Source organism: Brumimicrobium oceani (assembly GCF_003143775.1).
Lineage (GTDB): Bacteria > Bacteroidota > Bacteroidia > Flavobacteriales_D > Crocinitomicaceae > Brumimicrobium > Brumimicrobium oceani.
Genome location: NZ_QFRJ01000011.1, coordinates 1 through 115343, shown reverse-complemented (window position 1 = coordinate 115343; position 115343 = coordinate 1). Strand labels below are relative to the sequence as shown.

Annotated in this window: 102 protein-coding genes and 2 tRNA genes (1 of these 104 running past the window's edge); 42 read left to right on the top strand and 62 right to left on the bottom strand. The window is 35.8% G+C overall.

What is annotated here, in order from left to right; translation table 11 throughout:
• The 12 genes from DIT68_RS12950 to DIT68_RS16705 all read left to right on the top strand — a co-directional run.
• The coding region annotated (locus DIT68_RS12950; RefSeq protein WP_146194218.1) for a T9SS type A sorting domain-containing protein crosses the window boundary (this coding region is incomplete at its 5' end): on the top strand, positions 1-1493 show 1493 of its 2312 nt. Its footprint begins 819 nt before the window's first position.
• A 442-nt stretch (positions 1494-1935) separates the two neighbouring features.
• Entirely contained in the window at positions 1936-6501 is a 4566-nt protein-coding gene (locus tag DIT68_RS12945) for a GEVED domain-containing protein (protein ID WP_109360234.1), read from the top strand.
• 552 nt (positions 6502-7053) lie between these two features.
• Complete coding sequence (locus tag DIT68_RS12940) at positions 7054-9801, top strand: GEVED domain-containing protein (RefSeq protein ID WP_109360233.1); 2748 nt, start codon at positions 7054-7056, stop codon at positions 9799-9801.
• Positions 9802-9957: 156 nt separating this feature from the next.
• Positions 9958-12729, top strand: coding sequence for a GEVED domain-containing protein (locus tag DIT68_RS12935; protein ID WP_109360232.1), 2772 nt, complete (start codon positions 9958-9960; stop codon positions 12727-12729).
• Between the two features lie 264 nt (positions 12730-12993).
• Positions 12994-16581, top strand: a complete 3588-nt coding sequence (locus DIT68_RS12930; RefSeq protein WP_109360231.1) for a fibronectin type III domain-containing protein — start codon at positions 12994-12996, stop codon at positions 16579-16581.
• Positions 16582-16724: 143 nt separating this feature from the next.
• Positions 16725-16806, top strand: a tRNA-Leu gene (locus tag DIT68_RS12925).
• A 460-nt stretch (positions 16807-17266) separates the two neighbouring features.
• A complete protein-coding gene (locus DIT68_RS12920; RefSeq protein WP_109360230.1) occupies positions 17267-17782 on the top strand; it encodes a DUF421 domain-containing protein in 516 nt (171 codons plus the stop codon).
• Positions 17779-18342, top strand: a complete 564-nt coding sequence (locus DIT68_RS12915; RefSeq protein ID WP_109360229.1) for a hypothetical protein — start codon at positions 17779-17781, stop codon at positions 18340-18342. The genes DIT68_RS12920 and DIT68_RS12915 overlap by 4 nt, the downstream gene beginning before the upstream one ends.
• Positions 18343-18408: 66 nt before the next feature.
• Positions 18409-18810: a hypothetical protein gene (locus DIT68_RS12910; RefSeq protein WP_109360228.1), complete on the top strand. Its 402-nt coding sequence runs from the start codon at positions 18409-18411 to the stop codon at positions 18808-18810.
• Between the two features lie 53 nt (positions 18811-18863).
• Positions 18864-19700, top strand: a complete 837-nt coding sequence (locus DIT68_RS12905; RefSeq protein ID WP_109360227.1) for an alpha/beta hydrolase — start codon at positions 18864-18866, stop codon at positions 19698-19700.
• Between the two features lie 51 nt (positions 19701-19751).
• Positions 19752-20276, top strand: coding sequence for a CAP domain-containing protein (locus DIT68_RS12900; protein WP_109360226.1), 525 nt, complete (start codon positions 19752-19754; stop codon positions 20274-20276).
• A gap of 81 nt (positions 20277-20357) precedes the next feature.
• Positions 20358-20816, top strand: coding sequence for an NAD-dependent epimerase/dehydratase family protein (locus DIT68_RS16705; protein ID WP_109360225.1), 459 nt, complete (start codon positions 20358-20360; stop codon positions 20814-20816).
• On the opposite strand, the gene DIT68_RS16200 is transcribed toward DIT68_RS16705, so the two are convergent.
• The 4 genes from DIT68_RS16200 to DIT68_RS12880 all read right to left on the bottom strand — a co-directional run bounded on the left by DIT68_RS16200 (position 20697) and on the right by DIT68_RS12880 (position 25435).
• Positions 20697-22259: an efflux MFS transporter permease gene (locus tag DIT68_RS16200; protein WP_146194217.1), complete on the bottom strand. Its 1563-nt coding sequence runs from the start codon at positions 22257-22259 to the stop codon at positions 20697-20699. The genes DIT68_RS16705 and DIT68_RS16200 overlap by 120 nt on opposite strands.
• 91 nt (positions 22260-22350) lie before the next feature.
• A complete protein-coding gene (locus DIT68_RS12890) occupies positions 22351-23484 on the bottom strand; it encodes an HlyD family secretion protein (RefSeq protein ID WP_109360224.1) in 1134 nt (377 codons plus the stop codon).
• Between the two features lie 137 nt (positions 23485-23621).
• A complete protein-coding gene (locus DIT68_RS12885) occupies positions 23622-24935 on the bottom strand; it encodes a TolC family protein (protein ID WP_109360223.1) in 1314 nt (437 codons plus the stop codon).
• A gap of 74 nt (positions 24936-25009) precedes the next feature.
• The gene (locus DIT68_RS12880) at positions 25010-25435 is read right to left on the bottom strand and encodes a MarR family winged helix-turn-helix transcriptional regulator (protein WP_109360222.1); all 426 of its coding nucleotides are present in this window, start codon (positions 25433-25435) and stop codon (positions 25010-25012) included.
• 209 nt (positions 25436-25644) lie between these two features.
• On the opposite strand from DIT68_RS12880, the gene DIT68_RS12875 reads away from it, so the two are divergent.
• Positions 25645-27072, top strand: coding sequence for an SDR family oxidoreductase (locus DIT68_RS12875; protein ID WP_109360221.1), 1428 nt, complete (start codon positions 25645-25647; stop codon positions 27070-27072).
• A gap of 479 nt (positions 27073-27551) precedes the next feature.
• Complete coding sequence (locus tag DIT68_RS12870) at positions 27552-28175, top strand: porin family protein (RefSeq protein ID WP_109360220.1); 624 nt, start codon at positions 27552-27554, stop codon at positions 28173-28175.
• Positions 28176-28322: 147 nt separating this feature from the next.
• Here the strand turns inward: DIT68_RS12870 and DIT68_RS12865 are convergent.
• A tRNA-Ser gene (locus tag DIT68_RS12865) sits at positions 28323-28407 on the bottom strand.
• A gap of 208 nt (positions 28408-28615) precedes the next feature.
• On the opposite strand from DIT68_RS12865, the gene DIT68_RS12860 reads away from it, so the two are divergent.
• Together DIT68_RS12860 and DIT68_RS12855 are read left to right on the top strand one after the other, a co-directional pair.
• Entirely contained in the window at positions 28616-30073 is a 1458-nt protein-coding gene (locus DIT68_RS12860) for a GWxTD domain-containing protein (protein WP_109360219.1), read from the top strand.
• A gap of 14 nt (positions 30074-30087) precedes the next feature.
• Complete coding sequence (locus DIT68_RS12855) at positions 30088-31119, top strand: glycosyltransferase family 2 protein (RefSeq protein ID WP_109360218.1); 1032 nt, start codon at positions 30088-30090, stop codon at positions 31117-31119.
• Positions 31120-31138: 19 nt separating this feature from the next.
• Here DIT68_RS12855 and aroQ read toward each other — a convergent pair whose 3' ends face one another.
• Positions 31139-31549: a type II 3-dehydroquinate dehydratase gene (gene aroQ, locus DIT68_RS12850; protein WP_109360217.1), complete on the bottom strand. Its 411-nt coding sequence runs from the start codon at positions 31547-31549 to the stop codon at positions 31139-31141.
• A 455-nt stretch (positions 31550-32004) separates the two neighbouring features.
• On the opposite strand from aroQ, the gene xerD reads away from it, so the two are divergent.
• The 3 genes from xerD to DIT68_RS12835 all read left to right on the top strand — a co-directional run bounded on the left by xerD (position 32005) and on the right by DIT68_RS12835 (position 35030).
• Complete coding sequence (gene xerD / locus DIT68_RS12845) at positions 32005-32907, top strand: site-specific tyrosine recombinase XerD (protein WP_109360216.1); 903 nt, start codon at positions 32005-32007, stop codon at positions 32905-32907.
• 115 nt (positions 32908-33022) lie between these two features.
• The gene (locus DIT68_RS12840; protein ID WP_109360215.1) at positions 33023-34579 is read left to right on the top strand and encodes a PSP1 domain-containing protein; all 1557 of its coding nucleotides are present in this window, start codon (positions 33023-33025) and stop codon (positions 34577-34579) included.
• Positions 34563-35030, top strand: a complete 468-nt coding sequence (locus DIT68_RS12835; protein ID WP_158276188.1) for a gliding motility lipoprotein GldH — start codon at positions 34563-34565, stop codon at positions 35028-35030. Before DIT68_RS12840 ends, DIT68_RS12835 begins: the two co-directional genes overlap by 17 nt.
• Before the next feature lie 106 nt (positions 35031-35136).
• Here the strand turns inward: DIT68_RS12835 and DIT68_RS12830 are convergent, their stop codons facing one another.
• On the bottom strand, positions 35137-35796 hold the full coding sequence (locus tag DIT68_RS12830; RefSeq protein ID WP_109360213.1) for a 3-oxoacid CoA-transferase subunit B: 660 nt from the start codon (positions 35794-35796) through the stop codon (positions 35137-35139).
• A gap of 278 nt (positions 35797-36074) precedes the next feature.
• Between DIT68_RS12830 and DIT68_RS12825 the strand changes: the two genes are divergently transcribed.
• The 6 genes from DIT68_RS12825 to DIT68_RS12795 all read left to right on the top strand — a co-directional run bounded on the left by DIT68_RS12825 (position 36075) and on the right by DIT68_RS12795 (position 40667).
• Positions 36075-36620 (top strand): DUF6557 family protein, encoded by a 546-nt coding sequence (locus DIT68_RS12825; RefSeq protein ID WP_109360212.1) that lies wholly within the window; start codon positions 36075-36077, stop codon positions 36618-36620.
• Positions 36621-36943: 323 nt separating this feature from the next.
• The gene (locus DIT68_RS12820) at positions 36944-37219 is read left to right on the top strand and encodes a type II toxin-antitoxin system HigB family toxin (protein ID WP_109360240.1); all 276 of its coding nucleotides are present in this window, start codon (positions 36944-36946) and stop codon (positions 37217-37219) included.
• Between the two features lie 10 nt (positions 37220-37229).
• Positions 37230-37781, top strand: a complete 552-nt coding sequence (locus DIT68_RS12815; RefSeq protein WP_109360211.1) for a helix-turn-helix domain-containing protein — start codon at positions 37230-37232, stop codon at positions 37779-37781.
• 148 nt (positions 37782-37929) lie between these two features.
• Complete coding sequence (locus tag DIT68_RS12810; RefSeq protein ID WP_158276187.1) at positions 37930-39138, top strand: serine hydrolase domain-containing protein; 1209 nt, start codon at positions 37930-37932, stop codon at positions 39136-39138.
• Between the two features lie 78 nt (positions 39139-39216).
• Positions 39217-39585 (top strand): helix-turn-helix domain-containing protein, encoded by a 369-nt coding sequence (locus tag DIT68_RS12800; RefSeq protein ID WP_109360238.1) that lies wholly within the window; start codon positions 39217-39219, stop codon positions 39583-39585.
• A gap of 152 nt (positions 39586-39737) precedes the next feature.
• The gene (locus DIT68_RS12795; protein ID WP_109360209.1) at positions 39738-40667 is read left to right on the top strand and encodes a tetratricopeptide repeat protein; all 930 of its coding nucleotides are present in this window, start codon (positions 39738-39740) and stop codon (positions 40665-40667) included.
• Between the two features lie 57 nt (positions 40668-40724).
• Here the strand turns inward: DIT68_RS12795 and DIT68_RS12790 are convergent, their stop codons facing one another.
• From DIT68_RS12790 to DIT68_RS12770, 5 genes are all read right to left on the bottom strand, one after another.
• Entirely contained in the window at positions 40725-42008 is a 1284-nt protein-coding gene (locus tag DIT68_RS12790) for a sulfate adenylyltransferase subunit 1 (RefSeq protein WP_109360208.1), read from the bottom strand.
• A 51-nt stretch (positions 42009-42059) separates the two neighbouring features.
• Positions 42060-42974: a sulfate adenylyltransferase subunit CysD gene (gene cysD, locus DIT68_RS12785; protein ID WP_394336381.1), complete on the bottom strand. Its 915-nt coding sequence runs from the start codon at positions 42972-42974 to the stop codon at positions 42060-42062.
• A 12-nt stretch (positions 42975-42986) separates the two neighbouring features.
• Entirely contained in the window at positions 42987-43595 is a 609-nt protein-coding gene (locus DIT68_RS12780; protein WP_109360207.1) for a phosphoadenosine phosphosulfate reductase domain-containing protein, read from the bottom strand.
• A 7-nt stretch (positions 43596-43602) separates the two neighbouring features.
• Positions 43603-43857, bottom strand: coding sequence for a DUF2061 domain-containing protein (locus DIT68_RS12775; protein WP_109360206.1), 255 nt, complete (start codon positions 43855-43857; stop codon positions 43603-43605).
• Positions 43858-44242: 385 nt separating this feature from the next.
• Entirely contained in the window at positions 44243-44665 is a 423-nt protein-coding gene (locus tag DIT68_RS12770) for an RrF2 family transcriptional regulator (protein ID WP_109360205.1), read from the bottom strand.
• A gap of 176 nt (positions 44666-44841) precedes the next feature.
• Here DIT68_RS12770 and hemH point away from each other — a divergent pair, with 176 nt between their 5' ends.
• Positions 44842-45882, top strand: coding sequence for a ferrochelatase (gene hemH / locus DIT68_RS12765; protein ID WP_109360204.1), 1041 nt, complete (start codon positions 44842-44844; stop codon positions 45880-45882).
• Positions 45883-46073: 191 nt separating this feature from the next.
• On the opposite strand, the gene DIT68_RS12760 is transcribed toward hemH, so the two are convergent.
• Positions 46074-46376: a GIY-YIG nuclease family protein gene (locus DIT68_RS12760; protein ID WP_109360203.1), complete on the bottom strand. Its 303-nt coding sequence runs from the start codon at positions 46374-46376 to the stop codon at positions 46074-46076.
• A gap of 641 nt (positions 46377-47017) precedes the next feature.
• A complete protein-coding gene (locus DIT68_RS12755; protein ID WP_109360202.1) occupies positions 47018-47866 on the bottom strand; it encodes a hypothetical protein in 849 nt (282 codons plus the stop codon).
• Positions 47867-48282: 416 nt separating this feature from the next.
• Between DIT68_RS12755 and DIT68_RS12750 the strand changes: the two genes are divergently transcribed.
• The 6 genes from DIT68_RS12750 (at position 48283) to DIT68_RS12725 (ending at position 52289) form a co-directional block, all read left to right on the top strand.
• Complete coding sequence (locus tag DIT68_RS12750; protein ID WP_109360201.1) at positions 48283-49077, top strand: SDR family oxidoreductase; 795 nt, start codon at positions 48283-48285, stop codon at positions 49075-49077.
• An 11-nt stretch (positions 49078-49088) separates the two neighbouring features.
• Positions 49089-49562: a low molecular weight protein-tyrosine-phosphatase gene (locus tag DIT68_RS12745; protein ID WP_317133906.1), complete on the top strand. Its 474-nt coding sequence runs from the start codon at positions 49089-49091 to the stop codon at positions 49560-49562.
• Positions 49555-50277 (top strand): SAM-dependent methyltransferase, encoded by a 723-nt coding sequence (locus tag DIT68_RS12740; protein ID WP_109360199.1) that lies wholly within the window; start codon positions 49555-49557, stop codon positions 50275-50277. The genes DIT68_RS12745 and DIT68_RS12740 overlap by 8 nt, the downstream gene beginning before the upstream one ends.
• Before the next feature lie 450 nt (positions 50278-50727).
• Positions 50728-51297 carry a hypothetical protein gene (locus DIT68_RS12735; RefSeq protein WP_109360198.1) on the top strand — a complete coding sequence of 190 codons (570 nt, stop codon included), beginning with the start codon at positions 50728-50730 and terminating at the stop codon, positions 51295-51297.
• 148 nt (positions 51298-51445) lie between these two features.
• A complete protein-coding gene (locus DIT68_RS12730) occupies positions 51446-51817 on the top strand; it encodes a hypothetical protein (protein ID WP_109360197.1) in 372 nt (123 codons plus the stop codon).
• A 49-nt stretch (positions 51818-51866) separates the two neighbouring features.
• Complete coding sequence (locus DIT68_RS12725; protein WP_109360196.1) at positions 51867-52289, top strand: hypothetical protein; 423 nt, start codon at positions 51867-51869, stop codon at positions 52287-52289.
• A 41-nt stretch (positions 52290-52330) separates the two neighbouring features.
• On the opposite strand, the gene DIT68_RS12720 is transcribed toward DIT68_RS12725, so the two are convergent.
• The 3 genes from DIT68_RS12720 to DIT68_RS12710 all read right to left on the bottom strand — a co-directional run bounded on the left by DIT68_RS12720 (position 52331) and on the right by DIT68_RS12710 (position 54363).
• Complete coding sequence (locus DIT68_RS12720) at positions 52331-52906, bottom strand: phosphatase PAP2 family protein (RefSeq protein ID WP_109360195.1); 576 nt, start codon at positions 52904-52906, stop codon at positions 52331-52333.
• Positions 52907-52939: 33 nt separating this feature from the next.
• Positions 52940-53731 (bottom strand): undecaprenyl-diphosphate phosphatase, encoded by a 792-nt coding sequence (locus DIT68_RS12715; protein ID WP_109360194.1) that lies wholly within the window; start codon positions 53729-53731, stop codon positions 52940-52942.
• Positions 53732-53838: 107 nt separating this feature from the next.
• Complete coding sequence (locus DIT68_RS12710; protein WP_109360193.1) at positions 53839-54363, bottom strand: transposase; 525 nt, start codon at positions 54361-54363, stop codon at positions 53839-53841.
• Positions 54364-54862: 499 nt separating this feature from the next.
• On the opposite strand from DIT68_RS12710, the gene DIT68_RS12705 reads away from it, so the two are divergent.
• Both DIT68_RS12705 and DIT68_RS12700 read left to right on the top strand, forming a co-directional pair.
• Positions 54863-56158: an MATE family efflux transporter gene (locus DIT68_RS12705; RefSeq protein WP_109360192.1), complete on the top strand. Its 1296-nt coding sequence runs from the start codon at positions 54863-54865 to the stop codon at positions 56156-56158.
• 98 nt (positions 56159-56256) lie between these two features.
• Entirely contained in the window at positions 56257-57879 is a 1623-nt protein-coding gene (locus DIT68_RS12700; protein WP_109360191.1) for a cation:proton antiporter family protein, read from the top strand.
• Between the two features lie 139 nt (positions 57880-58018).
• Here DIT68_RS12700 and DIT68_RS12695 read toward each other — a convergent pair whose 3' ends face one another.
• The 6 genes from DIT68_RS12695 to DIT68_RS12670 form a co-directional block, all read right to left on the bottom strand.
• Entirely contained in the window at positions 58019-58600 is a 582-nt protein-coding gene (locus DIT68_RS12695) for a hypothetical protein (protein ID WP_146194216.1), read from the bottom strand.
• Positions 58601-58678: 78 nt separating this feature from the next.
• Positions 58679-59581: a gliding motility-associated ABC transporter ATP-binding subunit GldA gene (gene gldA / locus DIT68_RS12690; RefSeq protein WP_109360189.1), complete on the bottom strand. Its 903-nt coding sequence runs from the start codon at positions 59579-59581 to the stop codon at positions 58679-58681.
• A gap of 260 nt (positions 59582-59841) precedes the next feature.
• On the bottom strand, positions 59842-60291 hold the full coding sequence (locus tag DIT68_RS12685; RefSeq protein WP_109360188.1) for a DUF1573 domain-containing protein: 450 nt from the start codon (positions 60289-60291) through the stop codon (positions 59842-59844).
• A 149-nt stretch (positions 60292-60440) separates the two neighbouring features.
• Positions 60441-61040, bottom strand: coding sequence for an outer membrane protein assembly factor BamD (locus DIT68_RS12680; protein ID WP_109360187.1), 600 nt, complete (start codon positions 61038-61040; stop codon positions 60441-60443).
• Between the two features lie 11 nt (positions 61041-61051).
• A complete protein-coding gene (gene def, locus DIT68_RS12675) occupies positions 61052-61648 on the bottom strand; it encodes a peptide deformylase (RefSeq protein ID WP_109360186.1) in 597 nt (198 codons plus the stop codon).
• A gap of 54 nt (positions 61649-61702) precedes the next feature.
• Positions 61703-63994, bottom strand: a complete 2292-nt coding sequence (locus DIT68_RS12670; RefSeq protein ID WP_109360185.1) for a patatin-like phospholipase family protein — start codon at positions 63992-63994, stop codon at positions 61703-61705.
• A gap of 75 nt (positions 63995-64069) precedes the next feature.
• Between DIT68_RS12670 and DIT68_RS12665 the strand changes: the two genes are divergently transcribed.
• Both DIT68_RS12665 and DIT68_RS12660 read left to right on the top strand, forming a co-directional pair.
• Complete coding sequence (locus tag DIT68_RS12665) at positions 64070-64675, top strand: trimeric intracellular cation channel family protein (RefSeq protein WP_109360184.1); 606 nt, start codon at positions 64070-64072, stop codon at positions 64673-64675.
• 5 nt (positions 64676-64680) lie between these two features.
• Positions 64681-66573, top strand: coding sequence for a THUMP domain-containing class I SAM-dependent RNA methyltransferase (locus DIT68_RS12660; protein WP_109360183.1), 1893 nt, complete (start codon positions 64681-64683; stop codon positions 66571-66573).
• A gap of 653 nt (positions 66574-67226) precedes the next feature.
• Here DIT68_RS12660 and DIT68_RS12655 read toward each other — a convergent pair.
• The 26 genes from DIT68_RS12655 to DIT68_RS12525 all read right to left on the bottom strand — a co-directional run bounded on the left by DIT68_RS12655 (position 67227) and on the right by DIT68_RS12525 (position 93533).
• Complete coding sequence (locus tag DIT68_RS12655) at positions 67227-67457, bottom strand: T9SS type A sorting domain-containing protein (RefSeq protein WP_158276186.1); 231 nt, start codon at positions 67455-67457, stop codon at positions 67227-67229.
• A gap of 79 nt (positions 67458-67536) precedes the next feature.
• The gene (locus DIT68_RS12650) at positions 67537-68151 is read right to left on the bottom strand and encodes a hypothetical protein (protein WP_109360181.1); all 615 of its coding nucleotides are present in this window, start codon (positions 68149-68151) and stop codon (positions 67537-67539) included.
• Positions 68152-68787: a hypothetical protein gene (locus DIT68_RS12645; protein ID WP_109360180.1), complete on the bottom strand. Its 636-nt coding sequence runs from the start codon at positions 68785-68787 to the stop codon at positions 68152-68154.
• Positions 68784-69467: a T9SS type A sorting domain-containing protein gene (locus tag DIT68_RS12640; protein WP_146194215.1), complete on the bottom strand. Its 684-nt coding sequence runs from the start codon at positions 69465-69467 to the stop codon at positions 68784-68786. The genes DIT68_RS12645 and DIT68_RS12640 overlap by 4 nt, the downstream gene beginning before the upstream one ends.
• A 54-nt stretch (positions 69468-69521) precedes the next feature.
• Positions 69522-70148 carry a hypothetical protein gene (locus DIT68_RS12635; protein ID WP_109360178.1) on the bottom strand — a complete coding sequence of 209 codons (627 nt, stop codon included), beginning with the start codon at positions 70146-70148 and terminating at the stop codon, positions 69522-69524.
• Complete coding sequence (locus tag DIT68_RS12630; RefSeq protein ID WP_109360177.1) at positions 70145-72991, bottom strand: T9SS type A sorting domain-containing protein; 2847 nt, start codon at positions 72989-72991, stop codon at positions 70145-70147. Before DIT68_RS12630 ends, DIT68_RS12635 begins: the two co-directional genes overlap by 4 nt.
• Before the next feature lie 4 nt (positions 72992-72995).
• Entirely contained in the window at positions 72996-74075 is a 1080-nt protein-coding gene (locus DIT68_RS12625) for a hypothetical protein (protein ID WP_109360176.1), read from the bottom strand.
• 200 nt (positions 74076-74275) lie between these two features.
• On the bottom strand, positions 74276-74791 hold the full coding sequence (locus tag DIT68_RS12620; protein WP_146194214.1) for a hypothetical protein: 516 nt from the start codon (positions 74789-74791) through the stop codon (positions 74276-74278).
• A gap of 134 nt (positions 74792-74925) precedes the next feature.
• Positions 74926-75078, bottom strand: coding sequence for a T9SS type A sorting domain-containing protein (locus DIT68_RS12610; RefSeq protein ID WP_255411174.1), 153 nt, complete (start codon positions 75076-75078; stop codon positions 74926-74928).
• A 34-nt stretch (positions 75079-75112) separates the two neighbouring features.
• Positions 75113-75763 (bottom strand): hypothetical protein, encoded by a 651-nt coding sequence (locus DIT68_RS12605; protein ID WP_109360172.1) that lies wholly within the window; start codon positions 75761-75763, stop codon positions 75113-75115.
• Positions 75760-78618 carry a T9SS type A sorting domain-containing protein gene (locus DIT68_RS12600; RefSeq protein ID WP_109360171.1) on the bottom strand — a complete coding sequence of 953 codons (2859 nt, stop codon included), beginning with the start codon at positions 78616-78618 and terminating at the stop codon, positions 75760-75762. Before DIT68_RS12600 ends, DIT68_RS12605 begins: the two co-directional genes overlap by 4 nt.
• Positions 78619-78622: 4 nt before the next feature.
• Positions 78623-79702: a hypothetical protein gene (locus DIT68_RS12595; RefSeq protein WP_109360170.1), complete on the bottom strand. Its 1080-nt coding sequence runs from the start codon at positions 79700-79702 to the stop codon at positions 78623-78625.
• A gap of 185 nt (positions 79703-79887) precedes the next feature.
• Positions 79888-80514, bottom strand: coding sequence for a hypothetical protein (locus DIT68_RS12590; protein ID WP_109360169.1), 627 nt, complete (start codon positions 80512-80514; stop codon positions 79888-79890).
• Positions 80515-81180: a hypothetical protein gene (locus DIT68_RS12585; protein WP_109360168.1), complete on the bottom strand. Its 666-nt coding sequence runs from the start codon at positions 81178-81180 to the stop codon at positions 80515-80517.
• A complete protein-coding gene (locus tag DIT68_RS12580; RefSeq protein WP_109360167.1) occupies positions 81181-81843 on the bottom strand; it encodes a hypothetical protein in 663 nt (220 codons plus the stop codon).
• Entirely contained in the window at positions 81844-82461 is a 618-nt protein-coding gene (locus DIT68_RS12575) for a hypothetical protein (protein ID WP_109360166.1), read from the bottom strand.
• Positions 82462-83118: a hypothetical protein gene (locus tag DIT68_RS12570; RefSeq protein WP_109360165.1), complete on the bottom strand. Its 657-nt coding sequence runs from the start codon at positions 83116-83118 to the stop codon at positions 82462-82464.
• The gene (locus tag DIT68_RS12565; RefSeq protein WP_109360164.1) at positions 83118-83621 is read right to left on the bottom strand and encodes a T9SS type A sorting domain-containing protein; all 504 of its coding nucleotides are present in this window, start codon (positions 83619-83621) and stop codon (positions 83118-83120) included. Before DIT68_RS12565 ends, DIT68_RS12570 begins: the two co-directional genes overlap by 1 nt.
• An 80-nt stretch (positions 83622-83701) precedes the next feature.
• Positions 83702-84325, bottom strand: coding sequence for a hypothetical protein (locus DIT68_RS12560; protein ID WP_109360163.1), 624 nt, complete (start codon positions 84323-84325; stop codon positions 83702-83704).
• Positions 84325-87198 carry a T9SS type A sorting domain-containing protein gene (locus DIT68_RS12555; RefSeq protein ID WP_109360162.1) on the bottom strand — a complete coding sequence of 958 codons (2874 nt, stop codon included), beginning with the start codon at positions 87196-87198 and terminating at the stop codon, positions 84325-84327. The genes DIT68_RS12560 and DIT68_RS12555 overlap by 1 nt, the downstream gene beginning before the upstream one ends.
• 4 nt (positions 87199-87202) lie before the next feature.
• A complete protein-coding gene (locus tag DIT68_RS12550) occupies positions 87203-88282 on the bottom strand; it encodes a hypothetical protein (protein WP_109360161.1) in 1080 nt (359 codons plus the stop codon).
• A 483-nt stretch (positions 88283-88765) separates the two neighbouring features.
• On the bottom strand, positions 88766-90229 hold the full coding sequence (locus DIT68_RS12545; RefSeq protein WP_109360160.1) for a nicotinate-nucleotide adenylyltransferase: 1464 nt from the start codon (positions 90227-90229) through the stop codon (positions 88766-88768).
• Between the two features lie 236 nt (positions 90230-90465).
• Entirely contained in the window at positions 90466-91548 is a 1083-nt protein-coding gene (locus DIT68_RS12540; protein ID WP_199223422.1) for a cytochrome-c peroxidase, read from the bottom strand.
• A 44-nt stretch (positions 91549-91592) separates the two neighbouring features.
• Complete coding sequence (locus DIT68_RS12535) at positions 91593-92348, bottom strand: MbnP family protein (protein WP_109360158.1); 756 nt, start codon at positions 92346-92348, stop codon at positions 91593-91595.
• A gap of 162 nt (positions 92349-92510) precedes the next feature.
• On the bottom strand, positions 92511-92957 hold the full coding sequence (locus DIT68_RS12530) for a hypothetical protein (protein WP_109360157.1): 447 nt from the start codon (positions 92955-92957) through the stop codon (positions 92511-92513).
• Positions 92958-93533, bottom strand: coding sequence for a Panacea domain-containing protein (locus tag DIT68_RS12525; RefSeq protein WP_109360156.1), 576 nt, complete (start codon positions 93531-93533; stop codon positions 92958-92960).
• Between the two features lie 204 nt (positions 93534-93737).
• On the opposite strand from DIT68_RS12525, the gene DIT68_RS12520 reads away from it, so the two are divergent.
• Both DIT68_RS12520 and DIT68_RS12515 read left to right on the top strand, forming a co-directional pair.
• Complete coding sequence (locus tag DIT68_RS12520; protein ID WP_109360155.1) at positions 93738-96914, top strand: UvrD-helicase domain-containing protein; 3177 nt, start codon at positions 93738-93740, stop codon at positions 96912-96914.
• 292 nt (positions 96915-97206) lie between these two features.
• Entirely contained in the window at positions 97207-98019 is an 813-nt protein-coding gene (locus tag DIT68_RS12515) for a TerC family protein (RefSeq protein ID WP_109360154.1), read from the top strand.
• Between the two features lie 104 nt (positions 98020-98123).
• Here DIT68_RS12515 and DIT68_RS12510 read toward each other — a convergent pair whose 3' ends face one another.
• The 4 genes from DIT68_RS12510 to DIT68_RS12495 form a co-directional block, all read right to left on the bottom strand.
• Positions 98124-98672 carry a hypothetical protein gene (locus tag DIT68_RS12510; RefSeq protein WP_146194212.1) on the bottom strand — a complete coding sequence of 183 codons (549 nt, stop codon included), beginning with the start codon at positions 98670-98672 and terminating at the stop codon, positions 98124-98126.
• Between the two features lie 10 nt (positions 98673-98682).
• Positions 98683-99516 carry a DUF4886 domain-containing protein gene (locus DIT68_RS12505; RefSeq protein ID WP_109360152.1) on the bottom strand — a complete coding sequence of 278 codons (834 nt, stop codon included), beginning with the start codon at positions 99514-99516 and terminating at the stop codon, positions 98683-98685.
• A gap of 57 nt (positions 99517-99573) precedes the next feature.
• Positions 99574-100008 (bottom strand): nitrite reductase (NAD(P)H) small subunit, encoded by a 435-nt coding sequence (locus DIT68_RS12500; protein WP_109360151.1) that lies wholly within the window; start codon positions 100006-100008, stop codon positions 99574-99576.
• A 151-nt stretch (positions 100009-100159) separates the two neighbouring features.
• The gene (locus DIT68_RS12495) at positions 100160-101116 is read right to left on the bottom strand and encodes a glycosyltransferase (RefSeq protein WP_146194211.1); all 957 of its coding nucleotides are present in this window, start codon (positions 101114-101116) and stop codon (positions 100160-100162) included.
• 89 nt (positions 101117-101205) lie between these two features.
• Here DIT68_RS12495 and trmB point away from each other — a divergent pair, with 89 nt between their 5' ends.
• Both trmB and DIT68_RS12485 read left to right on the top strand, forming a co-directional pair.
• On the top strand, positions 101206-101883 hold the full coding sequence (trmB, locus tag DIT68_RS12490; protein ID WP_109360149.1) for a tRNA (guanosine(46)-N7)-methyltransferase TrmB: 678 nt from the start codon (positions 101206-101208) through the stop codon (positions 101881-101883).
• Between the two features lie 9 nt (positions 101884-101892).
• Positions 101893-102255: an MGMT family protein gene (locus tag DIT68_RS12485; RefSeq protein WP_109360148.1), complete on the top strand. Its 363-nt coding sequence runs from the start codon at positions 101893-101895 to the stop codon at positions 102253-102255.
• 172 nt (positions 102256-102427) lie between these two features.
• Here DIT68_RS12485 and DIT68_RS12480 read toward each other — a convergent pair whose 3' ends face one another.
• Entirely contained in the window at positions 102428-102889 is a 462-nt protein-coding gene (locus tag DIT68_RS12480; protein ID WP_146194210.1) for a hypothetical protein, read from the bottom strand.
• Between the two features lie 52 nt (positions 102890-102941).
• On the opposite strand from DIT68_RS12480, the gene DIT68_RS12475 reads away from it, so the two are divergent.
• Positions 102942-103952 (top strand): NAD-dependent epimerase/dehydratase family protein, encoded by a 1011-nt coding sequence (locus tag DIT68_RS12475; RefSeq protein WP_109360146.1) that lies wholly within the window; start codon positions 102942-102944, stop codon positions 103950-103952.
• 59 nt (positions 103953-104011) lie between these two features.
• A complete protein-coding gene (locus DIT68_RS12470; RefSeq protein WP_199223421.1) occupies positions 104012-105808 on the top strand; it encodes a Na/Pi cotransporter family protein in 1797 nt (598 codons plus the stop codon).
• A 9-nt stretch (positions 105809-105817) separates the two neighbouring features.
• Here the strand turns inward: DIT68_RS12470 and DIT68_RS12465 are convergent, their stop codons facing one another.
• From DIT68_RS12465 to DIT68_RS12430, 8 genes are all read right to left on the bottom strand, one after another.
• Complete coding sequence (locus DIT68_RS12465; RefSeq protein WP_109360145.1) at positions 105818-106255, bottom strand: nucleoside deaminase; 438 nt, start codon at positions 106253-106255, stop codon at positions 105818-105820.
• A gap of 106 nt (positions 106256-106361) precedes the next feature.
• Positions 106362-106688 (bottom strand): SdpI family protein, encoded by a 327-nt coding sequence (locus DIT68_RS12460; RefSeq protein ID WP_233244193.1) that lies wholly within the window; start codon positions 106686-106688, stop codon positions 106362-106364.
• 148 nt (positions 106689-106836) lie between these two features.
• Positions 106837-109992, bottom strand: coding sequence for a cytochrome c biogenesis protein (ccsA, locus tag DIT68_RS12455; RefSeq protein ID WP_233244192.1), 3156 nt, complete (start codon positions 109990-109992; stop codon positions 106837-106839).
• Between the two features lie 143 nt (positions 109993-110135).
• Positions 110136-111629, bottom strand: a complete 1494-nt coding sequence (gene nrfA, locus DIT68_RS12450) for an ammonia-forming cytochrome c nitrite reductase (protein ID WP_109360143.1) — start codon at positions 111627-111629, stop codon at positions 110136-110138.
• 10 nt (positions 111630-111639) lie between these two features.
• Entirely contained in the window at positions 111640-112242 is a 603-nt protein-coding gene (gene nrfH / locus DIT68_RS12445; protein WP_109360142.1) for a cytochrome c nitrite reductase small subunit, read from the bottom strand.
• 729 nt (positions 112243-112971) lie between these two features.
• A complete protein-coding gene (locus tag DIT68_RS12440; RefSeq protein WP_109360141.1) occupies positions 112972-113607 on the bottom strand; it encodes an SDR family oxidoreductase in 636 nt (211 codons plus the stop codon).
• A gap of 49 nt (positions 113608-113656) precedes the next feature.
• Positions 113657-114223, bottom strand: coding sequence for a type 1 glutamine amidotransferase domain-containing protein (locus tag DIT68_RS12435; protein WP_109360140.1), 567 nt, complete (start codon positions 114221-114223; stop codon positions 113657-113659).
• A gap of 318 nt (positions 114224-114541) precedes the next feature.
• Complete coding sequence (locus tag DIT68_RS12430; RefSeq protein ID WP_158276185.1) at positions 114542-114979, bottom strand: DUF2846 domain-containing protein; 438 nt, start codon at positions 114977-114979, stop codon at positions 114542-114544.
• Positions 114980-115343: the final 364 nt, after the last annotated feature.

Sequence of the window (115343 nt, the reverse complement as noted above, 5' to 3'; positions counted from 1 at the left end):
CAGCGGGTTGTGATTCGTTAGTGACTTTAGATCTAATAATCAACTATTCCAACACAGGAACAGACGTAATTACAGCGTGTGATTCTTATATTTGGATTGATGGAGTGACTTACACAACATCAAACAACACAGCGATGCATACTTTAACAAATGCAGCGGGTTGTGATTCAGTGGTGACTTTAGATTTAACTATAAATTACTCAAATACTGGAGTTGATACTCAGGTGGCCTGTGTTACTTATACATGGATTGATGGAGTTACTTATACATCTTCAAATAACACAGCGACATATACATTAACGAATATGGCCAATTGTGATTCTGTAGTCACTTTAGATTTAACAATCAACTCTCCTAATACAGGAACAGATGTGGTTACAGCGTGTGGTAGTTATACATGGATTGATGGAATAACATATTCAGGATCGAATAACGTAGCAACCCATACATTAACAAATGCTGCAGGCTGTGACTCTGTTGTAACTTTAAATTTAACAATCAATAATGCAGCTACCGGAACAGATGTTATTACTGCTTGTGATAATTACACATGGATAAATGGGCTGAACTATGTTGGTTCAAACAACTCTGCAACTCACACTATTTTAGGTGGAGCAGCGAATGGTTGTGACTCTATTGTGACTTTAAACTTGACAATAATCAACTCTGCATCCGGAACAGATGTGATAACCGCATGTGATAGCTATACATGGATTGATGGAATGACTTATACAACTTCAAACAGCTCTGCAATGCATACTATTTTAGGTGGAGCAGCGAATGGGTGTGATTCCATTGTAACGTTAAATTTAACAATCAATAATGCAACAACCGGAATTGACACGCAAGTGGCTTGTGAAACATTTACTTGGATTGACGGAATGGTTTACACCGCTTCAAACAATACAGCAACGCATACAATAGTTGGAGGTAATGCAATGGGATGTGATTCGATTGTAACACTAGATTTAACAATCGATGTTGCAAATAGTGCTGGTCCAGATGTATCAATTCCTGCATGTTTAAATCAACCAGTTGACTTAGATACATTGGTTAGTTTAGGATTGACGGGTACATGGTTGGATGATATGGATATGCCAATAACAGGAACGGTTACACTGCCAAATACTCCTGGGTCATACATTTATAAATATGTAGTCGCTTCAGGATCATGTCCGGCAGATACTGCAATTGTGACAGTGGTTATTGACGGGTCTTGTGATTACCTGAAGTTGACTTCAGAGGAATTGTTTGATATTTCAGTTTATCCAAATCCTGCATCGAGCGTTTTAACGATTCTGAATCCATCGAATGTTTCCTCTCTTAAAGTGGAAATGCTAGATATGAATGGAAGGGTAGTGCTAGTAGAAAACAAAGCAATGAATAATGCCACAGAAGCAAGCTTTGCAATCGACGATATAGAAACTGGAGTTTATACACTACGTGTTTATAATAATGATGCGCAGAAAATCTTCAAGATCGTTAAACGTTAATACGATAGTTAATTTTGTTTAGCAAAAAGCACTGCTCATGGAGTGGTGCTTTTTGTCTTCTTACAGATTTTATTAGTACAGCTTGAAAGCTGATGTTAGATTTATCACCACCTTTTACCCTAAGGAAATTAATCGATTTTTAAACGTTTTTAGCAATAAATAAATCTAGAAAAATATTTGTTTTATTGATCTAAAAAAGAGATTGAGGTCTTCATAAATGTGAGTGGTAAAGTTAAAGGTTGTACCTCCTAATCTCAGAGTTTAAAGGTGGAACAGGGCTTTGTCTCGTGAAAATAAAGCTTTATGCCCCATATCTCATTCTTTATCGAAATTGAATCTTTACAGACATCATTTTCCACCGGATATTAATTATTGTTAAATTAACATTTGGTTAACCATTTATATTTCTCTACTTTTGGAAGTCAATTTAAAAATATAATTTATGAAACGAATTTTAAAAAAAATAAGAGACGTAGGTTTGGCTTTGACCATGACCGCTTCTTTTGCTACAGTAGCCTCAGCACAGTTTGGTTGTGGTAGTGGTGTAGTAATTTCTGATGGCTATACCGCATCAGGAATAACTACTCCAGGTAACGGTGGCCCAGAAGATTGGGTTAATAGTGTTACTGGTCCGTCGAGTACTAGCTACTGGAATGATGACGTGTATATGTTTGAATACACAGCAGGAGCCACAACTGAGGAGATAACAATGACCATTGATTCCAGAAATTCATGGAATGGTATTGCGATTTTTACAACTTGTTCTGGAGCAACTTTGTCAGGATCACTAGATGATGAGACATCTTCTGGTACAGGTTTAAGAACTGTTACTGCTGTAATATCAGCTTCGCAAACGGTCTATATTGCTGTTGGGCAATTTGGGGCGCCAGATGACCTAGATTTTGATGTAACTAACTTTAGCGTAACAACTATTACTTGTGCAGATCCTACGGCATTGGCAGTTAGCAATATTACAGCTTCTTCAGTAGATTTAGCATGGACTGAGAACGGTACTGCAACTACTTGGAATATAGAGTATGGTGCTCCTGGATTTACAGTAGGTAACGGAACTCCAGGTACTGCTGTTGGTAATCCAACTACAATTTCTGGACTTACTGCTGACACAGATTATGAATTTTACGTTCAAGCTGACTGTGGTGGTGGTGATTTAAGTGGATGGTCAGGACCTTTCAGTTTCTTTACAGGTTTGTGTGTTCCTTCTCCAAGTAGTGTTGACGGGATTGGAATTACGAACGTAACAATGGGGACGATCAATAACACAACAGGAGCGGAAACAAATAACTACGGTGATTACACTGCGCAATCAACTGATGTGGCAGCAGGTACTTCTTTACCAATAGACATTACTTTGGAAACGGGTTATACATATAACTTGTTCGCTTGGGTTGACTGGAATGGCGATTTAGACTATGATGATGCTGGAGAAGGTTTCTACCTTGGTGAGTCAACTAGTGCTAATCCAACAACTTTTTCTGCTTCAATTTTGATTCCTGTAACTGCTAATTTAGGTAACTATAGACTTAGAATTGGTGGTGCTGACAACGGTTTAGGAAGTAGTTTGCCTTCAGACCCATGTTATTCTAGTGGTTATGCTTCTTTTGAAGACTATACTATAAACGTAACGGCTGCACCAACATGTGTAGACCCTAGTGCATTAATGGCTTCTAATTTAACACTGACTACTGCTGATTTAGCTTGGACGGAAAATGGAACTGCGACTGTTTGGAATATCGAATATGGAGCACCTGGGTTTACAGTGGGTAATGGTACGCCAGCAAATTCTGTTGGAAACCCAGCTACTGTAACTGGTCTAACTTCGGACACAGAGTATGAATTTTATGTTCAAGCTGATTGTGGTGGTGGTGATTTAAGTGGATGGTCAGGACCTTATAGCTTCTTTACTGGATACTGTCAAGTTGCAACAACAAGTACAGGTGATTATTTGACTGGAGTATCTTCTAGTGGTGCACAGACAGATGTTTCTTATACAGCTTCATCACAGCCTAGTGGTTCTTATGCGAACGAAACCGCTCAAGTATTTGAATCTTACGAAACTCAGGTGTTTGATATTAATACAACTTACCAAGGAGGTAGCAATGGAGTTAATATCTGGGTAGACTGGAATAATGATTTGATCTTTGATGCAAGTGAAATAATTGGATCAGGTACAGGGTCTACCGCTTACAATATTTCAGTTACTATCCCAGTGGGTACGCCTTTAGGAGATTACCGAATGAGAGTGCGTGCTCAGTATGGTAGTTCTGCAAATCCTCCAGCATGTGGAAGCGTATCATTCGGTTCTACTGTAGATTTTAATTTATCGATACTATCTGCTCCTGCATGTTTAAATCCATCTGCATTGTCTGCTTCAAATGTTACATCAACTTCTGCTGATTTAGCTTGGACAGTAAATGGAATTGAGACAGTTTGGAATGTGGAATATGATACTGTAGGATTTACTTTAGGGAATGGAGTGAATGCGCAAGCAACAACGAATCCATTTAATGTAACTGGATTGGCATCAAATACAGATTACGAATTCTATGTTCAAGCGGATTGTGGTGCAGACTCAAGCGCTTGGACAGGTCCATTTAGTTTTACTACTTTATGTGCTACCTACACTGCACCATTTGTTTATGATGTAGAAGCAGCAGCGACTACAACAAGCTCAGTAATTGAAGACTGTTGGTCGTCAACTCCGAATAATACATCTTCTGACTATCGTTGGAACGTTGATGGTTCTGGAGGAACACCTTCTTCAACAACTGGGCCTGATGGTGCGAATAGTGGATCTAATTATTTCTACGTTGAGGCGTCTTCAGGGTCAGATGGTGATACTGCTTATTTAACTACTCCAACAGTAGACGTGTCAGCTTTGACAACGCCATCGCTAGAGTTCTTTTACCACATGTTTGGTGCTGATGTAGATACACTTGCTGTTGAGGTTTCTGATGATGCTGGTGCAACTTGGACTAATGAACTTTACATTATAGGAGAGCAACAAACAGCTTCAACAGATCCATGGATGTTGCAGATAGTTGATTTAAGCGCATATACAGGTGATATTCAAGTACGTTTTATGGCGATTAGAGGTGCGTCTTATTTTGGAGATATTTCTTTAGACGACATTTCTATTAAGGAATTGCCAACGTGTATTGATCCTAGTGCATTGATGGTCGATAATATTACCTTGACTTCGGTTGATTTGTCTTGGATGGAAAACGGAACTGCTACAACTTGGAATATCGAGTACGGCGCTCCTGGTTTTACTTTAGGTAATGGTACTCCTGAAAATGGTTTGACAAGTAATCCTTATACCTTAACAGGTTTAACAGGTTTTACAAATTACGAGTATTATGTTCAAGCTGACTGTGGCGGTGGAGATGAAAGCGCTTGGGTAGGTCCATTTGCTTTTTATACAGGGTATTGTATTCCTTCTGCGTCTAGTGCATCAACATATATTGATGATTTCTCTACAAGCAATGGTTCTACAAATATTTCAAATTTAACTTCTGGGTTTACTTTAGGAGGGTACTTTGATGGATCAGCGCAAGTAGTTTCTTCTTACGAAACTTCATCATTTGACTTCAGTGCTTCAATTGTTGGTGGAACTGTGGGGTTTGCGATTTGGATTGATTGGAACAATGACTTAGTGTTTGACGATGCTACCGAAAAAGTTTTCAATACAACTTCTTATGGAAGTGGTCCATTTACAGGGACAGTAACTATTCCTGCAGGAACTCAATTAGGTGACTACAGAATGAGAATTACAACTGACTATCTTAGTAGTAATCCAAGTGATCCATGTGCAGACAGAAGTAGAGCAGAGTTTGAAGATTACACTTTAACGGTTGTACCGGCTCCGCCATGTGCAGACCCTTCTGTGTTAACGGCTTCAAACATCACTACAACTTCAGCTGATTTGGCTTGGACAGAAAACGGAACAGCAACAGCATGGAACATTGAATATGGTCCTGCTGGATTTACACCAGGTGCTGGAACTATTCTAGCAACGACAACAAATCCACATACCTTGTCTGGTTTAATGCCATGTACAAATTACGAATACTACGTTGAAGCAGATTGTGGTGTAAACTCAAGTACAATGGTAGGTCCTTTTGCTTTCACAACGCAGGATACTCCAGCTACTGGAACAGATACTCAAGTGGCTTGTGAAACATTTACTTGGATCGATGGAAATACTTATACTTCATCAAACAACACGGCTACATTTACAATTGTAGGTGGTGGTTCTAGTATATGTGGAAATGATTCAATTGTAACATTAGATTTAACAATCAACAATGCTACAACGGGAACAGATGTTCAAGCAGCTTGTGAGACTTTCGATTGGATCGACGGGAACACTTATACTGCTTCAAACAATACTGCAACATTTACAATAGTAGGTGGTAATGCAAATGGTTGTGATTCTATCGTTACTTTAGATTTAACGATTGATACACCTCCAAGTGCGGGAGACGATGTGACGAGAACATTCTGTTTGAATCAACCATTAGATCTTGATACTTTGTTGAGCGCTAATGCTGATGCAGGTGGAACTTGGTTGGATCCAACAAGTGCTCCTTTAACGGGATCTTCTATTACTGTATCAGATCAAGCAGGTGTATATGTCTACACTTATGTTACTGCAGCAAACGGCGCTTGTCCTGCTGCAACTGCAAGTGTTGAAATAACTGCTGACGATGGATGTGATTATTTATCAGTTGATACTGAAGCATTGGTTGATATCTCTGTATATCCAAACCCAACAGCTAACGTGTTGACAATTCTTAATCCTTCTAATACTTCTTCTTTAAAAGTTGAAATGTTAGACATGAACGGAAGAGTGGTTCTTTTAGAAAACAAAGCGTTGAATAACGCAATGGAAGCTACTTTAGAAATTGAATACCTTGAAAAAGGAATTTATACTCTACGTGTTTACAACAGTGAAGCTTCAAAAACTTTCAAAATTGTGAAGCAGTAAAAGTATTTTAATGTTTATTAAAGAAGGCGCTACCCATTTGGGTGGCGCTTTTTTTTTGACGATCTGCTAAACTTGCATTTTGAAAATACTCGCCGCTCGATAAGAAAGTAGGATTGGAGTATTGATAATGAAAACAATCTGAATTAGGATTCATAAACCACTAATTTATATAATAGTTTTACGACTAGAAACCCTTAGAATCACAGCTGTGACAAATGATTAGAGTGTTTTATTTGAAGTGATTTTTTACTTCTTGAAAATTATTTGACGTTGGCTCGAATGAGCAAATAGCTTTGGTTCTGCCATTTACAACTCAAGTTATAGCCTCTTCTGATTTTTATGAAAAAAAATAGCTAAGATTATTTAAATTGGGTAAACAATTGGCTCTTCCTGGCTTGTTAAGAATTAATTGAATAGGTAGGCATCAATCAGGATGAGTTGTGTTTTTCTATCGCTCACAATGAATTTAAGCGAAATTAAATGAGAAAGGTTGGTTTATGATTTCATTTTAATTACCTTTAACATAATATAAACAATTAAAAAGCGACACTTATGAAAAGAGTTCTACTAAAAAGTGGGCTGATGATAGCTACTTTTGCAGCAAGTTTAGGGTTGAATGCCCAAACATATTGTGCTTACACCACCTCTAACACGGGGAATTTTATTTCCAATTTTGAAACCTTCGGAGGTAACCCCGATATCTCTAATTTAAACAATGGTCAAGGAACAACTTCGCAAGGTTATTCAGATTTCACTGCCTTATCCGCAGGTGTTTATGAAACACAGCAAATTGATGTAACGATTACAGAGGGTTCTGGTGGTACACACGGGTATTCAGTTTTTATCGACTGGAATAATGATTTCACTTTCGATGCTAGTGAAAAGGTTATTGCTTCAGCAGGTTACGAATCTACTCCATTTGCAGGTTCTTTTACTGTTCCAGCAGGTCAAGCAATTGGTCAATACAGAATGCGTGTGGTTATTGATTGGCTTAATTCTGTGCCGGGTGCTTGTTCTGGAAGTTATGCAGAGGCAGAAGATTATACTATTGATGTAATTGCGCCTCCTTCTTGTCTTCCTCCTCAAACATTAAATGTAAGCAATGTTACTACTACAACACTTGATTTCGGTTGGACTGAAATTAATGCGGCAACCGAATGGCAGGTAGAATACGGTCCTATTGGTTATGTTTTAGGTTCTGGTGCAGGTCAATCAAATGTAACAACATCAAACCCTTACAATGCTACTATAGTTCAAGGAAATGAGTACGATTTCTACGTGCGTTCTATTTGTGCTCCTGGAGACACTAGTTTTTGGAGTGGCCCTTACCAATTCAAGTATTGTGATGTTTCAATTCAGTACGGTTCAGAGTACCTGAGCGTTATAAATTCAAGCGGTGCATTGGTAGATTTTAATTATACCGCAAGTTCAGCACCAGCAGGAAGTTATGCAAATGAGACGGCGTTGGCGTTTGAAGCTTTTGAAACACAGGTTTTTGACATCAATACAACTTACGTAGGTGGAGGTAGTGGCGTTAATGTTTGGGTCGACTGGAACTTAGACATGGTTTTTGATCCTTCAGAATTGGTAACAGGTTCAACAGTGGCTTCAGTTTCTCATACTTTACCTTTTACAGTTCCTTTAGGAACTCCAGTTGGAGATTATAGAGTTAGAGTTCGTGGTCAATGGAATACTCAAAACCCACCTCCTTGTGGTTCTGTTAGTTATGGTTCAACTGTAGATTTCAATTTGACTATTGTTAGTCCACCTTCTTGTCTTCCTCCAAATAGCTTGACGGTGAATAACGTAACTGATTCTTCTTTAGCTTTAGGATGGACAGAAAATGGAACAGCTACAACATGGAACATTGAGTATGGTCCAACAGGATTTACACCGGGTACAGGAACAATAGCTACTGTAACATCAAATCCATTCACGATTAATGGTTTAATGTCAAACTCTAACTATGATTTTTATGTTCAATCAGATTGTGGTGGTGGTGACTTGAGTTATTGGTCATCAGTTTTAGGACCTGTTTTGACAGAATGTAGTTCTTACTTAGCGAATGGATTCTGCGAAGGTTTTGATATCAATTTATCATCTACTATCGGTTGCTGGAGAGTGAGAGATGAAAATACCGATGGTGATGTATGGCAAGTAAGTACTCAAAATCCTAACACTGGAGCTTATTCAGCAATCTTTAATTCTGATTTTAATGCAGGTAACAATGACGATTATTTGATTTCGCCAGCAATTGTTTTGACAGGTATTGAAGCAATGAAGTTCTCTTATGCTGTTCAAAGTTCAACAGAACCAAATGATTTGCAGGTATTATTATCGACTACAGGAACAAACGTTGCTGACTTTACTGATACAATTATGGCATTAACTCAATTTTCGAATGAGAATTATCAAGATACGGTGCTTGATTTAACAGCTTACACAGGGCAGGTTTACGTTGCTCTTCATATTCCTCCAGGAGGTTTGGATGGATGGAATCTGTTTATAGACGACCTTTGCTTCGGTGAATGTATTCCAACACCGGGAACGGATGGTAATGTGGATGTTTGTATGTTGAATAACTCAGTAGATTTAACAGACAATATTATTACTAATATTAATTCATATGGACGTTGGGAGTTTCCTGCAAATCAAGCGCTAATTGTGGACGATACAATGTTTAACGTAAGTGCAATGGCGGAAGGTTCTCATGAAGTTCTTTACATCGTAGAAGGTCTTTGTCAAGAGGATACTACAATTGCAACGGTTAACGTATACAGAGCTTCAGATGCAGGGATTGATGGTGTTAAAGAAGTTTGTCTGAATACACCAATTAACCTGTTCTCTGCTTTATCAGGTAATGTTGATTTTGGAGGTACTTGGTATGATCCAGCTAACGTGGCGTTACCAAATTCTCAGCCAAATGCACCAGGTATACCTGGAATATATCAGTACACTTACATTACTGATAATGGGTTTTGTCCAAGTGATACATCTATCGTTACGGTAACTGTTGATGGAGGTTGTGATAACCTTTCTTTAGGAAGTGACGTTTTGACTGATGTTTCTGTATATCCAAATCCTGCAACAAGCATGCTTACTATAGTAAATCCTTCAAACACAACTTCTCTAAAAGTAGAGATGTTAGACATGAATGGTAGGGTTGTAATGGTAGAAGACAAAGCATTAAATAATGCAACAGAAGCTACATTAACAATTGACTACCTAGAAAAAGGTATTTATACTTTAAGAGTTTACAATAGTGAAGGTCAAAAAACTTTCAAGATTGTAAAGCAGTAATTATATTTTTGTAACTGGTTTTGAGCGTCTTTCTTCGGAAAGACGCTCTTTTTTTATGGTAACAATAAATATGAGGTACGATATATAAAATATTCTTGTTTTAATCGTTTTTAAACTTTAAATTTGGCTTAATATTAATTTTTAAATACTCTATTTATGAAGAAAAATATACTCAGTGGTTTGCTGCTTTTTGCAGCAGCGATGTTTGGAACAAATGTCCAAGCACAAACCTATTGTACCGTCTCTACGGACTACACTTTTGATTATCTTAGTGCAGTAAGTTCTAACCTCGCTGTTTCTAATGTCTCATATAGTGCATCTACTCAGCCAGCAGGTTCTTATGCAGATGAAACAACACAAACTTTCGAATCTTTTGAAACACAAACTTTTGAAATCAACACGAGTTATGTTGGTGGTGGTAATGGTGTGAATATCTGGGTAGACTGGAATAATGATTTCACATTTGATCCAGCTGAGTTAATGGCTTCATTGGCAGATGGAAATGCAAATAAAACTTTAATGGTAACAGTTCCTGTAGGAACACCCGTTGGAGATTATAGAATGAGAGTTCGTGGTCAGTACGGCTCTACTGCTAATCCTCCGGCATGTGGTCAAGTTCTGTATGGTTCAACAATTGATTTTAAATTAAGTATTGTTGCCCCTCCAACTTGTTTGCCTCCAACAGGATTGACTGCCTCAAATATTTCTGCTACTTCAGCAGATTTAAGCTGGACAGAAAATAATGGAGCAACAACTTGGGAAGTTGAGTATGGTGTTGCTGGTTTTACTCCAGGTAGTGGAACTTTGTCAGGGCCAATAACAACTAATCCTTATACTGTTGCAATTTCAGCAAACACAGCTTATGAATTTTATGTTCAGACAGATTGTGGTGGTGGAGATTTTAGTACTTGGGCTGGACCTTATTACTTTGATAACACTTATTGTACTCCTTCATATTCGAGTACTAGTGAGTATTTATCATTGGTAGAGACAAATGGTGCAATTGTAGATGCATCTTTCACTGCTACAGCACAACCAACCGGAGGGTATTCTGATGAGACTGCTCAAGTTATCGAAGCTTATGAAACAATGTTATTTGACTTAACAACTACTTATACTCCTTCTTTCGGGAATTCAGTTGCTGTTTGGGTTGATTGGAATCAAGATTTTAATTTTGATGCTTCAGAATTATTGTCCTTAGGTCAAAATTCAAATGCTACTATCGTTCAACAACTTACAATTCCTGCAGGTACACCACAAGGAAACTATCGAATGAGAGTTCGAGGAATTTATGGATCATTCTCAACACCTGTACCTTGTGGTTCTGCAACATGGGGAACTGCAGTTGATTTTACTTTAAACATTATTGCACCACCTAGCTGTTTGCCAGTTATGGATATCGATACAGTAAATGTTTCAACTACCTCTGTGGAATTAACATGGACTGAATTGAATTCAGCTACATCATGGGAAATTGAGTACGGTCCTGCCGGATTTACTCCAGGTTCTGGTACTTTTGCAACAGCGACATCAAACCCTTTTGTTATTACTGGATTAAATCCTAGTTCTGAATACGATTTCTACGTTCAATCTGATTGTGGAGGTGGTGATTCAAGTGCATGGAGAGGTCCATATTCAGTTTATACAGATTGTGGTATCGCTTTAGCACCCTACTCAGAGACCTTCAGTAGTGGAATACAACCACAATGTTGGGATAACTTATCTTCTGCTCCAGGGAGTGCGAATACTTTTTGGAAGTTTACTGGTGCTCCAGGTTATGGTGCAACGGCAAACGGAAGAGCTGCTGGTACTTATGCTTGGACAGATGGTTCAACACCAACTCCAGATAGTATTATGTTAGTGACGCCACCAATTGATTTGGGAGCGCTAACAACTCCTTACTTAGCGTTTGAATGGTTTAGTAATAATACAACAAATCCTGGTGACAACAACCCAATGATCGTGGAGGTTTATGATGGTTCAACTTGGACTTATCTTGATACCTTAGCAGGGGACAGTACAGAGTGGATGTTTGTTAACTACGATTTAAGTGCGTTTATGAATGATACCATTCAAGTACGATTCATGGTGAATCAAACCACTACAACAAGTTCAGCGTTTTATAACGATGTGTTATTAGATAATGTAGTTATTGATGACTGTATTAGTTTAGGTGGCCAAGATGGCTCTTTAGATGTTTGTAGATTAGACAATACAGTGAATTTAGAAGATAATATTATCGTTAAACCAAATGGTGGTGGTAATTGGTCTTTCCCGGATCAGTCAGCATATTTAGTTGATGATACTATATTTAATGTTCAGTACTTACCTGTTGGAACATACGAAGTGTTCTATGTGGAAAGAGCAGTTTGTTACGACACTACTTTGGCAATCATCAATGTTTTCGGTCCTTCTTCTGCAGGAACTGATGGTACAGTGACAGTTTGTAAGAATGCACCAATCGATTTGTTCTCAGCTTTATCAGGAAGTGTTGATATGGGAGGTGATTGGTATGATTTCAGTAACACATTATTGAATACAGCTCAGCCAAAAGCACAAAACATCCCGGGTCAATATAACTTTAACTATGTTGTTACAAATGGCGTTTGTCCTGCGGACACAGCATTGGTTGAGGTGTCTGTTTTAGGAGACTGTGACTGGCTGTCTATAGGTGAGGAAATGTTTGCTGAAATTTCAGTATTCCCTAACCCTGCAACAAGTTTCTTGACAATTTCAAACCCTGCAAACACTTCTTCTTTAAAAGTGGAAATGTTGGATATGAATGGGCGCGTAGTGTTAGTAGAAAACAAAGAGTTAAATAACGCATCAGAATCTACATTGTCAATCGATCACCTTGAGAAAGGAATCTATACAATGAGAATTTACAATAATGAAGGTCAGAAAACTTTCAAGATTGTGAAGCAATAATTTTCATTGAAATATCATAATTATAAAAGCGCCTCTCAATTTGGGAGGCGCTTTTTTATGCATTAGTATTTTATTTTGGTGTTAGTCATAATATGCTTTTATATCATTTTGGAATTTTTATTCCGTGTTTTAGACTTTAGTTAACTGTGTTTACTATATCTGATATTCCGTTGTTTATAATTAAAATGTCCATATTTTTTTGTTCAGTAATTTAGATTAATTAACTTTATGGAATAACTAACATTTTTTAAAATAAACTTATTTATGAAAACTCTTTACAAAAAGCTTCGGGATTACGGTTTGGCTTTGTTCGTCTCGGCTTCCTTCGCTAATTTTTCCGTAGCACAATTTGGTTGTGCGACAGGTGTTGCCATTACTAATGGATACACCGCAACCGGTATTACAACCCCAGGGACAGGTGGTGTTGAAGACTGGAATATTAATCCTCCAGGTTCAATAGTTCCAGGTTATTATTGGGATGATGATGCTTATATGTTTGAGTATACTGCTGGGGCCACCGCAGAGGAAATTACGATGACGATTTACACGCGAAATACCTATACTGGACTGGGGATTTTTACTAATTGTACAGGAACACAGTTCTCTAATCAGTTAGATGCTGTATCTGGTGGTTTTTCGAGTAATATTTCACTTACTGTTACAGCAATTATTTCTCCAAACCAAACAGTTTACATTGCTGCTGGTCAGTGGGGAACTCCAAATGACTTGGATTTTGATGTAACTAATTTCTCGGTAACCACAATAACGTGTCCGGATCCAATAAATCTAATCTCTTCTGCCATAACTTCAGGTGGAGCTACAATAGATTGGACGGAGAATGGAACAGCCACTACATGGAATGTTGAATGGGGTGCTGCAGGATATGCTCAAGGTACTGCTGCTGCAATTGGTTCTGATGTAGGAAACACAAGTCAATCTTCGGTAATAACTGGATTAAATCCAGCAACCACTTATGATGTTTATGTTCAAGCTGATTGTGGTGGAGGTGATTTGAGTGGATGGGTTGGCCCATTATCTTTTTTTACCGCTTGTGTCGCAGAGGTAGCACCTTGGTTTTATGATGTTGAAAGCGCAATGACTACAACTAGTTCTGATATTGGTGATTGCTGGGACTCGTCTCCAAACAATACAACATCAGCTTACCGTTGGAATGTTGGAAGTTCTACTTCATCAACTAACACCGGACCAAATAGTGCTTATAGTGGAAGTAATTTCTTCTATACAGAAGCGTCTTCTGGATCAAATGGAGCAACAGCTTATTTGTATACTCCGCAAATTGATTTGTCAGGGTTGACAACACCGCAGTTGGTTTTTTATTACCACATGTATGGTTCAGACATCAACACTTTGAATGTTCAGGTTTCTACAGATAATGGACTCACTTGGACAACAGAAGAGACAATAGTTGGCGAGCAACAAACTAGTGGTTCTGACCCTTGGATGGAAAAATTAGTTTTGTTGAACGGGTATTCAGGAGTAGTTTCTTTGAGATTTGAAGGAATAAGAGGAGCAAGTTTCAATGGAGATATCTCCCTTGATGATATTGCTATAATTGAAGCACCAACTTGTATTAAACCAACTAATTTAGTGGTGAATAATATCACTTCAACTTCAGCAGATTTATCTTGGACAGAGAACAACGGATCTACTATATGGAATATTGAATACGGTGTTGCAGGTTTCGCTCAAGGAACAGGTACACCAGCTAACCAGATAACATCAAATCCTTACAACATCACTATCTCTCCAAACACAGCGTATGAGTTTTATGTGCAGACTGATTGTGGTGGAGGTGACTTGAGTGACTGGGCTGGACCATTTGAATTCTCGAATATTTACTGTTTTCCAGTTTATACAAGCACATCAGAGTATTTACCATTAATTGAAACGGTAGGTGCCATTGCAGATGTTTCTCATACAATAACGTCTTTCCCTTTGCCTAATGGGTACACTGATGAAACTGCTCAAACAATGCAGGTATATGAAACACTGACTTTAGACTTGAACACAACCTACAGTTACTCTACTTCTTACGTGGTGAGAATGTGGGTGGATTGGAATAATGATTTTGTTTTTGATCCAGCTACAGAGTTGTTGTCATCTGGTACAGGTGCTTCGGGTGCTTCGACGCAGCAAATACAAATTCCTGCTGGAACTCCAGTAGGAACTTATCGTGTAAGAGTCAGAGGTGAATGGGGGTCTTCTTCTAACCCATTGCCTTGTAGTAGTGAAACTTGGGGGTCTGCTATTGATTTCATGATGGAAGTGTTGACACCACCTTCTTGTCTTCCAGTAATGGATATTGACACGGTTAGTGTTGGAACTAACTCTGTTGATTTGTCATGGGTTGAATTGAATTCCGCAACTTCATGGGTTATTGAATATGGTTTAGCAGGATTTACACCAGGTTCAGGTACATCAGTTTCTGTGAATACCAATCCATTTAATGTTACAGGTTTAAACCCAAGTGCTGAATACGATTTCTATGTGCAATCTGATTGCGGAGGTGGTGATTCAAGTGCATGGAGAGGTCCATATTCAGTTTATACAGATTGTGGTATAGCTTTAGCACCTTACTCAGAGACTTTCAGTAGTGGAATACAACCACAATGTTGGGATAACTTATCTTCTGCTCCAGGGAGTGGGAATACTTTTTGGAAGTTTACTGGTGCTCCAGGTTATGGTGCAACGGCAAACGGAAGAGCTGCTGGTACTTATGCTTGGACAGATGGTTCAACACCAACTCCAGATAGTATTATGTTAGTGACGCCACCAATTGATTTGGGAGCGCTAACAACTCCTTACTTAGCGTTTGAATGGTTTAGTAATAATACAACAAATCCTGGTGACAACAACCCAATGATCGTGGAGGTTTATGATGGTTCAACTTGGACTTATCTTGATACCTTAGCAGGGGACAGTACAGAGTGGATGTTTGTTAACTACGATTTAAGTGCCTTTATGAATGATACCATTCAAGTACGATTCATGGTGAATCAAACCACTACAACAAGTTCAGCGTTTTATAACGATGTGTTATTAGATAATGTAGTTATTGATGACTGTATTAGTTTAGGAGGTCAAGACGGTTCTTTGGATGTTTGTCGTTTCGACAATACAGTGAACTTAGAGGATAATATTATCGTTAAGCCAAATGGTGGTGGTAACTGGTCTTTCCCAGATCAACCTTCTTACTTGGTAGATGATACAGTTTTCAATGTTCAGTTCTTACCAACTGGTTCTTATGATGTACTATATGTTGAGAGAGCAGTGTGTTATGATACAACATTCGCTACAATTAATGTTTTCGGACCATCTTCTGCAGGAACTGATGGATCAATCACAGTTTGTATGAACGAACCAATCAACCTTTATGGTGTAATTGGAGGAAATGTTGATCTAGGAGGAGAATGGTTTGACTTTACAAACACTCTACTACCGAGTTCACAGCCAAAAGCGCAGCCAATACCAGGTAACTACAACTATTTCTATGTTGCAGATAATGGTGTTTGTCCAGCGGATACTTCTATTGTTACTGTTACAGTAGACGGAACTTGTGATTACTTATCATTGGCTGAGGAAATGTTTGCTGAGATTTCAGTATATCCGAATCCAACAACAAATCTTTTGAATATCGTAAACCCATCTAATACTTCTTCTTTAAAATTAGAAATGTTAGATATGAACGGTAGAGTAGTATTGGTTGAAGATAAGGCTTTAACAAACGCAACAGAAGCAACAATAGCGATTGATCACCTTGAGAAGGGAATTTATACGCTACGTGTATACAATAACGAAGGTCAAAGAACCTTTAAAGTTGTAAAGCAATAATTAGCTTTTAGTAAGTTTAAAAAAAAGCGTTTCTCTTTAAGAGAGACGCTTTTTTTATTTCACAAAATTTTAAATTAAAAAAAGACAACACTTTTGTTGTTCTACAGTTTATTTTAGTTAAATTTGCACACCCAATTCAACAAGCCCGGGTGGCGGAATTGGTAGACGCGCTGGATTCAAAATCCAGTTCTTTCGGGAGTGCGGGTTCGATTCCCGCCCCGGGTACAAAAAGCAGAGTGAGAAACAGAGCGAAAGCGAAGTTTATCCTCTGTTTTTTTTTGAGTTATTGTTTCCTGTTTGAAAAATCTTTAGGGAATGCCTAACAGTTATTTTAGAATGAGAACTAACTGAATTCGGGGAGGCTAAATGTTCATCATCCAGAATTGTGAAGTTTCTCCCATTTTATTCCCTTAAAGTAAAACACCAAAGAGTTATCCGGTTACCGAATGAGTTACTTCTACATTTTTACATTTTATCTTTACTAAGATTAGGTGAATAATTGCTAAGAAATTAAAACTGAATAGAACCCGACTATCCACTCTCTTGTAAAAGGTTTATCTCTTTTTACCGATGACTTAGATTGTCGAAAACCTGAGTCAGTGATTTTAGCTTTATTTATAAGCATTTAGCGCTGGTGATTTTTCATTTTAATTATCTTTATTCTAGTAACATAAAATAATCCATCATGACACTTCAGGAAGTACTATTGTTAATTTTATCGGTTTTTGGGATTTTTGGAATCACCATTATTATAACACGAATTTTTGGATTAAGAACATTCGCTAAAATGTCAAGTTTTGATTTTGCATCAACTATTGCAGTTGGATCCATATTGGCTTCTATAATTTTAAATAACGATCAATCGCTGTTGAAAGGTGGGCTTGCACTAATTACCATAATTGCATTTCAAACCCTTTTTTCTTTCATGGTTAGAAAAATGAATGCCTTTCAAAAATTGTTTACCAATAAACCAGAAGTAATTATGTGGAAAGGTGAGATTTTGTATGGTGCTTTGAAAAAATGTAATGTCGGCGAAGATGATTTGATTGCTAAATTGAGAGAGGCCAATGTTCATGACTTTAGTGAGGTAAAAGCGGTGGTTTTTGAAAGTACAGGAGACGTTTCTGTTTTGCACAATAATGAAAATAAGGAGCTTTCTGAGGATTTATTAAAGAACGTAGAAACTCACGGATTATCATGATAAGATACATAAAATATAACGGTAACGCTATTTCTGGAGGACTCACGGTTGCGATTTTCACCGCACTTGGAGTTGCGCTTTTGGGAAACATCACAGATTATGAGGCAAGAGGGTTGCTAGAAAACTCATTAGAAGGATTAAACAGACTATGTAATACCATCATCTTCGCATCAGGTACAATATTAACTTTGCTTTTAACTTTACTCGGTGTGAGTTTTGGAACAAATAAAAGTTTGAAAGAGCGGCATTACTTCCAAATACTTAAAATTGCCAAATTCGACGTAATTCTTTTTGTTTCTGCACTCATTTTGTATCAATTATTCAACTTTCCAATTTTAGAATCCGATAATGTACCAATTCAATGGTTCAGCGCCATTTATTGGATAACGCTTATTGTAACTTCATTGCTGAGTGGACTGATGATTACCGTAATTTTAATGCTCTATAATACGGTTAAAAGTTTGGTTACAATTATCGGCTTAAATAAAGATCACGAGTTACTTTATTCTGAAAATCTGGAAGAAGAAATCGATGAGGAGAATTCCAACAATGATCGCTAATGTTTATTGATACTTTATTAAATGAGAAGCAATATTTTATACGCTCTATAAACCATAAATTAAAAGATGAAGACTTCAACAATTTCCAAAGGATTTCTATTCGCAGGATTAGCGAATATTTTAGGTGTGCTTACACTCTCAAAATTCTTTACAAACAATGTCCTGATGAATACCCAGCCAGATGTTATGGGATATTTTGGGTTAATCTCAATCATTCTTTGGGGAATGGCTTATGTTGCAGTTCGAAATAAATACCATACTTTACCCGCTTTAGTTGCTGTTTTTTTGATCGAGAAGATTATTTATGTTACTGTTTACATTAATTGGTTTACTTCTAATTCTTTAAGCGCAGTTTATGAACAAGATGCCTTCGCTGGTGTTTTTTATACAATATATGGCGCAAATGACTTTATTTTTGGAGTGTTTTTCGCTGTTGTACTTATCAAATTGTTGGGCAAAAAGGCATAAACTTTCCTGACCGATGAGCTTAAATTCATTTTCAATTCATAAAACAAGACTAAATGTCAATAAAAAACCTTTCTCTCCTCTTTTTATTCCCTTTTCTGTTCAGCTGTTCAATAATCAAGCACAAAGACATTTCTTACTTGGTTGAGGATTCAAAAAATACGGTAAAAAACGAAGAAGTACCTTCAATGAACATTTACCAACCGAAGATTAAAAAGGGTGAAAAAAGTCCAGTTTTAATTTATGTTCATGGTGGAAATTGGAATTCTGGAAAGAAGGAATATTATAACTATTTCGGTAAGAATTTTGCGCGGAAAGGAGTGCTTACCGTTATTCCTGGTTACAACCTTAGTCCGGCTGCCAATTATGATGAAATGACCAAACAAATTGCCGAAGCCATTTCTTGGGTTCAAGAAAATAGTAGTGAATACGGCGGAGATGTTTCTCGTATTTACCTCACTGGACATTCTGCTGGAGGACATTTGGTGGCGTTGGCAACCTTAAATCCAAAGTATGGGATAGCGGAGGAAAGTATCGCTGGAATTATTTTAAATGATGCTGGAGGTCTAGATATGCACAGCTATTTACTAAAGAATCCACCAACTGAGGAAAGTAACTATATCTCAACTTGGACAGAAAACCCTGAGAATTGGAAAGACGCTTCTCCAATCTATTTCTTGTCAGAAAAAAGCCCAAAATTCAAGATTTATTTGGGAAAGAAAACTTACAAATCAATTGATGTTTCGGTGAGAAAATTTACAGTAGAATTGAAGGAATTTCAACCGAATATAAAGTTAGATATGATTAACAAAAGACATATTCCTATGATTCTTCAATACTTTTGGTCTTCAAGTAATCGTTATGATGAAATTTTGGAGTTTATGGAAGAATGATGTTCTGATTAACATTAAAATGATTTATTTTCACTGAATAAACTTGTTATTATGAATGTATATTTAAAATTGTGCCTTATCTTGTTTCCGCTGTGCTCATTTGGACAAATGACCGAAGAGCAAGCCGAAATTATTAATCAAGAGGTGCTCCATTTAGTGAATGACTTTCGTAGTCAGAAAAATGTACCAGCACTCAAAATTGATTCAGATTTAGAAACAGCAGCTAAACTTCAATCAGATTATAGTGCTAAAACCAACGAGTTAACTCATATTCAGTCGAACAACTTTAAGTACAGTACACCAGCAAAACGAGTTGCTATGGTGAAAACTGGTGATCATAAAGCTTTTTATTCAGTAGGGGAAAATGCGGCGTTTACCTCTTTTGAATCAGATAAAATTAATGAGCCCCAATATTTGAATGAAATAGCTGCAGAGCTTTTTGAATCTTGGAAAAACTCTAAAAGTCACCGAAATAACATGCTTAATCCAAACTTTAAATATTATGGTTTTGCGGTTACTATAAGAGAAAAATCAGGAATTATATATGCTATTCAAGTTTTCTCAGAGGAGAGATAAGTGTTTTTCATTAGGGAAAACACTGGCCAATGGGAAGCAATTGTTTGATAACAAATGCTATAACTAGTAGTATATCTCAAGATTTTCATTGATTATTTTTATCTTAATTGGGGCTTTAAACAGCCTTGCACTAATCAAATTAAGAAGAAAATTAAAATTATATTAACAGGAGGCTCAGGAGCCGTAGGACAAAATGTTTTGAATCAATTGTGCGAAAACAAAGATTTAGAAATCGTTGCTTTCGACCAAAAGAATAAACGAACAGAAAAGTTTTATGATGCTTATTCCAATCGAATAAAAGTTCATTATGGCGATATTTCAAAAAGAGTAGATTTAATTGGAATGTCTAAAAATGTTGACTTTGTGATTCATTTGGCGGCAATTATTCCTCCTTTGGCGGGCATTATAATAACAAACCCATCACTGATTTTTCAACACCTTTTGTCTTTCTCTTTTTACAATTTTATCAGATCGATACATGTTGTACCGTGCAATTTTATATTTCAAAGACCCGAATTGATGAAAGAAAATGTAAGATAGAACACCTATTCCAGCAAGTATCATGTAACCAATCAATGCTTTGTTGGCGGCTAAAATGGCACTTAGCTGAATTCCTCGGTAATCCCCTTGCCCTTGGTGATGATTCATTAATGTTGCGTCAAAATAAACTGCTAAATTATTTACACTTTGCCATTGCAATTTATAATGAAGCCAGCTGTAGATTGCTCCAAAAAGTCCAGTAGCAATAAAGGTTCTAAACACCATTACTAATCCAACTGATGGCAACATATCTTGCATTGGTACTTTATCCAAAGTGTAAACCCAAACAGCAATAAACAAACTACTCATCCCATATCCGCTTAAGAATTGTGGGAGAATAAAGCTTTCCACATTAAGTCCGGGAACCATCATAAAATAGAGCATTACCAGGTATAAAACATAAGCTCCAAATCCTGAGAAAATGAACATTTTTAAAGGCATTTTATTCTTCATCCAATACGAAGCTACAAATCCTGCCGCCACCATTCCTGGAAGCAACATTAAGCCTAGTGAAGCATTGGTCATCCAATTATATCTTAAAATAGCGTTGGTGTAAATCGAAACTACAGAACCCGCAGCCATAAACATTCCGAGGAAAGTCATTAAAATCATTCCTGTTCTTACATTTTTTTGTTTAAACAGCTTGAATGAAATGTAAGGTCTTTTCTGTGTATTTTGTCGTGCAACCAACCAAATCATTGTTCCAATGGAAACAACTAAAGAAACTGTTATTGAATCTGAAACAAACCATGCTTGTTGCTTTCCAAACACTAAAACATAGGCCAAACTCATCAATGATGTTGTAAATAACCCTATGCTCAACCAATCAATTTGATAAAACGGCATTTTTCTTTGAAATCGAAGATTGTGCATCACGATAACAGAAACCAAAGCCATCAATAACAATATGGAAGTTGAATAAATATGAATCATTTGCCATGTCATAATTAAAGACAAATTAGAAGCCAAAACACCACCTAATTGCGCTAAAATAATCACTAATGGATAGAAAACAGGATAAAACTTAGCACGGTCACCAGTTGGACTAATGATAAACATTGTTGGAATGATGACTTCAATCATGGCAATCATTTTTGCTGCTCCAAAGAGAAATCCAGCAGCGATAATTACCTCTGCCACCTGTGTTGTTGCAATAGTAAAAGACATTAAGGCCATAATTAATAAAGTAGCGATCATTAATTCTTTTGATCTAAACCTTGCTTTTAATCGCATAACCAGAGGCACGGCAATTGACATTCCAATCGTACTGGCGTAATTCGCCCACATAAAATGCTCTGTCATTAAACCAGTGCTGCTCACCATTAATCCAATATTTCCTGTATATATTGGATTCGCTAGTAAAATGACAACCAACATAATTATAATCAATAGTAGCATTCCTAATTTTGGAACCCAGTCCTTAAATAATCCTTGATTGTACATATTCTATATTGTTATTTTGATTTTAAGCCCACCACATTCGATGGGCATTTTTAATTTAATTTTTTAAACGAAATAATGTTTTGATGAACAATTACTGCATGTAAACATTCACATTCATTCCAGCTTTTAACTTTTCGATAAGCGCGGCATCGTTTCCTTCTGTAAATTCAATTCTCACTGGAATTCTTTGTTGAACTTTTACAAAATTCCCTGAACTATTATCTGTTGGAACCATTGAATAACGTGAGCCAGTAGCACCTGAAATAGCTGTTACAACTCCTTCAAATTCTTTTTCACCTATTGCGTCAGCTGTCATTTTCATTTTCTTACCAACTTCTATGCTTGGCATTTGACTCTCTAAGAAATTCGCAGTAACCCATTTATTATCTTTCTTAATGATTGACCCCACTGGCATTCCAGGTTGTTGCAATAATTGTCCTTCCTGAATTGTTCTTCTCCCCATAATTCCGTCATAAGGTGCTTTTATAACCGTATAGGACAGGTTTAATTTCGCCATGACTAAAGCTGCTTTTGCTCTTTGAATTTCAGCATCGTTTAATGACAATCTACCTTTCACTTCCGTTACAGAAAGTCCAGCAGATTCCTTTTGTCTCATCAATGCTTCATATCCGGCTTTGGCCATATCATATTCTGTTTTCACTTGATCATATTGAAAACGTGTTACTGCTTGAGATTTTACCAAATTTTCATAACGGTCTAGGTTCTTTTGTGCGTTTTCCATTCTTGCTTTTGCTCCAGCTATATTGGAAGCGGTAACATTCACGCTATTGGAAACCGTATTTACAGTTGAAGAAGTTACCCCTTTGGCGGCCAAAGCATTTTCGTATGCAGCTTCTGCTTGGGCAACTTGTGTTAAAATCTCTCTATTGTCGAGTATTATTAAAGTATCTCCTTTTTTCACGTGATCGTGTTCTATAAAACGAATTTCTTTAATGTATGCTGACACTCTTGAGTTCAGCGGATTTATGAATTCTTCCACTTGCGCTGCATTTGTGAAGTTTTTGTCTCCAATATGGAAATAACCTCTTACTAACCAGACAAAACCTCCTGCTATAATTACAAAAACCAAGATGTTTGCAAATAATGTTTTTGCTCTGGTTTTCTTTTTCTTCGCTTGTATTTTGTCATTTGCACGTTCCATAGCTACCTCATTTTGAGCTTCTGAAAGTTCGTTTTCTTTGTTTTTATTTTCTTCTTGAGCCATTTTGTGTTTATGTTATTTTGTTATCTTCTTATTTAATAGTCCTTGATATAAGTTTTTGATTTAGAAAGTTTGCTGATTCGACGCGCTCATTTTTAAAAAGTGAGTGGAAGGCATTCAGCGGACTTTGTAAACAAAAACTAAAGTGTTCCTGTACTTTTTAGTAAATTATAATACTGAAAAAGTACATTCAAGGAAGCATTCGCATATTGCAAGTCTGCTTCTAATTTTGCATTCGTAGCATCTGTCATTTCTGCTGTAATTGCCAATTGATTCAAATATTTTGCTTCTATTATGTTGTAGTTTTCCGTTGCCAAATCTTTTGATTCTTCCATTAATTCGGCTTGTAAAATAGATTCCTTATATTTCACAAAGGCAGCGTTTACACCTATCTCAATATTTTGATTAACATAAGTAAAAGCCTCTTCAGAAACTTCTCTTTGTCTTTCTCCTAATTGAACTTTTCTTTTTGTTTTGTATAAGTTATCAAGATTATAAGTTAAGCTAATTCCGGCTTGATATGTATTGTTGTACAAATCCAAAACAGGAATACTTGTTGTCATTGGGCGTTGCATATTATAACCTCCAAATGCTGAAAGTGCAGGAAACCAATCTGTTTTTGTAATACTGATGTTCTTATCTGCCACTGCAATGTTCATTTTTGCAGATTTTAAGATAGGGTTTTGCTGACGTGCTAAATCAAGATAATAATCCAAATTAGAAATCAGTTTATCTTCAATATCTTCTGTTGGAATAATCAATACATCTTTTGGCAATCCTAAAGAGTAACTCAGTTGATTACTAATAACCGCATGATTATTTTTCATGGTAAGAATGGATTGTTCCAAATTCTTGATCAACAACTCTGCTCTTATCACCTCGTTTCTTGTCACCATTTCTTGGTCATACAAATCATTAATATTCTGCAATCGCACTTCTGAAAGGACTTTATTTTGTTCTAAAACCTTAATTTGATTTAAGATTTTATAGATATCCAAATAATGAGAAGTAATCAAAAACTTAATTTCCTGCTCGTTTTGTCTTAAATCTAAAGTGGCTATTTGGGTTTGTAATTCTGCCATTTCAATTGATTTTTGAATCACCCCTCCTTTGTATAACAATTGCGACGCCTGAACTCCATAAGTGTTCCCAAAGTTTGGCATCTCTACAGCTTGAACATGAGATAAATCTGTATCCAAAATTCTTGCATCACCTAAATAAAAGGCGTTGGCAGATAAAGTTGCACTGGGCAGTCTTTGTTGTTTTACAACACTTGTTTGTTGTTCATACAACTCCACTTTTGATTGGGCTACTTTTAATAATTGGTGATTTTCCAACCCCAACTGTATGGCTTCACTCAATTTTAACTCTTTCTCTGTCTGTTCTTGTGCATTTACAGAAATCCCGAAAGCTGCTAAGCACAATGTAAAAACAAAGTATTTTATATTTCTCATTTGTTTGTTGTTTTATCTTTTTTAAATTAGTTTGATTATTGACAGTTAGATGTCTAACTATTTGGGTAAAAAACCTATTCTATAACCTTACTCATTTTAAAAATCACATTATTCATAATTTCTATTTCCTCATTTGAAATGTCTTGGTACAACTCTTCGAATAGATTTTTTAGAACTGGTCTTACCGTATTTAAAGTCTCCTTTCCGTGACTTGTTAAACTTATAATTTTATTTCTTCGATCTGCAGCATCTTCGGTTCTAATCACTAAATTTCGCTTTTGCATGTTGTCGATAATAGAGGTGAGACTTGCCTTGTTCTTTAAGGTCAGATCAGCAATTTGTTGTTGATTTAAATACTTATGATCAGAGAGGATGAATAGTATTTTTACCATCTCATAAGTAATGTCTAAATCCAATCCTGCAATTTGCTTATGTAAATAATGGCGAACATTAACGCTTAATGTCTGCATATTTTCTAGTAATTTCTTGATGTTTTCCATTTTCTCAGTATTTAACAGGCACGAAGGTAAACGAATATTAGTTAGATATCAAACTAATATTTGAAATTATTTTGAATGTTATTCGTTTTGATCGAATTTTTAGAGACAATATCTTCGGGTACGACTGATTTTATTGCGATAAAGCACTTAAGAACGATATTGTCAATGAATAAAAACAAATACCTAAATTATTTTGTTAATATTAAACTATGAAAATACTTCTCACAGGCGCAACGGGTTATATTGGTAAAAGATTACTTCCTTTATTGGTGGAGCAAGGACATCATGTTGTTTGTTCTGTAAGGGATAAGGCACGGTTTTCCCCGCCGAAGTCATTGGTGGATAAAATTGACGTAATTGAAGTTGATTTGTTAGATGTACCATCACTAAACAATATTCCAAAGGATATTGATGGTGCGTATTATTTGGTGCACTCCATGTCAGCATCTGCCGATTATGCGAAAATGGAAGAGGAGTCTGCAGCGAATTTTCGAGAGGCAATGGATAAAACCAATGTCCAACATGTTGTTTATTTAAGTGGAATTATCAACGAGGATGAATTGTCAAAACACCTTTCTTCAAGGAAAAACGTAGAGCTAGAGTTAGACAAAGGAAAGTATAACAATACTACATTGCGAGCTGGAATAATCATAGGTTCTGGCAGTGCCTCTTTTGAAATTATTCGAGATTTAGTGGAAAAGCTTCCCTATATGATTACGCCCAAATGGTTGAACACCCGTTGTCAGCCCATTGGAATTTCAGATGTACTCCAATTTTTATCTCAAACATTGTATGTAGAAGAAACGTACAATCGTAATTTCGATATTGGAGGACCAGATATCTTAACTTACAAGGAAATGTTGTTGGGTTTTGCGAAAGTGCGAGGCTTAAAAAGAACAATTCACACCGTTCCTATTATGACTCCAAAACTATCTAGTTATTGGTTGTACTTTGTGACTTCTACATCTTATCGATTGGCTTCCGCTTTGGTGAACAGCATGAAAATAGAGGTCGTTTGTCGGGATCATAAGATTAATGAAATTTTGGACATCACTCCAATAACTTACATCGAGGCCTTGAATAAGGCATTTGCAAAAATAGAAAGTAACGAAATCGTTTCTAGTTGGAAAGATGCCTATTCGAGTAGTGGATTAAAAAGTCATATTTCAGATTATGTTCAAGTGCCAACATTTGGTTGTTTTAGAGATGTGAGAGCAATGGAATATGTAGACAGGCAAAAGTGCATTGAGAAGGTTTGGAGTATTGGAGGAATTAACGGCTGGTATTTTGGGAATTTCCTTTGGAAAATTCGAGGCTTTTTGGATAAACTGGTCGGTGGTCCTGGTTTAAGACGTGGAAGAACAAATCTCGATTCTATTAACGTGGGTGATTCTCTTGATTTTTGGCGCGTTCTTTATGCAGATAAAGAAGAAGGAAGATTATTGCTCGGAGCCGAAATGAAATTACCTGGAGAAGCTTGGCTTGAATTTAAAATTGAAGGCGATCAATTAAAGCAAACTGCAACTTTTCGACCATTGGGAATAGGTGGGCGATTGTATTGGTACGCTGTTTTACCTTTTCATGGGTTAATTTTTAATGGAATGTTGAAAAGTTTGACCAATGGAGAAGTTAAATAGAGGCGGAATGCATCCAGTTCGTATAATGGTCGGGTAATCTATATTTTTTGTTGCTTAGTTACCTTGTTTTTTACAAGAATTTTCAACCGAAACCTTGGAAAAAGAGCGTGTTTTTAAGCAAATCTTAAATTTCTACGCTCATTATTTTTCCGGCGGGTAAAATCCTAAGCTGTAGCGTTAAAAGTAATTGGTCTCGTTACAAATTTTAAGTTTTTTGATTGAACATCAAGTCAAATTATCATCCAAACGATTAGGAAAAACTTTGTGTTACAGCTGTGAAAATTTATGCTAATCTATCTTTTGGTAAAGCCTGTAAAACTCTAAAAAAGGTTAAAAACACCTGTATTTTCGGGCTTTCTGTGAAATACTGTTAAGATTAAAAAATATCCTCTGCAAAGTTTGTACATTGCCTCAGCTAGTAAAAGTAACAAAGACATACGAATTAAAATTTATCAATTAAAAAAACAAAAAATCACATTATGAAAAAGATTTTATTTTTAACAACACTTTTAGCCTCGTCGGTATTTTATTCATCAGCCCAAGATAGAGATGCACTAAAACTCTTAATTAAAGGAGGTGCTACGGCATCTAATGTTTATGACTCAGAAGGAGAAGAATTTGAAGCAGATATGAGATTGGGATATACAGCAGGATTAGGATTAGAAATTCCAATCGGTACTCTTTTAGGAATCCACCCAGAGGTTTTGGTTACTCAAAAAGGATTTAAGGGGAGTGGAAGTTTATTAGGCGCAGATTATAGCTATAAAAAAACTTCGACCTTTTTAGAAATCCCGGTTTTAGTAGCCTTGAAGCCTTTTGAATTCTTATCAATTGTAGCAGGTCCTCAATTCGCCTATTTAATGAGCGAAAGAAATGAGTTTGATGCGGGTATTGGTTTTGACCAAGAGGAACAATTTGAAAATGACAATATCAGAAAGAATATTTTAGGATTTGTGGGTGGAATTAATTTGAATTTTAACCATGTAACAATTGGAGGCCGAGTAGGGTTTGACTTCCAAAATAACAGGGGAGACGGAACAGCAGATACTCCGAGGTATAAAAATACTTGGGGACAGTTAACCATTGGATATAGATTCTACTAGGAGGAGACCAAATAAAAATAGTACTAAGACGGGATTTCGAAAGATTTCCCGTTTTGTCTTTTTTAGTAATAGCTGATGAATTACAGGGCTTCAAACTCTGTTAGAAATGAAAAAACCCACAACTTTTCAGCTGTGGGTTTTCTTTTGCGGAGAAAGAGGGATTCGAACCCCCGATACCTCTCGGTATGCTGGTTTTCAAGACCAGTGCATTCAACCGCTCTGCCATTTCTCCGGGGCAAAGATACTCACATATATTTTTCTGACAAGGGTAAAATGAATCTTTTTTTAAACTTTTTTTCTTTCGGCTGATATTCAGTAGTTAAGGTTTTGAAATAATTTCACTTTGCTCTTTAATCGTTACATTATAGTCAACAAAGTTTATTTTTTTGCTGAAAACCCTAAATTTGCATAGATTTATACTTTTATTTCAACAAAAAAATATGAAGAATCCATTTTTGATATTATTAATCTCTTTATTCGTTGGTACGGCGGCGTTTGGTCAAGATAAAAACCTTAAAGCCTTTTTAAGTGAAGGACAGTTTTATGCTCCTGAAGCTGGCAACTATGTTGAAATACAATTAAATTTTGTTGGGTACAGCTTAGCTTATATAAACAGAGCAGATGAGGTTTTTGCGGAATTAGAAATTAGCCAAGTGTTTTCTCAAAATGACACCGTTGTTGTTGCAGATAAGTATTTACTAAAAAGTCCGTTGGTGGTAGATAGCATCGTTGAAGATTTTCATGATATCCAGAAATACTTATTAAAACCTGGGAAGTACAGATATGATTTGGTAATACGAGATGTTAATTCTACACAGGAGCCAACATCTGTTTCTAAGATGATAAAAATTGAAGATATGTCTGCTGAGTTGGGATTTTCGTCTTTTATCGCTGCCGAGTCTATAAGGGCTAATCCTCCAATGCAATCTTTGTTTACGAAAATTGGCTACGATGTGGTACCTATGGTTGGCGATTATTATCCAACGGAAATTCAAAACTTACTTTATTACACAGAAGTTTACAACACGGATTCTGCTTTAGAAGACTCAGTTTACGTTGTAGAACAGAAAGTTATTGGCAGAGATGTTCGTCTTGATTTAGAAGAATACACACGCTATTTCAGGTACGAATCAACAGAAATTCAGCCTGTTGCCAAAGTGGTTGATATCAGTATGTTGCCCACTGGTGCTTACACTTTAGAATTGAATTTGTTGAGTCGTGATAAAAAGATATTAGCCAGATCGGCCTTTGATTTTGATAGAAACAACACGGAAGAAGTAAATGCTTTGTCTTACGAATCTGTAGTTTTAGATCCCGCCTTTGAGGAGAGTATACCTCAGGATTCTATTGGTTATTATGTAGCTAGTTTAATTCCTATTTCGAGACAAGGTGAAGTGAAAAACATCATTCGCATTTTAAAAGAAAAAGACAGTGTTCAGAATATGCGATATTTACAAGCTTTCTGGAAACAAACTTCACCAAGCCGACCATTTGAAAGTTGGATGAAATATAAAGCGCAAGTAGACAATGTAGAGAAACTTTTTGCAACAAATTATCAAGCCGGTTTTGAAACAGATCGAGGTCGTGTTTTCTTGGAATACGGAGCTCCGAGCACTGTAATTGAACAACCTTCTTCACCTTCAGAATATCCTTACGAGATTTGGCAATACGACAAAATTAATCAGTATTCCAACAGAAGATTTATTTTCTATAGCAAAACAAATTTAAGCCACGACTATGTGTTGTTGCACAGTGATATGATTGGCGAACTTCAAAATTACAGATGGCAATACGCTTTAAATAAGAGAAACACGCCAGATAATAATTTAGATGACCCTACAGGAGGAGCAAATCCTCATTTTGGTGGAAACTCTTCTCGTTATTACAATAGTTACTGATAAAAAACTAACATTTGAAAACTGCTGTTGTAATTCTCAATTGGAATGGATTGTCTTTTTTGAAACAATTCCTACCTACTTTAATTCAAAATACTTCTGACGCAACGATTGTTGTCGTGGATAATCAATCTACAGATGAAAGTTTGAATTATCTTAGGGCACATCATCCTGAAGTTGAAATTATTGTCAATAAAAGTAATGGTGGTTTTGCGAAAGGCTACAACGATGGTTTAAAGCAATTAAAAGGTCGCTTCGAATACTATGTTTTGATCAATTCTGATATTGAAGTCACACCGAATTGGTTGGGAGCTTTGGTTGAAAAGCTAGAAAATAATCCAGAAATTGCAGGTGTTCAACCAAAAGTTTTATCATTTCACAAGAAAACACACTTCGAACACGCTGGAGCAAGTGGCGGATTTATCGATAAAAATTATTATCCATTTTGTAGAGGAAGAATTTTCGATGAAGTAGAGGAGGATAAAAATCAATATGATAACGACAAAGAAGTTTTCTGGACAACTGGCGCATGTATGCTTGTGCGTTCAAAAGTTTACCATGAGTTAGGTGGCTTGGATGAAGATTTCTTCGCTCACATGGAGGAAATTGATTTTTGTTGGCGTGCGAAAAAACAGAATCATTCGTTTTATGTAGTTCCTGCTTCACAAGTTTATCATGTGGGCGGTGGGACATTAAACTATGAAAATCCGAGGAAGACATTTTTGAATTTCAGAAATAGCTTGTACATGATTCATAAGAATCACGTGGGTTGGCTTTTCGGAAAGGTCTTTTACCGCATGATTTTAGATGGAATAGCCGCTGTTAAGTATTTAGCTGGTTTTCAGTTTAAACATGTTTTTGCCATTTTGAAAGCACATGGAGCATATTACGGAAGCATTTCTGTGCTGAATAAAAAACGTAAACAACTTCAGCAAGAAAGTACTGAGTATAACAAAGCAGGCTTTTACAAGGCCTCTTTATTATGGGCTTATTTCTTTAAAAGAATCAAGAAGTTTGAAGGATTGAATAAACGTTTTTTTGTCGATTAAGTAGCGGGGATTTATCTTTTTAAATCAACTTTTTAAAATAATCCAACGCTAATTCATATCCCATCATTCCAAATCCAAATATACAACCTGCCGCCACAGGGCTAATTAAGCTTTCATGTCTGAATGATTCTCTAGCCGAAATGTTAGAAATATGAACTTCCACCACTGGGGTTTCGATAGCAGAAACAGCATCGCGAATAGCTACTGAAGTGTGCGTATATCCGCCAGCATTGAGAATAATTCCATCGACTTTCGCATTGTGTAAAGCATTAATAATTTCTCCTTCAACATTATTTTGAAAAACAGAAATAGTTATGCCGTCTTTTTGAATTTCTTGAATGTATTCTTCAAAGCTGATGTCTCCATATATGGAAGGCTGTCGTTTTCCAAGAAGATTTAAGTTGGGGCCGTTGATGATTAAAATTTCCATGAGCTATTTCTTTACTTCGTTACAATATTAAGAAAAATCTGCTAATTGGATAGGGAGAAGTTTTTCAATGGATACAACTATATGGTTATCCATTTAAATCGCAATAAGTAATTTCGCTTAAATCTATTTATCCTTTATTGTGAGAAGCTTTGATAATAAAAAGATTAAAAGAGATCCTTCCCTTAGAAAAATAATTTTTTTTCAAGGTTCAGGATGATCGTTTCATAAGGGGGGGCAATCAAAAATCAGGGTTTGTCATTCTGTTGTGAAAATAAGAAAATCTCAGTTTTTTACTTTGCGAAGGATATGTTTTGATTTGTTCCAATTCATAACAAGAATATAGGGTGTTGATTATCAATACAAAGTCATGAACTTGGAAGTAAAGTAAATTGGCTGTCACAATCTGCGACTTAAAAGGATAACCCTATACAATTATAATTTCTTAAATTCATCCCGTGAATCAGTGGTCAATATATAATCGAGATTTTGTGAATTATCTCAAGATAGAAAGAGGGTTAGCGGAAAACTCCATTTTTGCCTATCAGCGAGATTTAGAAAAACTAAGCGAATTTTGTATCGCGAGATCCATTTCTCCAAAAGAAGTCAATTTAGAAAATCTTAAACAGTTTTTGGCGGATCTATACGATTTGGGATTGTCTGCGCGTTCTCAAGCAAGAGTAATTAGTGGGATAAAGCAGTTTTTTGATTTTATGGTTTTGGAGGGAGTGAGACAAGAGGACCCCAGTAGTTTGTTGGAATTGCCAAAAATAGGAATGAAACTGCCTGTTTTCTTAAGTATTGCAGAAATTGATGAAATGATAGCTGCTATTGATTTGAGTAAGCCCGAAGGTCACAGAAATAAAGCAATGCTAGAAACATTATACAGTTGTGGTTTGCGTGTGAGTGAATTAATTAACCTAAAGTTTTCCAATATCTTTTTTCAGCAGGGCTTTATTCGGGTAATTGGAAAAGGGAATAAGGAAAGACTAGTTCCTGTTAGTCCATCGGTTGAAAAGGAAATCGGTATTTATGTTTCAGGAACAAGAAACCACATGAATATCCAGAAGGGACATGAGGATTTTGTGTTTCTCAATCGAAGAGGGAAGCAATTAACACGGGTCATGATTTTTACAATTGTAAAGAATTTAGCGTTGTCAATAGGATTGAAGAAAAAAGTGAGTCCACACACATTTCGCCATTCTTTTGCTACGCATTTAATTGAGGGTGGAGCTAATTTAAGGGCCATTCAAGAAATGTTGGGACATGAATCCATCACAACCACAGAAATTTATACGCATTTAGATCAATCTTTTATTCGAGAAGCAATAATAAGTTATCATCCGAGGAATAAAAAATAATGGTGGAGATGCAATGCATTACGTCTCCACCATTATAAAATCAAATCGTCCGTGCATCTCATTTTTTATTCGCAGTTGTCGTCTATAATTATTATTTTTGAGGAAAAATATAACTATGGGATGTTCAAGTTGTGGATCTGGAGGAGGAATTCCTCGCGGATGCAAAAGTAATGGAACCTGTAGCTCTGGAGGATGCAATAAACTTGGCGTTTTCGACTGGCTTGCAAACATGCAATTGCCTAGCGGAAAGAGTCAATTTGATATAGTTGAGATACGATTTAAAAATAGTCGAAAATCTTTTTTTAGGAATTTAAAAGGATTCGATTTAAATGTTGGCGACGTTGTTGTCGTTGAGGCAAGCCCTGGCTATGATGTTGGGGTTATTTCAGTTGTAGGAGAACTTTCCAGAATACAGCTTCAAAAAAAAGCACCAAACTTTAAGGCTCACGAAGCACGAAAAATTATTCGTCATGCTTCACAAGAGGATATTGATAAATGGGTGGCTGCGCGTAAAAAAGAAGAAAGTGTGATGCATAAAGCACGCGAAATGGCGATTGCCTTAAAACTCGATATGAAAATATCTGATGTTGAATACCAAGGCGATGGCTCTAAAGCGACTTTCTATTATACAGCAAATGGTCGTGTAGATTTTCGTCAATTGATTAAAGATATGGCGGAAAATTTCCGTGTACGTATCGAAATGCGACAAATTGGTGCACGTCAAGAATCTGCCCGTTTGGGTGGAATAGGTTCTTGCGGACGAGAATTGTGTTGTTCTACTTGGTTAACCGATTTCCGTTCTGTAAGCACAAGTGCAGCGAGGTATCAGCAACTTTCTTTGAACCCGCAAAAACTTGCAGGACAATGTGGAAAGCTGAAGTGTTGTTTAAATTATGAATTGGATGCTTACATTGATGAATTGAAGAGTTTTCCATCCACGGAAATTAAGCTCTACTCTAAAAAGGGAACAGGAATTCATATTAAAACTGACGTTTTTAAACGTTTGATGTGGTATTTACACCAAACAGATGATAAGTCTGGTCCTGGTTTAGTTGCACTTTCTCCTGAGCGTGCTAAGGAGATTATTGCAATGAATAAGGAGAAGAAAAAACCGGAAGATCTGAAAGACTTCGATCAAGCTACGTTTGAAACAAAAGCACCAGAAACACCAGATTATTCTAATGTTGTTGGACAAGATGATTTAAATCGTTTTGATAAAAAGTTCACGAAAAAGAAAAAACGTAAACCAGCAAAGAAAAAAGCTTCTGCGAATGCGAATACTGGAGCTAAAGGAAATAAACCAAAACCACAACAAGCAAAGGACAATAAGGCTAAAGACGCTAAGCCATTAGGGAATAAACCAAAAGCTAAAGGGAAAAAGCCTGTAAGAAAAAATCCGAATCAGAAGCCTGTTAAGGATGGACAGACGGGTGATGTAAAGTCTGCGGAAAAAAAGCCACAAGGCAGAAAACCGGCAAAACGAAAGCCTCAGAATAAACCTAAATCAGCAGAAGGTGCAAAACCAAACAGCAAGGCAGAAGGGACAGGTTCAACGGATAAGAAGCCGAATGAGCAAAAGCCAAGACCAAAGAAAAAGCGTCCACCTCGTAAACCGAATGGTGATAAAAAACCAACGAATAATGGAGATAAAAACAATGAGAAAAGTAGTTAAACGATTTTCTTTTATTGCTGCGTTTGCGTTGATGGCTTTTTTACAAAGTTGTGGCGAAAATCCTTATTTTGATGAATCTTATAGCTTTGATGATACTTCATGGGACAAAGGAGATACGGCGGTATTTAAGGTTGAAGTGGAGGACACCTTAACAAGGCGCGATTTTATTTTGTCTTTGAGAACATCAAAAGACTACTTGTACAGTAATTTGTGGATTTACATCATGATAACAGCTCCCGACGGAACAACTTCGAAGGTGGCACAGAAAATACCCATGGCAAGACCAAATGGTTCGTGGATTGGAAAGGTGTCTGGCACAATTGTAGAAAGTAATCTTCGCTTTGACTCTAAAGCTTTTCCAATAAAAGGAGAGTATGTTTTTGAAATGGTGAATGCCACACAGCAAGAATCTATTACTGATGTTTTGGATATTGGATTGAGGGTGGAGTAGTGGCGTTTTGTGTTGTATGGGCAATGTTGGGGCGATTTGGGTAGGGGCGATTTGGGTAGGGGCGATTTGTGTAAGGGCGATTTGCAAATCGCCCTTACACAAATTACTACCCTAACTGCATCTCTGGAACATTATCCGGTACAATCAACTTTCCTTCAGTAGCCTTTTGAATCTCTTCAACTGTAACTCCTGGCGCACGTTCAATCAAATGAAACGCTCCGTCTTTTACTTCAATGTATGCTAGATTCGTAACGATTTTTGTAACACAATTTACACCAGTTAATGGAAGTGAACATTCTTTTAAAAGTTTAGATTCACCTTTTTTGTTGGTGTGCATCATGGCAACGATAATATTTTCAGCAGAACCTACTAAGTCCATTGCACCACCCATTCCTTTTACCATTTTTCCTGGGATTTTCCAGTTGGCGATGTCACCATTTGCAGCAACTTCCATTGCTCCAAGAACGGTTAATTGAACATGCTGCCCTCTAATCATTCCAAAAGAAAGTGAGGAATCGAAAAATACCGCTCCAGGTTTCGCTGTGATGGTTTGTTTTCCGGCGTTAATTAAATCTGCATCTTCTTCTCCTTCGAAAGGAAAATTACCCATTCCAAGAATTCCATTTTCTGACTGAAATTCAACTTCAATTCCTTCAGGAACATAATTGGCAACCAATGTTGGAATACCAATTCCTAAATTCACATAAAAACCATCTTCTAATTCCTGTGCAATTCGCTTTGCAATTCCAATTTTATCTAGTGCCATATTTTTTCTATTTTGATCTTTAATTTACCAACATCAAATATAAGCGATTTCTTTTGTTTTTGGGGTGGATTATGACTGAAAACTGAATCCATGGAATTTTGATTATTTTCTGAATGGCAATAGGGCGGATTATTGTTTTTTAAAATCGAGTTTAAATTTCTACTCTAAGTTTTCTTTTTTGATTTGGATTAGGGATGGTATAGATTTTTAAAACTTTCATGGATTTCATTGCTGTTTTTTGCTAACTTTAAGTGCCACACTCCTTTTAAATTAAAAATATGACATTCAAAGAACTCATACAATCAAATTCTTGGTTAAGCGTTGAAGCGATTCTGTTACAATTGTATCCTGGTGAGGAAGAAAATATATTTGGTTATCAAGAGGTTTTTGAAAAACTAATGTATTTGAATCCAGAAGATTCAGAAATTGAAATTGTGGTCGCCAACCAAAAAGATGATTTTGATGGAGAGGAATATGTTGATGTTTCTGGAAATTATAAAAATCCAAAAAGTGAAGAAGAAAAATACTCCCAAGCACTTGAGTTTACACCTTGGAAAGAATGGCTGGGAATGGAGATCAATCAAGAAAGTTTACTTCAATTTACTGAATTAGAAATCATTGCTCATTGTTTGTTCGAAATGACTTTTATAGGCTTTGAAGAAGAGGTAATCCAAGAAGAAATGGAGTCGATTCAAGGGAGTATGGAAGATTATCTAAATATGTCAGATGAGGAAAAAGAAGAGAACATGATTTCTTTGGAAGACTTTTTGAAGCGTTTGAAAGAGGAGGATGAAGGTGAGGAAGGTGATGAGGAAAGAGATTGATTCTCATTTTTTGTTCACGTGTGTAAGATGATTTTTACTTTTAGATTGTTAATCAGATACTTTAAAACATGGAATTATATATTTGAAAAGAAGTTTCATCGAATTAGCAACAGGTTATTGCTTTATAAGTAGTGGCTGGTCGGAAACACATCAAAACTAAAAATATTTCTTTTTGTGATAGTTCCCTTTATTTTTAATCGCCTGATGCTAAGGCATCACCTCATAAAAATAAATCAAACTCTCATCAAAAATAATTTATTTTATAAAAATCGTCTGTTTCCGACCAGCCACTAGCTAGAAAAAACAGAGGGAATACTAAGTTAATTAAGCCAATTCGTAACTTAATCGATGAAATTGAAAATGGTAATTTTGAAAGCCCTCAAGAATTAATAAAAACAAGACCCGATGCAGATTGCGTTCATGGAGGAGAATTTTACTTTTTTGATATTAATATTCATCGAACTCTAATTTTAATCGAATTTGAGGAAAATGGAGCGGCTACAATTGTTTGGGCTGGAAACCATGATGATTATGAGTTGACATTCAAAAACAATCGAAAGGTGATTAAAAAATGGTTACGAGATAATGACTGGATTTAAAATATAAGATATGAAAGATATGTTTGACATAGATAACGTTAATAAGATAGACAAGCTTGAAAATGAGTATGATTTGCAAAAAGCTTCTTTACTAGAACGAAAGTTGCGCTTGATGATTAGTGAGAACCCTAGTTTAAAGCCAATGCGTAAAAAACTTCGTGACTTAATTAAAAGCTATGAGGATAAAGAATGGTCTGACTTTGAAAACATTTCAGATTTAAAAATTGAGGAATCCGAAAGAGTCGAAGAAATCCTTAAAACGGAGCAATCGTTTATTAAAAAGCGAAAGGAAACAATAAGAAAGAAGCTTAAAGAATTTGATATGACCCAGCAAGATTTAGGTGTGATTTTAGAACACCCTAAGTCCTATATGAGCGAATTGATGAATGGGGTTTCTCAGTTTACACTGAAGGATTTAGTCATTATTCATAGGGTTTTAGGGATTAACCTAAAAATTTTAATCCCTACTTATCTTCAATCTGAAACAAAGAGTAAAGTTGAATTGTCAATTGAAAAATTGAATAAACCAAAGCTTAGATTGAGAAAAAAAGATCTCGTCTGAAAAAAAGGGCATGACATCCAAAAATTCTATGAAATTCAATGCAGGTTTACCATAGAAATGATTTTATTGCAATTCTATTTGAGCGTTGAAGAAAATGTATATTTGTAGCCACTTCTCCATTTCAGTAAAACACAGAAGAACTTCAAAGATGAATACGCAAAAACTCAAATTCCCTAGCATTATTTTATTCGCTATTACGATCCTTTTAGGAGCAAGTTGTGGCACCAAAAAAGAGCAACTCAAAGACTTTAAAGAAGTCATGAAATTGGAAAATATAGAATATACTTTCATCAATATGGATGAATATTTCCCTTCCAAAATAGTTGAAAAAGCGGACCAAGCATTTGTCTTTCCTCAAACACAGAATGTTCAACTGCCTGAAAGTTTCAATTCTAATGAAGTGAATTACAATACGCAGAAATTCCTTGATTCATCTTACGCACAAGGATTAATTCTAATTCAAAACGACACCATCCAATATGAGAACTATTGGCGAGGACAAACCGAAGCTGTAAAACACATTTCTTGGTCAATGTCTAAATCTTATGTTTCTGCACTTTTTGGAATTGCCATGGAGGAAGGTTTCATTGAGAGCGTTGAACAAACCGTGGATGAATATTTACCCGAATTAAAAGGTTCTGGTTATGAAGGTGTGAAAATTAAAGATGTTTTGCAGATGTCAACAGGAGTTGGCTTCGACGAAACTTACAGCGATCCGAATGCAGACATCAATAGATACTGGGATGATTTCGGAAATGGAAAATCTCAGGACGAATTTGCGGCTTCTTTAAAAAACGAAATAGAACCAGGAACTTTCAATCATTATGTGAGTATCAATACGCATGTTTTAGGAATGATTATCGTGAAAGCCACAGGAAAAAGTTTGACACAATATTTGGAAGAAAAAATCTGGAAACCCATTGGAGCGGAACACAACGCTTATTGGATTGCTGATGGAAAAGGAATGGAAATGGCACTCGGTGGATTAAATGCTACTTTAAGAGATTACGCAAAACTAGGCAGACTTTATCTCAACAAAGGAAATTGGAACGGAAAACAGATTATTCCAGAAAGCTGGATTGAAGCCTCAACAAATTCAACTGAAGAGCATTTGCAAGCCAACAGTGAAAATTCGTCCAGTCCTTCTTTTGGCTATGGCTATCAATGGTGGATTCCCGATGGAGACCAAGGAGAAATAATGGCGATTGGTGTGTTTAATCAGTATATTTATATTAACCCAACAACAAACACGGTGATCGTTAAAAACTCCGCGAATAAGAATTATTATGAGAGTAGTAATTCTTATGCTTCAACTACTACTCATTTGGAGTTTTTTAGGGAGTTGGGTGGGGTTTAATATTATCATTTATTCGTTTTATTGGTACCCACGCCGAATACGACAAAATAGATGCTGACACAATTTAAAATGAATACCATGAATATTAAACCTATAAAAACAGAAATAGATTACCGAAATGCACTTGATCGTTTAGAAATTATTTTTGATGCGCCAGTTGATACTCAGGAAGGTGATGAAGCTGAGATTCTATCATTATTGATTGAAAACTATGAAAATGAGCACTATCCAATTGAAGCACCAGACCCTATTGAAGCCATCAAAATTCGAATGGAAGAATTGAATTTACGTCAGAAAGATTTAGTCGGTATAATCGGAGGAAAAAGCAGGGTGTCTGAAATTCTTAATAGAAAAAAACGATTGACTGTGGATATGATTCGAGAATTAGAAGTGATTCTTAGTATCTCAGCTTCTTTACTTGTGAATGAGTATCAACTTAAGAAATGAAAAATAATAGAGGTAGACCAACTGAATTAATAATGGGGTCTGATTTACTTCCAAATCCTCGCGGCTTCTTAAATCTGTAATATTTATTTGCTATATTTATGGAGTAAAACACTCAAATAATTAGCAAACAAGTTGGGCTTAATTAAAATAGTATGGTAGGAAAAATTGTCATTTTTATGCTCGCAGTGCTAATTAGCGCATGTTCTGGAATAAAACATTATGATAAAGGAAGAGCATTACTTGACTCCAAACAACTTCAAGAAGCAAAGGTTTCATTTGATAAGGCGATTAAAATGAATAACGATAATTGGAAATACTATTTCTATCGTGGCGAAGTTTTAAGATGTCAGAAATTATATTCTAAAAGTATTCCTGATTATCTTAAAGCATTTGAACTTATTGATTCGGATTGGTACTGGTTGTATAATAATCTCGCGGAAAGTTATCAAGGAATAGGACAACATGAACTCGCAGTTAAATACCTAAAAACCGCTATTTCTATTGATTCAACAAAACCAATTGCATATACAAGTCTCGCATATGCGTATAACAATCTTTTTGAGGATAGCCTTTCCCTCTATTATTATTCAGAATCACTCAGATTAGACTCAAATGGCTATCATGTTTATTTAGGTCGAGCCACACTTTATCGAAGAAATAGAGATTTTGACAAGGCCATGGATGAATATCATAATGCGGTTAAAATTTCACCAACGAGGCCAGAAGCATACAACGGAATGGGATTTGTAGAAATGTCTAAAAAGAATTATTCAAATGCTATTGATTACTATGATCAAGCAATTTCCTTAGATTCATCCTATGCTTATTCTTATAATAATCGAGCATACTGTAAATATCAGCTAGGTCAATATGATTCTGCTTTGGACGATGTCAATATTTCATTATCATATGACGTAGAAAACTCCTATGCGTATAAAAACAAAGCACTACTGTATTTTTCAAAACAACAATATGAAGAAGGTTGTGGAGAAATAACAAAGGCATACAAGTATGGGATTCAAGGGCTTTACAAAACGGAGATTGATTCATTGTCGACTAAATTCTGTAATGGAAAACAATAAGGACAGCATTTAAAAATACACTACCATACTATTATATTTATTCTCGGTCATAAATAATCATTTATCAAAAGCCACCTCAACCTCCCAAAACCCAACCCCAGCCGTCGTATTACTCTTCGCATCAATCAAAATAAAAGCTCCATTCCCTTTATTCTCATTATAAGAATCAAAATTCAACACCTGCGCCAACTGAATTTCAACTAAACCCAAGTCATTCATGTTGAGTTGACTCACTTTTTCAATTTCTCCTGTGTTATCTGTACTTATTTTATGTTCAATTGTCTTGATTTTTGATTTCACTAACTTCACTCCGTGTTGCAAGAAATACGTTGATGAAGCTAGCAAAGGTTGATTGTCCATCCAGCAAATTTTCGCCGAAATTGTTTTCGATTCTTGGGGCAATTCTTCAGATTTCACAATTAAATCTCCTCTCGAAACATTCACATCGTCCATCAAAGTAATTGTAATTGAAGAACCTTTGCTTGCTGCTAAATATTGCTGATCGAAAAATGAAATCGACTTGATTTGTGATTTTCTACCAGAAGGCAAAACAGTCACATCATCCCCAACTTTCAATTCTCCGCCTTTTAATTTACCAGCATATCCCCTGAAATCATGGAATTCATCTGTTTTTGGGCGAATAACGGTTTGTACTTGAAATCTTGCTTTGGCTTCTTCTTGAATGTCTTCCAAACGAATGTTTTCCAAATGCTCCATCATTGTTTCTCCTTTAAACCAAGATAAATTTTCGGATTTGTCCACAACATTATCACCATGTAAAGCACTTACAGGAATGAAAGTAATGTTTTGTTCCTTGTATTCTGAATCTGAAATCAAAAGCTTAAAATCTTCAACAATTGCTTCGTATTTTTCTTGACTAAAATCGATGAGGTCCATCTTGTTTACCGCAACAACAATCTCTTTTGTACGTAGTAAATTATTGATGAAAAAGTGACGTTTTGTTTGTTCAATTACTCCTTTTCTAGCATCAATTAAAATAATTGAAACTTGAGAGGTTGATGTTCCAGTCACCATGTTTCTAGTGTATTCAACATGTCCAGGAGTATCTGCTATAATGTAGGAGCGATTTTTAGTTGAGAAATAAATGTGCGCAACATCAATGGTGATTCCTTGCTCTCTTTCTGCAACTAATCCGTCGGTAGCCAGGGAAAAATCTAAATAATCATAGCCTTTTTGTTTACTGCTGCGTTCAATTGCTTCTAATTTATCGTCAGTTAATGAATGCGTGTCGTATAAAATGCGACCAATTAATGTCGATTTTCCATCGTCTACACTTCCTGCCGTACTTAATTTTAAAACTTTATTTTTATTTCCTACCATTTTGAATGCTTTAATCTTGTTGTCTACTTTGTGTCTTTTTGAATATTCGGATTAGAAATAACCTTGTTGTTTTCTTTTTTCCATGGCTGCTTCCGAACGTTTGTCATCGATTCTTGCTCCGCGTTCCGAAATTGTAGATGCTGCTATTTCTTCAACTACTTTATCAATGTCAAATGCTAAAGATTCAACAGCAGCGGTACAACTCATGTCGCCAACAGTTCTAAAACGTACAATTTTTTCCATCACGAGTTCATTGTCTTCACGGAAAACATATTCGTCATGTGCCGACCAAATCATTCCATCTCGTTCAAAAACTTTTCTTTTATGGGCGAAATAAATTGAAGGAATTTCCATTTTTTCTTGTTGAATATAACTCCAAACATCTAATTCTGTCCAGTTGGAGATTGGAAAAACACGAACATTTTGACCAAAATCAATTCGACCATTTAACATGTCAAAAACTTCGGGCCTTTGATTTTTTTCGTCCCATTGTCCAAAATCATCACGCACAGAAAATACACGTTCTTTTGCACGTGCTTTTTCTTCATCTCTTCTTGCGCCACCAATACACGCATCAAATCCATGTTTTTCTATGGCTTGCAATAAAGAATCGGTTTGTAAACCATTTCGACTGGCATATTTTCCGCTTTCTTCTTGAACGTTTCCGGCGTCAATATTGTCTTGCACATAATGCACATGTAATTCGAGACCTAGTTCTTCAACTAATTGATCACGAAATTCAATGGTTTCAGGGAAGTTATGTCCTGTATCAATATGTAAAAGTGGAAACGGGATTTTTGCCGGATAAAATGCTTTTTGTGCTAATCTTACCAATGTAATTGAATCTTTTCCTCCTGAAAATAGAATTACAGGTTTTTCAAATTGACCAGCGACTTCACGAAAAATGTAAATTGCTTCGTCTTCTAATGGGTTGTTAACTACTTTGTCATTCATATTCTCGTTCATTGTTCAATCTCTTTAATTATGAATTCCACATTCTCTGTTTTCCAGCACTTTTGTGGGATCGTAATAGTTCTTTTCGTTGGGTAAATGATGTTCTGTCAAGTATTCATCCAATTCTTCATCTGAATAATTATAGAATGGACTCACTTTAATTACTCCATCTTTTCCTTGAGAAACGATATCAATTCCATCACGAAAGGCAGTTTGACCTTTTCTTAAATTGGTAAACCAAATATCTGGAGCGTGAATTTTCATGGCCCTTTGAAAAGGCTCTAATTTCACTTGATCGCTAAATATTTTATGTGCTGGAGAATCTACTTCAGGAATTCCTAAAATAACATTTCGATAGCCCACAGATTGTTGTGGAACGTAAATGTGAATATTCAGATTTAGGTTTTCAATCAATTCTTTTGCGTGACGATAAGTTGCAGAAGTATTGTAGCCTGTGTCGCACCAAACGACCTCTAATTGCGGTGATATTTTTGTGGTCAGATGCAGAATAGCACTTTCATAAGGTCTGAAATTGGTTGTTACCACTGGTTTTTTAGCATGTTGAATTGCCCATTCTACGATTTCTTCTGGACTTTTGTCTTGCAATGCTGCGTTTATTCCTTTGATATCCATAATCTATTTATTTTCCCCATTTAATTCCTGTCCACAGTCTTTCGTGGAAGTAATAAAGGATAGTTTTTGTGAGTAATTCGAATGATCCAATAGAGAAAGCAACGGTCATATTTCCGGAGATTAACCAAGAAATTAAAACGGTATCTAAAGTCCCCAAAGTTCTCCAAGAAATAGCTTTCACGACACTTCGAGAACGGCTTTCTGTTCTTTCCTTGGGTTTCTGCTTTGTTTTATAACTGTTGTATAATTGATCTATTATCATCTCCTTTCTATTAACCCTATCGACTTGGTAGGGTTTGCAAATATATTTTTATTTTCTGAAGTAGAACATGATAAAAATCATTTTTTCTGAATAAGGGAGGGTTTTGTCTTCTTAGATGTGTGAGTGATTGCTGTATGGGTGATTTGCTGTATGGATGATTTGCTGTATGGATGATTTGCTGTATGGGTGATTTGCAAATCACCCTTGCAGCAAAGACTACCTAGAGCTTTCAAGCTTCATTCTTATAACTGATGTTTTTAGAGTCTTTAATAAGAAAAGTTTAAAGACAAGGCTTGTGAAGTTTTTAATTGTCAGGAGTTTATATTTATAAATGACTGCAATTTAAAACAAGCATAACGCAGGATTTGGAGTTTTCTATTAAAGACTACTTTGAGCTTTCCATCGTCAACTGATCCAAACTCTTCTTCTTCAAAACCTTCAAGGTACTATCGCGCACTTCTAACATCAAGCGATTAATGCCACAGGTTTCTTCATCTGGACAATCGTCACATTTTTCGTAGAAGTTAAGGCTAACGCAAGGTACCATAGCGATTGGTCCACTGAGTAATCGAATGACTTCGCTCATCCAAATTTCTTTTGGATCTTTGAGCAAATAATAGCCTCCACCTTTTCCTTTTTTAGAGGCCAAAATTCCGCCTTTTTTCAGTGTAAGGAGAATTGTTTCAAGAAATTTATGAGAAATATTTTCAGCTTCAGAAATGATAGAAATAGGAATTGGTCCTTCACTTTTATGTCTACAAATGTAGGTCAGTGCTTTAATTCCGTATTTTGTTTTCTTCGATAACATACTGCAAATTTAAGAAAGTTAAATTGATTCTAGTTTATTACATTCTTACATCTACAAATAAGAATTAAAACATGATTCATCGCAGATTGCTAATTTAGAATTCTTCAATTTTATTGATATTCCAAAACCTTCTTATCTTTGTGATGTTAATGTTTTAGCACAAGAATAATTATTCAATGGAGAAAAATAGAAAGAAAAGAACGGGAGTTTTATTGATTCAACTAGGAACGCCAGATAGTCCTAAGAAAAGCGATGTAAAAGTTTATTTGAACGAGTTTTTAAATGATCCTCGTGTAATCGACTATCCTTATCTGAAAAGAAAACTTTTAGTAAATGGAATAATTATTCCTTTCCGTGTTAAAGAATCTACCAAGATATATCAAGAATTGTGGGACTTGAGCGGTGGAGTTTCTCCCTTGTTGAAATACACAGAGAGTAAGAAAAAATTACTACAGGAACGTTTTGACAAAACGGATGAGGATGTGACGGTACACATGGCCATGCGCTATCGAAATCCATCCATGGAGTCCGTTTTGGAAGAAATGAGAAAGGAAAATTACGATAAGATTATTCTCTTCCCTTTATTTCCGCATCATGCAAGTGCAACAACGGTTACAGCCATTGAAAAAGCATTTAAAATTATCACCAAATGGTGGGTGATTCCAGAAATTTCAACTGTGAATGAATTCTATGAGCATGAAGCTTATATAGACGCAATGTACGAGCAAACCAAACAGTTTGACATCAGCAGTTATGATAGAATTATGTTTTCTTATCATGGTTTGCCAGATCAGCATGTGGATAAAGTGTATGATGAAGGTTTGTGTACAGATCAACCCTGCGAAACGGAGATTAATCAGAAGAATAAACTGTGTTATAAAGCTCAAGTTTACGCAACAACACGAGCACTTGCCGATAAATTAGGATTGAAAGAAAGTGATTATACTGTTGCTTTTCAGTCGCGATTAGATAAAAACTGGTTAGAGCCTTTTTCAGACAAAGTAATCGAAAAATGGGCTAAAGAAGGAGCGAAAAGGGTTTTAGCTTTTAGTCCTGCGTTTGTTGCGGATTGTTTAGAAACAATTGTAGAAATTGGAGTTGAGTACCACGAAGATTTCCAAAAACTGGGTGGTGAAATCGTACAGTTAGTTCCAAGTACAAACGATCATCCGAGATTTATTGACTGTTTGGAAGATTTGGTGAGAGAAAGATTATAGAATTATCATAAACAAATTTTTAAACGCCATTTGCTTTTGAGTGAGTGGCGTTTTTTTGATTCTGCTTACTTTGATTCAAAAGATTGGATGTGCTTTTCATCAAAACTTTTCAGCCTCAATTCATAATCTGTAAAACACCGAAGGACAAGTCTTGAGGCTATAGCAACATGCTCTGTTATATTAGTTCTAGTTTACAGGTAATTAATTGGTGGTTTTAATTCATTCCACTCTGGATTGATTTCGTTGATTAAGTCTTCTTTTTTTGAACGAGGAAATCGGTTCAATTGTTTTTCTCTTTTTATCGCTTCTTTGATATATTGAAAAGTTTCGTAGTAAACTAGCTTGTTAATATTGTATTTCTCCGTAAAACCTTTGTTTAATTTATTTTTGTGTTCAAAGACACGTCTCACTATATTATTAGTTACTCCAATATAAATGGTTTTGTTGCTTTTATTTGTAAGAATGTATACAAAGTACGTTTTGGTGGTTCTCATGTGTGTTAAGTTATGAATAAAAATTAACTTTTAATACCTCTGGATCTTCACCAATAATTTCTGAATTTAAGCTCTATTCCCTAGCAAATGGTCTGCGCCGTATTGGAACGCGGGCCTTCGACAATGCTCCGTCACCGCAAAACGGAACTGCAAGCATCGCGGATGGTCACAGATTTTTACCTCAGGTGAATTCGGATAAACACGGACTTCTTGCGTCATGAATCCTAACTGTTGTAATTTTTTGAAATTAATAATATACCGTATTTACTGAAACTGTGTCTTTTTTGGAGGTTTGAAGTTTAATTCTAGATCTACTGGTAAAGTATCGGATAGGCATTTAACTTTTATATTAATCTGCCTTTAAAACCAACAAGATCCCTCATAAAAATTGTTTTACAACAAGTTGCTAAAACAATTTTTCCAAGGGATGACAGTTCGAGAGGGGTGGTCATTTGAAAAAAGGGGAACAATAAAGTTGATGCTCCGCATCAACTTTATTGTTCCCCTTTTTTCACCCCAAACCCACACTAGACCTGTCATCCTTTAATCAATATAAATCTTTGATTTTATTGATTGAAGGATCTTGTTGGAGAACGAAGCCTTAATTTTTGTTATAGAACGTTCAATTAAAAGTATTGAACCTACTCCTTATTAAACCTCCAGGTATACCCCAAAACTAATTCTGAAGCCATATAACCAAAACGTTGTTTGGCATAACTTCCTTTATCTTCTGGTCTTGTTCTCACTTTAACTTGATGCATGAAGCCTGCCGAGAGATTAGTTTGTAAGAAAATGTGGTTAAAGAATTCCAGCCTTATTCCTGGGTGGAGCGAAAGTCCATATCCTGAAACAGAAATGGTTTTTCTAGTGAATTCATTGGCGAAATTTAAATCATTGTAGGATAAAATGAGTCCAGTGGAAACTGCCGCTTGGGCACGCGCTCTGAACCAATCATTTTTACCCAAAGAAAGTAAGTCAAAATATCTTGCCAATTCAAAACGTATGTAATTTAAACCGTCTGAATTTTCGTAATGAATATCGTCATAATTTGTTGGGGATAGTTCGTTATCATATTCTCCACTCCATAAATCGCTAATTCCAGGTTCAACATATCCGTCAATCACAACATCTTGAGGGTGATCCATTAGGTATTTCATGTGGTCATAACCAACAGTCAACGCCCATTTGTCTTTAAAGAAATATCCCATTCTTACATTAAATTGTGGAATTGTAATCTTTTTAATGTCGAGATAATTCATTGATAATTTCTCATAATTATCTGAGGCGGTCATGTCTTTCATGGTGAAGTCATAACCACGTCCAACCAAATTCAAATCACTTTTTGTGTAAGCGCTTCGGTTGTAACCCCAATAAAGATAGAATCCTCCCTTGTCGGTTTGGTTGCTGCTTTGTGCAATTGTTGTAGAATCTAAGGACAGAATTACTCCAAAAATTAAGAGTAAAAGGGATTTGAATATAGTATGCTTCATTGCTTTTTCTTTACTGGTGCAAATTTACACTTTATTTCTAATAGAGGTGGGGGTAATGAAAAATGAAGAATTAAAAATGAAAAATTGGGTTTCAACAAATTCTCCATCTTTCATTCGTTTAGATTATCATTCAGCCCAGGCCCCGACGAAAACGGAAATCTTACTGAACTGGATTGCCTGTTGTTTGCGATAAAAAAGCGACAATAGAAGCTCTTTTTTGCGCATTCAACAACAGAGCAAGTCAAGGAAGTAAATTGGAGGAGAAGGCGGATTAAGGCCACCAAAAGAAGAACTAAAATTAATTAAAAATGAAGAATTAAAAATTAAAAATGGTTTCTGAGCTGATTTTTCATTTCTCATTTTTAACTTTTCATTCAAACCCTTTTCATTCAACTCTTTTCAATATCTTTGCGGCTATGGAAAAATTTGCCAATAAAGTAGTTTGGATCACTGGAGCTTCCTCAGGAATTGGAAGAGAGCTCGCGGTGCAATTAGCTCAATTAGGAAGTAAATTGATTTTGTCTGCACGAAATATAGAGGAATTAGAGAAGCTGAAGTCTTCTTTGAAAAATACGGATGAACACATGGTTTTGAAGTTAAATTTAGCGGACAACAAGCATTTTGATGAATTAGCGAAAAAGGTAATAGATAAATATCAACGCATTGATTATCTTTTTAATAGCGGTGGAATTTCTCAACGTGCTGAGGCTTCAAAAACTTCTATTGATGTTGATCGCCGAATTATGGAGGTAAATTACTTCGGAAATATCGCACTTACGAAAGCGGTTTTACCCTATATGCAAAAGCAAAAAAGTGGACATATTGTGGTGACTTCGAGTATTGCAGGGAAATTTGGATTTTATTTGCGCTCGGCTTACTCTGCTTCCAAACACGCTTTGCACGGTTATTATGACAGTGTTTTATTGGAAGAAGCGAAAAACAATATAGCGGTTACCATTGTTTGTCCGGGGAAAATAAATACACCAATTTCGAAAAGCGCATTAACAGAAGATGGAACAGCGCATGGTGAAATGGACCACAATCAAGCCACGGGAATGTCGGTTGAGGAATGTGTAAAACAAATTTTGAACGCCACTTTGAAAAAGAAAAAAGAGGTGTTGATAGGAGGAAAAGAAATTTTAGCGGCCAAGATTAAGCGTTTCTCTCCAGCATTGTTCTGGAAGATAATTAAGAATCAAAGCCCAACATAAAATCATAGATAATGAAAATATTAATGGTATGCTTAGGAAATATTTGTCGTTCGCCAATGGCAGATGGATTAATGCGTAAAAAGGTTGCGGATAATAACTTGGATGTTGTTGTAGATTCTGCGGGAACGGGAGATTGGCATGTTGGAGACCAACCAGACCCACGCATGATGGAAACGGCGAAAAGAAACGGTGTGCCAATAGATGAGTTACGCGGAAGACAATTTAAGGTGGCAGACTTTGATGAGTTTGACCGAATTATCGTGATGGACAAAAGTAATTTTGATAACGTGAGAAAATTATCAAGAGATGAAAATGACACTCAAAAAATTGAGTTGTTTTTAAACTTGACGCACCCAGGAAAAGATTTGGAAGTTCCAGATCCTTATTTTGGAGGAGATGAAGGTTTTCAGGATGTTTTTGAAATGCTAGACGCAGGAACAGATGTCATTTTAAAAGAATTAAAAGAAAGAAAGGACAATGAGTAAAGGTAAATTATACCTCATGCCCACTTTGATGGGTTCAGAAACATGGGATCACGTTATTCCAGAACAAGTAAAAGAATTAGCCATAAATACCCGCTACTTTGCGGTGGAAGATTTGAAATCTGCGCGTCGTTATTTGAGAAAACTAGACAGGACTTTTCCTATCGATCAATCCACGTTTTTTATTCTCAACAAGAAAACTCCTCCAACAGATTTAGCGGCGATGTTAGCTCCTTTAAAAAAAGGCCACAATGTGGCAATTATTTCTGAGGCTGGTTGTCCGGGAATTGCAGATCCAGGAGCAGATTTAGTTGCTTTGGCTCATCAAAGAGGCGATTTTGTTTCTCCATTAACTGGACCTTCTTCAATTTTGTTGGCACTTATGGCAAGTGGATTCAACGGTCAATCTTTCGCTTTTAATGGATACATTCCTAAAGAACGCAAGAAGCGAGTTTTCACTTTTAAAGATTTCGAACGTGAGGTAAGCAGGACAGGTCAAACGCAAATTTTTATGGAAACACCTTTCCGCAATAATAATTTGTTGGAAGATTTGTTAAATGAATGCCTAGACGCTACTTTCCTTTGTATTGCATGTGATTTGACTTTGCCAACTGAGCGTGTTCAAACCATGACAGTTGCAGAATGGCGCGAAAATGCATTTGATTTGAATAAACGTCCTACGATGTTTTTGATTGGGAAACCTTTTGCAGGATTGTAAATGCATATAAAACATCTTTTAAAAGCTCGATTTTCTTTGGATTTCGGGCTTTGTTTTTTTGTGCTGGACATTTAGAATGATAATTATTTTAAATGCTTATCGGGAACTTTACCAGCTATTTAATATACTACAATAAAAAGTACTCTCTTTAACCAGGCCAGATCCTTCCAGAGTTGAAAATTCAGATTTTCAACTCTGGTCAGGATGACAGTTGTGGGCGTTGGGAAGCAAGTGAGAGGGGGAAAGCTTAATGTCATCCTGAAGCGGATTTCTTTTTTCAACTGGTTGGAAATAGAAATTAGCGAAGGATCTTGTTAGTTTACCGCTGAATCACATTATAGTTGGGTTAGATATATTTACTGGTAAAGTATCGGATAGGCATTTTATTTTAATAACTCTTGCGGTGGCGGCATAAATTTTTTATAGCTTTATCGTTCAAACTTATGAATTATGAAAACGAGTTTACTCTTGGCTAAAATGTTCTTTTTATCAATTTTCTTATTGCTATTTACTTTTTCGGCATGTAAAAAGGACAATGAGTCGCTTTCGGAAACGTCAGGGAATCCCTCTTCGGCTAAATGGGATGTAGAAGCAGATTTAGTTTATGACGATGGCAGTATTGTGCATTTTAGATCTAATTTAGATTCAATTGATTCTTATTTTCATCCCAAAGTTTCTCATGGTGATTCTTCCTCGTATTTTTTTATTCCTGCGGTTTTTGGTGCAAGAAACTTGTTGATAGAAGGAAATATAACTGGAACAGGGAATTATACCTTTGCGGAATGGCCTGAGAATGGAGATGATGGAGTGCTCATCAACTTAATAGGTACAAATAGCAATACAGGTGAGTCTGAATATTACGGAAATTATGATAGTTATTCTGGAGCGGCTACTTTTAAGGTTGTTTCGTTTGAAAACAACAATCTGAAAGGAACTTTTTCAGGTAAAATATTCCAAGGGCCTGAAAGTGATGTGATCATCATAAAAAATGGCCGAGTTGATGCTGATTTAATCGAATAAATAGGAATTGTCAAACACAAATCTTTTGAGCGTCTTACTACCAATATACCCCACTTATTTGTAGCTTTGCGCCCTTGAATTGAATTGTTTTTTCTCATGCTGTTTATCAGTTATTTTTGAGGAAATCAACACATAATTAATAAAAACGATGAAACAGATTTTAATCATTAGCTTACTTTTTGTCATTATTGGATGCAGCTCTCAAGAAGAGAAAATTTCTGAAGGAATGAAGCCTTTTATGACAGAAAACTTCCCTGACGCCACTTATGAAGTAGGAATAGAAGGGAGCTTACATACCTTGAAAATCAGTGATCCTGGAAATATGATGAATAAAGAGAATTACGAACCAATCGTAATGAAAACCTTTAGTGAGTTTTATAAAATATTCATGAAATCTACCAAAGGAGCTGATTCTGCTTCTAAGTTTGAGCTAATCTATGAAAATGAAACCTTGAATTGGAAATCAGAAAGGTTTACGCTTACTCAATTAAGCGATAATTACCAGGATTATGTGAACTGATAATCTTTTGCGCTTCTATATTTTTTTTAATCAGAGAGAAATTTTATTCATGAGAGATTTAATGTTAATACTGCATTTCATTGGTTTAGCCATGGGATTAGGAACGGCTTTTGCGCATGCGTTTTTGGGGTTTGCATCTTCTAAATTATCTAAAGAAGAAGCGGGAAAACTCAGGAAAAACACACATATTTTGGGCAGCATGGGGACTATTGGACTTGTTTTACTCTTCGTTTCTGGAGTTTATCTGATTCTCCCTTATTGGAATGCGCTTTTGATGTTGCCTTTATTGCTAGCAAAACTGATACTTTTTGTTTTGTTAATTGTATTTCTAAGCATAATTAAATTCCTTGAAAATAAAGCAATGAAGTCAGTCAATCCAGATCCTTATCTTAAGAAATTGGAAATCATTGGAAAGTTTTCTTTGTTGACTTCTACAACTATTGTTGTGCTGGCTGTTTTGGTTTTTCATTAAGAATTAGAAAGCATATTTCTGAGAATAAAAAACTCAATTACTCAAGTATTGAATTTTCGAATAATCCATTCATGAATTTTATATCCCATCCAGCCAACAAGAAATCCAATTAGAATTCCCACGATTAAATCTCCAGGATAGTGTTTTCCAACGTAAATTCTGCTGTAGGAGAATAGTAAAATCCAGAGCGACAATGGAATGAAAATATTCTTGAAATAGGGCTTTAGAATTAATCCAATTAAAGTAATCATTGCCATTCCAACGGTGGCATGAGAAGAAACAAATCCAAAATCTCCACAGTCTTTTCCTTTTGCAGCAAGTGGAAAACGCATTTCTGTTCCTATTTCAAAAATGTTGCAAGGTCTTGGCCGAGCAATTCCGTGTTTCATTAAATAGGAAATCACAAAAGCAAGACCTACAGTTCCAAGAATTGCAAATCCGCTTATCACTGCCGATTTGAAACTTGTTTTCCATAAAATCAATAAAGCCAATAAAGCATATAAAGGAAAAGCGAGGTACTTATTGGTAATGACTAACCAGAAGGAGTCCCAAGAATCAGTTCCTAGATTATTCAAATACAGAAATAACTGGGCATCGAAATTTATTAATGTTTCCATATTTAATTGAGAGTTCCAAAGAAAGTTTATAGCTTAAACTACCGACCAAACAATAGCGATTGTTCCTACAATGAAACAGTAAATTGAGAAGTAAGTCAATTTGCTTTTCTTTACAATTGAAATCATCCAAGTACAGGCAATTAAACCTGTTACAAAGGCAGCGATAAATCCTAAAGACAAAGATAAAACAGGAACATTGTCTCCTGCAAATCCACCATCTAATAAGTCTTTAGCGATTTTACCAAAAATTAAAGGAACAACCATTAAGAAAGAAAAACGAGCAGATTTTTCACGGTCTATCCCTAAAAGAACTGAAGTTCCGATTGTAGCCCCAGAACGAGAAATCCCTGGCAGAATAGCTATTGCCTGCGCAATTCCGATGATTAACGCACTTTTGAAACTTACATTTTTGTTGGTGTTTTTTGCTTTGTCGGCCAAGAAAAGAAGCAAACCAGTAATGAGCAACATAAACCCAACCAAGAGAATTTGACTATGGAAGAAGGAATCAATTAAATCATCGAAAAAGAAACCTACAAAAGCAGCAGGAATCATGGACAAGATAATTTTTAGGGAGAACATCAATTCTTCGTTTTGTTTGAATTGAAAAAGACCCTTTAAAATCTCAGCAACATCTTTTCTAAAAATTACGATTGTACTTAGTGCGGTGGCGAAATGAAGGACAACTGTGGTCATCATACTCAATTCACCCACATCTTCATTCCCAAAAATAGCTTTCACTATTTCAAGGTGTCCGCTGCTTGAAACAGGAAGAAATTCAGTTAAACCTTGTACAATTCCGAGTATAATCGCCTCTATGATTTCCATTGATTTACGTTTTTAGAAAGCGCTAAATTAAACAATATTCTGAATGAATGGATTTCAGGAATATGAAAGAGTAATTTTTACTCTATTTGATATTGTGAATCTGTATTTTATTCATCCACCCATTTTTCAGGATTCTCTCTAATATACTTTTCGATATTATAAAATGCCCAATTATTTCTAATAATATGGTCATGAAATCGCGTTTTCCATTTGAAATCAGGATTTAAAATTCTGGACTTCATTGTCACGGAAGATTTGAATCCTCTCATTATCGAACCTAGGTTTTTTGATTGAGGGCCAAATTGGTTTTTCACATTTACATCATTTAGTGAGTTTTTAGAATTGAATTCATTTTTTCCAATTCTTATTATCACATGAATATGGTTGGGCATTATAACATATTCTCCCATTGTTAAATTCATATCAGGTCTCATCTCAAATGTTTTTTCCCATTCAGTTTTTACGATTTCACCAATTTTTGATAATTGAGCTTTGTTTTCTGATATTTCTCCAAAGAAACATTGTTTATCATGCGTTAAAACAGTTACGAAGTAGTCAGCGCACCAAGCATAGTTCCAGTTTTTCCATCGAAATGTATCAACACGGTATTTGTTTTTGTATAGCCTTTTCATGATTTTGATTTATGGTGGTTATTTTTTTAATTATAATGAAGATAACCAAAATGTTTAGATTTTCAATTATTGTTAGCATTTATTCCCGTAGAGGCGCAATGCATTGCGCCTCCACGGGATAAAATGCACCCCACGGGATAAAATGCACCCCACGGGATAAAATGCACCCCACGGGATAAAATGCACCCCACCGGATAAAATCCACCATCATCCACAAACAACACATTCAGTCCATCATTGTCAAAATGCACCACCAAATTTTCAAAAATACACCACCGAGAGAAAGGTTATTCCATCCAAGGAAAATGTACCATCATCCAAAAACAACACATTCAATCCATGATTTTCAAAATCCATCACCAAATTTTCAAACCCCACCTTACACCTAAAAAAACACCCGGCATTTTTAAAAAATCCCTACCTTTGCATTCTAAAAAACCCTTCAAAAATCCAAAAACAACCCACATATCGTTCCATCTGGAAATTAGCTTTGCCTGCTATGCTGGGAGGAATCGTTGAACCAGTTCTTTCTTTGACTGATTTAGCGGTTGTGGGAAATATTGGCTATGACAGCTTTGCGGAAAGCAATGAAAATCTTTCGGCGGTTGCTGCAGTAGGAATTGCTGGAAGTTTAATTTCTGCTTTAGTTTGGATTTTTGCTCAAATGAAAAGTGCTATTTCAGCAGTTGTTTCGCAAGCTTATGGCTCCATGCGCATGCGTGTAATGGCAAGTCTCATTCCACAAATGATCTACTTTAATGCAATTGTTGGAGTTTTAGCTATGTTGACGACCTACTATACTTCGGCTTGGATTTTCGAAAATCTACTTTCTGCTTCCGGACCAATTCTAAAAGACGCTACAGCTTATTTCAATATTCGTGTTCTCGGATTTCCTTTAACGCTCATCACTTTCTCTATTTTTGGAGTTTTTAGAGGCGTTCAAAATACTTGGTGGGCCATGGTGATTTCCATTATTGGTGGTAGTGTGAATATTTTACTTGATTTTATTTTTGTTTTGGGCTGGTGGAATTTAGTGGAGCCCATGGGAGTAGAGGGAGCGGCTTGGGCCAGTTTCTTTGCGCAAATTGTAATGTTTGTTCTTACGCTTTATTTCTTGTTTGTTCAATCAAAAATTCGTCTGATTCATACTTTGAGAATTAGTCCAGAGTTTGTTGGACTTTTATTAATTGCTGGAAATTTAGTTTTGCGAACTATTGTTTTGAATCTAGCCCTAATGTTAACCCATAAATTCGCCAATATTTATGGTACAGTTCAAGCGGCAACTCATGCAGTCATGCTCAATTTATGGTTGTTTTCTGCATTCTTCTTAGATGCTTTTGCAACATCGGCCAACGCGATGGCAGGGAAATTCTTGGGGGCTAGAAATAAAGAAGCCATGCAGCGTAATCTGAATAGAAATTTATTGCTGAGCTTAATTGTGTCTTTCGCTTTGTCCGGCTTACTCATGCTTTTCGATTCTCAAATCATGGAATTACTCATCGACAATGAAAAAGTCTGGTCAATGTACCCTTTGGTTCTTCCTTTATTCGCCTTGTGTTTACCCATAAATGCACTCGCTTTTACTTTGGATGGAGTCTTTAAAGGAATGGGAAAAGCAAAATTTTTGAGAAATATTTTATTTATTTCAACGCTATTCGGATTTTTACCAGTATTATTAATCGGACATCAGCTAATGCCTGGATTGCAAATTATTTGGATGGCAATCATTATGTGGATGTTGCTTAGAGGCTTTATCCCCTATTTTTATTTCAAATATTGGATAAAGCGCTTTTAAAATACACATGTGCTTGCAAAAGGCGTTTCGCTATTTTCAATGACTCAGTGGAGTCGTACTTCTAAAACAACATAAAAATTAAAGATTTAAATTATTAGATGGAATCAATCGAATTAGGTGCAGGATACATAGATGCAATTTGGTTATCACTTGCTTTTTTAAGTGGGTTGTTAATGAAACGACTTGGGCTTCCAGCGCTTTTAGGATTTCTGGCCACGGGTTTCTTTTTGGGAATAACAGGATATACCGATGGTAACCTAAAGCAAATTTTAGTTCCGCTTTCAGACTTAGGGATTATTTTGCTTTTATTTACTATTGGGTTGAAAATTAAGATTAAGGAACTGGTGAAGCCCGAAATATTAATCACCGCTTCTTCTCACATTATTCTTACAACACTCGCTATAGGTGGGGTAATCTTTGGTTTGGGTTTCTTGGGAATACAGTATTTTACTGACATGACCCTGGAGGCTGCTATGATTATTGGCTTTGCATTGAGTTTTTCAAGTACCGTTTTTATCGTTAAATCTTTGGAGGAAAGAGGGGAAATTACCTCGCGACATGGGCGTTTTGCCATAGGGATTTTAGTTGTTCAAGACATTTTTGCAGTAGTGTTTTTGACGCTTTCGAAAAGTGTAATGCCTTCAATATGGGCATTGGCATTGCCTGTTTATTTATACCTGATCAAACTGGTGTTGGATAAGTTGTTGAATAAAACAGGACACGGAGAATTACTTACGGTTTTTGGATTCTTTGCCCCATTAATAGCCGGAGCTTTAGCTTTTGATTTGGTAGATTTAAAATATGATCTGGGAGCCTTAATTATAGGAATGCTCTTGGTCAACCACCCAAGAAAAGAGGAACTGTATGACAGAATGTTGAGTTATAAAGATTTCTTTTTGATCGGGTTCTTTATCAATATTGGTCTCTCGGGGGTTCCCTCTTTAACAAATGTTGCTATTGCGGGTTCTTTAATGGTCTTTGTGATTTTTAAAGGTTTATTATTTATTAAGTTATTCTCCTTTTTCGAATTGCGTGCCAGAACAAATTTTTTAACCTCCCTACAGCTTTCTAATTATAGTGAATTTGGGCTAATCGTTGGAGCAGTGGCGGTTTCTAATGGTATGATAGACAGTGATTGGTTAACTACTTTGGCCATTTTTATGAGCTTTTCTTTCTTGCTTTCTTCTCCCGTGGTGGCACGTTCGTACGAATTGTTCGAAAAGTACCAAACTACGCTTACAAAGTGGAACAGGACTTCAAAAGGTATCGACAAACAAGCCCAAATTAGCGGCGAGGCCAAATATGTAATTATTGGATTAGGAAGTATAGGAATGCCTGCTTACCAACATTTAAAAGAAAATTTCCCAGACCATATTATTGGTGTTGATTATAACGCTGATAAAGTAAAACAACTGAAAGAAGAAGGAAACAATGTAGTTTGGGGAGATTCTACAGATAGAGATTTCTGGGATGAATCGAATTGGGATAGGGTAGACGTTGTGGTTTTAGCCATGAGCGATTATGCCTCAAATCACAATACGATGAAGCAAATCAACAAGATGAAAGAAAGACAATTTAAGATTGCTGCTATTTGCCACTATGAAGATGAAAAGGAAATTTTCGAAAAATTAAATGTCGATTACATCTACGATTACAAAACTTCGGTTGGAGAAGATTTTGCTCAACACGCAATGGAGAAAAGCAGGAAGATTGTTCTTTAAATCAATTGCGAATTGGTGAAGCCCTCAAGGAAGTTAATTACGAATTTTTTAATTACGAATTACGAATTCGTGGTTGGTGTTCGCTTTGCTCAAGCTTGTTTTTGGAGTGAAAAAGGAAGGCTAACATTTTTCGTGTAGTTTACTTTTGTTCGGCTAATATTACAATATGAGTTTTTTGAAGTGCGCCAAAATATAAATGAGCCCATAATCTTCCCTCAAGATTTTTATCAACGAATTGAAATGCATGTTTTAGTCTCATCAAATAACCATCCATTTGTTGCTCGTGTACTTGATTAAGTTGTTTTTGGGTTAACCCAAATTCATTCGGAGTTCTCAATTCTTCGCATAGGTTGCAAAAGTCTCTAAGTCGTTCTTGTGTTCGCGCAATTATATCGTTTCCAAGAAAACACCCAGTAGGATTCTCCCAAAAAGATACTTCCCAGCTATATGGATATATTGTCTTTGCTAAGAGATATAAGGAGTCTTTATCTTCAAATGTAGAACGTCTAGAATGATTCAATTTATCAATTATTCTAATCAATGAATCAAAGCGTTTATTTTCTAAATAGATTTCATCAACATCCATTTTTCTCGCATGGAAACTATCAAGAATCGATTCAAATGTGTTCTTTTGATGAGTTGTAAAGTAGAGTGTGTCCGACTGACCTGTAACGCAAAAAGTGATGAAAAGTAAAAAGAAAATAGTAAATAAATTTCTCATGCGATTTATCTTATTATCACGACATCGTTTAACTCTAAACCTCTACCAATTCGTAATTCGTAATTAAAAAATTCCTAATTACTTAGTATAATCCTTAAAAACTTCTTCCAAAGTTTTTTCTTCTTTACGAATGGTCAAAATCAATAAATTCTCTTCTTGGGCATAAGCTGCAATGGTTTTTCTTAAATCAATTGAAGAGTCAGATTTCACAAGGAATGATGTTTTAGTGACTTCCTCAACCCTCGAAATATTTGGGACTTTTGCCAAGCGATTTCTTGAAATTTCAGCATCAAACTCTACAAATACAACCTGGCTGTTCACATCCGATTGTAGTTCGCTGGCTTTGGCGTTGGCTACCAGTTTTCCATTCTTGATAATGATTACTCTGTCGCAAATGGCTTCTACTTCCTGCATAATGTGTGTCGAAAGCATTACTGTTTTTTGTTTTCCGATTTTCTTAATCAATTCACGAATTTCAGCCAATTGATTTGGATCAAGTCCTGATGTGGGTTCATCTAAAATCAAAACTTCAGGATCGTGAATGATCGCTTGTGCCAATCCAACCCTTTGTCTATACCCTTTAGAAAGTTGGCCAATTACTTTGTGTTGTTCCTTTTGCAGTCCAACCAATTCTATGACCTCAGCTACTCGTTCTTTGAGCTTTTTTACTTTGTAAATTTTACCTACAAAATTGAGGTATTCCTTGACATACATATCCAAGTAAAGCGGATTGTGTTCTGGTAAATAACCAATTTTCTTTCTAACTTCAAGTGAATGTTTCTTGATATCCAATCCACAAACCTCTACATCTCCCTCTGTTGCAGGAATAAAACTCGTGATGATTTTCATCGTTGTTGACTTCCCAGCTCCATTTGGGCCTAAAAAACCCAAAATTTCTCCATTTTTTGCTTCAAAAGAAATGTTGTCTACTGCGGCTTGCTCTCCGTAGTATTTAGTAAGATGTTTTACAGAAATTGACATGGTATAAATTTATAATACGAAGATAGGATATTGGATGATTTTAGGGGTGTAAATCTGTTAAAAAAACGAAATCATTGAAATAATCTATGACTTAAAAATGCAAATTACAGTAGCAACTTAGTCCAATTTGAATTTCGCAGATCAAACAAAAACATTCAGCAATAACTCTTCAGTTGTCTTAAATAAAAATTCCGCTTACTGAGCGAACCCAGAAGCGGAATTTAATATTGTATTAGAAGTCCCTAGAACCTCTTTTTAGTTTAGCCTGCAGCTGGCGCTCCACTGTTGTTTACAGGTGCTCCACCTTTTGGTGCTGCTTTCACATTTCCTTTGATACGAATAGTTTTCGTTGGCTCGTTAGTTGCATTAGATTGTAATGTAACGCTTTTACCAATAATTCCTACTCTCTTCGTATCGTATTTTACTTTAATTGTTCCGGTTTGTCCAGGTGCAATTGGCTCACGTGGCCACTGGGGTACTGTACATCCGCAAGAACCTTTTGCGTTAGAAATAACCAATGGCTCATTTCCCGTATTTTTGAAAACAAACTCACATGTTCCATCAGCATATTGACTGATTGTACCATAGTCATGCGTTTCTTTTTCAAATTCAATTTTCGCTCCCGATTCAACAGATGCTTGTGCTATTGCTGTGTTCATTCCGAAAAAAGCAGTCGCTAAAAGGCTTAATGTAAATAGTATTTTTTTCATGTTTATAATTTTAGTTTCAATCAAATATATACCGAATTAACCTAGCATTCAGTTTTTTAACAAAGCCTTAACATCATTGCTTTACAGATGTTAAGGACGTGTTAAAAACGACTTGGTACAGCACGAGAATTGCGCTAAGACGTACTTAACTATTGCGGATGTTCTGTATTTACTTTTTCTAAATCTCCAGCAATTTGAAGCTCAATTAACTCCTCAAAAGATTTATCGATGTGCTCTAAACGAAATTCATATTGTTCACGTTTTTCATCAGATAAATTTTCAATGGCTAATAAACGTTCAGCGTAGTGCTGTATTTTCTCCTTATTGTATTGGTTGTAGTCGTAATAATTCATTTGTAATTCCAGCAAACCAATTTTATCTTCCGTATTGGGATAATTATTCAATAAAGTATCTCTCCACTTCACAGCTTCTTCTTCTACACCTATTTGTAAATACAATGCTGCAATTTTACTTAAAGCTTTTTCTGCATAAGAGTCTTCAGGGAAATTGTGATAGAAATCTTTGTTTCTGTTGATGGCCTCGTGGTAAGCCACTTTGTTCATTTTGTAGGTCGGCGATTTGACTGCTTCGTCCATCAATAATTTCAAAGAATCATCCATTTCTTTAATGGAAGTCTTTAAAGCTTCAAGATTAACTTCTTCTTTCGTATCAGCTTCAATTTCTTCTGTATTAGAATTACAAGCGGTAAAAACGAGCAACACGCTAAAAATGTAAATGGCCTTTTTCATGGTCTTAATAATTATCTTTTTCTTTTAGTAACGGGAAATTTCATACGATAGTCTATATCCACTATTCCTTTTGAAATATTGGCTAATTTCTTCATCAATAACTTTTTCTTTAACGTAGAAAGATGATCTGTAAATAATACTCCATCGACATGATCATATTCGTGCTGAATTATTCGCGCAGCATAACCATCGTAAGTTTCTTCATGAAATTTGAAATTTTCATCAAAGTATGTAATGGTAATTTTTTCTTTTCTATAAACGTCCTCTCTAATGTTCGGAATACTTAAGCATCCTTCTTGAAAAGCCCATTCTTCACCAGATTCTTCTTCAATAATTGGGTTAATAAAAACCTTTTTAAATCCGTCCAAGCCTGCTGCTTTTGGATCTGGTTCTCCATCAGCATCGTCTTCTGCAAAAGGGGATGCATCTACAACAAACAAACGAATAGATTTTCCGATTTGAGGTGCGGCTAGTCCAACCCCATGAGCATTGTACATCGTTTCCCACATGTTTTCGATGAGGGTCTCTAAACCTTCATAGTCTTTATCTATCTCAACTCCTTCAGTTTTTAAAACGGGATCGCCATAAGCAACAATAGGTAATATCATACTTTAATAATTTTTACAAAAGTAATAATTCAAAAGGACAAAAGCTTAATTTCACTAACGAATTGAACGGTCGTTAAAAAGCACATAACCAAAGCTAAGCTGGGTAATGAAAGGCTGGTCTTGTTTGGGAAAATAGTTTGATGAAATCCTTAACGGACCTATTGGGGAATGAAAAATTAAAGAAGCTCCCACCATCGGTAAACCTTCCTCGAACAAGTCAGAATAACCAAAATCATCCTCATCTTGGAACCGAATAATTTGTCTAAAGGGTTGAAAGAAGTATGGTTCTATCCTAAATTCAAGAAAGCGGTTGTAATTGAAAATTAAATTTACACCTCCACCAACAAATTGTGGTGCACGATATTCGCTCATAAATAAAGCCCGGCTGTCTGGAAGAGGTGAAAACTCCGTCATGTTGAGAATAGAAGCCGTGTAATTGGCGAAAAGTGATTGAGAATTTAAAACGGCTTTTCCATAGACTCCTACCTTGAAAAAAGGACTGACATCGAAAAACTTCTGACCTTCTACCGAAGCATTGATCCACCGGTGTTGTCTTCTTAAGTCGTATTCTTGGTCAGGTGTGTTTCCGGAAACACTGTTCTCTTTTCCTTGTACATATCGAATGCTTGTTTTGAAAAAAGCCCCTTTTGAAGCAAATTGTTTTCTGTTTAAGGTGTTGTATTCGAAATTTAAAGCAAGCGACTCCCCAATAAAAGTAGTTACGTCGGCAGTGTCACTTTCCGAAAAATCTAATGTTTGATAGTATTGATCTGTGTTTTCAAATATCTTGATTTCTGCTGATGTTTTCCCGTTACTGGTTGTCGACATCGCGGCAGTTAAACCATAATACATTTCATTTTGAATTAAGAAAGAAGGGTTGATGTCTTCGAAAAAAGTGGATGAACTGCGGTAATAATCCCACCTGTTTAAAACAAAAAATGGACTTATTCTGATAGGAAATAAGGTGGGAAGGTCGTAGTCAATTTTGATTTTTGTAGAACCATAAAACTTTCCGAAATACGCCTCTCCATGCAGTCCAACAGCTCCTTTTCCTAAATCCCAGTAAGACAAACCTATGTAGGCTGTATTTACCGGACGAGAGGAGAAATGTCCACCAACGCTCAATGTAAAGGGTTTTTGCTTAGTCACATCCAGTTTTAGTGCATAAGTGGAGTCACTTGCTTTCTTCAACGTGGGGAAAATATATTTGATTTGATGGGTGGCATATGCGCGATAATAGCGTTTTTTAAAGTCTTCTAAGGTTAGTGGCTCTTTTAAGCTGTCTTTTTTAAAGTTGTCTTCAACAAAGGAAACGTCTGCTGGAACATAGGAGCTCACATCAATAGAACTTATTTTAATGGGTTTTATTTTCTTACGAAATGCCAACCTTCTTTCTTCGAGTTCACTTATTTTAATTCTGTCATCAACATTGGGGAGAATACTGTCTAAGTATACCTGAGCGGCATCATATCCACTTTGAATGGCTTCTTCTGCTTTGTCAAAATCAAAAGTTCCTAAGCTGGTTTCAGGTTCGATAATCACTCCATAAGTGCAGGGAAGAGCAAAGTTGGTTTTTTGAACAAACATCGTGGTGATCTGGCTAATGATATCGTCTTCGTTTGGGGGAGCTGCGTTAATGGAAACATTGCTTCCTACGATATAATCGACGGGAAATTCTTGGTAAAGCACATCCGCTGGGAAATTGTTGTACAGTCCACCGTCAAAAAATAGCTTTCCATCAATTCGAATGGGATTGACGTAAAAAGGATAAGTCATCGAGGCACGAACTGCGGCATTTAAGTCACCTTTTCTGAAAATTACACTCTCTTTTTCATAAATATCTGATGCAACACAACGAAAAGGAATAAAAAGCGAATCAAAATCTTTTCCAACTGCGGCTCCTGTGTGACCAATTAAACGCATGGTTTCGAAATCTAAATAGGAAGGTGTAAGGAAATTTGTGGGAAGTGATTTTACGAAAATACTGTCTTTTGCAAAATTAATGTTTAGCATGGAAGCATCATTCGATTTCTCTCGCAGTAAAAAACGCTCTTCTTTTGAGACATCACCAGAAGTCATTTTGCTAAAATGTTCAGATAAAATATAGGCTTTAATTTCGTCTGGAGAATACCCCGAAGCATACAAAGCACCAATCAAAGCACCTGCACTTGTTCCTGAAATATAGTCAATTGGGATTTCAGCTTCTTCCAAAGCTTGGAGCACACCAATATGTGCCAAACCTGTTGCCCCGCCGCCACTTAGAACAACTCCAACGCGTTGGGCCAAGACATTTGTAGAGCAGTATACGCCAAAAACAAATAAAAAAAGTAAAATCTTGTCTTTCAAGCTGTATTAAATGAGTTTATTTGTAGGCAAATATAAGATTTTAGCTTAGAAAGGGAAAATACGAAAAATTAATAAATGCTCGAAGTTTTAGACTATATAGGATTGTTTGCGTTCGCAATTAGTGGAATGCTAACGGCCGCCAATAGAAACCTTGATATTCTTGGTGGATACATCATCGCATTCATCACTGCCCTAGGGGGTGGAACCATAAGGGATTTACTTCTCAATGCAGACGTAGCTTGGATGACATCACTTTCTCAATTGCTGGTCGTAATTGCGGGCGCTACTGTAGGAATGATTTTTCGTAAAAAATTACGGTCTTGGAGAAGAACATTGTCTATCTTTGACACCGTAGGAATTTCGGTGTTCACTATTTTGGGGGTTCAAAAAGGATTGTCTCTTGATGCTTTGGCAATTACAGCAGTTTTCTTAGGGATGATTTCTGCCACTTTTGGTGGATTACTGCGTGATGTGTTGTGTAATGAAATTCCGCTGATTTTTAAAAAAGAAATATATGCCATACCTTGCTTGCTGGGAGGTACATTTTATTTCGTGGGCTATTATTCTGGTCATGGAGATACAACTTGGCTTTTGTGGTCCAGCATGGCTTTCATCATTGCATTTAGAACTTTAGCAGTGCTATTTTCATGGAAGCTTCCATTAATAAGAGAATTTAAATAATAAAAATGAAAGATTTAGTAATAACTGTAAAAACACTTTTCGGATTTGAAGAACTACTCAAAGACGAATTGAATGAATTGGGATATGATAAAGTAGAGGTTTTAAATCGTGCTGTGCAATTGAACGGAAACTGGGAAGATGTTTATCGCCTAAATTACCGTTGTAGATTGGCTATTTCAGTTCTTGTTAAAGTACATTCTTTCAACATTTATAAAGAAGAAGATTTATATAAGGCAGCCAAGAAAATTGATTGGACAGCCTATTTTGATGTCAACAAAACTTTCGCTGTAAAAGGTGCAGTTTTCTCAACAATTTTCACACACACGCAATATCCTTTCTTGGTAGTGAAAGATGCGATTGCAGATGTTTTTAGAGAGAAATGTGATGACGTAAGACCCGATGTCAATTTGAAATCACCACAAGTGATGTTTGATGTTTACATTAAGGAAAGAAATGTTGTTATCTCATTAAATACAAGTGGAGTTCCTTTATTTCAAAGGGGTTACCGACAAGAAGTGGGTGATGCGCCAATGAACGAAGTTTTGGCGGCGGGAATTTTACGCATGTCTGGATGGGACAGAAAATCAACATTAATAGACCCAATGTGTGGTTCTGGAACTATTGCAATTGAAGCCGCGCTTTGGGCAGCAGATATTCCTGCAATGATAGAAAGAAGTCATTTCGCATTTAAAAATTTCAAGTCTTTTGATGCTGAAGCATGGGAAAGAGTGAAAGCGGAAGGAAATAGTCGACCTGTGAAATTAGGATTTGACATTTTAGCTTCGGATATCGACGGTGAAATGGTGAAAAAAGCACGAAGAAACAGCCGCATGGCACCAATTGGTAACATGGTGACTTGGGACATTAAAGATGCTTTGGAGCTTGAAGCGCCAGACGATAAAGGAATCATGATTTGTAATCCGCCTTACGGAGAGCGAATGGGAGAAGAGGTTGAAGAATTGTACACAGCAATGGGTGATTTATTCAAGCAAAAATTCTTAGGATATGATTGCTGGGTAGTTTCTTCTAATATTGATGCCTTAAAGAATATTGGATTAAGACCAAGCAGAAAAATTAAGGTTTTCAATGGTAATCTTGAGTGTAGTTTACGTCAATTTCAAGTTTTTGCTGGGTCAAAAAAATATGACAACTCTGAAGATGAAGCGGATGGAATTACGCCTAAGCCAAGAGGTGTGAGAAGAGAAAAACGTAAAAAAGTTGAAAGAGCTGTTGAAGAACAAGTAAACGAAGAAACGACTTTGCAGAGTGATGTTCAGAGCGAGAGTCAGAGTGAGAGCAGAAGTGAAAAGAAAGAATACAATCCTACGCGCAGAGTAATCGAAACTCCTGCAGCTGACAAACCAAGAAAAAGTGCAGCTTCAAAATATGGTCAAGCGAAATCTGCTTATTTGCCGGTTGAGGATGAGTTACAGAGTGAGAAAGAGAGTGAGAATGAAGAAAAAGAGTACAATCCAACAAGGAAGGTAATCGAAACTCCTGCAGCTGAACCACGAAAAAGTGCCGCTTCGAAGTATGGACAAGCGAAATCTGCTTATTTACCAGTTGATAGTTCAACAAAAGAGAAAGTTGAAAAAGAAGTGAGCACTTCAGCATCAAGTGAGGAAGTAGAAGAAACGCCTGTAAAAGCGAAAAAGGAAGAAAAAGAACCACGTTTAGGAGCTGCCAAATATGGAAGTACTCCAAAATTTATGGCTGCTGCAGAAGCAGATAAAAAAGAAGAATCCAAAAGAGAAGAAACTAAAGAAGAGGAGAAAACTGAGGATAATGTAATTGAAGTCAATTCAAGTTTTGAAGGTGATTCAGACAATGCTCAAGAAGACGAAATGACCCTTAAAGATAAAATTGCAGAAATGAAGAAGATGAGGAAAGGGGAGTAGTTCGCCTTTTGCTGAATTTAATAAAAAAAACGTCGCAGCAGTTCAGCTGCATAGTAGCGTTTTATGAAATATTTAAAGTCCCGAATTGACATGGTATGTTGGTTCGGGATTTTTGTTGAAATTGAGTTGTTCCTTCAGAGCGCAAAAAAAAATGTTTAATTTCAGCAGGACGCGTTGCATCCTGCTGAATTGAGCTGGGCTTTCAGCCCGTGGAAAATTTCCCTCCAAATGAATTTTTATTACACGAGATTTACAACCTCCCATATTACCGTAGTATATTCCTTCGATTTTTTCTTGCAGCCTGCCAGTAGCAGAACTGCGAGAAATAGGATTAATACATAATTAATTTTCTTGTGTGCCATTGGTTGTTTTGTAGTAAGTATTTCCTAATTATTTGTTTATGAATGATTAACTCAGTCAGAAAGTTAACGAAAATAATTCAAAGTGTCAATTTTCATCAGAAAATCCTGTTGCCACAATTTTAGATTTCATTTCAAATACAGGTGTCCATGATTCAGAGACGGCGTATTCTTGACCTGCATAGGCTGTTCCATCACCAGTAATATAATCTTGTGCTTGGATAACTACAGATGTTTTTTTCTTGCAGGAGGTTGCAAAGAAGAGTATTAATAAGATTTAAGTTAAATATTTCATTAGTTTATTATTAATTTTGTTGTTTGCATTTCTGTGTGTGTTTTATAAACTGCTAAATACAAGTCATTTCTCAGCGATATATCAAGACGCGTTTGAGTTTGGTTTACGAATTGCTCATAATACAACTTACCATCTACACCATAAACGTATAAAGATCCTTTAGGATTTGCTTGATTAATTTCAAAAATAAAATTACCAGAGTTGGGGTTTGGAATCAATTTGATTTGCAAATCTTCGTTGATTGATGTTTTTTTGCTTCTTTTTGCAACAAACGAACAGAAGTAACGCTATGAGGATGAAGTATTTCATTTAGTAATTGATTTCGTAGGTTCGATATTCTCCTGCATTCAAATAAATAGTATCATAATAAGTAGTTGTAATGTTGTTGCGTGTAACTTCCCACTTATAGTATTGCTCTCCCATCGGAATATTGGAATATCCATTGGATTCCCAAAAAGTACATCCATTATGCTCCCATGGTTGAGTATAATTAAAGCTTCCTATTTGATTCCCCTGATAAAGTGACATCTCATCATTAGGACTCTCACAATTAACATTTTTAATTTTTAACTTCAAATAAGCACATTCCGCAAACTCAAATGCAGCATCAAAATTCTTATCACCTCCAGCATGTAGATCAGAATCACTAATATAACAAGTATTCGGTGGTGGTGCTACAGAGATAGAATAGGAAGAATTATCATGAAGTCTTTTTGTAAAAAAGGCCTCTCCATTGGCATCTAGCACGCCAGACCCAACAGATTTATATTTATTTTCAAATGCCCCGCTCCAACTGCGTTGAATTTCATAGCTTAATCCTGGGTAAGGTTCTCCTGTAGCTGCGTTTTTCGCAGTGATGTGGAATGTGCGTTCTTTTTTGCAGGAAAAAAACACAAGTAACGATATGATGAGCAGATACTTCATTTAGTAATTTATTTCATAATATTTTTGCTCATTGGCATTTAAAAAAACTGTATCAGAAAAACCAGATGTTACATTATTTTTAGTAACATCCCATTCAAAAATCCACTGACCCATTGGAACTTCAGTGAAATTTGGCATAGTATAGTCATTGCAACCTTCATATTCTGCATCAATTAAGAATCCCGAATAATCATCTAAGTTCGTATATCGTTTTACTTTTATATGGTCATTAGGACCTTGACAATTTATGTTTTGGTAGCGAAACTTCAAATAAGCACACTCCGCAAAAAGAAAATCAAACTTAAAATTATCATCTGTGTTGGCTAATGTGTAAGATGTATTATTAATGTAACACAATTCTTCGTCCGGTACTAAAGTAGTAAGTACATAAGAACGATTATTTTTCAGCTTGTAATTAAATACCGCCTCGCCTTGTGCGTTTAATGTTCCTTCATACACTTTTTTTTGAACTTCTCCTGTAGAGGTTACATATCCTTTTGTTTCTCTCAATATAAAACCTAAACCAGAAAAACCTTCGCCTGTGGCAGCATTTTTTGCAGTGATGTGGATGGTGCGTTCTTTTTTGCAGGAAAATAGAAATAAACCAACCAATAATATTAGAAGTAACTTTTTCATAATGCAATTATTTTTTTAGTTTGTACTCCGTTTGTACTCTTCCATTTCACAAAATAAATCCCTTTTGGGAGTTCAATGAAAATGGTTTTGGATAATACTTTACTTTCTTTTAAGCGCTTTCCGTTCGTATTTGTAATAATGTAAAAACCATTCATTTCAGGGAATTCAATGGTAAACCCATTATCCGATGGATTGGGATAGACTTTTAAAACTGTTTTTTGATGGATATCATCTTCTGACTTATTAGGAACAACATGTAAAGCAAGCTTTTCGTCAGCATTACTTTCATTGCTACCTCCATTATTTGTTTTCATGCCTTGCTCTCTTGGTCTTGAACAACCATCACAATGCACAAATGCGTGATACTTGCTTCCTTGTTGGGTGTGAAAACCAGGTTTCATCACTACACCATTACAAGCATAGGCGTTTACTTCTCCTGTTTTCTCAATGATAAAAGGCCCAAGATTGGTTTTTGGCGTAATTGTATCACCAATAATTACTTTGTCATAAGCTTTATACCACGCTTTGTAGCGAGAATTGGGGTCCCACTGGATGTGGTTTTTACCAATCGTTTTATTTTGTAGGTAAACGATATCCGCCTCTACTTCGTCGAGAATAAAGTTTCGGGTATGCACAAGGTAGGTGTCATCTAAATCATCATCATCAACGGATTCTTGCATCTTGATGTATTGATAGGTTTGGGGGTCACAGTATATTGCTTCAAAAGGCACTTATTAGTAGTTAATTGTTAATAAATGATGTTCATTAATGTTCATAAAAAAAGTTGTATCATGATATGTTGTTGAATTATTTCGTGTAACTTCCCATGTTGCTTCCCATTGACCAAAAGGTACTGATGACTCTATAAAAGTATTAGAATAGCACCCCATCTCCTCTCTTGGTATAATATTATTAAAACCTTCTACATATGTTGGTTGCATGTCAAATATTATATTATCGGTTAAACCTTGACAGTTTATATTATTAACAGATATAGTCAAATACGCACACTCCGCAAATTCAAACTCTGCTTTGAAGTTTTCGCCATCCTCCTCACTAAAATACAATTGTATATTCTTGTTATAACAGGAGTTTTCCGGTTCAACTACACGTACTCCACGTCCTTTATTTTTGGGTAATCGCTCAGTAACAACCGCTTCGCCGTTCGCATCCAGTGTACCCGTGGCAACTGTTTTGGATTTTGTGCCACCGTTTATATTCGTATAAGTTACCACATAATAGGTTAAACCTGGATAAGGTTCACCTGTAGCTGCATTTTTTGCTGTAATGTGGATGGTTTGCTTTTTTTTGCAAGAAACAAGAAAAACACCCATTAATAATATTAAAATTAACTTTTTCATAAGGCAATTATTTTTTGAGTTTGTATTCCGTTTTTATTGATCCATTTCGCAAAATATATTCCTTTTGGAAGTTCAATAAAAATCGATTTAGTTTTCACTTCATCCTGTTGGAATAATTCCCCGTTGGTATTTGAGATTATGTATTCTCCTTCAATTTCGGGAAATTCAATCGTAAATCCTTTATCCGAAGGATTTGGATAAACTTTTAAAACTGTTTTTTGATGGGGTATATCATTTGAGTTAAAATGATTAACTTGTAAAGTGTGTTTTTCATCAGTTCTATTTTTATTATTTTCTCCAGTATTTGTTTTCATTCCTTGCTCTCTTGGTCGGGAACAACCATCACAATATACAAAAGCATGATACTTACTCCCTTGTTTTGTATGAAAACCAGGTTTCATTACTACACCATTACAAGCATAAGCCGTTACCTCTCCTGTTTTTTCAATGATATATGGCCCTAAATCAGTTTTAGGGGTAATTGTATCGCCAAGTATGACTTTATCAAAAGCCTTGTACCAAGCCTTATACCGGTAGTTAGGATCCCATTGGATGTGGTTTTTACCGATGGTTTTGTTTTGAAGATATACGATGTCTGATTCCACTTCGTCGAGAATAAAGTTTCGGGTATGCACAAGGTAGGTGTCATCTAAATCATCATCATCAACAGATTCTTGCATCTTGATGTGCTGATAAGTTTGGGGATCACAATAAATTGCTTCAAAAGGAGTAAAGTTGAAATGGGTGTTGGGATGCTCAAGATTGGGATAACCATATGTATTTGATTGTACATTCGAGTTAAATTCATTATACATCAACCCTTCATCCTTCAAATTATAAAACAGATTGTTATTTTGCCATATACTAGGATTTATGGCTAGCGCAGAAACCATGGGTAGAAAATTCATGTTTCCATCATAATGTTTAGTGCCTAGGAACAAACCAGTTGTGCGTAAGACAACAATTGGTGAAACGGGAAACCACCATTGGTCATAGAACTCATTTTTATACCCTCCTTGTGACATGTCCCACTCAAGCGCTCCGTTTGTTTTGTAATTTTTGTCGATACCCCAAACTGGAATAACACCTAGGGAGCGCACCTCAAACCTTTTAAAAACGCGAGAAGCAGCACCCATTTGGGAGGCGTTTATAGATCTTTTTATATATTTAGCTCCCCCAAGTGCTGGTATTGGATAATTTTGCGAGAACAATTTTTCTCCAGGATTTAGTCCAAACTCATCTTTATAATCTTCTGAATTATGCCCTGCAGAAACAGCGACATTTCTAGTGAAAGTGGGGAATGATCTACGCAAATCATTCATGGGTGTAAATTGATGGTTAAAAGAATTGTTTAATTGGTTAACAACATTTTGTCGCATTAAATCAGGAGCTGGATAGATTATATCACTTCCAGAAATAGAGCTACCAGTAATATGGTTAATTAACATAGATCTTGAGGCTGCATCTTTTAAATTATCGTAGATTATTGCAGCTAATGGATTCCACGTTCTGTTAAATTCATAATATACTGCTTGTGCAAACATTGGCACATTTGCACCCCAATGCGGAGAATCAAAAGGAATGTACAGTCTTGTATGGTGGTGAGGCGTTCCCCATTCCATGTGTTCTTTTTCAAGCTGTTTCAACGCCCATCGCCAATGCTGCCCTCCTGCGCTAAAACCAATCACAATATTTTCCCAATCTTCATTAGGATAGTTTTGCTTTTTTTCTGCATTAATGTGCTTTAAAAATCCAGCTAAAATTCCACCAGCGTGATCAATCCCCCTATTACCCGGAGTCTGTTTGATAAAAATCACATCATACCCCATATCCGACAATGAAGATATTAAAGACTTAAAATCAAATTGGTCGTAGTATTTACGAAAAGATACAGGCTGTAATCCTGGCCTATAAGGTGGAGCAATAATTACTGGTCGTCTAATTTTTGTTCCATTTCCACATCCATACTTAATTTTATATTTTAAATCTGGACCCCTATTACTTGGGTATTTTATAACATCAGTATCCCATCTATCAACCGCTTTCTCTTGATTATTGCTTTTATGTATTTCAGAAGTTAAATAGAAACTTAATGTATCCTGTTTTCTTACTCCATCCAAAGTATAATCTAGAATTGTTTTGCCAATTTGCCAATCCTGATAAATATCATAACTAATTTCATTATTTGTGGATGAAAAATCTTGAAAACCATTTCCAACATCAATTCGAATTGAATGTAAGGTGATATTAGCTCCCACAGAAATAAAATTCGGGTTGTAAACAATAACTCCTTCTTCATATCCATGGTCACCATATAATTCTAGTAGTGCGGTTTCTTTTAGAGTGACTTTATCATAAATTTGATTTTCATTATAGGTGGAACTTAATTTTAGTTGTCCATGAAGATTAGTAAAGGATCCAGTTTGCTGATATAAATTACTATCAATTTTACTCACTTGATGAAGCAGAATACCAAAAGGATGATGAGCTCTTTCTAGAGAATCCAACTTATCATATTTTATAACGAAAGAGCTAAGTGAATCTATCATTACGCTATCTGCCATCATAATTAATGGGTCAGTATAACTAACTGCTATGTCAGAATGGGCCTGCAACCATGACAAAGCAGATGCAACAACTGAATAATCTCCTCTAAGTTGTTGTATTAACAAAGAATCTTCTGATAAGGAACGATCAAACAATACATTATCGTACAATTGTTCATCAAACAAACCAAAAACGGTATCAGCCACTTCTCTAGGTGTAGTATACTCTAATGTATCCTGCTGCCCCCACCCGTTAAAACTAACAAGCAAAAGCAATCCTAAAATTAACTTTTTCATAGCCCTAGTTTTTATTGGTTAAGTTCTTCAATTCTAAAATCAATTCTTGCTGCAAACGAATGGTTTCATTTTGCTGTCGAAGTAATTTAGATTGTTCATTTAATAACTCTTCTTGATTTTCAACTTTATCATTGATTTCCAATAAATAAAGCGTCAATTCTTCAATTTTTTCCATTGAAGTTTTTGCTGCTTCTCCTAAATTTACTCCGTCTGCTTCAATTTCTTGGGCGGAAGGAACATTGGGTAAGTGTCCGTTTTCTTCAATGAAGGATTTCACCTTATTTAAAGGTATTAGATTGTAACCTTCTTCAAAAACATAATCAGGCCAAGCCTCTAAATCTACTTTTATTTCTCTGGCGCGGAGGAGTCCGTCGTTGTTGAGTTGTAGAAGTTTTCCGCCAGACTCATCCTTAACCATGATTAGGTGGTCAAAATAAGTAGTGTTTGACCCATTACTGTTTATATAATTCTCAATATACAAACCCGATTTCTCAATATGTTGTTCGCCAATTTTCACTCCTTTTGTAAAGCGACCCGCCCCTATAACATCAAGTTTTGTCATAGGCAAATCAGTACCAATTCCTACCCAAGCGGGACATTCTGAACCAGTGTAAAGAATAGATTTAGTTCCTTGGATTCTAGGTGCCCAGCTAGCGTAAGTTCCTGCAACTATAGTTGTAGTGCCCGTCTCACCATTGAAAGTAATTTGATCTTGAATGTCATAACAATCTTCCCAAGACATAAAGGCTTTCATTTCTTTCATTTTAACAGAGGTCGACTTTCCGGTTTTATCGATCATTAAAAATCTGTTTACAGGATCTTGTAAATCTTCATATCCTTTAAAAATGATATCCCCAGTTAATTGAATGTCTCCTTCCACATCTAAAGCTGTTTGGGGATTATCCACTCCAATACCCACATTACCGCTTTCGCTTATCCGCATTCGCTCAACATCATTGGAACGCAAAATCAAACTCGAGGCGTTGGTGGTTCCAATAAAAGAAGTTGAGTCAGCAGTATTTCCTTGGGTTTTCCAGTCGGTGCCTTGTTGTGCATAAAGAATAGAAGATGTTAGCAATAACATAACGCTGAAAATTGCTTTACTGAGCGCAGTGTGGCTTAGCGAATTGTTGGTTGGTTGGTTGGTTGGTTGGTGCAGATTTGCGCACAATTAATTGTTCCTTTTTCATAGATAGCGTTTTTAAGTTCCCTCTAAATTAGGGTAAAGAATTTAAAGTGCCAAATTTTTTTGGGTTTTGGGTAGTTGGCAGGGGGAGTATAAACTTAATAATTTATAGTCATTTCTCCAACTCCATTCTCTGGAACAAATAAGTTATCACTAAATACTTCAGTTGTTCCTCCTCTATTTACTGTCCATTTAATTTCATAGTTGCCCATGATCACTTCCACAGGCTGACCTTCCTGATTATAACATCCATAACGCGAAACAGGCGAAACTATTGCTGAATAAGGGAAGGGTGGAATTACCTCCAATATGAACTCATCACCCGCCCCTCCACAATTTACATTATAAATATTAAGTTTAATGTTACCATAAGGCACAACATGAAAATCTGCCTCCATCGTTTTACGTTTTTGAGCAGTCGCACGAAAGTTATCGCTGATGTATTCTCCATCTTGATACCAGCCTAAAACATACAATTCACTGCCACTTTGAATTTGCACCCATATTTTGCCTATGCGAGAAGCATTAATTTCAAAATTGCCTTCCTCATCTGTAAATGTATGTTTGATTTCTTTGTATCCTCCAGGAAGACTCAGTGATTCTGATTTTATCAATTGGACTTTTAATCCTGAATACGTTGTTTCCGTTATTGGGTTAACTACTTATCCTTTAATAGTTACATTTCTCCCAAACTTTGTACAAGAGAACAGTAGGAAAGCGAAAACAATCGATATATAAAATAGTGCTTTCATAATACTACGATTTTTTTACGGTGAATAATTCCATCTCTTGTTTCTATAATAGCAAAGTATGTTCCTTGCGCTAATTTGCTTTCAAACTTATACCTTGCTGTTGAAATTCTTTCTTTTTGAAGCATTAAGGTACCATTTAAATTATAAATTGGATATTGATATTCGTCTAAGACGTAAATTTAATTAATAATTAATTATCTGTTGATTATTTTGATCTGGATGCACAATAAAGTCAACTTCATAAGAATTAGTTACTCCACTTCGTATAACTGTATACTCTGTATGAATATTAGCTATCGGTGTTTTTTCCAACGCAGTGGCATATCCACTACACCCTGTTAGAACCCAGTCTATTCCTAGAAACGAACCAACTTGATTAGTTTGATTAATGATAATGGTATCGTTAATACCTTGGCAATTTATATTATTAATTACGAGTTGATATTTCCCATATGGCACAACATGAAAATCTGTCTCCATCGTTTCTCGTTTTTGAACAGTCGCTCGAAAGTTATCGCTGATATATTCTCCATCTTGATGCCAGCCCAAAACATACAATTCATTGCCACTTTGAATCTGCACCCATATTTTGCCTATGCGAGCAGCATTAATTTCAAAATTGCCTTCCTCATCTGTATATGTATGTTTGATTTCTTTGTATCCTCCAGGAAGACTCAGTGATTCTGATTTTACCAATTGAACCTTTAAGTTCGAGTATGTTGTTCCTGTTAAAGGGTTAATTACCTTTCCTTTTACAGTGATATTTCTCCCCAATTTTGTACAAGAAAATAACACGAAAACAAATAGTATCGATAAATAGAATAGTGCTTTCATAATACAATGATTTTTTTGCGGTGAATAATTCCATCTCTTGTATTTATAATAGCAAAGTAAGTTCCTTGGGCTAATTTGCTTTCAAACTTGAATCTTGCTGTTGAAAGGTTCGTTTTCTGAAATATTGAGGTTCCATTTAAATTATAAACATGCAAAGTTTCAATGGGAACATCTTGCATGGAGGCTATAGTGAATGACCCACGTGAAGGGTTGGGATAAATTGAGATTTGATTTTCTTTTAACTTTCCTTCCTTTTTAGCTAAGTCTTTCCTCATTAGATTGGTTTCAGAATCATTTTCATCATACTGATTTCCACCTGCACTCATATCGCTCGAACCAGGAGGACACTCATAGTAGCGTATTTTGAGGTGCGCTTTTGCTCCTTGTTTTACATGCGTACCCGGTTTTAAAGTAATCTGCTCACCAGCTTGAAGTTTCAGATCTGCATTGGGTTCAACATTATAATCTCCTGGGTCGGTTTTAGGAGTCACTAAATGCCCTGTGGTAATTGTAAACCTTGCTCTTCTTAAAGATTTATAAGTGTAATTACTGCGTGCTTGTTCCCCCAAATTATCGTTTTGCAAACCTAAATACCAAGGCTCAACCTCATTGAGAATGAAATTGTTTATAGCATCAACATCTGCATCATCGGACTCCTTCAGTTCAATATGTGGATGAATATTCTCCCCAACATAAATGGCTTCAAAAGGGGTAACTTCAAAATGGTCGGTTGGGCGACCGAGGTTGGGGTAGCCGAAATAGCTAGAAGGTTGATTTGGATTATAATTAAACTCATTATACATCAACCCCAAGCTTTGCATATTTAAACTATGCGAACCATCACTAGGCCATAGGTTTGGGTTTATATCTAATGCTGTAAGCGTAGATTTATGGGTAAACTTTTCGTTTAAGTTGGAAAGCCAACCCAATCCAAGATGCGACATATCAGTAAGCCATATAATATTTCCCAAACCTTTTAGATAAGACCCAGATGCGTTGTCAATTTCTTGCATTTGTTTCACATTAACAATGTGGTCTGTCATATTTGGAAATGGAAGAAGGGAGATTCTTTTACGTCTGAATAATCTTTCATAATTTGTAGAGTATATTCCAGCACGTAATTCTCTTTTCCAAAGAACAAGATTAACATCATGCCAATAATCACCTGCGTTTTTAAAATTCAAATTAGTTTCATCATTGTTTTTCCCACTGATTTTACCTAAAGAAATAGCAACATTTCTTGTTCCTGTTTGGAGCGGGAAAATATGATCGTGATTGTCCCAAAGGTCAAGTTCATTGCAAAAATTTTGTCTCTTTGCATGATGAGTAGGAGTACTATATATAGTATTGCTTGGATAATTAAACAAATTACTATTGTTCGCTTTGGCGTGATACATTAGAAGTTGTTTTACGGTTTTCTGCTCTAGTGAAGCATATAAAAAGGCTCTAAGAAAACCGTTAACTACAGGTACAGTATTAACTAGTCTAGGGTACTTAAAACCGCTATAAATTTGGTATTGGTATGCCAAGGGTAGGTTTGCACCATAATAATTTGCATCATAAGATAAAAACAAACGAGAACGATGATGTCCATAACTATTGTCTGCAAAATGTTTTTTCTCCATTTTAAGCAGAGCTAATCTTACAATATCAGCCCCCATAGATGAACCTTGTATAACGTTTTCATGATATTCACCTCCAAAAGCAGCTTTTTTCATATTTAAATCTTGCAAGAATTCAATGAAAAGATCTGCTGATTCCAACATTCCGTGTTGATATGGCTTCCAAAATATGTTAAATCTAACAAGAATAATGTCGTAATTATTAAGTTTTAAGTGATTTAGCATACTTCTATGATGATTGCTATACAACTTCCATGTTTTCTTATATCTTTGAAAAAAGATGGGTGGGCGATAACCAGTTACCAATATGTATGGCTTTTTTGGGCGATAACCAGAACTATGGTTGTCGCATGCATTAATTAAACAATATTGTATTTTATTATTGTCACCGTCTGAAAAACTCCCTCTTTTATCTGAAAAATATCGACATTTTTCAAATGAATCTGAGGCTCCCCTCTCTCTGATCGGTAATTCTGGCGTATAAATCTTGGTTTGATTTACAATACTATCTCCATCTGTGAATTCCACCCTAAATGTAAAATATTGATAAGCATCATTAGAAGGTACAAATTCATATACCTCATCAAAATTCAAATTAGTAATTACCCCATTGTGTTCTACGGAAAGTTGAGCGATATCATTTACAGTGTGTCGGTTACTGAAGAATTCTTCCTCTCTAAATGTAATTCCCATAAGATCTGAAGAATACATATCGAAAAGTGGAGCGACAAACTGTGATTTACCAGATTCATACGCCAAATGACTTTGACTATTTTCAAAAAACTGGGCATTTTGTCTATTGATCCAATTGTTTTGTAATGCAACTGCCTCATCGAAATATTCAAAATTAAAATCTGCAATACCAATCGGATAAATATAAATATCTTCATTAAATTCATGCTCTCCCATATAACTATTCACTTGATTGAAAATATTTATAAGACTTGGAATGCTGCTAGAATCAAGCGCCATACTTTTATATTCATACATTAATCCATAAAAGTAATCAGCATTTATGATGGAATCTCTCAATTTATCGGTATTAAAGGCTAAAGCATTTGTGTCCATCAAAGTTCTATTGAGCAGGTAACCTGATGGAATATGATTTGTCAAATTTCTATATATCGAATCTGCAACTTGATATGAAGACATTGATACTGTGTCATTGTTTTGACTTATGACTTGACCAAAAGCGATCAGAAATAGAGAAAATGTAATTATTAGTAATTTCATAGCTCTAGTTTTTATTGGTTAAGTTCTTCAATTCTAAAATCAGCTCTTGCTGCAAACGAATGGTTTCTTGTTGTTGTTCAAGCAGTTTTTGCTGTTCATTTAAAACAACTTCTTGCTTTTCAACTTTGTCATTGATTTCCAATAAATAAAGCGTCAACTCTTCAATTTTCTCCATTGAAGTTTTTGCCGCTTCTCCTAAATTTACTCCGTCTCTTTCAATTTCATTGGCTGAAGGCACATTTGGTAAATGCTTATATTTAAGTAGAAAAGACCTTAATTCATTTAAAGGCATTAACTTGTAATCCTTTTCAAATACATAATCTGGCCAAGTATCTAAATCTACTTTTATTTCTCTGGCACGGAGGAGACCGTCGTTGTTGAGTTGTAATAGTTTCTCACCAGACTCATCTTTAACCATGATTAGGTGGTCAAAATAAGTAGTGTTTGACCCATTACTATATATATAATTCTCAATATACAAACCTGATTTTTCAATATATTCTTCACCAACTTTCACTCCTTTTGTAAAACGTCCCGCACCTCTAACATCAAGCTTAGTCATAGGCAATTCAGTTCCGATTCCTACCCAGGCAGAACATTCTGAGCCCGTGTAAAGAATAGATTTAGTTCCTTGGATTCTAGGTGCCCAGCTAGCGTAAGTTCCTGCAACTATAGTTGTAGTGCCCGTCTCGCCATTGAAAGTAATTTGATCTTGAATGTCGTAACAATCTTCCCAAGACATAAAAGTGTTCAATTCTTTCATTTTAACAGAGGTCGACTTTCCGGTTTTATCGATCATTAAAAATCTGTTCACAGGATTTTGCAAATCCTCATATCCTTTAAATATAATATCACCAGTTAATTGGATGTCGCCTTCCACATCTAAAGCTGTTTGGGGATTATCGACTCCGATACCCACATTTCCGTTTTCGCTTATCCTCATTCGTTCCAAATCATTGGAACGTAAAATCAAACTTGAGGCATTGGTGGTTCCAATAAATGCCGTAGAGTCGGCAGTATTTCCTTGGGTTTTCCAATCGGTGCCTTGTTGGGCATAAAGAATAGAAGAAGTTAGCAATAACATAACGCTGAAAATTGCTTTACTGAGCGCAGTGTGGCTTAGCGAATTGTTGGTTGGTTGGTTGGTTGGTTGGTGCAGATTCGCGCACAATTAATTGTTCCTTTTTCATAGATAGCGTTTTTAAGTTTCCTCTAAATTAGGGTAAAGAAATTGAAGTGCCAAATTTTTTTGGGTTTTGGGTAGTTGGCCTAGTAGTTAATCTCATACACCTTTTGTTCTCCCTCTTGTAAATAAATGGTATCGTAAAATATTTCTGTAATTCCTGATCGGGTGACTTCCCATTTGTAATATTGTTCCCCCATAGGAACTTCCGAATATCCGTTTGATTCCCAAAAAGCACATCCATTATGTTCCCAAGGATAATTGAAATCAAAATTCCCTATTTGATTACCTTGAAACAGTAGCATTTCATCGCTTGGTCCCTGACAATTGATGTTATCAATTTTAAGTTTTATATAAGCACATTCTGCATATTTAAAATCAACCATATTACTCTTATCATGATTCAAATAATGCTGCACTAGACCTCCATAGCAAATATTCTCAGGTTCACTCACTCCTAAGATATACCTTCTGTTCCTATTCATTTTTAAATTAAACGAGGCCTTTCCGTTATCATCTAAAAAGCCTTCTGCAACAATTTTTGATTTCGTTTCATAAAAGGGTGTCCATGTTTCTGAAACAGCGTATTCTTGACCTGCATAGGCTGTGCCATCACCAGTTATGTAGTCTTGCGCTTGGATGACTACGGATGTCTTCTTTTTGCATGAGGTTGCAAAGAAGAGTATTAGGACGATATAAAGTAAATGTTTCATTTAGTATTCAATTAAATAGGCCAAAGAATCATTTTCAGTAATTGTAAAGTTATCAATTCCTGTAGTTGTGCCACTCTGTCTTTCGACCATCCATTCAATAGTGTAATTTCCTACAGGTCTACTATTGTAAGATACTGCATTTGAATAGTTAATGCATCCTTCCAAGAACTTATTTTCTTGCCAATTATAATTTGCGTCAATATATCCTTTATATATATATATATCTGGATCATCAGTATAATAATATTTGAATCTAAACTTGTCGTCTGGTCCTTCGCAATTGGTATTTACCCTTGGCAAATTTATATAACCGCAAGCTAAATATTCAAAATCAACCATATTACTCTTCTCGTGTTCCAAATAATGCTGAACAAGACCGCCATAACAAATGTTATCTGGTTCACTCACACCCAAAACATACTTTCTATTATTCTTCATTTTCAAATTAAACGAGGCCTTTCCGTTATCATCTAAAAAACCTGTGGCGACAATTTTAGATTTTGTTTCAAAAAAAGGTGTCCATGATTCTGAAACTGCATATTCTCGCCCTGCATAGGCTGTGCCATCACCAGTTATGTAGTCTTGCACTTGAATGACTACGGATGTCTTTTTCTTGCAGGAAGTTGCAAACAAAAATATTAAAGCGATATAAATTAAATATTTCATTTAGTATTCAATTAAGTAGCTCGTGGAATCATTTTCTGTAATTGTAAAGTTATCAATTCCAGTAGTTGTGCCACTTGTTCTTTTGACTTCCCATTCTACTGTATAATTTCCCACTGGCCTTTGGTTATATATATAGATACCTGAATAATCTTGGCAACCCTTAATAAAATCTTCTGGATCCCAAACTCCATTATATAAAAACCCTTTGTATATATATATATCTGGATTTGATGAAACGTAATATTTATACCTAAACTCGTCATTAGCATCTTCACAATTTATATTATTGCTTTTAATATCCAAATATCCACAATGTGTATATTCAAAAATCACCAAATTATTTTTTTCATGATCCAAATAATGCTGCACAAGACCACCATAACAAATATTATCTGGCTGACTTACTCCCATGACATATTTTCTATTATTCTTCATTTTCAAATTAAACGAGGCCTTTCCGTTATCATCTAAAAAACCTGTGGCCACAATTTTAGATTTTGTTTCTTGAAAAGGTGTCCATGATTCAGAGACGGCATATTCTTGACCTGCATAGGCTGAGCCATCACCAGTAATATAGTCTTGCGCTTGTATGACTACTGATGTCTTTTTCTTGCATGAAGCTGCAAAGAAGAGTATTAGGACGATGTAAATTGTTTTCTTCATTTAGTAATCTATTTGAAAAACAGAACTGTCGCCAGCAACTAAAGTGAAGTTTTCAGAATGATAAGTAGTTGTAGCATTTTTTGTGACTTCCCAGTCATATCTGTAATTTCCTGCAGGAAGTTCAAAATAATTTCCTTCAAAATTAAAACAACCTAGCTTAACTATTTGTGTTCCCTCATTATTTCCTGTTAACCATATTCTTTTATATTTCACCTCATCATTAGGTCCATTACAATTAATGTTGTGCACGTTAAATTTTAAATATGAACATTGTGCATATTTAAAAATTACCGTATTATTCTTGTCATGGTCTAAATAGTGCTGAATAAGGCCTCCATCACAAATATTATCTGGCTGACTTACACCTAGAACATACTTGCGGTTATTCTTCATTTTTAAATTAAACGACGCTTTTCCATTGGCATCTAAAAATCCTGTGGCTACAATTTTAGATTTTGTTTCTTGAAAAGGTGTCCATGACTCCGCAACAGCGTATTCTTGTCCTGCATAGGCCGCGCCGTCACTGGTAATGTCTTGTGCTTGGATAACGACAGCTGTCTTTTTCTTGCATGAGGTTGCAAAGAAGAGTATTAGGACGATGTAAAGTAAATGTTTCATTTAGTAATCAAATATATACGTTGTTGTATCATTTTCAGTAACCGTAAAGTAATCAATACCTGTAGTTGTGCCGCTTTGTCTTATAACTCTCCACTCAAAAGTGTAGTTTCCAACGGGTATTAGATTATAACCACCAGGAAAAGAAGTACATCCCTCAACAAAAGTAATTTCTGACCAATCGGGATAACCTCCAGCTCCTCTATATTTATATATCTCAGGATTTTCTGTGTAATAATATTTATACTGCATTTTATCATCAACTCCTTCACAGTTAATATTATTTGTTGGAACTATAACCTTACCACAAGTTAAATAATCAAAAACAACCAAATTATTCTTCTCATGATCCAAATAATGCTGAACAAGACCGCCGTAACAAATATTATCAGGCTCACTAACACCCATTACATATTTGCGGTTATTCTTAATTTTTAGATTAAACGACGCTTTTCCATTGGCATCTAAAAATCCTGTGGCTACAATTTTAGATTTCGTTTCTTGAAACGGTGTCCATGACTCCGAAACAGCATATTCTTGACCTGCATAGGCCGTGCCATCGCCGGTAATGTAATCCTGTGCTTGTATGACTACTGATGTCTCTTTTTTGCATGAGGCTGCAAAAAAGAATAAGAGACTTATAAAAATTAAATTTTTCATTAGTGTATTATTAATTTTGTTGTTTGCATTTCTTTTACTGTTTTATAAACGACAAGGTACAAGCCATTTTTAAGTGATAGGTCAAGTTTTGTTTGGTATTGGTTGACAGCTTGCTGATAATATAGTTTACCTTCTAATCCATAAACGTATAAAGCTCCTTTAGGGTTTGCTTGGTTGACATCAAAAATAAAATTACCCGAGTTGGGATTTGGAATCAACTTGATTTGTAACTCCTCAATAATACTTGGTTTTTCAGTGTGCGTTTTTGTTGTGTTTTCATTGTCATCGTCGGAGGAGTCAGAAGTGCCAGATTTAGCGTTATTTGCATAGCATTCACTTGGGCCATCTATAAATGCGTGAAATGTACTACCCGCTTTAGCATGAAAGCCATTTTTGATCAAAACAGATTTCCCTCCATAGACGGTAATATTCCCCGTTTGCTCAATGATAAAAATAGGTGCGTATCGAATGGATTCTTGCATTATTCTGTTATTGCTTTTCATCTTTATTTTCTCTATTGAAACAATAAAACAAGAAACATTACTGAAGTCATAAAAACTATAATATCGAGTTGATTTATTTCTCAATAGTTAATCTCGTACATCCTTTGTTCTCCTTCTTGTAAATAAATAGTGTCATAATATGTCGATGTATTACCTGAACGAGTAACTTCCCAGCGGTAGTACTGCTCTCCCATTGGAACAGTTGAGTACCCGTTTGATTCCCAATAGACACATCCATCATGCTGCCAACCGAAATCACCGTCTATTGAGCCTATTTGATTCTTTCGATAGAGAACAAACTTATCGCTTAGTCCTTGACAATTCACGTTATCAATTTTAAGTTTTATATAAGCACATTCTGCATATTCAAAAATTACATTATTATTTTTTTCATGATCTAAATAGTGCTGCACAAGACCGCCATAGCAAATATTATCGGGTTCACTTACTCCCAAGACATATTTTCTATTATTCTTCATTTTTAAATTAAACGAAGCTTTTCCATTGGCATCTAAAAATCCTGTGGCTACAATTTTAGATTTTGTTTCTTGAAAAGGTGTCCATGACTCCGCAACAGCGTATTCTTGTCCTGCATAGGCTGCGCCGTCACTGGTAATGTCTTGTGCTTGGATAACGACAGCTGTCTTTTTCTTGCAGGAAGTCGCAAACAAAAATATTATAGCGATATAAATTAAATGTTTCATTAGTTAATTATTAATTTTGTTGTTTTCATTTCTGTTCCTGTTTGATACATGACAAGGTACAAGCCATTTTTAAGTGATATGTTAAGTTTTGTTTGTGGTTGGTTTACAGCTTGCTGATAGTACAATTTGCCATCTAAACCATAAACGTATAAAGTTCCTTTAGGGTTTGCTTGATTGACTTCAAAAGTAAAATTACCCGAGTTGGGGTTGGGAATCAACTTAATTTGTAAATCCTGACTAATACTTGGTTTTTCCGTATGGGTTTTTGTTGTATTTTCATTGTCATCGTCAGAGGAGTCAGAAGAACCAGATTTAGCATAATCTCCATAACATTCACTTGGCCCAGCTATAAATGCATGAAAAGTACTGCCTGGTTTCGCATGAAAGCCACTTTTGATCAAAACAGACTGCCCGCCATAGACGGTAATATTCCCCGTTTGTTCAATAATGTAATCTCCTGGATCTGTTTTTGGAGTCACTTTATTTCCTATAATGACTTGGTCACGCGATTTATACCAAGCCTTATACTCATAACTTGAATTCTGAACGTGGTTTTCGCCAATTACTTTATTTTGAAGGGGTACAATATGTCCTTCCACTTCATCATTTAAAAAATCGCGTAACTGATTGAAGTAGGACTGATCGCCATTCAAATAATCATTTAAGGTATTGCCCATAACGATGTGGTCCCAGTTAAAATCATCTGCATAAACTGCTTCAAATGGTGTGATATCAAAGTGGTCTGTAGGGTGACCGAGGTGCGGATAACCAAAAAGGTCTGACTTATCTTGTGATGGGTCATAATTATACTTTTGATACATGAGCCCCTCATCCTGCAAATTAAAATAGAGATCATTATGCTCCCAAATTGTAGGGTTAATTGCCAAAGCTGAAACTAAAGGCATAAAACTCGTTTCTTTTTTATAATGTCGGGTGCCAAAGCCTGCCCCACCTAATCTCAGAATAGTAACTGCCCCTCCAGTCGCACCATCGTAGAACATTGTTTTATAACCACCTTGTGCCATATCCCATTCGTAATGTTCTTGAAAATTATATAATTTCCTTATGTAAATTGGAACACCAAAAAAAAGATAGAAATCGTTTCTTTTAAAACTTGGTTGAGGACTACTACTTGAATATTTCGAGGCAAATAGACTTCTGTTTACAAAGCCATATTTAAATCCTAAGTAAGGAACATAAAATATATCAGGCGCATGCTGTCTAAACAGCTTTTTACCAGGATTAAGGCCCCATTTTGTATTGTAGTCATCTTTATAACTTCCCATCGAAACAGCAATGTTCCTAGAAAAAGAAGGAAATGTTTTCCTTGTATCTGTTGAATTGGTATACGCATGCTGGAAGTTGTTTTTAAGTTCATTCTGGTAATTTACTGCTGCTTGATCTGGATGTGGAATCAAATCTTTAGAAAACCAACCTGAACTAGATAGCTCACTGCTATTATAAATACTATATAGCCCCATATCGCGTGAAGCAGCATCAATCAAACTATTATTCGCAACCGCAGCCATAACATTGGTGTTTTTAAATGCTTTATAGGTCGCCTGCGTGAATAGTGGAATATTTGCACCATGATGTGGAGAATCAAAAGGAATATATAACTTGGTATGGTGATGCATGCCACCGTATTCCATGTGGTCTTTTTCTAATTTCATCAAGGCATATCTCGCTTTTTGCCCTCCCATGCTGTAGCCAATTACAACATTCTCCCAATCTTCATTTGGATAATTATTTTTCTTTAAGATATTAATATGCTTAATTAATTCAGCCAATTCACTACCCGCAACTTCCAAGGATTGATTTCCAGGTTTGTCCTTGATAAAAATCACATCATATCCCAAAGCAACATAACTGTCAAACACTCCGCCAACATTAAATTGATTCCAGTATTTATTCAGTGAAAACTTTTGTATTGGAGGGCGATACGCACAAGAAATAATAATAGGTCTTCTTATTTTACCATTGTTTCCGCAGCCATACTTTATTCCAACGTCATATTCTAGATTATTCCCACTTAAAAAACTCACGCCCTCCATAGTATCATCCCATTTGTCACTTTTTCCTCTTGTAGGCAATTGATTGCTTTTTGTTGTTAAGTAAAACTGTATTGTATCTTGATAGATGTTATTATTCAATTCATAAATAATAAAAGCGCTGGCTACTGTTGAATCTTTGGACCTATTATAAGATATTAGTGGATTACTTGTTCCAAAATCTTGAAAACCATTGCCATCATCTACGTCTATTTTGATAGATTGTAAAACTATATCATCACTTTTAATTATAAATGAAGAATCATATTTTAAGTACCCCGTAGGGTATCCGTTGTCAGGATAAAATTCTAAAATTGCTGCACTTTTTATCAATTTTTTAGAATACAATGTATTTTGTGGCACATTTGATATTGCTTGGCCATCAACAATATTCAAATTTCCATTGGACCAGTTAACTGTATCAATCATGTTTATGTTTTGTATGACAAGTCCAAATGGTTGGGTGAGATCATTATAATTTAATTCATGATATATGAAAAAATCATTGATACGTAAAGCCATATTACTAATTGTAGGCATCAAAGTTGTATCGTAGCAAGATAAAGCCAAATCCGAATAAATAAGCAACCAATCCTCTGTTGACATTATTTGACTATTATCACCTCCAATTTGTCGATATAGCGCAGGCAGGGACGAAACCGATCTGTTCAATAAAGCAGAATCATAATATTGTGGATCTAACTGCCAATAAATATAATTCCCCATTTCAATCTCATTAGAGAAGATTAAGGTATCTTGCTGGCTATTTGCTTCTCCTTGGATAAAAACAAGCAAAAGCAATCCTAAAATTAACTTTTTCATAGCTCTAGTTTTTATTGGTTAAGTTCTTCAATTCTAAAATCAATTCTTGCTGCAAACGAATGGTTTCTTTTTGCTGTTCTAGCAATTTCGATTGTTCATTTAAAACAACTTCTTGCTTTTCAACTTTATCATTAATTTCCAATAAATAAAGCGTCAATTCTTCAATTTTTTCCATTGAAGTTTTTGCTGCTTCTCCTAAATTTAAGCCGTTGGTTTCAACTTTTTGCGCGGAAGGAACATTGGGTAAGTGTCCGTTTTCTTCAATGAAGGATTTCACCTTATTTAAAGGCATTAGATTATAATCTTCTTCAAAAACATAATCAGGCCAAGCCTCTAAATCTACTTTTATTTCTCTGGCGCGGAGGAGTCCGTCGTTGTTGAGTTGTAGAAGTTTTCCGCCAGACTCATCCTTAACCATGATTAGGTGGTCAAAATAAGTAGTGTTTGACCCATTACTGTTTATATAATTCTCAATATACAAACCTGATTTTTCAATATGTTGTTCGCCAATTTTCACTCCTTTTGTAAAGCGACCCGCCCCTATAACATCAAGTTTTGTCATAGGTAAATCAGTACCAATACCTACCCAAGCAGAACATTCTGAGCCTGTGTAAAGAATAGATTTAGTTCCTTGAATTCTGGGTGCCCAACTAGCGTAAGTTCCTGCAACTATAGTTGTAGTGCCCGTCTCACCATTGAAAGTAATTTGGTCTTGAATGTCGTAACAATCTTCCCAAGACATAAAGGCTTTCATTTCTTTCATTTTAACTGAGGTCGACTTCCCGGTTTTATCAATCATTAAAAACCTATTGTAGGGTTCCTGTAAATCCTCATACCCTTTAAATATAATATCACCCGTTAATTGAATATCTCCTTCAACATCTAATGCCGTTTGAGGATCATCTACTCCAATACCCACATTTCCGCTTTCGCTTATCCTCATTCGCTCAACATCGTTGGAACGCAAAATCAAACTTGAGGCATTGGTGGTTCCAATAAATGCCGTAGAGTCGGCAGTATTTCCTTGGGTTTTCCAATCAGTGCCTTGTTGTGCAAAAAGAATAGAAGATGTTAGCAATAACATAATGCTGAAAATTGCTTTAGTGGGCGCAGTTTTGCTTAGCGCATTGTTGGTTGGTTGGTTGGTTGGTTGGTGCAGATTCGTGCACAATTACTTGTTCCTTTTTCATAAGTAGAGTTTTTTAGTTTGCTCTAAATTAGGGTAAAGAAATTAAAGTGCCAAATTTTTTTGGGTTTTGGGTAGGGTCCTTTAGGCTATAAGATCGGCTTACGGCTTACGGCTTAAAGCTTAAAATTAATTTCATTACCAAAATCACTAATCTCTGAGTTATATTTTTTGTTAGTAAGTGTTGCACTGATTTCGCTGATGTGACAGACTTGTTATCTAGAATAATGAGTTGAATGTATAATTAATATCCTCCCTCTGTATCTCCCTCCAAAGGGAGGGTTGCTTCGAGCTAACACTGGAATTAATTAAAATAGAATCCAAAATCTATAATTTCCGAGTTAGAATTTTTGCTAGCAAGCGCAAAGCAGCTAACGAGAATTATAATTTAAAATTTATTTCTTTGGATAACTTTAATTCCTCAGGCTCCACCTTCGGCGTATAACCAAACAAACGCATAAATTTAATCGCTTTAGCAACTCTATCTGGCACATCACTGTCCCAAGTTTCATCTTCTTCTTGACGTGTTATTTTAGCCAAAACATCATCTGCTTTGATGTTCAATAAACTAAAATCAAATTCTGTAAGGGCTTCAATTTTGTCATTGTCTTTCATGTAGGTCAATAGTCCTTGCAAATGCTTTGCGACAACAACATCTTTAAATTCGTATAATTCGCCATTGTTATAATTGATGGCTGGATAAATGTACATTTTTGCATTTCTACCAAATCCTTTCCCGAATGCCTCTAATATTCCTCCGTTTAAATGCTTGTAGTAAGATTCGTCAAAGATGTTGTGGACATTGTAGATTCCTAGAATAACCCCCATTTTATATCCTCTGGTGATGTCGCTAAGGTAATCTACCATTTCATAATAACGCAAGTAATTTGAAATCATAACGGTGTACCCCAAAGCGCCCAAAAGCTCTGCTCTGTCCACGAAATCTTTATCCGAAATTTGTCCGCCAGAGGTTAAATCTCTTAACGTTAATTCAAAAACTTCTCTTACGTCTTTCTTTTCAACGCCTTCTTCCTCGTAGAATTTCCCTCTGGCGCTGTTCAACATGTCGATACTTACCTTTGTCACGGGTCTGAATCGTCCACGCATCAAAAGAATGTTCTTTTTATAAAGTTTACTAGCAGGTTGAAGCACTTTTCCTGTTTGATCAAACATTGTTGCTTCTGTAATTCCTCTTTTTACCAAGTTTAAAGCTAAAATTCTATTGTCGATGTGCTCAAAGTCTGGACCTTCAACATGCAACATGTCAATTTCTATTCTGTCTTTTGGTAAGTGATGCACCAAGCTGTTGATGAAATAATCCAACTCTCCAGTGGCATGAAAATAAGCGGCATAAATTAAATTTACTCCTAAAATACCTAAAGCTTCTTGCTGTGCCGTATTGGTTTGGTCGTGCATTTTAACATGCAAGATAATGTTGTTTGGTTTTGTATTTGGATTAATTTGAAATCGCAATCCTACCCAACCTTGACCTTGATTGGTTTTGTGGTAATTTAATGATTCAACGGTATTACAAAAAGTAAAGAAACGTGTATGTTCTTTTCGTGAATCTAAGCTAGATGTTACCATTTCATACTCTTTTTTGAGCATGGTAATTAATCTTTCTTCACAAACATAGCGTTTCGCTTTTCCGTAGATGCTGTCTGATATTTTCATATCATAAGCCGAACTCGCAAAAGCAATAGTTCCAGAACTTCCTCCGGCCCTAAAGAAATTTGCTGCAACCTCTTGTCCTGCACCAATTTCAGAGAATGATCCGTAGATACCTGAGTTGAGATTTATCTTTAATGCTTTTTCTTCTGTTGTGAGTCTTCTACGGTCTTCCATGAGTGAATTTAATTAGTAGCAAATAAACTAAAATTAAGGCGCATTTCATAGGTGAATAATGAATAAATAATTAAAAGTTCGGCCAATCTAAGTCGTGATTATTTAAAAAAATAGATTCCTCGTCGTTTCATTTTGTCGGGATGACAGGGTTTCTGTGTTCGGGTTGGGTGTTTTTTTGCTGAAGAGGCACAATGCATTGTGCCTCCACATCAAAAAAACACCCCACATCAAAAAAATCAAGGTGCGCCAGGATCCGAGAAATCAGAATTATTCAAAAACTCATAATCTGTAAGTGTTTTCAAAAAGGATTTAATCAAAGCATGTTCTTGTGCATCTAGTTGAACTCCACCTTGATGTGCAAATTCTATCATTGGGTCTATGGTTGAACTTTCTGTAATTCCAAAAGAATAGTGATTAATCACTTCATCTAAAGTAGAAAACCTACCGTCGTGCATATAAGGTGCTGTAAATTCAATGTTTCTCAAACTCGGAACTTTAAATTTCCCTTTATCGTTGGGATTATTGGTAACTTTCATTCTTCCAATATCGGGGAAGTTGTCATCTAATCCATTGTTTGAAAATAGTCCTTGAACTTCCATTAAAGGACCATCGTGACAGTGTAAGCAGTCACCACCCGTTAAGCTAAAGAACAAATCCATTCCTGCCCATTCTTCATTGGTGATTTGCGTGTATAAATTTTGCTCAAAGGCGTTTAAGGGCAAGTTATTTCTGTATTTGTACATCACATCATATTTCGATTGACTAGAAATAAGCGTTCTTAAAAATTGAGAAATGGCTTTGGAAATATGCGTTGAATCGAAATCTACAACTTTAAAAACACGATAAAATTCATTTTGATATTCCTCTACTGCATTTAATTTTTGTGCCGCAGCGTCCCAGCTTTGATTCATTTCTAATGGATCTCTCACTGGATGTAAAACTTGTTCTTCCAAGGTTTCTGATCGGCCATCCCAAAAATAAGCACTTTGCCAACCCAAATTTACAAGCGACATAGATTGTCGAAATCCAACAGTTCCATTAACCCCAACAGAAAATTGATTGGGATCAGAAAACCCTTTGCTTTGGTTATGACATGAAGCGCAAGAAATAGAATTGTCCAAACTTAAACGAGTATCGTAGAATAATTTCCGACCCAACTCAACCCCTTCCACAGACATTGGATTGTCCTCTGGAATAGGCATCGCAGGAAAATGACTTGGAATTTCAAGCGGGTAAGGAGTTATAGACATATCAACTTCATTCTTCTTACAAGAAAAGAACAAGATTGAAATTAATATGAATATTATCCTTTGTTTCATTTTAATACTATTTCTAATGTTTTCCTACTAATTAGACCTAAACATTATAGACTCAACGCTTTTACGAAATTATCAATAAACTTTTCACTCAAAGCTATTTGCCCTGGATTTGTGTGCGAAATACGCTCCGTTTTGATGTCAATATCTTCTGTTTCTCCGTCAAAAATTTTATATAAATCAAGATTCAAATTTAACTCAAAAAGCTGACTGTTTACTTTCGACCAATCTAGTCCTTGAAAATTAAAAGTTCTCAATAAATCATCGTTTCCAATGTGATAAGCAAAGTTCGTCATTCCGCTACCATCTTGCATTACTGAGGTGTCGGCTTTTCCTTCTAACATTACAAAAATATAACCAGGATTCCATCCCCAATGCATGTCTCCAGAATTCAAAATAAACAAAGGGTCATCTGCTTCTCGTGCAGAAGGGTCTTCATGGTTTTGAGTGGAATCTACTCCGATATTTACACTGAAAGAAGTGAAATCAGTATAATTTCCAACACCTTCCCAAAGTAGTTTTTTGTTGTCTTCGAATTTGTAAATAGCAGATTCAAAAAGCTGTTTTCCATCATTTTTAAAATTCGTCATGATGAAGTTCAGTTTCGTAAATTCGATGGTATAGCCTTCTTGTGTGGTGTAATTTTGATTGAATTCCATTGGAACACCGTTGTAATTTGGAATAATGTTTACTCGCGCTTTTAGTTCCAGTTCTTCGGGATCAACTTCGTGGGGTTGTTTATTGTTGCAGGAATAGAAAACACATGCAAATATTAAAAGAAGAAAGAGCGGGATATTTTTCATAATTTAGTTTTCATCTAAATTAAATGTTTTTTTTGAGAGAATCAAAATGTTTTTTTGTACTACCGCAAAAAGAACTGTTTTTAATTTTGATGTGTTTCCGCCCAGACACTACTTATATATTTTATCATAACTATTTCGAAGAATTAGAATTTTACACAGGATTTATTTCTCTAACATTTTTCTATATTTTCTTTTTACAGATTTAGAGTTTTTGAGACATTCAATAAGTGAAGTAAAAATTTCCTTTTTCATTTCGCCCCAAATTTCATAATCGGCATTTTCAATGGGATAAATTTCTTTTAAAAATGCTGTTTTGTAACTCTCAATTTGGTGACCATAAATATGAGTTTTGAAATCGAAGGTTTTTCCGCATTTTGTTATTTCGATTTTATTTGAAATAACAAAACAATTTAGATTTATTGAGGGAAGTTCAATGCATCCATTATCAATTTCTTCTTTTTGTGGAATTGAATCTTTCCTTGTCGGAAGTGATGCTAAAATATTTTGTTCATTTTGATTTTTTAAAACAACAAAATATTTGGGTTTTGCAGTATTTCCATTTTTGAAATAAAAAGGGTCAAAGTAAATTATGATGCCTTCTTTAAACATCTAATTTGATTCTATAAAATCTAGATAAATATCTTTCTTTCTTTCGTCATGATTGATTAAAGAAGACATATCAATTAATATTTCTGTATTATTAATCACCTCTTTTTCCAATAAGTCTAAAACGGAATTTTCTTTAGCTGTTTTGTGCCATGGTGAATTCGCACGATGTGTATAATAAACCAATTCTTTGGTTGTTTTATTTCCAAATTCACCAATCACGAATTCTAACAAATCAATATCATTATCTGAAAATTCGTCATCATTAAATTTCACTAATGGTTCAATCATCGTAGTGCCCTCTTCAGATGTTCTTTTGATATAGTTTTTTAATAGCGTTACCTCTGAGGAAAGGTCAATGAAAATCTCTTCGGAGACTGGGCCAAATTTCCAAACTTTATATTTCAGATTAAAAAATGGAATTCCACTCTTTTTTATTGATAATTCATCTAAAATATAAATCAGTTTCAGTGCTTTAGTTTTAGATAAACCACTAATTCTCTCAGAAAAATAAATGATTGAGTTACCAACTTTGTCTATCTGCTCGTTAGATAATTTTATGTAAGACAGCTTTTGCATAATGTAAAAATACAAAAAAATAAATTAATAATAATGCGAGTAAATTAGGTCTAGTTTCAGCAATTAAATTCAAACCTAAAAGGATGAAAGTGGGAAATTTTTAATTACACCCAAAGGTTTAACAATTCCGCTACTTGAAAATTCTTATTTTTAAGCAATACTTCAAAAAGTCGCAAAAACGATTAATTAAAATTTCTTTTGAGAATGCAAAACGAAACAATAAAACCCTTAACAATCTACAGCGCTTCTGCGGGAAGTGGAAAAACCTTTTCTTTGGTTCAGAATTACCTAAAATTGACTTTGGGAGATCATGTTTCGCAGAAGAATTTCGGGAAAATATTGGCAATGACTTTCACCAATAAAGCAGCTTGGGAAATGAAAGAGCGTGTTATTCAGGCTTTGGATTGGTTGGCTTATCCTGAAAGGGAAAGTGAAAAGGAAACCAAAAAAGCGAAAATGCTAATGTCGGCAACGCAAAATACAACAGGATTGCAGCCACAAATAATTCAGGAGCGTTCGAAAAGGGTTTTGTCTGAGATTTTACATAATTATGAAGACTTTAACATCCTCACAATTGATAAATTTAGTTTGCGCTTAATTCGAACTTTTAGTCGAGATTTAGATTTGCAAGAAGATTTTGAAGTGACTTTGGATCAGGATGTTTTGCTTGAACAAGTGATCGATGAATTGATGTCTAAATTAGGAAAACCGAATGAAGAAAAGGTGACCAATTTAGCATTGAATTATGCGAAAAGTAATGCGGATGAAGGAGATAAATGGAATTTTAGAGGTAGTTTAATCGAATTTAGTAAAGTCTTGACCAATGAAAAAGACCAAGACTATATTCAGGAATTGTTGAAGAAAGATTTCAACGAAGAAACCTATTCAGAAATAAAAGATGAGCTAAAAGATTTGGGCGATCAGCATTTGAAAAAGTGCATGGAGATTTATCAATATTTCCAAACCTTGGGTACTTCAGAAGGCGATTATCCTGGGAAGTCTCGCGGAATTCATCCCCTATTAGAAAGTTTACCTTCTAGAAATTTAAGCGAGGTAAAACCACCTTCAACAGCGATTCAGAAAACACTGAGTGGAGAAAGCGTGAAAGGAACGCACAATGTAGACGAGCAATTGATGCGCATGATGGAAGAGCTTTTCGCAATGGAAAGCAAACTTTCTGAGCGGGTTTATACGCTAATGAAAATCAAATCGAATTTCTATAATTTGGCGTTGTTAAAGTACATTTCGAAGGAATTAACGATTTTCAAAGAGAAGAAAAACATCATCGGGATTTTTGAATTTGGTCAGCGCATTGCCGAGTTACTGAAAAAGGAAAATGCACCTTACATTTATGAAAGATTAGGAAATCGCTACAATCATTATTTGCTGGATGAATTTCAAGATACGAGCCGATTACAATGGGTGAATTTAATTCCTTTGGTGCACGAATCGATTTCTAACAATTACGAAAACCTCATTGTTGGAGATCCAAAACAGGCCATTTATAGATTTAGAAATGGTTTAGTTGAACAATTTGTGAAGCTTCCAGAAATTTATAATCCGGAAAATGACACCAGTTTCGCGCAGCTTTCAAATTATTTCCTTCAAATGGGAAAGAAAGTTCCTTTGGAAGATAATTACCGTTCTCGAAAGAATATTGTAGAGTTTAACAATACTTTTTTCAAAAGAATGTTGGAACAAATGCCCGCTCATTTTGAAGAATACTATGAAGACATTCGCCAAAACCCGAAAGGAGCAGATGGAGGATTTGTTTCGATAAATTTAGTGGATAAAAAAACGGATAAAGATGATATAATAGAATTAGAACAGGCTTTTCTGTTGGAAAAAGTTGAAAAATGTATTGAGGACGGATTTGATCCTGGAGATATTTGTGTGCTTACCAGAGGAAAAAAGGAGGGGAGACGCTATGCGAAAGACCTCATTGAAGCAGGGAAAGGCTATAAAATTGTGAGTTCTGACAGCTTATTGGTTTCTTCGGACGCATCAGTAGGTTTTTGCATTGATTATTTGAATTTGAGAAGGAATAGTGGAAATAAAACCACTCAAATCAAATTTGCAACCACATTTTACCGCATTCAAAAGAAAGATCCGATTGTAGAATTAAATAACTTTTGGAAAGACGATAAAGTAGGAAGTTTTGATTTTTTAGCCTTCGTAAAGCAAGAATTTGAAACCATGGAAAATCTCTTTTTTCCTTATGAAAATCTTTACGGTTTAGGGGAAAGTTTTATTGCATTGACCGATTTAAGCGAATTGCGAAATCCTTATTTGCATCATTTGTTGGAATTGTTCCAAAACTATGATTTAAAATACGGCCCAGATATTCGTGGATTTATTGATGAATGGAATGCAAAATTGAGGAAAAGCACCATTCAAATGCCAGAGAATAAAGATGCAATAAAAATAATGACCATTCACAAATCTAAAGGATTAGAATTCCCTGTGGTTATTATTCCAAACCTAAGTTGGGCACTAAAAACAAGTTGGGGAAGTCATTTTGTGGAAGCAGAAAAAGATGTGGTTTTGTATTCTAAATTGAGTAAAACCAACGTTCCAGATTATATGATGAGCGCTTTTAAATTGGAATACAACCAATTGCTTTTAGATGAATTGAATATTCTGTATGTCGCATTTACCCGACCAAGTGAGCGTTTGTATGTCATGGCGGAAACCAAGCAACCCTCTGCTAAAGACGGATTTTTCACGCAGATTAATCAGCCACTTTCCTTGTCGGTTGAAACATGGAATGACGAACAAGTCACAGAAAAAACGGAAGAAGTAATCAAATTTGGTATGGAAGAAAAGCAAGTAAAGGAAATTTCTAAAAATGGAGAAGAAGAAACGAATTTCATCCCGAAAGATTTAAGTGATTTCTTGTGGTTTCCAGAATTGACCTTACAAGATGAAGAGGCTTTAGAAAATGAGGTCTTTAACGAGGAACAGCAGTTTGGAAACGAATTGCACTTGGTTTTGTCTGAAATTAGAAAGGATAACCCAATTGATGAGGTGATTTCAAAACTAAAAATGGAGGGGTTAATTGAAGCTAAATTCGAAGCGGAAATCAAGAAAACTGCGATTGCAACTTACAAACTTTTGGAAGATCAAAACTTCGCAAAGAATGCTGATGAAATTTTAGATGAACAAGATATACTCATCAGTGAAACAGAGGCAAAGCGGCCAGATAAAATTTTCATCACAGGAAATAAAGCCGTGGTTGTGGATTTCAAAACAGGAGAGCCATTGCAAAAACATAATTCACAGGTTTTTGCTTACTGCAAGCAATTGAGCGATATGGGATTTGAAGAGACGGAAGGGTATTTGTTGTATACACGGAGTTTGGAGTTGAAAAAGGTGAAGTGATTTTTGATTATAAAACTCGCTATCGGCTTAACATTCAATATTTAAAGCAGTTGTTGACAAAAGTCAACGCCTTGGATTTAAATATTAAACGCGCCTTGCTATCAAGTTTTCTATTTCAAAAATCAGCATGGAGAAATCTCATAATATTAAGTTTATCAGCTATTATGAGTTTTAACTTGGGCAGCTAGCATTGCACAGTGTTTCTCTTAAAACTTATTTCTTTCAACTTAATTAATTATCCAATCAGAATACTTAGTTTTATTCTATAAATTTAAATGAATTATAAAATAAAATGTTAGAATTTTTACTCAGCGGAGATGCTTTGATGGCATTGTTGACGCTTACTTTTTTAGAGATTATTCTGGGAATTGATAATATTCTTTTTATTTCAATCAGCGCGGGGAAATTACCTGATGGACAACGAAGAAAAGCGACGAATATAGGTTTACTCTTGGCATTGGTTCAACGTGTGGTTTTACTGTTTTTTGTTTCTTATTTAACCAAATTAAAAACTCCATTTTGGACAGTTGACACTTCTTGGATTTCCTTTGAATTGAATGTGCAGAGTCTGATTTTAATGCTCGGTGGATTGTTCTTACTTTATAAAAGCACAACCGAGATTATGGAGAAATTGGAAATAGATAAGGAAGAAAAATTAAAGAAAACAAAGCCAAAAACATTAAAAGATGTCCTTTTGCAAATTCTGGTTATCGATTTAGTTTTCTCAATTGATTCTATTTTAACAGCTGTTGGAATGACCAGCGGCTTGCACAGTAATTCAAACTACACTCTAGTGTTAATGATTGTTGCGGTAGTCATTTCCATCATTGTAATGATTGCTTTTGCCAATAAAATCAGAGAAGTGATTGAAAAACATCCAAGTATGCAGATTTTAGGTTTGGCTTTCTTAATTCTGATAGCTTTCTTATTAATTACCGAAGCAGCACATGTTTCTCACGCTATTGTTTTCAATAACGAAGTTGGAGTAATTCCAAAAGGATATTTATATTTCGCCATTGCCTTTTCATTAGGAGTGGAAATAATCAATATTCGTATGAAGAAATCAAAAACAAAGAAGTCGGAATTATCAAATAAAGAAGATTAATTCTTTAGAACACTTTGGTCATTTTATTATGACTGAGGTGTCTTTTTATCGTTCTATAATAAGTAAAGTAATGCAAACCTTGAATGCTATCGGCGCTATTTTGTTTATTTGTGGTTATACGCATCATTTATTATTTCCAGTTCCAAAGTAAATTCCTCAGTATCAAGTGCAACTAATGTCAAGGGAAAGTCATCTTTTCCCAACTTGTAAGTATTAATTGGGTGTACAATCGCACGTTTAGCTTTTTTAAATCTTTTTAATTGTCTGAAGTTGGTGAAATGATAAATATATACGCCAAAATCCATCCCTTCAAATTTGCATAATGGCTCAGATTTAAAACTAACTTCAAAACTCTTGTATTTATATGTCATCACAGTTAGACTGTCACACCAGAAATCTTGACTTTTAATATATCCAGCATCATGGTCAACTATTAAGCGATCATTCTCTTCGTAACTAATAGGAATCGGCAATAATTCAAGTTTTTCTCCATTATTGTTTTTAACAACAATTTTATACCCATTCATTATCATTTGGTCGCCTTTACCATTTTTAATGAAAGCAAATGTTAATGTGCTATCACAATTCATCTCTTGACCGAACAAGGTATATGATAAGCAAATAATGAGAAATGTAGCTATTGTTTTTGTCATTGCGTATAACTTAAAACTTATAAAAATACCCATTCACCCTTTTAATCGCTTTCAAAGTGGTAATTTCGTTTTCTTCCCAATACTTTCTTCCCCAATCCATTTTTGGGTGAAGCGCAATTTCATTGACAATAGCAGTAACATATCTGGCTTCAATTTCATCAATTTTTTTGTAAGGCAAACGCGTGAAATCTTGAATCGTTTTGTTGAAAATCATGCTGTAAAAAGTGGAGGCAATTAAGAAAGAACCCAATTCATTTTGATGATAATCGTCTTCTGCATACAATTCATATTTGGGGTATTGAGCGCGTGTCTTTTCCCAAACTTTTCCGACTGGGGCAACTGCAACTTTATATAATTCACCAAATCGATTATATTGTTTTTGAAGTCTTTCTTGCATTTCTTCGTACTCAATAGAGGTGAGTTCGTGCTCTATATAAATCCCATCTTTGTAACCCCAAGTCATAAATAACATGATTTTGGCATTCGGGTGGTGACGTCGGACACTATCAATAATTATTTTGCCAAATTTTAAAGTTTTTTCCTTTAATTGGTGTTCAGCGTACAAAGGTTCGTAGCTCAAAGCCTGCAACACAACATAATCCCAGGGTTCGGATTTAATCATCTCGTAAGTTTGCGGGTTTTTCGCGTGAAAAGCCCAGTCTTTCCCTCCAGTTGTTGCTTGAGCAGTAAACAAAGATTCGCCCTCCCGTTTGGCAATTTTCTCTAATTTCTTTGGCATCTGATGATTCATTGTGAAGCTATTTCCAATGAATAGAACATTTTTAGTTTGTCCAATTACAAGCATTGAAAAGACGAGAAATAAGAACAATACACAATGCTTCATTTGGAGTTTTTAAGGAATGAATTACGGAGTAAAAAAATCACATTAGCACAAATTTACTTAAGGATTAAAAATTCGTAGATACTGTCCGCCGCCATATTCAACAGCATATCCGCGCAATCCCCATTTTGTATCTCCTCCAATAATAGAGCCATCATATAAAGAAAACTGTGCGTTTGAGCAGGGATCATTCAGCACAAGAAAGTTATCTTCGTCAGGTACCAATCCTGTTTCACAATCAAAACTTCCTTCCGCGGGCGAATGTCTGTCAAATGCCACAAAATACTGCATGCTTTGTCGGTAAACAATTACTCCTTTCGATCCAATTCCAGAAACATAAGCCCAACCTCCAACTCCCTGTAAATCGGTGTAGGCGGGTAAATTCAAATTGACATTCACATCAAATGAGTAATAAGGAACAGGATGTTGCTTGTTTTTTGTACAGCCAAAAACTGTAATTATGAGGAACAAAAAGAATAAACTACGTAACTTCATGTGATTTTATAATTGTAAACAAATTTATAATATTTAGAACGTAATACCTTGCATCATTCGTATTTCATTGTATAACTATTTTATTTGTCGTTTTCTGAAGAGATCACTTTATAACATTGGCATGACAAACAAGTTCAAATATCCAGAATCATTACAAATCCATTTGCAGGAATTCCTCTTCTGTTTTAAAAGTCCAAAGAGGATGTTCTTTATGCAATTTCGATAAATAAATTTGTTCCGATTGTCCTGGGGTTGGAATTAAAATTCCTTTGTTTTTAGTTGCTATTAAATCCATCAAAGTCGAATACCCGGCACGACTAATCACGGTTTTGCTTTTCAACAATAAATTAATGAATTCTGTGTGACTAGGAGAGGGGATAGCCGTAATTATCGCTGAATTTAGACTTGTATCAAATATTTCTTCAGGAACAATAACCGCTGCTTTTTGATTGCTTTGGGTCATTTTCTTGATGAATAAATCGAGCAATTGTTTACTGTACGGAAGCGGACCACTGATTATTCCCAAGTATTCAAATTCTGCTTTTATTGAAGTGGAATTTTCTATTGCTGTTTTTTTAAAACGAGAACAAGTTCCAATAAAATGTTTGTTTTTTAACTTCCCATTACTGAGCTTTCCGCTATATTCCTGACTAATGTTATCAGGAATCCAAATTTCATTGAATGCAGAAAGTAGCTTTCGATTCCACATTTTTGCGAAAACATTCCACTTGGGAACTGGTAGATTGAGTTGATGGGAAATAATTATGCTTTTCACTTGCTTAGAAACGAAACCAAAGCGCTGATCTGAAATGATTAAATCTGGATTGAATTTTTCCACCAATTGCTTCATAATTCTATTTTCTTCTTGAAGAAATAAATGCAAGGAACTAAAGTTCTTAAGTATATCCAAAGTCCAATTCCCCTTTCCATTAAATTCAAAAGGATATCCTGCGTGCGGAACATACCAAATTTCGGGAAAATAATTTCTGTAGAATCGCTCCTGACTTTCATCACAACAAATAATTACTTCGTTTTCATTTGCTAAAAGCCATTGAATTATGGGCACAGTTCTGCTTACATGACCCAAACCCCAATTTAATGGACTCAACAAAATTCGTGAATGTTTTATAGATTTTATGACTGTTTGATGCACGTCAATTAGAAGTTTCTATTTTTGCACGACCAAGTTAGTAAATAATGGCAAAAAACAAACTTTTTAAATTCAGCGAGATTTCGAAAATGGACCACGTTTTAGAACCGTCGGTTCAAATGACGCTCAATAATGAAATTGATTATAAAGGAGAATGGAACTCACGATTCTTCAAAAATGACAATCCAATAATTTTAGAATTAGGCTGCGGAAAGGGGGAGTATGCCGTTGGACTGGCGCGTAAATATCCTAATGAAAATTTTGTGGCGGTGGACATAAAAGGAAATAGAATTTATATCGGAGCCAAAGAAGCGCAAGACGAGGGCTTGGAGAATATTTATTTTCTAAGAACGAAAATTGATTTCATAGATTACTATTTTGAAGAAAATGAAGTAGATGAAATTTGGTTAACTTTTTCTGATCCTCAGCCGAATAAACCAAATAAAAGGTTGACTTCGAAAACTTTTATTGATCGTTACAGAAAGATTTTAAAGCCTGGTGGAATTATTCATTTGAAAACTGATAGTGATTTATTGTTTGAATCTACAGAAGAACAAATCGCAGAACACAATTACAATTGTCTTTTTTCAACGTGGGATTTGTATGGAGATATGGACAAACTGCCTCAAGACAGTCAGGATATTTTGAAAATTAAAACCCATTACGAGGAATTATTTACAAAAAAAGGTGCTCAAATAAAATATTGTAAGTTTACGGTAAACTAAATTTTACTAATGAAGAATTTTGACACCGTAAGTGAACAAACCAAGGATTTTTTTCAACGGGTTTTTGAAATCACGAGATTAATTCCAGAAGGTCGAGTGACTTCTTACGGAAGTATTGCCAAAGCTTTGGGAACAGCAAAATCGAGTAGAATGGTGGGGTGGGCTATGAATGCCTCTCATCGTGAAAAAGACATTCCAGCGCACCGTGTAGTCAATCGAAATGGTGTGCTCACAGGAAAAGCTCATTTTAATCCACCAGAAATTATGCAAGAACGCTTGGAAAAAGAAGGCATTAAGGTGGTCGATGATAAGATTGTAGATTTTGAGAAGCTTTTTTGGGATCCACAGCAGGAACTGGGGGGGAGTGATTGAGTGTTCTTAGGGGGTGGTTTGTTTCCCGAGTATCTTCGCCGATTTCGCAGATCTTTTTGGGTGGTCGCTGGCGCTTCTTTGTTTCCCGCGGATTTTCGCAGATTTCGCAGATTTTTTTTGGGTGGTCGCTGGCGCTCCTTTGTTTTTCGCAGATTTCGCTGATCTTTTTGGATTATGTGAATGCTATCCCTAATGCCTTTTCTACGGAAATTTTCTTGCTTTTTCTGCGTAATTCTTCTTCTTTCTTCTTCTTCTCTCCGCGCATCTTTGCCCCTTTGCGAATCTTTGCGTAATTCTTCTTCTTTCTTCCTCTTCTCTCCGCGCATCTCTGTGAAACCCCTCCTTTATCTCCGTGTAAAAACCAGTGCCACCGGCGCTCTTTGTGAAACTCCGCTCCTCCGCGCATCACATTCGGCAAGCTTAGTGCAGCGCTTTGCGTAATTCTTTTTCTCCTTCTCTCCGCGCATCTTTGCTCCTCAGCGCATCTTAGCGTCATTTTCCCTCTTCCCTCCGCGCATCTCTGTGAAACCCCTCCTTTATCTCTGTGTAAAAACCAGTGCCACCGGCGCTCTTTGCGAAACTCCGCTCCTCCGCGCATCACATTCGGCAAGCTCAGTGCAGCGCTTTGCGTCACTCTTTTTCCTCCCAACCCTACTTTAAATAAAAAACATCCTTATTTTTGACCTATGGTATTTGTAACAGGCGGAACTGGATTATTGGGTAGTCATTTGTTGGTAGAATTATCTCAGCAACATGATGAAATCACGGCTATTTATAGAAATAAGTCTAAAATTAATACCGTTAAAAAGTGCTTTGAATACTATTTAAAGGAGAATGCTGAAGAGTATTTTAAGAAAGTAAATTGGGTGGAGTGTGATGTACTGGATATTCCCCGCTTGGAAGAGGTTATTCAAGGACACAAAATCATTTATCATTGTGCAGCAATCGTTTCCTTTAGCAAGCGCGATTTCAATCAAATGATGAGCATCAATCGCTTTGGAACGGCTAATATGGTGAATTTGGCCTTGGAATATGACGTTGATAAATTTTGCTTTGTGAGTTCAACCGCTGCTGTGGGAAATAAAGATATACCCGCAGAGATTGAGGTAGACGAAAACGGCAAGTGGATTTTAACGGATGAAACAAGCGGTTATTCAGTTACTAAATACAGTGCAGAGAAGGAAGTGTGGAGAGGAATTGAGGAAGGTTTAAACGCTGTCATTGTAAATCCTTCTGTGATTTTTGGACCAGGGGATTGGGAAGAAAGTTCAATGAAAATTTTTAAAACAATTAAGAAAGGATTGAAGTATTACTCTCCGGGAGCCAATTCTTTTGTTGATGCCCGAGACGTTGCAAAAATAATGGTGGTGTTAATGAATCGTGAAATATTCAATGAACGTTATTTGTGCATCGGTGTGAACACTACTTTTAAACATTTATTTGATTTAATAGCCAAAGAGTTAAAGCAGAAAGCACCCAATAAAAAAGTGAATCCTTTGCTAATGGGAATAACCTGGAGACTTTCTGTGTTGTGGGCAATCATTACATTTTCGAAGCCATTAATCACCAAATCGGCGGCTAGAAACGCTTTTAACACCATAAAATACAGTAATCGCAAAATAAAAGAAGAAATCGGATACGATTTTTATCCAATAGAGGATACCGTAAAGAATGCTGTTCGTGGAAGATTAAGATAATTCTTAAAGCCATGCGCTTTTGAAAATGAGATTTATAATTCATATTATTGTCTTTAAATATGCTGAAGACTTTTTCAAATATTAAAATAAAACGATTTGTTTTTCCAATGATGCTGCTTGCATTGGCTTGGGTGTTTTATAGGCATCCACATGTGAGTGAAATAGCGGCTGGAATTGCAATATTGTTGTTCGGTATGATTATGCTTGAGGACGGCTTTAATGCCTTTGTTCAAGGACCGATGGAAAGGTTACTCAAGAAAATGTCTCAAAGCGTTAGCCGTTCTTTCGGTTTTGGATTGATCACTACTGCCATTTTGCAATCTAGTGGCTTAATTAGTGTTGTGGCAATTTCGTTTTTGAGTGCGGGTTTAATTTCGCTCAAGTCAGGAATAGCAGTGGCTTTTGGTGCTAACTTAGGAACTACATCAACAGCTTGGCTGGTCTCTACCTTGGGTTTTAAGCTTGATATTTCATCTTTCGCTTTTCCCATTCTGGCTTTCGGAATCTTGTTTGTTTTACAAAAAAGCGCTGCCGTTAAAGGAGCTGGATTTGCAATGGCTGGATTAGGTTTTTTCTTCTTAGGAATTGACTTTATGCAGACGGGGTTTGAGACCTATCAAGATAAATTCGACTTGTCTAGCATAACCTACGACGGTTTATTGGGTGTGTTTGTTTTTGCATTTATTGGAATATTACTCACCATTGTTTTTCAGTCGGGTAGTGCTGTAATAGTGCTTGTATTAACCATGCTTCAAAGTGCTCAACTCGATTATTTTAATGCTTTGGCACTGGTGGTGGGTGCAAATATCGGTAATGTTGCAACCATGATTCTTGGTGCATTGAACGCCAATACGAATGGAAAAAGACTTGCAGGAGCGCAAGTGATTTTTAAAGTGACAGCAGGACTTGTGAGTTTACTTTTAATTTTCCAACTAGCAGATTTTGTTGATTTCGTTTCTAAACATGTTGGAGTTGATAAAGAGAACTACGCCATTAAACTTTCCTTTTTTCATACTTTATTCAACCTCATAGGTTGTATTTTAATGATGCCGATTTTGCATTATATAATTAAGTTTTTAAAGCGCCTAATTCCAGATAAAAGCGAGGACAATATGGAAATAGCAAAAGCTAAATTCCTAAACAAAAGTATACTTAAATATCCTCAAACTACCATTCGAGCCCTTCTGGATGAAAGTCGTTATTTGTTTGAAGAAACAACGTTAACTATTGTTGCAAAAGGTCTGTTTATTGACCCTAAAGCAATTAGAAGCGAGGAAAATATAGAGAATATTATAGCGGATGAAGACTCAGAATATGACATTGATGTAGAGGAAATGTACTACGCAAAAGTGAAAATTATTTATGGTAAAATTATCAAATACGCCACCCTTTCCGAAAGTGAATTTGCCTTAAATCCGAAAACTTTGTCTGCTTTTGCAAGGGTGAAAGATGCCAGCCGAAATCAAGTTTTGATTATTAAAAATATTCGCGGTTTACATAAGAATGTGAAGCTATACATGAATTCAGAGAATGAGTACATTGAAGAAGAGTATGAAAAGATTAGAAAATTTGTTGCGCATACTTTAAGACAAATTTATATTCTTCGAAAGAACCCCGAATCTGTTTCTACCATGATGATGATTGATGAAATAAGAGAAGCCGCTTCAACAAGGGACTTATTGCTAAGTGGTCGATTTGAATACCTCATAAGAGAGCATAAAATATCCAGTGTTATGGCTTCTTCCTTAGCCAATGATAGTTCGAATGTAAATGAAATTGTGCTCAAGTTAATTGAATCAGCAGAATTGCTTTACATTGAAAGAAACCACTTGTTGAAATTGGCGGAAGAAGGGTAGTTGTCGTGTTTAAACCCCAATATCTTCATTCCACAACTCTGGCTTTTCTGCAATAAATTGATCCATTAAATCCTTGCATCTTTGATCATCTAGAACGACAACTTCAACACCATTCTCTTGAAGATGTTTTTCTGCTCCAAGAAATGTTTTATGCTCACCAATCACAACTTTAGGAATTCCATAAAGCAAAATTGTTCCCGAACACATCGGACAAGGGGATAACGTAGTGTACAAAACACATTCTTTATATACCGAAGCAGGCAATCTTCCGGCATTTTCTAGAGCGTCCATTTCTCCATGTAAAATTACACTGCCTTTTTGCACTCTTTTGTTGTGACCTCGTCCTAGGATTTTACCATTGTGAACCAATACGGAACCAATAGGAATTCCACCTTCGGAAATTCCAATTTCTGCTTCTTTTACGGCTGCTAAGAAAAATTCATCCATCTTTTATTTATTTAATTTCTGCCAGACACGGTTAACTTTCATCAACAAAGGTAGTCCCTATTTTTAATTTTAGTAATTATCGGGTTGAAAAGCACTTCGTTGATTGTTAATCTTGTCCAAACTTTCTCTTTATGGCTCTTTCTACCCTTACGATTATTGTTATTATTCCAATTGTCATTAGTCCCATTCCGATTCCAGTAGCCAAATTTTCATTAGGATAAACGAATATACCCACGCTTCCAATCACCATTAAAATTAAACCAAGTTTAATGAATTCTTTGGCGGAATACTTTTGTGCAAAAATCCACCTTTCATCGCTTTTCATGGAGCTACTTGTTCTGTAACCATATAGGCTATTAATGTTTTTTGGAGGAAACTTTAACATGAATACTCCAACTAAAACGAATATCGCTCCAGTTAAAGTTGGAATCATGAATAAAGGATTGTCAAAAAACATTATTCAAAGTGTTCATTTATGAATCAATTAATAGAAACTAAATTAAACAAAAAAGCTTACACAGACAGCCTTGTTTGATGTTTAAATTGAACAGAGCTTAGCCAAGCAAATTCAGCTGAAAGGTTTAATTATTCGCTTTCTTTTTCTTAAACTTTTTGTTTCTAAAGTAAGCCAAGATACTCACCAAAATAACAACTACGACCAGTACATAGATGAATTTAGGAACAGGAATGGGGTCTCCGGCTGCATAACTGTGAAGTCCTGATAGATAGTAATTTACTCCGTAGGAAGTCATGATGATAGAACTGAAGGCGAAAACGCTCGTCATATTTAATGTGTAGCGATTGTTTAAGGCTGGAACAAAACGCAGGTGCAAAACAATTGCATAAACAATAATAGAAATTAATGCCCATGTTTCTTTTGGATCCCATGCCCAATAACGCCCCCAAGATTCATTGGCCCAAACGCCGCCAAGGAAAGTTCCTACGGCCAAAACAAAGAGTCCGATAGTCATTGCGCTTTCGTTGATATAGCTCAACTCTTGAATGCGTATGTCTATTGCTTTTTTTGTTTTCTCGGTTTTGATAATCATTAGAATTAACACCATAAAGCCTAAAACAGCTGATAAAGCTAAAGGGGCGTAACTACTCACAATTGTGGCCACATGAACTTTTAGCCAAAAAGAAGATTTTAGAACAGGCATTAAATTCGTGATTTCAGGATTTAACCAATCTAAATAACTCACAAATAATAATGAGCCTGCAAATAAAGTAGCCAAAGGCAAAGCAAAGTCAGATTTTCTGAATGTCAATAATCCGCAGAGCATTAAAACCCACGCTACAAAAATCATCATTTCATAGCCGTTACTCCAAGGTGGATGTCCAGCAATATACCATCTTAGAAGTATATTTCCTGTAAATACTAAGAAACTAATTAAGGAAGCAATTACCAATAAGTTCCACAGGGCTTCAATTAGCTTGTTTTGTAAAAAAATCTTTACCAAAGCGAGGGCCAGCATTAAGAAACCAATGATGAAAAAGACGATAAATAACCAGAAATTCAGGTTCATCTGATTGTACCACAATTCGGCTTCTATTTTTTCATCGCTCGGAATAATTTCTGCTCCCAAGGTGCTTTGGAAAGTATTGATGTAAGATAATTTATCTGTTGCTTCTTTCCATTGTCCTGTCGCTACATCACTAAAGTAAGCCTTAGAAATAGATTTTACAAATTGGCCGTCTTCTTCTGGAAAATCGTTGAAATGGTGATTGTGACTAAACCAGGTGTCGTTTTCATCTAAGCTATTGGGGAAAATACGCAAGTAGTTCCCAGAAAAAATGTTGTATAATATGTTGAATCTTTCATCGACATTTAAAATCTCCTTGTCAAATTCATTGCGTTCTGCAGGCTTTTTAGCGTTTGCTTCTTCTACTTTTTTGGTAAAAACATATTCACCTTCTGGATTAATTAAGTGGTCAAATGAAATAAATCCATCATCTGTAATTTTAAGGGGTTTAAAGAAGTTTCCTCCTTTTAATGGATTTATCTTAATTACAGGGATTTGTTGCCAAGCTCCCGGAGAGACGTGCATTGCGAGAAAGGCCTGGTTTGCGTTTAAGCTAATTTTCTTTCCGTCTTTAATTATGGTGAAAGTGGTTTTACCGTGAATTTTTCTAAGAAATTCTGAGGCCAAAGTATTGATGGGTTTTATTCTTCCATCTAAATCTTGAACTAAAATTCTACCAAATAATTCGGCATGTTGCGGTTCTATTTTCTGACGACTCACTAAATCCATGATTGGAAGAGTATCTTGATTCATTTGCGCATGAATTGAAGAACCAAAAGTAGTCACTAGTAGTAGAGCAATTATTGTGGTTTTAGCCTTTAACTGCTTGAGTTTTTTATTGATTACTGTAAAACGTGATTCTTTCCCAAACAAGGTGAAAAACATGCCCACCATCATTAGGAAATAGCCAATATAAGTTACTGTGGTTCCCAATACATCACGGTTAACGGCTAAAACAGTTCCTTTTTCGTCGGTGTCGTAGCTGGCTTGGTAAAACCTAAAACCGCCATAGTCTAATACGTTATTCATGAATATGCGGGAAGGGATTTCTTGGTCTCCATCTAAAACGGTAACCTCACTGGCATAAGAAGAAGGACTTTCGGAGCCAGGATATCTTTCCATTTGAAACTCGTTGAGCTGAACATAGAATGGTATTTCAATCTGCTTTGCGCCATAGGATAGACTTACATTAATATCGCCAAAGTTAATTTCATGTGTTGTGGGAAGAAAACCCTTGCGATAAAGTAGCATGATTTCCTCTGTTTGATCATTGATTTTAACGTTAAGGACAACTGCATCATCCTTTGTGGGGTCGTTGTCTTGAGGTTTTTCAGCAGAACTGACTAGATCAATTTTTCCTGACTCATGGTAGGATAGGGGGACAAAAGAAAAATCACCTGAGCGGTATAAGGTTCTTAAAGTAATCGGTTGCAAAGTGTCTTGTTTAATTACACCTGCTTTTTGATCGGCCATGATGAAGAAATCTACAGGAAAAGGAGTAAACATTTTAAATGCTCCATTTTCTTCAATTAAGTTAATGACATCGTCTCCTTCAGCTTCAAATCCTACTTTGTGTTTATGTAATCCAATTTCCTCAATTTCGCCTTTTTCCAAAAATACTGTTTCTCTTCCATTACCTGAAGTAACGACCAGTTGAAGCATAGGAACACCATTCTCCTCATCGTTAACTATTTCTGGAATAGCATCTGCAACGAATTGTTGATGACTGATTTCTATGTCTACTCCCTCAAGGTCCGAGGAAATAGAAAAATCGTTATTGGCCAAGGGTGAAAACTCTATTTTCTTTTCTAAATGACGTGTTTTGCTAGCATTGGAAATGTGTGCTTGCAAGTAATTTTGGTCTGAAATAATCATATTGGATTTTGCTCCTTCGCGTATCCTCATGATTCCAGCTTCCGAGGAATAGCGGGTGATTCCAGCACCAATTAGTATGATAATAAAGGAAAGGTGGAAGAGTAAAATGGCCCATTTCTCTTTGCGCCACAATTTATATTTGAAGGTGTTGGCAAAAAAGGAAAGTGCTAAACCAAGCATTACTAATTCAAACCACTTGGCGTCATAAATCTGTATCCATGCAGCGTCCGTTCCAAAATCATTTTCCACAAATGTGGCCACTGCCATTGCTACAGCAAAAGTGAGCAATAAAACTAGGGCAAGAATAGGTGAGGAGAAAATACGGTATAAAATCTTCATCTGTAATTTTTTAAAGAAAAGCTTGTAGAATAGTAGGGTGCACTTTGCTGGTTTCTGGGGGATATTGGAGATAGTGAAAAAGCTATAAATAGGAATTCGATTTTTATCCTTAGACAAAAATCGAATTCCTCACTATTTATATTTTACTTTTGACTTACCTTCTTAGTTTCCATTTTGGCTTCGCGTTGTCTTGCTTCTTCTAACCATTTTGGAAGTTGATTTGTTTTAAATCTTTCCTTGTCGCTTTTTAACTTCTTCATGTCTAAACCGATATATTCCTGCGCTTTTTCTTTTGTAGAAATATCCGGCATTGTTACTGGTTCGTTGTGACCTAAGGAAGCCAAAACTCTTGCAAGTTTTACTCTAGCTTCTGAAGCAATAGCCATTCCACTTCCCATTATTCTACCAATTTCTACAGGTGCGTGGAAAGAAGCTCCGTGAGAGGCTGCAGTGAAATCCCAACGCCACTGTGCATGTCGAATATCCATGAGAATATCTTTCATTTGCTCCTCAGTAGCTCCAAGCTCCCATGCTTTTCCTGCTTCAATGTGTGCTTTCACCAAAAGACCTTCCAGTTTTAATCTGTTTTCTTGCGCTTTTCTTTGTCTGCTGTATACGTTTTCAATAAGTTTACGCTCATCTTCACGGTGACAAACTTGACATGAATTGGCAACATTGTTTAAAGGAGATTGTAAATGGTGGTCTGTAAATTTCTGTCCACCTTCACTTTTATAAGGCATGTGGCAATCTGCACAAGAAACCCCTCTGTCTGCGTGGACACCTGTCATGAATGTTTCATACCCTGGGTGCTGTGCTTTTAGCATTGGCGCTCGACTAATTTGATGTGTCCAATCCGAAAAACCGATGTCATCATAATACTTCTCCATGTCTTCAACCGAAGTTCCGTTTTTCCATGGGAAAGTCAGATAGGGTGTGCCTTCATGTCCGGCTTTTGTTTTGTCGAAATAATATTCAACGTGACACTGCGCACAAACTAAAGATCGCATTTCTTGATGGGTGGATTGATTAATATCCTTCCCCATAGCATCGAAAGCCTCAACCAGCGCTGGTCTTGTGATACGTAGTTTCATGTTGTTTGGATCGTGACAATCTGCACAACCAATTGGGTTTACGACTTCAGAAACATTTTCTGCCCAAGTTCCAGCATAGAATTCACCAACTCCTTTTTCATCCATTAAACGCGGAACATCAGGTCCTTTACATGTCCAACATGTTGCTGGCATTGGTCCGTCCTCTTTAGTTTCAGGAGCACCAGTTCTTAAAGAATTGTGAACATCTTCAATCGCATATGCGTGACCTCTACCTTGATTGTAACTTTTTGAGAAACCATAACCGGCCCATAAAACCACAAAGTTAGGATCCTCCTCTAGCATGTCAATTGTGGAAGAACCACCTTGAAAACTAGTAAAACTTGTGTCTAAAGTTTGTAGTGAAGATTGATATTCTTTAGGGAAGTTTTTTCCCCATTCTGCATTTCTTGGCTCATTTTCAGCGATATCAACCTGAGGAACGTACATGTACTTGGCCTCGCTCTTTCTGTTGATTACGCTGGATGCTAATAATCCCAGTCCAAAGACCACAATTATTGTTACGACGAAAAGAATTTTATTTTTCATTTCTGTTGTTTTAATTATTTGTTTCCATTTCTTTTTTCAACCATTTGGGTATCACCATTTCCTCTTGATCTGTTGGTTTTGGTGCAATGTTGTGTCTGATTGATGACATACCATGTATTGTACCGTGAGGAACTTCTTTATGACAGTCCCAGCATTGTCTGTCTGTTCTGTTCGTTTGGTGATCTTCTATAAAACCATCATATTTTGTTTGTGTTACTTGCTGAACGTGACAACGAATACAGTTGTTTTGCACTACCTCTATCGAAGCGGGTTGCATAAAAATAACATCAGGTTCTGCTCTCGCGGTGAACACAGAAGCGTGGTACAAACCATCTTTTGCTTTAAAATAATAGGAGTTGAAAATATTGTCTTGAGGAACGTGACAGTCATTACATGAAGCCCATTCACGGTGTGAACTGTGATTCCAACTGTTGTACATTGGTGTCATGTTGTGACAGTTTACACAGGCTTGAGGATTGTCTGATAAATAGGAAACTACTTCTGCTTCTCTCATCAAAAAGAAACCAAGTCCGAGGACACATGCTATTGCAAACACTGCAAATGATCGCCATCCAGATCCCTTTTTCGGTAATATTTTATCAAAGATTTTCACTGTTCTCGTCTTGTGTTTATCAAATATACATAATTGTTTAGTTTAAAATAGTGAAAGTGACCTTTGTCACTTTCAGGCGAACTTTAGAAAAAAGGATTAAAGAGTTTTTTGAAGATTGTATTTTTTGTAAATGATTGGTAATAAAGTGTTTTGGCTGTGTTGTTGTGGTTTTTTGCTCTTATCTTTAATCGTTATAAATTAAAGAACCTAGATTTTAAATGGATATTGCGTCATTGAATTCTGCTTCAAAAATCAGTAAAACATTTTCTTCACAGATCAAAAGTTGTACTTTAATTAGCTCAGTTTGGTGTCAAACAAAAAATGCCAGTAAAATTAATTACTGACATTTTTAATGTTAAAATTTAAATGCCTATCCGATACTTTACCCGTAAATACATCTAATCAATGATGTGATTAAGCGGTGAACCGACAAGATCCTTCGCAAATTTCTATTTTCAACAAATTGAAAAAGAAATTTTCTTCAGGATGACATTAGGCTAGGGGCATATCTCAAAGTAGAGGAAAAAACAAAAGCGCGAGAGCGCTTTTGTTTTTTCCTCTACTTTGCCCCACCAATCCCCAAAACTGTCATCCTGACCATTGTTGAAAATTATGATTTTCAACAATGGAAGGATTTTGTCAAATTTAAGAGAAAACCGTTTTCTATTGTAATTTATTAAACTGCTGGTAAAGTTCCCGATAAGCATTAAAATTTATTTTATCTGAAATCTACTTTCTCAAGGCTTCTATAATTGGAGTTTCACCAGAAATAATTTCAAATGTTTGGTTGTGTCTTACATCGTCTTCCAAAGAGTCTACCAGAGTTTTAGCAACATCTGATCTTGAAATTTCGCCATGTTTTCCCAGTTTTTCTTGAAGTTCAATTTTATCCGTTCCATTTTTGTCGGTTAATGCTCCGGGTCTTACAATGCTGTAGTTTAATCCGCTGGATCTTAAGTGTTCGTCGGCATTGTGCTTCGCCTTTAAATAGTCTTCCAATTCGGGCATTACAGAAGGGTTGTCTGCTCCCATTGAGCTCAACATTACAAATTTCTTGGCTCCTGCGTTCTTCACGACGTCTGTGAAATGTTTTGCTCCTTCTTGGTCTACTGCTTTCACGTTTTTTCCTCCCGATCCTGCTGCAAATATTGCTTTATCAACATTTTTAATGGTGTTGGATAAATCGCTTTCTAAATCTCCTAAAATTGTGGAAACATTATATTGCTCAAAACTTTTTTGTTGGTCTGGTCTTCTCACCAATGCAACTGGCTCGTACTTATCTGAGTTTTTTAAAAGTTCTACAACTATTCTTCCTGTTGTTCCATTTGCTCCTGCTACTAATACGCTTTGTTTTTTGTCTGACATTGTTTGTTGTTTTTAATGTGTGTGAATAAATGATTTGTTTAAATGAACATTAAACAGATTCCGCCATTTCTTCATGTTTTCCCTCTGCAATTTCTTCTACTATTTTAGCACAAAAGGCTGGTAAATCATTTGGATTTCTGGATGTGGTTAAACCTTCGTCTACTACAACTTCTTCGTCTACCCAATTTGCACCGGCATTAATCATGTCTGTTTTGATACTTGAATAGGAAGTGATTTTTCGCCCTTCTAAAATTCCCGCTTCTGCAAGTAACCATGGTCCGTGGCAAATCGCTGAAATGGGCTTTTTGTGTTCTGCAAAACCTCTCACAAAGTCAACTGCCTTTGAATTGTTTCTTAATAAGTCGGGGTTAATTACACCTCCTGGCAATATTAATCCGTTATAATCTGAAACAGAAACCTCGTTTACTGTTTTATCCACATCGTATTCTTGTCCCCAGTTTCCATCCGTCCAAGATTTAATTTTCCCTTTCTCCAAACTCACAACATGTGCTGTTGCTCCCGCTTTTTCTACTGCTTTCTTTGGCTCTGTGAATTCTGATTGTTCAAATCCATCAGTTACTAAAATTGCTACTGTTTTGTTCTTTAAATTTTCCATTGTAATTTTTCTTTTTAGAGTTTGTAATTTTCGTTTGAGCCCAAAGTAGGAATAACGAGAAGTTCATTTTCTAAAAATAAATCAAGAGATGTGAAAGAATGTTAGAGAGTAAGATGGATTCGTCTGGGTTTTCTCAGCAGTTGTTGAGGGAAGTTCCTCGAATTTGTAAGTAGCAATGTTGCGCTGTTGGCCGTTCTTGTAATAAGATGGAGAGAAATAACTAGGTTTGAACAAGCTCCATCAGGGATAGTAAAAAAAACACCTTTCACTTTTTCAAAAAAAATGGAGTCACGTTTTCATCAAAGTGGGCCGATTAAACTATTCTGCGTAATTACTCTTTGGTTTTTTTAATCTTCGTAGCATCTCTTCGGCTTCAATTTTACCAATCAACTCCAATTCTGTGCGCGCAATTACTACGCCCAATTTAACTTTTTGTTTAATGTAATAGGTTTTGCCTGCTACCGGTTTTATTGTTAAAATATCACTGTTTTCGGCTACACTGATTATTCTAAATTCTCCTATGGATGCGTCAACATCCCAAGATAAATAGCTATTTGGACCTAATTTCCCAATTATTTTATCATCTTGATAAATATTCATTTTAATTGCAGAACCGAAGCTTGAAGGCCTAAGAACATATATTTGAGCCTTCGTTTCCGAGTTCGACTGAGCTCCAGCGAATTTTACATATTGCTTTGTAGAAGCACAACTGGTAAGTAATAATAGTAAGCTTGTAAAGAAGATTAGTTTTTTCACGTTTCTTATGTTTAGTTAAAAGCAGTCACAATAAATTGTTGTTTCAAGTGTTTGTTTTTAGGTTTAATGATGGATGTAAGGCCAATTGTTTTTGAAAATCATCAATCAAATTTCCCCATAAATTTAATGAATTTTCGTACACTACATGACAAAAATATAACTAATTAAAAATCAGTAAAATAAGCATGGAAATACTTGTTTAAAAGACTGATATTCAGTATCTTAGATGAATAACTTCACTCATTTATCTATGAAAAAGAATACCAGTCCTGAGAGTAAAACTAATCAATTATCTAGTCTTTTAAAAGAGCAAGTTGAAAATAATGGTGCTAAACTCAACAAAGCGAGGCTAAAACTTATGTCA

Excerpts from the sequence above, each read along its gene's own strand:
- DIT68_RS12945 (WP_109360234.1), top strand. The coding sequence starts at position 1,936 with ATGAAACGAATTTTAAAAAAAATAAGAGACGTAGGTTTGGCTTTGACC.
- DIT68_RS12940 (WP_109360233.1), top strand. The coding sequence starts at position 7,054 with ATGAAAAGAGTTCTACTAAAAAGTGGGCTGATGATAGCTACTTTTGCA.
- DIT68_RS12935 (WP_109360232.1), top strand. The coding sequence starts at position 9,958 with ATGAAGAAAAATATACTCAGTGGTTTGCTGCTTTTTGCAGCAGCGATG.
- DIT68_RS12930 (WP_109360231.1), top strand. The coding sequence starts at position 12,994 with ATGAAAACTCTTTACAAAAAGCTTCGGGATTACGGTTTGGCTTTGTTC.
- DIT68_RS12920 (WP_109360230.1), top strand. The coding sequence starts at position 17,267 with ATGACACTTCAGGAAGTACTATTGTTAATTTTATCGGTTTTTGGGATT.
- DIT68_RS12915 (WP_109360229.1), top strand. The coding sequence starts at position 17,779 with ATGATAAGATACATAAAATATAACGGTAACGCTATTTCTGGAGGACTC.
- DIT68_RS12910 (WP_109360228.1), top strand. The coding sequence starts at position 18,409 with ATGAAGACTTCAACAATTTCCAAAGGATTTCTATTCGCAGGATTAGCG.
- DIT68_RS12905 (WP_109360227.1), top strand. The coding sequence starts at position 18,864 with ATGTCAATAAAAAACCTTTCTCTCCTCTTTTTATTCCCTTTTCTGTTC.
- DIT68_RS12900 (WP_109360226.1), top strand. The coding sequence starts at position 19,752 with ATGAATGTATATTTAAAATTGTGCCTTATCTTGTTTCCGCTGTGCTCA.
- DIT68_RS16200 (WP_146194217.1), bottom strand. The coding sequence starts at position 22,259 with ATGTACAATCAAGGATTATTTAAGGACTGGGTTCCAAAATTAGGAATG.
- DIT68_RS12890 (WP_109360224.1), bottom strand. The coding sequence starts at position 23,484 with ATGGCTCAAGAAGAAAATAAAAACAAAGAAAACGAACTTTCAGAAGCT.
- DIT68_RS12885 (WP_109360223.1), bottom strand. The coding sequence starts at position 24,935 with ATGAGAAATATAAAATACTTTGTTTTTACATTGTGCTTAGCAGCTTTC.
- DIT68_RS12880 (WP_109360222.1), bottom strand. The coding sequence starts at position 25,435 with ATGGAAAACATCAAGAAATTACTAGAAAATATGCAGACATTAAGCGTT.
- DIT68_RS12875 (WP_109360221.1), top strand. The coding sequence starts at position 25,645 with ATGAAAATACTTCTCACAGGCGCAACGGGTTATATTGGTAAAAGATTA.
- DIT68_RS12870 (WP_109360220.1), top strand. The coding sequence starts at position 27,552 with ATGAAAAAGATTTTATTTTTAACAACACTTTTAGCCTCGTCGGTATTT.
- DIT68_RS12860 (WP_109360219.1), top strand. The coding sequence starts at position 28,616 with ATGAAGAATCCATTTTTGATATTATTAATCTCTTTATTCGTTGGTACG.
- aroQ (WP_109360217.1), bottom strand. The coding sequence starts at position 31,549 with ATGGAAATTTTAATCATCAACGGCCCCAACTTAAATCTTCTTGGAAAA.
- DIT68_RS12840 (WP_109360215.1), top strand. The coding sequence starts at position 33,023 with ATGGGATGTTCAAGTTGTGGATCTGGAGGAGGAATTCCTCGCGGATGC.
- DIT68_RS12835 (WP_158276188.1), top strand. The coding sequence starts at position 34,563 with ATGAGAAAAGTAGTTAAACGATTTTCTTTTATTGCTGCGTTTGCGTTG.
- DIT68_RS12830 (WP_109360213.1), bottom strand. The coding sequence starts at position 35,796 with ATGGCACTAGATAAAATTGGAATTGCAAAGCGAATTGCACAGGAATTA.
- DIT68_RS12825 (WP_109360212.1), top strand. The coding sequence starts at position 36,075 with ATGACATTCAAAGAACTCATACAATCAAATTCTTGGTTAAGCGTTGAA.
- DIT68_RS12815 (WP_109360211.1), top strand. The coding sequence starts at position 37,230 with ATGAAAGATATGTTTGACATAGATAACGTTAATAAGATAGACAAGCTT.
- DIT68_RS12810 (WP_158276187.1), top strand. The coding sequence starts at position 37,930 with ATGAATACGCAAAAACTCAAATTCCCTAGCATTATTTTATTCGCTATT.
- DIT68_RS12800 (WP_109360238.1), top strand. The coding sequence starts at position 39,217 with ATGAATATTAAACCTATAAAAACAGAAATAGATTACCGAAATGCACTT.
- DIT68_RS12795 (WP_109360209.1), top strand. The coding sequence starts at position 39,738 with ATGGTAGGAAAAATTGTCATTTTTATGCTCGCAGTGCTAATTAGCGCA.
- DIT68_RS12790 (WP_109360208.1), bottom strand. The coding sequence starts at position 42,008 with ATGGTAGGAAATAAAAATAAAGTTTTAAAATTAAGTACGGCAGGAAGT.
- cysD (WP_394336381.1), bottom strand. The coding sequence starts at position 42,974 with ATGAACGAGAATATGAATGACAAAGTAGTTAACAACCCATTAGAAGAC.
- DIT68_RS12780 (WP_109360207.1), bottom strand. The coding sequence starts at position 43,595 with ATGGATATCAAAGGAATAAACGCAGCATTGCAAGACAAAAGTCCAGAA.
- DIT68_RS12775 (WP_109360206.1), bottom strand. The coding sequence starts at position 43,857 with ATGATAATAGATCAATTATACAACAGTTATAAAACAAAGCAGAAACCC.
- DIT68_RS12770 (WP_109360205.1), bottom strand. The coding sequence starts at position 44,665 with ATGTTATCGAAGAAAACAAAATACGGAATTAAAGCACTGACCTACATT.
- hemH (WP_109360204.1), top strand. The coding sequence starts at position 44,842 with ATGGAGAAAAATAGAAAGAAAAGAACGGGAGTTTTATTGATTCAACTA.
- DIT68_RS12760 (WP_109360203.1), bottom strand. The coding sequence starts at position 46,376 with ATGAGAACCACCAAAACGTACTTTGTATACATTCTTACAAATAAAAGC.
- DIT68_RS12755 (WP_109360202.1), bottom strand. The coding sequence starts at position 47,866 with ATGAAGCATACTATATTCAAATCCCTTTTACTCTTAATTTTTGGAGTA.
- DIT68_RS12750 (WP_109360201.1), top strand. The coding sequence starts at position 48,283 with ATGGAAAAATTTGCCAATAAAGTAGTTTGGATCACTGGAGCTTCCTCA.
- DIT68_RS12745 (WP_317133906.1), top strand. The coding sequence starts at position 49,089 with ATGAAAATATTAATGGTATGCTTAGGAAATATTTGTCGTTCGCCAATG.
- DIT68_RS12740 (WP_109360199.1), top strand. The coding sequence starts at position 49,555 with ATGAGTAAAGGTAAATTATACCTCATGCCCACTTTGATGGGTTCAGAA.
- DIT68_RS12735 (WP_109360198.1), top strand. The coding sequence starts at position 50,728 with ATGAAAACGAGTTTACTCTTGGCTAAAATGTTCTTTTTATCAATTTTC.
- DIT68_RS12730 (WP_109360197.1), top strand. The coding sequence starts at position 51,446 with ATGAAACAGATTTTAATCATTAGCTTACTTTTTGTCATTATTGGATGC.
- DIT68_RS12725 (WP_109360196.1), top strand. The coding sequence starts at position 51,867 with ATGAGAGATTTAATGTTAATACTGCATTTCATTGGTTTAGCCATGGGA.
- DIT68_RS12720 (WP_109360195.1), bottom strand. The coding sequence starts at position 52,906 with ATGGAAACATTAATAAATTTCGATGCCCAGTTATTTCTGTATTTGAAT.
- DIT68_RS12715 (WP_109360194.1), bottom strand. The coding sequence starts at position 53,731 with ATGGAAATCATAGAGGCGATTATACTCGGAATTGTACAAGGTTTAACT.
- DIT68_RS12710 (WP_109360193.1), bottom strand. The coding sequence starts at position 54,363 with ATGAAAAGGCTATACAAAAACAAATACCGTGTTGATACATTTCGATGG.
- DIT68_RS12705 (WP_109360192.1), top strand. The coding sequence starts at position 54,863 with ATGCTGGGAGGAATCGTTGAACCAGTTCTTTCTTTGACTGATTTAGCG.
- DIT68_RS12700 (WP_109360191.1), top strand. The coding sequence starts at position 56,257 with ATGGAATCAATCGAATTAGGTGCAGGATACATAGATGCAATTTGGTTA.
- DIT68_RS12695 (WP_146194216.1), bottom strand. The coding sequence starts at position 58,600 with ATGAGAAATTTATTTACTATTTTCTTTTTACTTTTCATCACTTTTTGC.
- gldA (WP_109360189.1), bottom strand. The coding sequence starts at position 59,581 with ATGTCAATTTCTGTAAAACATCTTACTAAATACTACGGAGAGCAAGCC.
- DIT68_RS12685 (WP_109360188.1), bottom strand. The coding sequence starts at position 60,291 with ATGAAAAAAATACTATTTACATTAAGCCTTTTAGCGACTGCTTTTTTC.
- DIT68_RS12680 (WP_109360187.1), bottom strand. The coding sequence starts at position 61,040 with ATGAAAAAGGCCATTTACATTTTTAGCGTGTTGCTCGTTTTTACCGCT.
- def (WP_109360186.1), bottom strand. The coding sequence starts at position 61,648 with ATGATATTACCTATTGTTGCTTATGGCGATCCCGTTTTAAAAACTGAA.
- DIT68_RS12665 (WP_109360184.1), top strand. The coding sequence starts at position 64,070 with ATGCTCGAAGTTTTAGACTATATAGGATTGTTTGCGTTCGCAATTAGT.
- DIT68_RS12660 (WP_109360183.1), top strand. The coding sequence starts at position 64,681 with ATGAAAGATTTAGTAATAACTGTAAAAACACTTTTCGGATTTGAAGAA.
- DIT68_RS12650 (WP_109360181.1), bottom strand. The coding sequence starts at position 68,151 with ATGAAGTATCTGCTCATCATATCGTTACTTGTGTTTTTTTCCTGCAAA.
- DIT68_RS12645 (WP_109360180.1), bottom strand. The coding sequence starts at position 68,787 with ATGAAAAAGTTACTTCTAATATTATTGGTTGGTTTATTTCTATTTTCC.
- DIT68_RS12640 (WP_146194215.1), bottom strand. The coding sequence starts at position 69,467 with ATGCAAGAATCCGTTGATGATGATGATTTAGATGACACCTACCTTGTG.
- DIT68_RS12635 (WP_109360178.1), bottom strand. The coding sequence starts at position 70,148 with ATGAAAAAGTTAATTTTAATATTATTAATGGGTGTTTTTCTTGTTTCT.
- DIT68_RS12630 (WP_109360177.1), bottom strand. The coding sequence starts at position 72,991 with ATGAAAAAGTTAATTTTAGGATTGCTTTTGCTTGTTAGTTTTAACGGG.
- DIT68_RS12625 (WP_109360176.1), bottom strand. The coding sequence starts at position 74,075 with ATGTTATTGCTAACATCTTCTATTCTTTATGCACAACAAGGCACCGAC.
- DIT68_RS12605 (WP_109360172.1), bottom strand. The coding sequence starts at position 75,763 with ATGAAAGCACTATTCTATTTATCGATACTATTTGTTTTCGTGTTATTT.
- DIT68_RS12600 (WP_109360171.1), bottom strand. The coding sequence starts at position 78,618 with ATGAAATTACTAATAATTACATTTTCTCTATTTCTGATCGCTTTTGGT.
- DIT68_RS12595 (WP_109360170.1), bottom strand. The coding sequence starts at position 79,702 with ATGTTATTGCTAACTTCTTCTATTCTTTATGCCCAACAAGGCACCGAT.
- DIT68_RS12590 (WP_109360169.1), bottom strand. The coding sequence starts at position 80,514 with ATGAAACATTTACTTTATATCGTCCTAATACTCTTCTTTGCAACCTCA.
- DIT68_RS12585 (WP_109360168.1), bottom strand. The coding sequence starts at position 81,180 with ATGAAATATTTAATTTATATCGCTTTAATATTTTTGTTTGCAACTTCC.
- DIT68_RS12580 (WP_109360167.1), bottom strand. The coding sequence starts at position 81,843 with ATGAAGAAAACAATTTACATCGTCCTAATACTCTTCTTTGCAGCTTCA.
- DIT68_RS12575 (WP_109360166.1), bottom strand. The coding sequence starts at position 82,461 with ATGAAACATTTACTTTACATCGTCCTAATACTCTTCTTTGCAACCTCA.
- DIT68_RS12570 (WP_109360165.1), bottom strand. The coding sequence starts at position 83,118 with ATGAAAAATTTAATTTTTATAAGTCTCTTATTCTTTTTTGCAGCCTCA.
- DIT68_RS12565 (WP_109360164.1), bottom strand. The coding sequence starts at position 83,621 with ATGAAAAGCAATAACAGAATAATGCAAGAATCCATTCGATACGCACCT.
- DIT68_RS12560 (WP_109360163.1), bottom strand. The coding sequence starts at position 84,325 with ATGAAACATTTAATTTATATCGCTATAATATTTTTGTTTGCGACTTCC.
- DIT68_RS12555 (WP_109360162.1), bottom strand. The coding sequence starts at position 87,198 with ATGAAAAAGTTAATTTTAGGATTGCTTTTGCTTGTTTTTATCCAAGGA.
- DIT68_RS12550 (WP_109360161.1), bottom strand. The coding sequence starts at position 88,282 with ATGTTATTGCTAACATCTTCTATTCTTTTTGCACAACAAGGCACTGAT.
- DIT68_RS12545 (WP_109360160.1), bottom strand. The coding sequence starts at position 90,229 with ATGGAAGACCGTAGAAGACTCACAACAGAAGAAAAAGCATTAAAGATA.
- DIT68_RS12540 (WP_199223422.1), bottom strand. The coding sequence starts at position 91,548 with ATGAAACAAAGGATAATATTCATATTAATTTCAATCTTGTTCTTTTCT.
- DIT68_RS12535 (WP_109360158.1), bottom strand. The coding sequence starts at position 92,348 with ATGAAAAATATCCCGCTCTTTCTTCTTTTAATATTTGCATGTGTTTTC.
- DIT68_RS12530 (WP_109360157.1), bottom strand. The coding sequence starts at position 92,957 with ATGTTTAAAGAAGGCATCATAATTTACTTTGACCCTTTTTATTTCAAA.
- DIT68_RS12525 (WP_109360156.1), bottom strand. The coding sequence starts at position 93,533 with ATGCAAAAGCTGTCTTACATAAAATTATCTAACGAGCAGATAGACAAA.
- DIT68_RS12520 (WP_109360155.1), top strand. The coding sequence starts at position 93,738 with ATGCAAAACGAAACAATAAAACCCTTAACAATCTACAGCGCTTCTGCG.
- DIT68_RS12515 (WP_109360154.1), top strand. The coding sequence starts at position 97,207 with ATGTTAGAATTTTTACTCAGCGGAGATGCTTTGATGGCATTGTTGACG.
- DIT68_RS12510 (WP_146194212.1), bottom strand. The coding sequence starts at position 98,672 with ATGACAAAAACAATAGCTACATTTCTCATTATTTGCTTATCATATACC.
- DIT68_RS12505 (WP_109360152.1), bottom strand. The coding sequence starts at position 99,516 with ATGAAGCATTGTGTATTGTTCTTATTTCTCGTCTTTTCAATGCTTGTA.
- DIT68_RS12500 (WP_109360151.1), bottom strand. The coding sequence starts at position 100,008 with ATGAAGTTACGTAGTTTATTCTTTTTGTTCCTCATAATTACAGTTTTT.
- trmB (WP_109360149.1), top strand. The coding sequence starts at position 101,206 with ATGGCAAAAAACAAACTTTTTAAATTCAGCGAGATTTCGAAAATGGAC.
- DIT68_RS12485 (WP_109360148.1), top strand. The coding sequence starts at position 101,893 with ATGAAGAATTTTGACACCGTAAGTGAACAAACCAAGGATTTTTTTCAA.
- DIT68_RS12475 (WP_109360146.1), top strand. The coding sequence starts at position 102,942 with ATGGTATTTGTAACAGGCGGAACTGGATTATTGGGTAGTCATTTGTTG.
- DIT68_RS12470 (WP_199223421.1), top strand. The coding sequence starts at position 104,012 with ATGCTGAAGACTTTTTCAAATATTAAAATAAAACGATTTGTTTTTCCA.
- DIT68_RS12465 (WP_109360145.1), bottom strand. The coding sequence starts at position 106,255 with ATGGATGAATTTTTCTTAGCAGCCGTAAAAGAAGCAGAAATTGGAATT.
- DIT68_RS12460 (WP_233244193.1), bottom strand. The coding sequence starts at position 106,688 with ATGATTCCAACTTTAACTGGAGCGATATTCGTTTTAGTTGGAGTATTC.
- ccsA (WP_233244192.1), bottom strand. The coding sequence starts at position 109,992 with ATGAAGATTTTATACCGTATTTTCTCCTCACCTATTCTTGCCCTAGTT.
- nrfA (WP_109360143.1), bottom strand. The coding sequence starts at position 111,629 with ATGAAAAATAAAATTCTTTTCGTCGTAACAATAATTGTGGTCTTTGGA.
- DIT68_RS12440 (WP_109360141.1), bottom strand. The coding sequence starts at position 113,607 with ATGTCAGACAAAAAACAAAGCGTATTAGTAGCAGGAGCAAATGGAACA.
- DIT68_RS12435 (WP_109360140.1), bottom strand. The coding sequence starts at position 114,223 with ATGGAAAATTTAAAGAACAAAACAGTAGCAATTTTAGTAACTGATGGA.